The organism is Pacificoceanicola niger (assembly GCF_048553275.1).
Classification (GTDB): Bacteria; Pseudomonadota; Alphaproteobacteria; order Rhodobacterales; family Rhodobacteraceae; genus Pacificoceanicola.
In genome coordinates this window covers 221,320-334,647 of sequence record NZ_JBLZMW010000001.1, presented here as the reverse complement: position 1 = coordinate 334,647, position 113,328 = coordinate 221,320, and the positions used below count along the sequence as shown (strand labels likewise).

General features: G+C 63.6%; 102 protein-coding genes (2 of these 102 cut by a window edge). 35 read left to right on the top strand and 67 right to left on the bottom strand.

Features of this window, described 5'->3' with window-relative positions; genetic code table 11:
- On the top strand, nucleotides 1–396 hold the 3' portion of the coding sequence (locus tag ACN2XU_RS01610; protein ID WP_419408632.1) for a DMT family transporter. 525 nt of this gene lie to the left of the window's left edge; the window shows 396 of its 921 coding nt (coding positions 526–921); its start codon lies beyond the left edge, outside the window; its stop codon occupies nucleotides 394–396.
- Nucleotides 397–441: 45 nt separating this feature from the next.
- On the opposite strand, the gene ACN2XU_RS01605 is transcribed toward ACN2XU_RS01610, so the two are convergent.
- Complete coding sequence (locus tag ACN2XU_RS01605; protein WP_419408631.1) at nucleotides 442–1,128, bottom strand: DUF2161 domain-containing phosphodiesterase; 687 nt, start codon at nucleotides 1,126–1,128, stop codon at nucleotides 442–444.
- A 64-nt stretch (nucleotides 1,129–1,192) separates the two neighbouring features.
- Here ACN2XU_RS01605 and ACN2XU_RS01600 point away from each other — a divergent pair, with 64 nt between their 5' ends.
- On the top strand, nucleotides 1,193–2,182 hold the full coding sequence (locus tag ACN2XU_RS01600) for a TraB/GumN family protein (protein ID WP_419408630.1): 990 nt from the start codon (nucleotides 1,193–1,195) through the stop codon (nucleotides 2,180–2,182).
- 63 nt (nucleotides 2,183–2,245) lie between these two features.
- On the opposite strand, the gene ACN2XU_RS01595 is transcribed toward ACN2XU_RS01600, so the two are convergent.
- The 6 genes from ACN2XU_RS01595 to ACN2XU_RS01570 form a co-directional block, all read right to left on the bottom strand.
- The gene (locus tag ACN2XU_RS01595) at nucleotides 2,246–4,267 is read right to left on the bottom strand and encodes a M3 family metallopeptidase (RefSeq protein ID WP_419408629.1); all 2,022 of its coding nucleotides are present in this window, start codon (nucleotides 4,265–4,267) and stop codon (nucleotides 2,246–2,248) included.
- A 412-nt stretch (nucleotides 4,268–4,679) separates the two neighbouring features.
- A complete protein-coding gene (locus tag ACN2XU_RS01590) occupies nucleotides 4,680–5,747 on the bottom strand; it encodes a HesA/MoeB/ThiF family protein (protein ID WP_419408628.1) in 1,068 nt (355 codons plus the stop codon).
- On the bottom strand, nucleotides 5,747–6,208 hold the full coding sequence (gene dut / locus ACN2XU_RS01585) for a dUTP diphosphatase (RefSeq protein ID WP_419408627.1): 462 nt from the start codon (nucleotides 6,206–6,208) through the stop codon (nucleotides 5,747–5,749). The genes ACN2XU_RS01590 and dut overlap by 1 nt, the downstream gene beginning before the upstream one ends.
- Before the next feature lie 78 nt (nucleotides 6,209–6,286).
- On the bottom strand, nucleotides 6,287–7,486 hold the full coding sequence (gene coaBC / locus ACN2XU_RS01580) for a bifunctional phosphopantothenoylcysteine decarboxylase/phosphopantothenate--cysteine ligase CoaBC (protein ID WP_419408626.1): 1,200 nt from the start codon (nucleotides 7,484–7,486) through the stop codon (nucleotides 6,287–6,289).
- Nucleotides 7,487–7,541: 55 nt separating this feature from the next.
- Entirely contained in the window at nucleotides 7,542–8,333 is a 792-nt protein-coding gene (locus ACN2XU_RS01575; RefSeq protein WP_419408625.1) for a ChaN family lipoprotein, read from the bottom strand.
- 7 nt (nucleotides 8,334–8,340) lie between these two features.
- Nucleotides 8,341–9,219: an RNA polymerase factor sigma-32 gene (locus ACN2XU_RS01570; RefSeq protein WP_419408624.1), complete on the bottom strand. Its 879-nt coding sequence runs from the start codon at nucleotides 9,217–9,219 to the stop codon at nucleotides 8,341–8,343.
- Nucleotides 9,220–9,586: 367 nt separating this feature from the next.
- Between ACN2XU_RS01570 and ACN2XU_RS01565 the strand changes: the two genes are divergently transcribed.
- Nucleotides 9,587–11,101 carry a YifB family Mg chelatase-like AAA ATPase gene (locus ACN2XU_RS01565; protein WP_419408623.1) on the top strand — a complete coding sequence of 505 codons (1,515 nt, stop codon included), beginning with the start codon at nucleotides 9,587–9,589 and terminating at the stop codon, nucleotides 11,099–11,101.
- Here the strand turns inward: ACN2XU_RS01565 and ACN2XU_RS01560 are convergent.
- The 4 genes from ACN2XU_RS01560 to rsmI form a co-directional block, all read right to left on the bottom strand.
- Nucleotides 11,071–11,967: an alpha/beta hydrolase gene (locus ACN2XU_RS01560; RefSeq protein ID WP_419408622.1), complete on the bottom strand. Its 897-nt coding sequence runs from the start codon at nucleotides 11,965–11,967 to the stop codon at nucleotides 11,071–11,073. The two genes, ACN2XU_RS01565 and ACN2XU_RS01560, sit on opposite strands and share 31 nt — an antisense overlap.
- Nucleotides 11,964–12,899 carry a glutathione synthase gene (gene gshB, locus ACN2XU_RS01555; protein ID WP_419408621.1) on the bottom strand — a complete coding sequence of 312 codons (936 nt, stop codon included), beginning with the start codon at nucleotides 12,897–12,899 and terminating at the stop codon, nucleotides 11,964–11,966. Before gshB ends, ACN2XU_RS01560 begins: the two co-directional genes overlap by 4 nt.
- Before the next feature lie 58 nt (nucleotides 12,900–12,957).
- Entirely contained in the window at nucleotides 12,958–13,266 is a 309-nt protein-coding gene (locus tag ACN2XU_RS01550; protein WP_419408620.1) for a YraN family protein, read from the bottom strand.
- A gap of 129 nt (nucleotides 13,267–13,395) precedes the next feature.
- On the bottom strand, nucleotides 13,396–14,214 hold the full coding sequence (gene rsmI, locus ACN2XU_RS01545) for a 16S rRNA (cytidine(1402)-2'-O)-methyltransferase (protein ID WP_419408823.1): 819 nt from the start codon (nucleotides 14,212–14,214) through the stop codon (nucleotides 13,396–13,398).
- Nucleotides 14,215–14,347: 133 nt separating this feature from the next.
- Here rsmI and ACN2XU_RS01540 point away from each other — a divergent pair, with 133 nt between their 5' ends.
- Both ACN2XU_RS01540 and ACN2XU_RS01535 read left to right on the top strand, forming a co-directional pair.
- Nucleotides 14,348–15,538: a penicillin-binding protein activator gene (locus ACN2XU_RS01540; protein WP_419408619.1), complete on the top strand. Its 1,191-nt coding sequence runs from the start codon at nucleotides 14,348–14,350 to the stop codon at nucleotides 15,536–15,538.
- A 28-nt stretch (nucleotides 15,539–15,566) separates the two neighbouring features.
- Nucleotides 15,567–18,311, top strand: a complete 2,745-nt coding sequence (locus ACN2XU_RS01535; RefSeq protein WP_419408618.1) for a [protein-PII] uridylyltransferase — start codon at nucleotides 15,567–15,569, stop codon at nucleotides 18,309–18,311.
- 40 nt (nucleotides 18,312–18,351) lie between these two features.
- Here the strand turns inward: ACN2XU_RS01535 and ACN2XU_RS01530 are convergent, their stop codons facing one another.
- Nucleotides 18,352–18,774, bottom strand: coding sequence for a hypothetical protein (locus ACN2XU_RS01530; protein ID WP_419408617.1), 423 nt, complete (start codon nucleotides 18,772–18,774; stop codon nucleotides 18,352–18,354).
- The gene (locus tag ACN2XU_RS01525) at nucleotides 18,771–19,529 is read right to left on the bottom strand and encodes a hypothetical protein (protein ID WP_419408616.1); all 759 of its coding nucleotides are present in this window, start codon (nucleotides 19,527–19,529) and stop codon (nucleotides 18,771–18,773) included. Before ACN2XU_RS01525 ends, ACN2XU_RS01530 begins: the two co-directional genes overlap by 4 nt.
- Before the next feature lie 124 nt (nucleotides 19,530–19,653).
- Here ACN2XU_RS01525 and murJ point away from each other — a divergent pair, with 124 nt between their 5' ends.
- Both murJ and ACN2XU_RS01515 read left to right on the top strand, forming a co-directional pair.
- Nucleotides 19,654–21,210: a murein biosynthesis integral membrane protein MurJ gene (gene murJ, locus ACN2XU_RS01520; RefSeq protein ID WP_419408615.1), complete on the top strand. Its 1,557-nt coding sequence runs from the start codon at nucleotides 19,654–19,656 to the stop codon at nucleotides 21,208–21,210.
- A gap of 6 nt (nucleotides 21,211–21,216) precedes the next feature.
- Nucleotides 21,217–22,704: a phospholipase D family protein gene (locus ACN2XU_RS01515; RefSeq protein ID WP_419408614.1), complete on the top strand. Its 1,488-nt coding sequence runs from the start codon at nucleotides 21,217–21,219 to the stop codon at nucleotides 22,702–22,704.
- A gap of 3 nt (nucleotides 22,705–22,707) precedes the next feature.
- Here the strand turns inward: ACN2XU_RS01515 and ACN2XU_RS01510 are convergent, their stop codons facing one another.
- Nucleotides 22,708–23,424, bottom strand: a complete 717-nt coding sequence (locus ACN2XU_RS01510) for a rhomboid family intramembrane serine protease (protein WP_419408613.1) — start codon at nucleotides 23,422–23,424, stop codon at nucleotides 22,708–22,710.
- Between the two features lie 42 nt (nucleotides 23,425–23,466).
- Between ACN2XU_RS01510 and trpS the strand changes: the two genes are divergently transcribed.
- Nucleotides 23,467–24,495: a tryptophan--tRNA ligase gene (gene trpS / locus ACN2XU_RS01505; RefSeq protein WP_419408612.1), complete on the top strand. Its 1,029-nt coding sequence runs from the start codon at nucleotides 23,467–23,469 to the stop codon at nucleotides 24,493–24,495.
- 78 nt (nucleotides 24,496–24,573) lie between these two features.
- Here trpS and ACN2XU_RS01500 read toward each other — a convergent pair whose 3' ends face one another.
- The 4 genes from ACN2XU_RS01500 to ruvC form a co-directional block, all read right to left on the bottom strand.
- Nucleotides 24,574–25,212, bottom strand: a complete 639-nt coding sequence (locus tag ACN2XU_RS01500) for a hypothetical protein (protein WP_419408611.1) — start codon at nucleotides 25,210–25,212, stop codon at nucleotides 24,574–24,576.
- Nucleotides 25,213–25,333: 121 nt separating this feature from the next.
- Nucleotides 25,334–26,362: a Holliday junction branch migration DNA helicase RuvB gene (ruvB, locus tag ACN2XU_RS01495; RefSeq protein ID WP_419408610.1), complete on the bottom strand. Its 1,029-nt coding sequence runs from the start codon at nucleotides 26,360–26,362 to the stop codon at nucleotides 25,334–25,336.
- A gap of 3 nt (nucleotides 26,363–26,365) precedes the next feature.
- Nucleotides 26,366–27,040, bottom strand: a complete 675-nt coding sequence (ruvA, locus tag ACN2XU_RS01490; protein WP_419408609.1) for a Holliday junction branch migration protein RuvA — start codon at nucleotides 27,038–27,040, stop codon at nucleotides 26,366–26,368.
- Nucleotides 27,037–27,525, bottom strand: a complete 489-nt coding sequence (gene ruvC / locus ACN2XU_RS01485; protein ID WP_419408608.1) for a crossover junction endodeoxyribonuclease RuvC — start codon at nucleotides 27,523–27,525, stop codon at nucleotides 27,037–27,039. Before ruvC ends, ruvA begins: the two co-directional genes overlap by 4 nt.
- Before the next feature lie 321 nt (nucleotides 27,526–27,846).
- Between ruvC and ACN2XU_RS01480 the strand changes: the two genes are divergently transcribed.
- Complete coding sequence (locus ACN2XU_RS01480; RefSeq protein WP_419408607.1) at nucleotides 27,847–28,053, top strand: DUF1127 domain-containing protein; 207 nt, start codon at nucleotides 27,847–27,849, stop codon at nucleotides 28,051–28,053.
- Nucleotides 28,054–28,186: 133 nt separating this feature from the next.
- Here ACN2XU_RS01480 and ACN2XU_RS01475 read toward each other — a convergent pair whose 3' ends face one another.
- From ACN2XU_RS01475 to ACN2XU_RS01460, 4 genes are all read right to left on the bottom strand, one after another.
- Nucleotides 28,187–28,534: a hypothetical protein gene (locus ACN2XU_RS01475; RefSeq protein ID WP_419408606.1), complete on the bottom strand. Its 348-nt coding sequence runs from the start codon at nucleotides 28,532–28,534 to the stop codon at nucleotides 28,187–28,189.
- 107 nt (nucleotides 28,535–28,641) lie between these two features.
- A complete protein-coding gene (locus ACN2XU_RS01470) occupies nucleotides 28,642–29,517 on the bottom strand; it encodes a 50S ribosomal protein L11 methyltransferase (RefSeq protein WP_419408605.1) in 876 nt (291 codons plus the stop codon).
- A gap of 60 nt (nucleotides 29,518–29,577) precedes the next feature.
- Entirely contained in the window at nucleotides 29,578–30,807 is a 1,230-nt protein-coding gene (locus tag ACN2XU_RS01465) for an MFS transporter (RefSeq protein ID WP_419408604.1), read from the bottom strand.
- A gap of 65 nt (nucleotides 30,808–30,872) precedes the next feature.
- Complete coding sequence (locus tag ACN2XU_RS01460) at nucleotides 30,873–31,295, bottom strand: cupin domain-containing protein (RefSeq protein ID WP_419408603.1); 423 nt, start codon at nucleotides 31,293–31,295, stop codon at nucleotides 30,873–30,875.
- Between the two features lie 210 nt (nucleotides 31,296–31,505).
- On the opposite strand from ACN2XU_RS01460, the gene ACN2XU_RS01455 reads away from it, so the two are divergent.
- Nucleotides 31,506–32,567: a YeeE/YedE family protein gene (locus ACN2XU_RS01455; RefSeq protein WP_419408602.1), complete on the top strand. Its 1,062-nt coding sequence runs from the start codon at nucleotides 31,506–31,508 to the stop codon at nucleotides 32,565–32,567.
- 462 nt (nucleotides 32,568–33,029) lie between these two features.
- Here ACN2XU_RS01455 and ACN2XU_RS01450 read toward each other — a convergent pair whose 3' ends face one another.
- Nucleotides 33,030–33,791, bottom strand: a complete 762-nt coding sequence (locus ACN2XU_RS01450) for an ABC transporter permease (RefSeq protein ID WP_419408601.1) — start codon at nucleotides 33,789–33,791, stop codon at nucleotides 33,030–33,032.
- Nucleotides 33,788–34,729, bottom strand: a complete 942-nt coding sequence (locus ACN2XU_RS01445; protein ID WP_419408600.1) for an ABC transporter ATP-binding protein — start codon at nucleotides 34,727–34,729, stop codon at nucleotides 33,788–33,790. The genes ACN2XU_RS01450 and ACN2XU_RS01445 overlap by 4 nt, the downstream gene beginning before the upstream one ends.
- 316 nt (nucleotides 34,730–35,045) lie before the next feature.
- Between ACN2XU_RS01445 and ACN2XU_RS01440 the strand changes: the two genes are divergently transcribed.
- Nucleotides 35,046–35,900: a DUF2189 domain-containing protein gene (locus ACN2XU_RS01440; RefSeq protein ID WP_419408599.1), complete on the top strand. Its 855-nt coding sequence runs from the start codon at nucleotides 35,046–35,048 to the stop codon at nucleotides 35,898–35,900.
- A 53-nt stretch (nucleotides 35,901–35,953) separates the two neighbouring features.
- Here ACN2XU_RS01440 and ACN2XU_RS01435 read toward each other — a convergent pair whose 3' ends face one another.
- Complete coding sequence (locus ACN2XU_RS01435; protein WP_419408598.1) at nucleotides 35,954–36,937, bottom strand: NAD(P)H-quinone oxidoreductase; 984 nt, start codon at nucleotides 36,935–36,937, stop codon at nucleotides 35,954–35,956.
- A 76-nt stretch (nucleotides 36,938–37,013) separates the two neighbouring features.
- On the bottom strand, nucleotides 37,014–37,694 hold the full coding sequence (locus ACN2XU_RS01430) for a COQ9 family protein (RefSeq protein WP_419408597.1): 681 nt from the start codon (nucleotides 37,692–37,694) through the stop codon (nucleotides 37,014–37,016).
- Between the two features lie 162 nt (nucleotides 37,695–37,856).
- Between ACN2XU_RS01430 and rpsU the strand changes: the two genes are divergently transcribed.
- Complete coding sequence (gene rpsU / locus ACN2XU_RS01425) at nucleotides 37,857–38,063, top strand: 30S ribosomal protein S21 (RefSeq protein WP_005614280.1); 207 nt, start codon at nucleotides 37,857–37,859, stop codon at nucleotides 38,061–38,063.
- A 394-nt stretch (nucleotides 38,064–38,457) separates the two neighbouring features.
- Here rpsU and ACN2XU_RS01420 read toward each other — a convergent pair whose 3' ends face one another.
- Entirely contained in the window at nucleotides 38,458–39,894 is a 1,437-nt protein-coding gene (locus ACN2XU_RS01420) for a D-alanyl-D-alanine carboxypeptidase family protein (RefSeq protein WP_419408596.1), read from the bottom strand.
- A 347-nt stretch (nucleotides 39,895–40,241) separates the two neighbouring features.
- Nucleotides 40,242–40,940, bottom strand: coding sequence for an HAD family hydrolase (locus ACN2XU_RS01415; RefSeq protein ID WP_419408595.1), 699 nt, complete (start codon nucleotides 40,938–40,940; stop codon nucleotides 40,242–40,244).
- A gap of 126 nt (nucleotides 40,941–41,066) precedes the next feature.
- Here ACN2XU_RS01415 and clpS point away from each other — a divergent pair, with 126 nt between their 5' ends.
- The 4 genes from clpS to hemF are packed head-to-tail and all read left to right on the top strand — an operon-like array spanning nucleotide 41,067 to nucleotide 44,153.
- Nucleotides 41,067–41,396, top strand: a complete 330-nt coding sequence (gene clpS, locus ACN2XU_RS01410; protein ID WP_419408822.1) for an ATP-dependent Clp protease adapter ClpS — start codon at nucleotides 41,067–41,069, stop codon at nucleotides 41,394–41,396.
- A gap of 18 nt (nucleotides 41,397–41,414) precedes the next feature.
- On the top strand, nucleotides 41,415–42,404 hold the full coding sequence (locus tag ACN2XU_RS01405; RefSeq protein ID WP_419408594.1) for a class I SAM-dependent methyltransferase: 990 nt from the start codon (nucleotides 41,415–41,417) through the stop codon (nucleotides 42,402–42,404).
- A 24-nt stretch (nucleotides 42,405–42,428) separates the two neighbouring features.
- Nucleotides 42,429–43,232: an SDR family NAD(P)-dependent oxidoreductase gene (locus ACN2XU_RS01400; protein ID WP_419408593.1), complete on the top strand. Its 804-nt coding sequence runs from the start codon at nucleotides 42,429–42,431 to the stop codon at nucleotides 43,230–43,232.
- A gap of 30 nt (nucleotides 43,233–43,262) precedes the next feature.
- Nucleotides 43,263–44,153: an oxygen-dependent coproporphyrinogen oxidase gene (gene hemF, locus ACN2XU_RS01395; protein WP_419408592.1), complete on the top strand. Its 891-nt coding sequence runs from the start codon at nucleotides 43,263–43,265 to the stop codon at nucleotides 44,151–44,153.
- A gap of 89 nt (nucleotides 44,154–44,242) precedes the next feature.
- Here the strand turns inward: hemF and ACN2XU_RS01390 are convergent, their stop codons facing one another.
- Nucleotides 44,243–44,803 (bottom strand): hypothetical protein, encoded by a 561-nt coding sequence (locus tag ACN2XU_RS01390; protein WP_419408591.1) that lies wholly within the window; start codon nucleotides 44,801–44,803, stop codon nucleotides 44,243–44,245.
- A 100-nt stretch (nucleotides 44,804–44,903) separates the two neighbouring features.
- Here ACN2XU_RS01390 and ACN2XU_RS01385 point away from each other — a divergent pair, with 100 nt between their 5' ends.
- The 3 genes from ACN2XU_RS01385 (at nucleotide 44,904) to dtd (ending at nucleotide 47,390) form a co-directional block, all read left to right on the top strand.
- Nucleotides 44,904–45,989 (top strand): TFIIB-type zinc finger domain-containing protein, encoded by a 1,086-nt coding sequence (locus tag ACN2XU_RS01385; protein ID WP_419408590.1) that lies wholly within the window; start codon nucleotides 44,904–44,906, stop codon nucleotides 45,987–45,989.
- A 64-nt stretch (nucleotides 45,990–46,053) separates the two neighbouring features.
- Entirely contained in the window at nucleotides 46,054–46,950 is an 897-nt protein-coding gene (locus ACN2XU_RS01380) for a carbohydrate kinase family protein (protein ID WP_419408589.1), read from the top strand.
- Complete coding sequence (gene dtd, locus ACN2XU_RS01375) at nucleotides 46,947–47,390, top strand: D-aminoacyl-tRNA deacylase (RefSeq protein ID WP_419408588.1); 444 nt, start codon at nucleotides 46,947–46,949, stop codon at nucleotides 47,388–47,390. Before ACN2XU_RS01380 ends, dtd begins: the two co-directional genes overlap by 4 nt.
- Before the next feature lie 225 nt (nucleotides 47,391–47,615).
- Here the strand turns inward: dtd and ACN2XU_RS01370 are convergent, their stop codons facing one another.
- The 6 genes from ACN2XU_RS01370 to ACN2XU_RS01345 all read right to left on the bottom strand — a co-directional run bounded on the left by ACN2XU_RS01370 (nucleotide 47,616) and on the right by ACN2XU_RS01345 (nucleotide 58,556).
- The gene (locus ACN2XU_RS01370) at nucleotides 47,616–48,797 is read right to left on the bottom strand and encodes an HlyD family type I secretion periplasmic adaptor subunit (RefSeq protein ID WP_419408587.1); all 1,182 of its coding nucleotides are present in this window, start codon (nucleotides 48,795–48,797) and stop codon (nucleotides 47,616–47,618) included.
- Nucleotide 48,798: 1 nt separating this feature from the next.
- Nucleotides 48,799–50,973 carry an ATP-binding cassette domain-containing protein gene (locus ACN2XU_RS01365; protein ID WP_419408821.1) on the bottom strand — a complete coding sequence of 725 codons (2,175 nt, stop codon included), beginning with the start codon at nucleotides 50,971–50,973 and terminating at the stop codon, nucleotides 48,799–48,801.
- Nucleotides 50,974–51,014: 41 nt separating this feature from the next.
- The gene (locus ACN2XU_RS01360; protein WP_419408586.1) at nucleotides 51,015–52,325 is read right to left on the bottom strand and encodes a TolC family protein; all 1,311 of its coding nucleotides are present in this window, start codon (nucleotides 52,323–52,325) and stop codon (nucleotides 51,015–51,017) included.
- A 109-nt stretch (nucleotides 52,326–52,434) separates the two neighbouring features.
- A complete protein-coding gene (locus ACN2XU_RS01355) occupies nucleotides 52,435–56,526 on the bottom strand; it encodes a beta strand repeat-containing protein (protein ID WP_419408585.1) in 4,092 nt (1,363 codons plus the stop codon).
- Between the two features lie 200 nt (nucleotides 56,527–56,726).
- Complete coding sequence (locus ACN2XU_RS01350) at nucleotides 56,727–57,815, bottom strand: Gfo/Idh/MocA family protein (RefSeq protein ID WP_419408584.1); 1,089 nt, start codon at nucleotides 57,813–57,815, stop codon at nucleotides 56,727–56,729.
- Between the two features lie 39 nt (nucleotides 57,816–57,854).
- Nucleotides 57,855–58,556 (bottom strand): GntR family transcriptional regulator, encoded by a 702-nt coding sequence (locus ACN2XU_RS01345; RefSeq protein ID WP_419408583.1) that lies wholly within the window; start codon nucleotides 58,554–58,556, stop codon nucleotides 57,855–57,857.
- 83 nt (nucleotides 58,557–58,639) lie between these two features.
- On the opposite strand from ACN2XU_RS01345, the gene ACN2XU_RS01340 reads away from it, so the two are divergent.
- The 6 genes from ACN2XU_RS01340 to ACN2XU_RS01315 all read left to right on the top strand — a co-directional run bounded on the left by ACN2XU_RS01340 (nucleotide 58,640) and on the right by ACN2XU_RS01315 (nucleotide 64,381).
- Nucleotides 58,640–59,794: an LLM class flavin-dependent oxidoreductase gene (locus ACN2XU_RS01340; protein ID WP_419408582.1), complete on the top strand. Its 1,155-nt coding sequence runs from the start codon at nucleotides 58,640–58,642 to the stop codon at nucleotides 59,792–59,794.
- A 41-nt stretch (nucleotides 59,795–59,835) separates the two neighbouring features.
- Entirely contained in the window at nucleotides 59,836–60,723 is an 888-nt protein-coding gene (locus ACN2XU_RS01335; protein WP_419408581.1) for an aldo/keto reductase, read from the top strand.
- 69 nt (nucleotides 60,724–60,792) lie between these two features.
- Complete coding sequence (locus tag ACN2XU_RS01330) at nucleotides 60,793–61,299, top strand: flavin reductase family protein (protein ID WP_419408580.1); 507 nt, start codon at nucleotides 60,793–60,795, stop codon at nucleotides 61,297–61,299.
- Between the two features lie 58 nt (nucleotides 61,300–61,357).
- Nucleotides 61,358–61,942, top strand: a complete 585-nt coding sequence (locus tag ACN2XU_RS01325) for a TRAP transporter small permease (RefSeq protein ID WP_419408579.1) — start codon at nucleotides 61,358–61,360, stop codon at nucleotides 61,940–61,942.
- A gap of 1 nt (nucleotide 61,943) precedes the next feature.
- Complete coding sequence (locus tag ACN2XU_RS01320) at nucleotides 61,944–63,233, top strand: TRAP transporter large permease (RefSeq protein WP_419408578.1); 1,290 nt, start codon at nucleotides 61,944–61,946, stop codon at nucleotides 63,231–63,233.
- 89 nt (nucleotides 63,234–63,322) lie between these two features.
- Complete coding sequence (locus ACN2XU_RS01315) at nucleotides 63,323–64,381, top strand: TRAP transporter substrate-binding protein (RefSeq protein WP_419408577.1); 1,059 nt, start codon at nucleotides 63,323–63,325, stop codon at nucleotides 64,379–64,381.
- Nucleotides 64,382–64,450: 69 nt separating this feature from the next.
- Here ACN2XU_RS01315 and ACN2XU_RS01310 read toward each other — a convergent pair whose 3' ends face one another.
- Both ACN2XU_RS01310 and ACN2XU_RS01305 read right to left on the bottom strand, forming a co-directional pair.
- Entirely contained in the window at nucleotides 64,451–64,684 is a 234-nt protein-coding gene (locus ACN2XU_RS01310; RefSeq protein ID WP_419408576.1) for a hypothetical protein, read from the bottom strand.
- 56 nt (nucleotides 64,685–64,740) lie between these two features.
- A complete protein-coding gene (locus ACN2XU_RS01305; protein ID WP_419408575.1) occupies nucleotides 64,741–65,079 on the bottom strand; it encodes an alpha/beta hydrolase in 339 nt (112 codons plus the stop codon).
- A 238-nt stretch (nucleotides 65,080–65,317) separates the two neighbouring features.
- On the opposite strand from ACN2XU_RS01305, the gene ACN2XU_RS01300 reads away from it, so the two are divergent.
- Nucleotides 65,318–65,587 carry a hypothetical protein gene (locus tag ACN2XU_RS01300; RefSeq protein ID WP_419408574.1) on the top strand — a complete coding sequence of 90 codons (270 nt, stop codon included), beginning with the start codon at nucleotides 65,318–65,320 and terminating at the stop codon, nucleotides 65,585–65,587.
- Here ACN2XU_RS01300 and ACN2XU_RS01295 read toward each other — a convergent pair.
- Nucleotides 65,581–66,069: a tetratricopeptide repeat protein gene (locus ACN2XU_RS01295; RefSeq protein WP_419408573.1), complete on the bottom strand. Its 489-nt coding sequence runs from the start codon at nucleotides 66,067–66,069 to the stop codon at nucleotides 65,581–65,583. The two genes, ACN2XU_RS01300 and ACN2XU_RS01295, sit on opposite strands and share 7 nt — an antisense overlap.
- 3 nt (nucleotides 66,070–66,072) lie before the next feature.
- Between ACN2XU_RS01295 and ACN2XU_RS01290 the strand changes: the two genes are divergently transcribed.
- Nucleotides 66,073–67,365: a cytochrome-c peroxidase gene (locus ACN2XU_RS01290; RefSeq protein WP_419408572.1), complete on the top strand. Its 1,293-nt coding sequence runs from the start codon at nucleotides 66,073–66,075 to the stop codon at nucleotides 67,363–67,365.
- A 22-nt stretch (nucleotides 67,366–67,387) separates the two neighbouring features.
- On the opposite strand, the gene ACN2XU_RS01285 is transcribed toward ACN2XU_RS01290, so the two are convergent.
- The 9 genes from ACN2XU_RS01285 to ACN2XU_RS01245 all read right to left on the bottom strand — a co-directional run bounded on the left by ACN2XU_RS01285 (nucleotide 67,388) and on the right by ACN2XU_RS01245 (nucleotide 78,934).
- The gene (locus ACN2XU_RS01285; protein WP_419408571.1) at nucleotides 67,388–67,849 is read right to left on the bottom strand and encodes an NUDIX hydrolase; all 462 of its coding nucleotides are present in this window, start codon (nucleotides 67,847–67,849) and stop codon (nucleotides 67,388–67,390) included.
- 227 nt (nucleotides 67,850–68,076) lie between these two features.
- Complete coding sequence (locus ACN2XU_RS01280) at nucleotides 68,077–69,555, bottom strand: NAD-dependent succinate-semialdehyde dehydrogenase (protein WP_419408570.1); 1,479 nt, start codon at nucleotides 69,553–69,555, stop codon at nucleotides 68,077–68,079.
- Between the two features lie 2 nt (nucleotides 69,556–69,557).
- Nucleotides 69,558–70,604 carry a tartrate dehydrogenase gene (locus tag ACN2XU_RS01275; protein WP_419408569.1) on the bottom strand — a complete coding sequence of 349 codons (1,047 nt, stop codon included), beginning with the start codon at nucleotides 70,602–70,604 and terminating at the stop codon, nucleotides 69,558–69,560.
- A gap of 30 nt (nucleotides 70,605–70,634) precedes the next feature.
- Nucleotides 70,635–72,098: an aldehyde dehydrogenase family protein gene (locus tag ACN2XU_RS01270; protein ID WP_419408568.1), complete on the bottom strand. Its 1,464-nt coding sequence runs from the start codon at nucleotides 72,096–72,098 to the stop codon at nucleotides 70,635–70,637.
- 128 nt (nucleotides 72,099–72,226) lie between these two features.
- The gene (locus ACN2XU_RS01265) at nucleotides 72,227–73,588 is read right to left on the bottom strand and encodes an FAD/NAD(P)-dependent oxidoreductase (RefSeq protein WP_419408567.1); all 1,362 of its coding nucleotides are present in this window, start codon (nucleotides 73,586–73,588) and stop codon (nucleotides 72,227–72,229) included.
- Nucleotides 73,585–73,899 (bottom strand): (2Fe-2S)-binding protein, encoded by a 315-nt coding sequence (locus tag ACN2XU_RS01260; RefSeq protein WP_419408566.1) that lies wholly within the window; start codon nucleotides 73,897–73,899, stop codon nucleotides 73,585–73,587. The genes ACN2XU_RS01265 and ACN2XU_RS01260 overlap by 4 nt, the downstream gene beginning before the upstream one ends.
- Nucleotides 73,896–75,881, bottom strand: a complete 1,986-nt coding sequence (locus tag ACN2XU_RS01255) for a hydantoinase B/oxoprolinase family protein (RefSeq protein ID WP_419408565.1) — start codon at nucleotides 75,879–75,881, stop codon at nucleotides 73,896–73,898. Before ACN2XU_RS01255 ends, ACN2XU_RS01260 begins: the two co-directional genes overlap by 4 nt.
- Before the next feature lie 4 nt (nucleotides 75,882–75,885).
- Complete coding sequence (locus ACN2XU_RS01250; protein WP_419408564.1) at nucleotides 75,886–77,940, bottom strand: hydantoinase/oxoprolinase family protein; 2,055 nt, start codon at nucleotides 77,938–77,940, stop codon at nucleotides 75,886–75,888.
- A gap of 97 nt (nucleotides 77,941–78,037) precedes the next feature.
- Nucleotides 78,038–78,934 carry a LysR family transcriptional regulator gene (locus ACN2XU_RS01245; RefSeq protein WP_419408563.1) on the bottom strand — a complete coding sequence of 299 codons (897 nt, stop codon included), beginning with the start codon at nucleotides 78,932–78,934 and terminating at the stop codon, nucleotides 78,038–78,040.
- A 106-nt stretch (nucleotides 78,935–79,040) separates the two neighbouring features.
- Between ACN2XU_RS01245 and ACN2XU_RS01240 the strand changes: the two genes are divergently transcribed.
- The gene (locus ACN2XU_RS01240; protein WP_419408562.1) at nucleotides 79,041–80,147 is read left to right on the top strand and encodes an NAD(P)/FAD-dependent oxidoreductase; all 1,107 of its coding nucleotides are present in this window, start codon (nucleotides 79,041–79,043) and stop codon (nucleotides 80,145–80,147) included.
- Nucleotides 80,148–80,149: 2 nt separating this feature from the next.
- Here ACN2XU_RS01240 and ACN2XU_RS01235 read toward each other — a convergent pair whose 3' ends face one another.
- Nucleotides 80,150–81,475 (bottom strand): NAD(P)/FAD-dependent oxidoreductase, encoded by a 1,326-nt coding sequence (locus tag ACN2XU_RS01235; protein WP_419408561.1) that lies wholly within the window; start codon nucleotides 81,473–81,475, stop codon nucleotides 80,150–80,152.
- A gap of 160 nt (nucleotides 81,476–81,635) precedes the next feature.
- Between ACN2XU_RS01235 and ACN2XU_RS01230 the strand changes: the two genes are divergently transcribed.
- Entirely contained in the window at nucleotides 81,636–82,130 is a 495-nt protein-coding gene (locus ACN2XU_RS01230) for an Lrp/AsnC family transcriptional regulator (protein ID WP_419408560.1), read from the top strand.
- Nucleotides 82,131–82,150: 20 nt separating this feature from the next.
- Here the strand turns inward: ACN2XU_RS01230 and ACN2XU_RS01225 are convergent, their stop codons facing one another.
- The 10 genes from ACN2XU_RS01225 to ACN2XU_RS01180 all read right to left on the bottom strand — a co-directional run bounded on the left by ACN2XU_RS01225 (nucleotide 82,151) and on the right by ACN2XU_RS01180 (nucleotide 93,194).
- Nucleotides 82,151–83,827, bottom strand: a complete 1,677-nt coding sequence (locus ACN2XU_RS01225; RefSeq protein ID WP_419408559.1) for an ABC transporter ATP-binding protein — start codon at nucleotides 83,825–83,827, stop codon at nucleotides 82,151–82,153.
- Nucleotides 83,827–84,693: an ABC transporter permease gene (locus ACN2XU_RS01220; RefSeq protein WP_419408558.1), complete on the bottom strand. Its 867-nt coding sequence runs from the start codon at nucleotides 84,691–84,693 to the stop codon at nucleotides 83,827–83,829. Before ACN2XU_RS01220 ends, ACN2XU_RS01225 begins: the two co-directional genes overlap by 1 nt.
- 2 nt (nucleotides 84,694–84,695) lie before the next feature.
- The gene (locus ACN2XU_RS01215; protein ID WP_419408557.1) at nucleotides 84,696–85,652 is read right to left on the bottom strand and encodes an ABC transporter permease; all 957 of its coding nucleotides are present in this window, start codon (nucleotides 85,650–85,652) and stop codon (nucleotides 84,696–84,698) included.
- Between the two features lie 78 nt (nucleotides 85,653–85,730).
- On the bottom strand, nucleotides 85,731–87,341 hold the full coding sequence (locus ACN2XU_RS01210) for an ABC transporter substrate-binding protein (protein WP_419408556.1): 1,611 nt from the start codon (nucleotides 87,339–87,341) through the stop codon (nucleotides 85,731–85,733).
- Between the two features lie 67 nt (nucleotides 87,342–87,408).
- A complete protein-coding gene (locus ACN2XU_RS01205) occupies nucleotides 87,409–88,140 on the bottom strand; it encodes an HAD-IA family hydrolase (RefSeq protein WP_419408555.1) in 732 nt (243 codons plus the stop codon).
- Nucleotides 88,141–88,399: 259 nt separating this feature from the next.
- Nucleotides 88,400–89,311 (bottom strand): 2-hydroxyacid dehydrogenase, encoded by a 912-nt coding sequence (locus ACN2XU_RS01200; RefSeq protein ID WP_419408554.1) that lies wholly within the window; start codon nucleotides 89,309–89,311, stop codon nucleotides 88,400–88,402.
- Nucleotides 89,311–90,684, bottom strand: coding sequence for an aspartate aminotransferase family protein (locus ACN2XU_RS01195; protein ID WP_419408553.1), 1,374 nt, complete (start codon nucleotides 90,682–90,684; stop codon nucleotides 89,311–89,313). Before ACN2XU_RS01195 ends, ACN2XU_RS01200 begins: the two co-directional genes overlap by 1 nt.
- A 17-nt stretch (nucleotides 90,685–90,701) precedes the next feature.
- A complete protein-coding gene (locus tag ACN2XU_RS01190) occupies nucleotides 90,702–91,562 on the bottom strand; it encodes a GNAT family N-acetyltransferase (RefSeq protein ID WP_419408552.1) in 861 nt (286 codons plus the stop codon).
- A 132-nt stretch (nucleotides 91,563–91,694) separates the two neighbouring features.
- A complete protein-coding gene (gene argE / locus ACN2XU_RS01185; protein ID WP_419408551.1) occupies nucleotides 91,695–92,810 on the bottom strand; it encodes an acetylornithine deacetylase in 1,116 nt (371 codons plus the stop codon).
- Between the two features lie 15 nt (nucleotides 92,811–92,825).
- Nucleotides 92,826–93,194 (bottom strand): cupin domain-containing protein, encoded by a 369-nt coding sequence (locus ACN2XU_RS01180; RefSeq protein ID WP_419408550.1) that lies wholly within the window; start codon nucleotides 93,192–93,194, stop codon nucleotides 92,826–92,828.
- Between the two features lie 221 nt (nucleotides 93,195–93,415).
- Here ACN2XU_RS01180 and ACN2XU_RS01175 point away from each other — a divergent pair, with 221 nt between their 5' ends.
- Together ACN2XU_RS01175 and ACN2XU_RS01170 are read left to right on the top strand one after the other, a co-directional pair.
- Complete coding sequence (locus tag ACN2XU_RS01175) at nucleotides 93,416–94,081, top strand: haloacid dehalogenase type II (RefSeq protein WP_419408549.1); 666 nt, start codon at nucleotides 93,416–93,418, stop codon at nucleotides 94,079–94,081.
- A 16-nt stretch (nucleotides 94,082–94,097) separates the two neighbouring features.
- Complete coding sequence (locus tag ACN2XU_RS01170; protein WP_419408548.1) at nucleotides 94,098–95,387, top strand: NAD(P)/FAD-dependent oxidoreductase; 1,290 nt, start codon at nucleotides 94,098–94,100, stop codon at nucleotides 95,385–95,387.
- Between the two features lie 42 nt (nucleotides 95,388–95,429).
- Here ACN2XU_RS01170 and ACN2XU_RS01165 read toward each other — a convergent pair whose 3' ends face one another.
- Together ACN2XU_RS01165 and ACN2XU_RS01160 are read right to left on the bottom strand one after the other, a co-directional pair.
- Nucleotides 95,430–96,326, bottom strand: a complete 897-nt coding sequence (locus ACN2XU_RS01165; protein WP_419408547.1) for a GNAT family N-acetyltransferase — start codon at nucleotides 96,324–96,326, stop codon at nucleotides 95,430–95,432.
- Nucleotides 96,327–96,492: 166 nt separating this feature from the next.
- Nucleotides 96,493–97,491, bottom strand: a complete 999-nt coding sequence (locus ACN2XU_RS01160; protein WP_419408546.1) for a LysR family transcriptional regulator — start codon at nucleotides 97,489–97,491, stop codon at nucleotides 96,493–96,495.
- 92 nt (nucleotides 97,492–97,583) lie between these two features.
- Here ACN2XU_RS01160 and ACN2XU_RS01155 point away from each other — a divergent pair, with 92 nt between their 5' ends.
- Nucleotides 97,584–99,548, top strand: a complete 1,965-nt coding sequence (locus ACN2XU_RS01155) for an oxidoreductase (protein ID WP_419408545.1) — start codon at nucleotides 97,584–97,586, stop codon at nucleotides 99,546–99,548.
- Nucleotides 99,549–100,125: 577 nt separating this feature from the next.
- On the opposite strand, the gene ACN2XU_RS01150 is transcribed toward ACN2XU_RS01155, so the two are convergent.
- From ACN2XU_RS01150 to ACN2XU_RS01130, 5 genes are read right to left on the bottom strand one after another with little or no spacing between them, the layout of a single operon-like run.
- Nucleotides 100,126–101,049 carry an SMP-30/gluconolactonase/LRE family protein gene (locus tag ACN2XU_RS01150; RefSeq protein WP_419408544.1) on the bottom strand — a complete coding sequence of 308 codons (924 nt, stop codon included), beginning with the start codon at nucleotides 101,047–101,049 and terminating at the stop codon, nucleotides 100,126–100,128.
- The gene (locus tag ACN2XU_RS01145; RefSeq protein ID WP_419408543.1) at nucleotides 101,046–101,981 is read right to left on the bottom strand and encodes an ABC transporter permease; all 936 of its coding nucleotides are present in this window, start codon (nucleotides 101,979–101,981) and stop codon (nucleotides 101,046–101,048) included. Before ACN2XU_RS01145 ends, ACN2XU_RS01150 begins: the two co-directional genes overlap by 4 nt.
- Nucleotides 101,978–102,907 carry an ABC transporter permease gene (locus tag ACN2XU_RS01140; RefSeq protein ID WP_419408542.1) on the bottom strand — a complete coding sequence of 310 codons (930 nt, stop codon included), beginning with the start codon at nucleotides 102,905–102,907 and terminating at the stop codon, nucleotides 101,978–101,980. Before ACN2XU_RS01140 ends, ACN2XU_RS01145 begins: the two co-directional genes overlap by 4 nt.
- Complete coding sequence (locus ACN2XU_RS01135; protein WP_419408541.1) at nucleotides 102,904–104,328, bottom strand: sugar ABC transporter ATP-binding protein; 1,425 nt, start codon at nucleotides 104,326–104,328, stop codon at nucleotides 102,904–102,906. Before ACN2XU_RS01135 ends, ACN2XU_RS01140 begins: the two co-directional genes overlap by 4 nt.
- A 60-nt stretch (nucleotides 104,329–104,388) precedes the next feature.
- Entirely contained in the window at nucleotides 104,389–105,414 is a 1,026-nt protein-coding gene (locus ACN2XU_RS01130; RefSeq protein ID WP_419408540.1) for an ABC transporter substrate-binding protein, read from the bottom strand.
- Nucleotides 105,415–105,631: 217 nt separating this feature from the next.
- On the opposite strand from ACN2XU_RS01130, the gene ACN2XU_RS01125 reads away from it, so the two are divergent.
- The 3 genes from ACN2XU_RS01125 (at nucleotide 105,632) to ACN2XU_RS01115 (ending at nucleotide 109,035) form a co-directional block, all read left to right on the top strand.
- Nucleotides 105,632–106,810, top strand: coding sequence for a sensor histidine kinase (locus ACN2XU_RS01125; protein WP_419408539.1), 1,179 nt, complete (start codon nucleotides 105,632–105,634; stop codon nucleotides 106,808–106,810).
- Nucleotides 106,807–107,523 carry a response regulator gene (locus ACN2XU_RS01120; protein ID WP_419408538.1) on the top strand — a complete coding sequence of 239 codons (717 nt, stop codon included), beginning with the start codon at nucleotides 106,807–106,809 and terminating at the stop codon, nucleotides 107,521–107,523. The genes ACN2XU_RS01125 and ACN2XU_RS01120 overlap by 4 nt, the downstream gene beginning before the upstream one ends.
- 288 nt (nucleotides 107,524–107,811) lie before the next feature.
- Nucleotides 107,812–109,035 carry a hypothetical protein gene (locus tag ACN2XU_RS01115; protein ID WP_419408537.1) on the top strand — a complete coding sequence of 408 codons (1,224 nt, stop codon included), beginning with the start codon at nucleotides 107,812–107,814 and terminating at the stop codon, nucleotides 109,033–109,035.
- A gap of 404 nt (nucleotides 109,036–109,439) precedes the next feature.
- On the opposite strand, the gene ACN2XU_RS01110 is transcribed toward ACN2XU_RS01115, so the two are convergent.
- Together ACN2XU_RS01110 and ACN2XU_RS01105 are read right to left on the bottom strand one after the other, a co-directional pair.
- Nucleotides 109,440–112,490, bottom strand: coding sequence for an efflux RND transporter permease subunit (locus ACN2XU_RS01110; protein WP_419408536.1), 3,051 nt, complete (start codon nucleotides 112,488–112,490; stop codon nucleotides 109,440–109,442).
- Nucleotides 112,487–113,328 carry the 3' portion of an efflux RND transporter periplasmic adaptor subunit gene (locus ACN2XU_RS01105; protein ID WP_419408535.1) on the bottom strand. Its footprint extends 364 nt past the window's final position, so only the last 842 of its 1,206 coding nucleotides appear in the window; its start codon lies beyond the right edge, outside the window; the stop codon is at nucleotides 112,487–112,489. The genes ACN2XU_RS01110 and ACN2XU_RS01105 overlap by 4 nt, the downstream gene beginning before the upstream one ends.

Here is a 113,328-nt window from a genome sequence, read left to right as displayed (position 1 = left end):
ACGCGCCAGATTCTCTCGCGCTGGCTCAGCGGCGGCGACAGCCCGCTGACCACGGTCGCCTATACCTCGATCAGCGCCACGCTCCTGCTCTCCTGCCTCGTTCCCTTTGTCTGGCAAACCCCGCAGGGCTGGCAAGTCTGGGCGTTGATCTTCGGCCTCGCGTCCTGCGCTGCCGTGGGCGAGGTGCTCGTGATCCGCGCGCTCGACATCGCCCAGGCCGTGGTCCTCGCGCCACTACACTATTCGCTGATCCTCTGGGGCACCTTCTATGGCTTCATGGTTTTTGGCGATCTGCCGGACCGCTGGACCCTGATCGGCTGCGCGATCATCGTCGCCTCCGGCCTCTACACCCTCCACCGCGAACGCCAGAGCGCGCGAAAGGCCCGCACTACCTGACCCTGCGGGCCCTGGCGCACCCGAAGGCCGCCATCCAAAGGCCGCTCAGCCCGTCTCGCGCTCCGGCGTCTCCAGACTGTGCCCCCAATCCGCCAGCCCCTTGCGGCCCGTCTCCGTCAGGGCATAGACCCCGGTTTCGACCTTTTCGAACCAGCCGTAGGCGTTGCGCCGCATGATCTCCGTCGCCTTCGCCACCCCCGTCGCCTTTGCCACGATCGAGCCCTTCTCGGCCCCCACGCTCGCCAAATAGGTCGCACAGGCCAGCGCATCCTGCCGATAGCCCGTCACGATTCCGTACCGCGTCGCGCCGCCATCGTTCGGATCGCCGCGCAACCGCTCGAACTCCCGCAACAACCGGTCCCGCTTTTTGCCATTACGCCGGGGCGCGGCGCCTCCGGGATCGCAATGCACCTCGACAAGACCATCCTCGCGCACCGTAATGAACCCCAGCCCGATGCGGCGACACAGCGCCTTGTTGTCTTTCATCACCCGTCGGGCGGAGGCCCCGCCGGGCCGGGGCACCGCGATATAAACGAGGTCCGACAGCGTCATCCGGGCCGCCGCCTGATGATAGAGCGACAGCGTGATTCGCAACTTCAGCTCGACGATCACCGGCTCCTCGTCGCCCCGCCGCGCCACGATGTCCGCCGCGCCGACCTCGCCCTTGACCTCATAGCCCTGACCCTCAAGATACCTCTTAAGGGGTGCATAAAGTTCGCTTTCCCGCCGCATCCTCGCCTGTTTCTCCCAAGATACCCGGGGGCAACCTTTGCCCATTCCAACGCGAAAGTCCAAGATGCTCCGCCTGTTCCCCGCCCTGATCGCCCTCGCCCTCGCCACCCCGCTGCACGCCGCCTGCGAGGGACAGGACCTGCGCGCCACCATGACCGCAGAGCAAAGCGATCGGCTCGCCGCGCGCCTCGACGGACGCCCCTACCCGGTCGGCAACCACTGGCTGGCCGAAAAAGCTGGCGAGAGACTGCACCTCATCGGCACAGTCCACATCAACGATCCGCGCCTGTCTGGCCCCGTAGCCCGGCTGCGCCCGCTGGTCGAAGAGGCCGCGCTCCTCCTTCTCGAACTGCCCGAGCGCGACCGCGCGAAAATGCAAAACCTGCTCGTCACCGAACCGGGCCTGATGCTGCTCGAAGGCGCCACCCTGCCCGAACTGCTACCCGAAGACGACTGGCAGCGCCTCGCGGAAGCCACATCCGCACGCGGGATTCCCGGCTTCATGGCCGCCAAATTCGAGCCATGGTATCTCTCCACGATCCTCGGCCTGCCGCCCTGCCTGATGGTTGATATCCAGGAACAAAACGGCCTCGATTATCAGCTCGAAGACGCCGCCCAAGCCGCCGGCACCCCAACCGCCGCGCTCGAACCCTTTGACAGCGCCATCCGCATCTTCGCGGATACGCCGCGCGAAGAGCAGCTGCACTGGCTGCTCGCTTCGATCAACCAGCCCGATCAGGGCGAGGATATGTTGGAAACCCTCCTCACAGCCTACGCCGAGGAACAGCACGCCGCCTCATGGCTCGCGCCCATGGTTCTCATGCCCCCGCTCGACGGCATGACGCAGGCCGCAATGGACGCCGAGCAGGCCGACATCGAGCAATCGCTCCTGAAAAATCGAAACACCGCCTGGATTCCGGTGATCGAACAGGCGCTCGCCGACACCGACGGCCCGGTCGTCGCCGCCTTCGGCGCCGGGCACCTCTCCGGCGAATTCGGCGTGCTGAACCTGCTGGCCGAGCGCGGCTTCACCCTCACCCGTCAGCCGTTCTGAGGCCAATGGGACGGCGGGCGGGGCGATGTCCGCAAGGACGAGCGCCGACCCACCGTCCGCTCCTCAGGCCGCCAGCCCGCGCCCTTTGAGCAGCGCATCCACCTGCGGCATCTTCCCGCGGAACTGCATGTAGAGATCCGCCGCCTCCTCCGATCCGCCCTTCGACAGGATGAATCCTTCAAGCCGCTTTGCCATCTCCGGATCGAACGGGCCGCCCGCCTCCTCAAAGGCGGCAAAGGCATCCGCATCCATCACCTCGGACCACATGTAGCTGTAATAGCCCGAGGAATATCCATCCCCGGCAAAGACATGCGCGAAATGCGGCGTCGCGTGGCGCATGGTGATCGCATGCGGCATCCCAATCCCCTCAAGCACCTCGGCCTGCTTCTGCATCGGATCAGCCGGCGCCGGGCCGCTGTGGAATTCAAGATCCACCAAGGCGGAGGCCACGTATTCCACCGTCTGGAACCCCATGTCGAACGTCGCCGCCTTCAGCACCTTCTCCAGCAGCGCCTCCGGCATCACCTCGCCGGTCTCCGCATGGGTGGCAAACTCCGACAGCACCTCCGGCACTTCCAGCCAGTGCTCATAGAGCTGCGACGGCAATTCCACGAAATCCCGCGCCACGGAGGTCCCGGACACCGATCCGAACTCAACATCCGACAGCATCTGATGCAGCGCATGGCCGAACTCATGGAACAAGGTCCGCGCATCGTCATAAGACAGCAACGCCGGTTTCCCCGCCGAGGGTTTGGCAAAGTTGCACACGTTCACAACGATCGGCGCCTTCGCGACCGGCCGCTTCGCCTGACTTTGGAAGGCCGAGCACCACGCCCCCGACCGCTTCGACGCGCGGGCGAAATAATCGCCAATGAAAACCGCCACATGCTCGCCGTTCCGCGTCACCTGCCAGGCCCGGCAATCGGGATGGTAGAGCGGCACATCCAGCGGCGCGAATTCCAATCCAAAGAGCCGCTGCGCACAGGAAAACGCCGCCTCGATCATCCGGTCAAGCTGCAGATACGGCTTCAGTTCCGCCTCATCGAGATCGTGCAGGGCCTTGCGCCGCTTCTCCGCATAATAGCGCCAGTCCCACGGCTCCAGCGGCGCGGAAAGCCCGTCCGCCATGAGCATCGCTTCCATCTCTGCCGCGTCCGACAGCGCCGCCGCCTTCGCCGGACCCCAGACGTCCATCAGCAGGCCGCGCACCGCCTCCGGCGTTCCGGCCATCTCCGTTTCCAGCTTGTAATGCGCGAAATCCGGATAGCCGAGCAGCTTTGCCCGTTCCTCGCGCAGCTTGAGCGTCTCTGCCGCCGCCGCGCGATTGTCGGTTTCGCCGCCATTCTCGCCCCGCGCCGTCCACGCCCGCCAAGCCTTCTCGCGCAGCGCCCGATCCGGCGAGAACTGCAAGAACGGCACGATCAAAGAGCGCGACAGCGTCACAACCGGCCCCGGCCGCCCCGCCGCCTCTCCGGCCGATCGCGCCGCATCGACCACAAAAACCGGCAGACCATTCAGATCCGCCTCGCCCAGATCCATCATCCAGGCGGCCTCATCCTTCAGCAGGTTTTGCGTGAAGCTGGTTCCCAGAACCGCGAGCCGCGCCTTCACCTCTTTCATGCGCTCCGCCGCCTCGCCGGTCAGCGCGGCCCCCGCGCGCACGAAACCGCGATGCGTCAGCATCAGCACCCGCGCCTCTTCCTCGCTCAGGCCCAACGCGTCCTTCCGCTCCCAAAGATCCCGCACGCGCGCAAACAGCGCCTCGTTGGAATAAATCGCCGAACTGTGCGCCGACAACTTGGGCGAAAAATCCCGCTGCATCGCCTGCCGCGCGTCGTTGCTGTCCGCGCCGGACACATTGTAAAATGTGCCGAGTACCTTATCGAGCGCCTCGCCCGCGCCCTCCATCGCCTCGATGGTATTGGCAAAGGTCGGCGGCTCCGGATTGTCCGCAATCGCCTCGATTTCCGCCATGTGTTCCTTCAATGCGATTTCAAGCGCGGGGGCGTAATCGTCATCGGAAATCCGGTCGAACGGCGCGAGGCCAAACGGCGTGTCCCATTCGGCAAGCAAGGGGTTGGTCATTCTCTGGTCTCCAGTCGATGTTGCCGTTCCGGCTTCGGCGGGGAAAGGCCGCGGATGTTTCATCGTCAGACACCGCCGCCACAGTCCGGAACGCTTTGATCAAAAGCTATGTCCCGCGCACGCGCCCTTCAACGCGCAAAGCACGTGACCCGCCGATTGTCGGGCAAAAATATTTTTCCATCTCACGCGAACGTGAGTCGGTTTTTCGGCACACCATCAATGCCGGGGCCGATCCCGGAGACTTTCGTACAAAACTCGGCGAGAATCGTACCAAACGGCTCCGGCGGGCCATGGCGCCGCCCCACATCGGCCGGGCATTTTGTACCAAACTCGGCGCCTTTTGTACCGAACGCATGTTACGAATCCCTTGACCGCCGGGGTTTAACGCAGCGCACGCTGCATAGTTGCTCCGTCAGGGCCCCTCTGCGCCACTGGCTCCGCGACCACCGCAAACCGGACAATCCGTCCGCGCTTTCAGTCCGATCTTGCGCGTCTCGCCCCACAGCGCGTCATAGATCAGCATCTCACCGCGCAGCACCTGCCCGGCGCCGGTGACCTGCTTCACAGCCTCCACCGCCATCATGCTTCCCACAACGCCCGGCAACGGCCCGAGCACACCAGCCTCGGCACAGCTCGGCGCCAGACCGGGCGCCGGAGCTTCGGGAAAAATACACTGATAACAAGGGCCTGAAGCCCCCGGATCGAACACCGACACCTGCCCTTCCCATTGGCTCAGAGCGCCGGAAATCAGCGGCTTGCCCTGCGTCACGCACACCCGATTTGCCAGATATCGCGTCTCGAAATTGTCCGTCCCGTCGAGCACAATATCATAGTCGTCGATCAGATCCGCCGCGACGTCCTCGGTCAGCCGACGCTTGTACGGCCTGACATCAATGAACGGGTTAACCGCCAACATGCGCTCCTGGGCGGAAAAAACCTTCGGTTTTCCAATATCTTGATCCTCATGAATCACCTGCCTCTGCAGGTTTCCGCTATCCACCACGTCATCGTCGATCACCCCGACCCGGCCAACACCCGCCGCCGCGAGATAGAGCAACGCAGGCGAGCCAAGCCCCCCGGCTCCGATCACCAGGATCCTGGCTTGCTTGAGTTTTTTCTGCCCCGGCCCGCCCAGCTCACGCAGCACGATATGACGCGCATAGCGATCAAGCTCGCCATCCTCGAAGACCCCCGCCTTCGCGGGAGTATTACCCTGCTCGCGCCGCTCGGACGCAGCCTTCAACCTCTTGACCGCAAAAGCATAAACCAGACCAAGGCCAATCAAACCGCCAAGGATAAGCCATCCCGCCGCCGACCCGCCCGTCGCCTGACGCAGACCGTTGCCCTCTGGCAGGACCAGATGCCCAACCACGAGCCCCACATACAGGATTCCCATCATGACCAGCCGCGCCCGAACCGGTGCGCCCATCAAATGACCCACGAACCAAAGCGCTGCAATCAAAAGAAAAATCAAGGTCATCAACGCCGCCCCGTTGACCCGAACCCGCCTGAACCGCGCGGCGTGTCCGGCAGCACATCCGTGGCGGCGAACCGCGCCTGAACCACCGGTGCCACCACCATTTGCGCGATGCGGTCTCCGTGTGTGATCACAAAATCATCCTCCCCGGCATTCATCACGATCACACCCAGCGGACCGCGATAATCCGCATCTATCGTGCCCGGCGCATTCGGCAAGGTGATCCCATGTTTCAACGCTAGCCCCGACCGTGGCCGCAGCTGAACCTCGAAGCCATCCGGGATTGCCAGCCGAAGCCCCGTTGGCACCAGGGCACGCGCGCCCGGCGTCAGTGTCACGGTGCCGCGATCCGGCAGATTGGCCCGCACATCCGCGCCCGCCGCCCCGGGCGTAGCGTAGTTCGGAACTCCCAGTGAGCGATCCGCATCCGCCTCCCAGACAAAGGCAATCTCACAGTGTTCCATGGCGGTTCCCATTGATATTTATCAGGTTTTCGGACCACAGACCGCAGAGCGATCAGCCCGCAATCATTGAAAGGTGCCTCAACGCCCGGTCAAGGCCTGCGCGATGCGCTGCGCCAGGCGTTTCGCCACGTCGGCCTTGCTCATCCGCGGCCATTCCTCAGCGCCCGTATCCGAAATGACCACGACCGCGTTTTCCAACCCGCCCATGATCCCTGTGGACGGGCTGACATCGTTTGCGACAATCCAGTCGCACCCCTTTCGATCCCGTTTCGCCGTGGCATTTGTGATCACATCATCCGTCTCGGCGGCAAACCCCACGACCAACCGGGGCCGACCGGTTGCCATCTGCGAGACCTCGGCAAGGATGTCGGGGTTCTCGGCAAACTCCAGAACCGGCAAGGCGCCTGCTTTCTTCTTGATTTTCTTATCACTTTCCCGGGCCACGCGCCAATCTGCAACAGCGGCCGCAAAGACGCCGGCATCCGCAGGCAAAGCGCTCAGAACGGCGTCGCGCATTTCGCGCGCTGTTTCCACGTTGACCACCTCCACGCCCGTCGGACGCGCCACATCTGCCGGACCGCTGACAAAGACGACCTCAGCGCCCAAATCCCGCAGCGCCGCCGCGATCGCCGTGCCCTGAGCGCCCGACGACCGGTTCGCGATGTACCGCACCGGATCTATCGGCTCATGGGTCGGCCCGGATGTGATCACAATCCGCCTGCCCTTCAACGGCCCCTCGGACAGGGCACCCTCAATGGCTGCGAGAATGGTCATGGGGTCCGACATACGCCCGGGTCCGAACTCTCCGCAGGCCATATCGCCGCTGTCCGGTCCGACAACGGTGATGCCATCTCCGTGCAAAACCTTCAGGTTTCTCTGTGTGGCCGGGTGCTCCCACATGCGCACGTTCATTGCAGGGACGATCATCACCGGCGTATCCGTCGCCATGAGCAAGGTCGAAGCAAGATCGTTGGCCAGCCCCGCGGCCATCTTGGCCATCAAGTCCGCAGTCGCAGGAGCCACGACCACCAGATCCGCAACGCGGCTGAGCTGGATATGCCCCATTTCCGCTTCTTTGGTGAGGTCGAAGAGATCTCTGTGGACCGCCTCCCCGGCCAAAGCCGACAGGCTGAGCGGTGTGACAAACTCTTCGGCGGCCCGTGTCATGACCGGCGTGACAGAAGCCCCACGCTCGCGCAGGCGCCGGATCAATTCAAGGCATTTGTAGGCGGCAATACCGCCCCCAACGATCAGCAGAATGCGTTTGCCGTCCAGCATGAGGCGCTCCTTGGGCATCAGGTTTGCCAAGTGTTAGGCGCTCAGGGCGGGAAACTCAATTGCCGCGCTGCTGCCGGAAGGCCACGCACGGATCCTCGCGCTCAGCGGCGGGAGAAAAAGCGATCCGGTCGAACTGTCCGTTCGGAACAACGCCGTCCTCCCCCTGACCCAGCGCAGCAATGGTAAGCTCCGGCGCCGCCAGAGCGAGCGCGGCGGGCGCGCCCCAATCTTTGCGGGCATGGCCATTGCCGGTTATCACGACCACCGGGCCACCGGTCTCCCGCCAGGCCGCCAAGGCGGCGCGGGCGAGTGAGGCATCCCGAAGCCGTTGAATTTGAACCATAACAGGAAGCATTTCTTTCGGCAGCGCATCACAGTGAGCGGAGAGTTGCAGCGCCTCGCGAGCGTCCTGCTGATCGGGCGGAAGCGCCAGGGTCAACCCGAAGTCCTGCGCGTCCGCGCCGAACACGCTGGCCACATCCGCATCCATTAGCCCCCGCGCCTGCTCCCTTGGCACCGCTGCTCCGTAAATACGGGCCTCTGGCGCGGCGGCGAAGATCGGGAAGTACCAGTCAAACTCCGGCCAGCCGCTCTCTTCCCACTGCAACACCGTGCCGAGCTTGACGGCATCGCTGCGATCAGAGGATCGGGCGCGGGCCGCCTGAGCCTCGGTCAGCATTTCAAAAACCAGGGCGCGCGGTGCAATCTGCGCCACCCATTCCGCCTGTCTGGCATGATGGTCCGGATTGTCGTGCTGTTCGCCGAGAAAGACCACATCCCCGGACAAATCAGCCCCGGCGGAAACCGCCGAGGCCATAACGAGTATTGCAAGGAAGATCGCTTTCATCCGCGCATCATGCGAGGAAATGCTGCACTTCGCCAGACTGCGTTTCGAGCGACTTGCGCATCTTGATGAATGCCGCGGCTTCCAGCTGGCGCACACGCTCCTTAGACAGGCCCAACTCGTTGCCGAGGCTCTCCAAGGTGCGAGAGCTGTCGCGCAGCTTGCGCTCTCGCACGATAAAGCGCTCACGCTCATTCAAGCCGTTCATCGCGACGAGCAGCCATTCGCGCAATTGCTCGCGGTCGTGGGTGTTCTCAACCAACTCGTCCGCCTGCGCGCTGTCATCTTCGAGCGTGTCGATCCATTCGCGGCCTTCATCTTCGACAGATTGCGTTGCATTGAGCGAAAAATCAGAGCCGGACAAACGCCCTTCCATCATCTCAACGTCGTGCAGTGGCACACCGATCTCCTTGGAAATCATTTCGCGCATCTGATGGCGATCGAGCGTTTCGCCCGAGGCACTGGCCTCGCGTTCGATCTGGGCCTGTACGCGGCGCATGTTGAAGAACAGGGATTTCTGTGAGGAGGTAGACCCGGTCCGTACCATGGACCAGTTGCGCATCACGTAGTCCTGAATGCTCGCCTTGATCCACCAGACTGCGTAGGTCGAAAACCGCACGCCGCGATCCGGATCGAATTTATCCGCCGCTTTCATGAGGCCAAGGCCCGCCTCCTGGATCAGGTCATTCATCGGGGCACCGTAACGGCGGAACTTCGATGCCATGGAGATCGCAAGCCGCATGTAGGCGGTGATCAGCCTGTGAAGCGCCTGTTCGTCCCGTTCGTCGCGCCACGCATAGGCGAGTGCGCGCTCGGTCTCGGCGTCCAGCAGCTCAGCCTTCATCGCCTTGCGGGACAGCGTCTGGTCGTTCATTCCATCTAGTGCCATCGTCGTTCCCCGTCTTTCGTTTCGCCCATCTGCAGGTCAATTTTGCTCTTGAATACGGACGCCAGAGGCAACCGGATCACTTGTGATCGAAATTTTGCAGGTGCCGCTTCGGCGTCGCAATCCAGACGCCACAAAACGGCTTATCAACAAAGTGGATCCCCGTGATCAGCGTTCAGTCTTCTGAGGGGCAACGTGCGCAGCGTGCAAAAGGTTCCGGAAAAACTTGCCTTTGGCTCTGGCAGACCAACGCGGGCGAGCACAGCGCACCGCGAAGCACACCCCAGCGCTTCTCGCGGCGCGTTAAGAGATTCATAACCACCTTTCCGTCAAATTCGCTGAATTAAGTGCCGATCCGGAGAGGCGTTCGTTGGTTTCACATGCTTACACGGTTGCCTTCGAGGGGGTCGAGGCCCGCCCCGTCGAAGTTCAATGTGCCGTGACACCCGGCCTGCCCGCTTTTGCGATTGTCGGCCTGCCGGACAAAGCCGTATCCGAGGCCCGCGACCGGGTGCGTACTGCGCTGTCGTCCATGGCGATCGCGCTGCCGTCAAAGCGCATCACGGTCAACCTCTCACCCGCCGATATGCCCAAGGAAGGCTCACACTTTGATCTGCCGATTGCGCTTGGCCTGCTTGCCGCGCTGGACGTGATCCCCGCCGATGCGGTGGCCCAGACGGTGGCTTTGGGCGAGCTGTCGCTTGATGGCAGCCTCGTGCCGGTGATCGGCGCCCTGCCCGCAGCAATGTGCGCGGCGCAGGATGACCGGGCCTTGCTCTGCCCCAGCGCCTCGGGCGCCGAGGCGGCTTGGGTGGAGGCCTGCAACGTGCTCGCCGCCGGGACATTGCTGGAAGTGGTGCAGCACTTCACCGGCCAACGTGTCATTCCGCCCGCCACGCCGGGTGAGGTGACGGATGATCGCGGGGCGCGCGACCTGCGTGACGTGAAGGGGCAGGAGCGGGCCAAACGGGCCATGGAGATCGCCGCAGCCGGGCGTCATCACATGCTGATGGTCGGCACACCGGGCTCTGGAAAATCCATGTTGGCCAAACGCTTGCCCGGTATTCTGCCGCCCTTGACGCCTATCGAAGCTCTGGAAACCTCGATGATCCACTCGTTGGCGGGACTGCTGGACGAGGGCGGCATTTCCCGCGCGCGTCCTTTCCGCGAACCACACCACACCGCATCCATGCCCGCCATCGTGGGCGGTGGGCGCACCGTTCGCCCCGGGGAAATCAGCCTCGCGCACAACGGCGTGCTGTTTCTCGACGAATTTCCCGAATTCGCCCGCAGCACGCTTGAAACGCTGCGCCAGCCCGTCGAAACCGGAGAGGTCATGATTGCCCGCGCCAATGCGCACATCCGCTACCCCTGCCGCTTCATGCTCATGGCTGCGGCCAACCCTTGCCGATGCGGCTATCTCAGCGATCCGGCACGGGCCTGTTCGCGGGCACCGAATTGCGGAGAGGACTACCTCGGTCGCATTTCCGGCCCGCTGATGGACCGCTTCGACCTGCGGATCGAGGTGCCGCCGGTGTCCTATTCCGATCTCGACCTGCCTGCCTCAGGCGACAGCTCCGCCGACGTTGCGGCGCGGGTGGCCGCAGCGCGCCAAAGACAGACCGCCCGGTTCGGCGACGGCGGAAAAATCCGGACCAATGCCGATGCGGAGGGTCAGGTTCTGGAGGATATGACCGCGCTTGATACAGAGTGCACCGAGCTGATGCAGAAGGCCGCAAAGCGGTTCGGCCTCTCGGCCCGCGGCTATCACCGCACGTTGCGCGTGGCCCGGACCATCGCGGATCTGGACGGATCAGACGCCATTCGCCGCCCGCATCTCGCGGAGGCCCTGAGCTACCGCCTCACGATTTCGAAAGAGGCCTGAGCGAAGGACGCAACCCGGGACAGGCTTTGCCGCGCCTCGGGCAGCCATCCGTCGAACAGGTGCCAGACATGCGGCAACGCCGGTTCAATCTCCAGCGTGACAGCGCCGCCTTCGGTCTTCAGATGCGCCGCCATGCGCAGGCTGTCATCGCGCAGTATTTCGCTGTCTGAACACTGCAGCAAGACCGGGGGACAGTCCGGAAACGCAGCATGGAGCGGCGACCCACGGGGGTCACGCGGGTCCTGCCCTTGCAGATAATGATCCCGGAGTTCTTCGATCCGTTCGCCGGGCAATACGGCGTCTGCCTCGCTATTGTCCAAAAGGCTTGGCCCGGTCAGCGCAAGATCCGTCCACGGCGAAAACGCGAAGGCACCGGCGGGCGCCTGCCCGCTCTGGCACAGCTCGGCAAGCAGGGCGAGCGCCAGCCCGCCCCCGGCGGAGTCGCCCCCGATCACGATGTCTTGCCGCGCGTAGCCCAACGTCCGGAGATGATCCCAAGCCCGAAGGGCATCGTCGAACGCGCCGGGAAAGGGCGTCTCCGGCGCCAGGCGATAAGCGGGCGCGCAGACCTCCACCCGGCTCAGGAGCGCCAGCCGCGCCAACATCGCTTCATGCGTTTGGGGGCTGCCGACGATATAGCCACCGCCGTGAAAATAGAGGATGACTCGACCGGCCTGTGCCGGGCCGGAACCGATCCAGTGCAAACCGCCGGGACGCAACAGGTTGCGGGTGAACGGCGTGGGACGGAAGGCAAGTGCGGCGCGCCGGAATGCGCGACGCGCCTCGGGAATCGCGACAACGCGGCGCAGCCGAGGCTTGACGACCAGCCGCAACGACCGGTCGAGCAGCCGCCCCTGCCAGCTCACCCCAGCTTTGCCTCGATGGCCTGCCAGATCTTCTCGGCGACGTTGATCCCGTCGAAGCGTTCCAGCTCCTGAATGCCGGTCGGCGAGGTGACGTTGATTTCCGTCAGGTACTGGCCAATGACGTCGATCCCGACGAAGATCTGACCGTGGTCGCGCAGCGTTGGCCCGATGGCAGCGCAGATTTCGCGATCGCGGTCGGTGAGCGCGATCTTCTCCGGGCGCCCGCCGACGTGCATGTTCGAGCGCACCTCCCCCGCCGCCGGGACACGGTTGATCACGCCCACCGGCTCGCCATCGACAAGGATCACGCGTTTATCGCCCGCCGTCACATCCGGCAGATATTTCTGCACGATCAGCGGCTCGCGGCTGAACCCGGTGAAAAGCTCGTGCAGCGACGAGAGGTTCTTGTCATTGGCATCGAGGCGGAAAACGCCCGCGCCACCATTGCCGTAGAGCGGCTTGAGAATGACATCCCCATGCTTGGCCTTGAATTCGCGGATCGTCTTGAGATCGCGGGCGACGGTGGTCGGCGGCGTCAGATCGGGAAAATTCAGGACCAGCAGCTTTTCCGGGAAATTACGGACCCAGAACGGATCGTTCACCACCAGGGTCTGCCCCTTGAGCCTATCGAGCAGATGGGTCGAGGTGATGTAGTGCATGTCGAAGGGCGGGTCCTGCCGCAGCCAGACCACATCAACATCCGCAAGGTCGATCTTGACCTCCTCGCCAAGGATGGCAGGGGTGCCCGCCACGCGCTGGACGGTCATCCAGTGCCCGCGCGCGGTGATCCGTCCCTCCTCGTAGGCCAGATGATCCGGGCCATAGTAGAACAGCTCATGGCCCCGCGCCTGCGCCTCTTCGGCGATACGGAACGAGCTGTCGGCATTGATATCGACCCCGGTGATCGGGTCCATTTGAAAGGCGATCTTCATAGCTACTCCCCGGTTGCACTCAATAGATGGCGCAACGCGGTGGCAGGTTCAATGCCGCTTAAATGTCCCCTATGGCATTCTCGATGATCGAAATCTCGCCCCGGCGATTCACCAATGCCACATCAAAGCGCATCTCTGTGAGCGTGCCGCGTGGCTGTGTGCCGAGAAATTCCTCGGCAGAGCGGTGCAGCCGGGCGATCTGATGCGCCGAGAGGCTGCGGGCCGCCTTTTCCAAGGTCGCGCTGGATTTGACCTCGACAAACACCAGCCCCTCTCCGTTGCGGAAGATCAGGTCGATCTCGCCGCCCTTGCCACGCCACCGCCGGCACAGTTCCGGATATCCGCGCCGTTCATAATCGCGGGACACGCTATGCTCCGCCGCCTGTCCTGCGTGATGGTTGGTCTGACCGCGCGACCTCAGCGACGGAGGGTCCGCCGCAGTCCGCTGATCTGCACCCCGGGCAAAGGACAAAAGCACACCTTTCTGCGTTGCCGCCTACGCCTTGGCCATTTGCATGGCCAGTTGGTAAACAGGCCGCCGTTTGACACCAAGCCGGGCCGAGACGCTGTCGGCGGCGTCGCGGACGGACATTGTTTCCAAGGCCTCTTTTATCGCGTCTTCGATTACCGTTTCACTAACGACCGGGGCCTCCCCCTTGGAGATCAGTACGACGATCTCGCCCTTGGCCTGCGTCTCGCCATAGAAGGCCGCCAGTTCCGCGAGCGTGCCGCGCCGCACTTCCTCGAATTTCTTGGTCAATTCGCGACAGACCGCCGCATCCCGCGCGTCGCCCATGACCTGGGCCGCATCGGACAGCATGGCGCCGAGGCGCTTCGGCGATTCGTAGAAAACCAGCGTCGCGGGAAGCGGCCCAAGTTCGCCGAGCGCTTTCTTTCGTGCGCCGGATGCATTCGGCAGAAATCCGGCAAAGAGAAACCGATCCGTCGGCAGACCGGCCAGCGTCAGCGCTGTGACGACGGCAGAGGCACCAGGAGCGCTGGTGGTGGGATATCCGGCCTCCTGCGCGGCCCGCATCAGGTCAAAGCCGGGATCGGAAATCATCGGCGTGCCCGCCTCCGAGGCATAGGCCACCGATTGACCGGCCTCCAGCGCGGCCAGCAGGCGCGGTCTTGCCCGCGCGCCATTGTGGTCGTGGTAAGCGATCAGCGGACGTTCGCCCAGCGGCACACCGTGAATCTCAAGAAGTCGCCGAAGGCTGCGTGTATCCTCCGCAGCGAGAACATCCGCGTCGCGCAGAATGTCCAGCGTTCTCAGGGTGATGTCCCGCGCGTTTCCGATGGGCGTCGCCACCATGTAGAGCCCGGTCGACAATCGCCCGCTTTTCCCCGTAATCGTCACTGGACCCCTCACTTGGCTGGTTTATAGTCGCAGGCAACCTGCGCTTGCGCTCCACGCCCGCGCCAATAAACGAGGGAGTTCGCCATCCATGTTTGCTTTTTTGACCACCGTTCGCAAGGCGGTCCGCCCGGCCGCCTTCGCCTTTGCTGCCTTCGGGCTGGTCGCGTGTGACGCTTCCATGATGTCGTCGGTCGGCGGCGGCAATTCCGGCGGCCCGAAGATCGACCCAAATAAACCCATTCAGGTTGCGCTTCTGGTTCCCAAATCCGATCCCGGCGCCGGTCCCGTGGCTCAGGCGCTGGAAAATGCGACGCGGCTGGCCATTTCCGAGCTGAACGGCGTCACCATCGACCTCAAGGTCTATGACACCGCTGGCAACACCGGCACCGCAGCCGCTCAAGCCCAGCGCGCCGTGGACGAAGGCGCGCGCGTTATCCTGGGCCCGTTGTTCGGTGAAGCGGCCAACGCTGCGGGTCTCGCCGTGACCGACGAAGGCGTGAATGTGCTGAGCTTTTCGAACAATCCCTCGATCGCCGGCGGCAACGTCTTCGTCCTTGGGACGAGCTTCGCAAACACCGCGCAGCGGCTGATGCAATACGGCAAGCGGCAAGGCAAGAAAAGCGTCGTCATCGTCCATTCCAACGATGTGCCCGGCCAGTTCGGCAAGGCCGCTATCGAGCAGGCCGCCACATCCGCGGGGATCCGGGTGGTCAGCGCGGAAGGCTACACCCTCTCCGTCGAAGGCGTGTCGGCCACGGCGCAGGCTGCCGGCGGCGTGATCCAGCAGGCCGGTGTGGACTCCGTTTTCATCACCACCGAAGCCACCAACGCGGCCATGCCGATGCTGCTCAACATGCTCCCCGCGAACGGTGCCGACCCGGCCTCGACCCAGTACATCGGTTTGACGCGCTGGGACGTGCGGCCTGATCTCTACGATTTGCCGGGGGCGGAAGGCGCATGGTTCACCCTACCGAATCGCGCCCAGCAGGAAAGCTTCAACAACCGCTACGCCGCCGCCTATGGCGCCGCGCCGCATCCGCTGGCCGGTCTCGCCTATGACGGGATCGCTGCGATCGGCGCGTTGGCAAGCCAAGGGCGCGGCGACGCACTGACCGGAAATGCGCTGACGCGTTCAACTGGTTTTAACGGTGTAAGTGGTGTATTCCGCCTGATGCCGGACGGCACGAACCAGCGTGGGCTGGCCGTCGCGACGATACGCAATCAACAGGTGGTGATCCTTGACCCTGCCCCAAACAGCTTCGGCGGCCCAGGCTTCTAAGCCGTCCCCCGAGCTTCTGACTGACAGGATGCCGGACGATCTGATCGCTCCGGCATCCGACATATTCGACCTTCCGTCCCTGCGCGAACGCCTGTTTGCCGCGTTGCCGTCCGATGCGGACGAGCCTGCGGTGCGCAAGATCGTCGTGCAAACCCTGTCCGAGGCGCAAAAGGCCGGGCGTGCCGTTATTGCCGCCGCCTTCGAAGCCGAGCCCTTTGGTGCCCGGCGCACCACCCGCGCCTACACATGGCTGACCGATGGCATGGTCAAGCTGACCTTCGAAGTCGCGACACAGATTCTGCACCGCTTGCCCAACCCGACGGAGGGCGAGCGGCTGTCCGTCATGGCCGTCGGCGGGTATGGGCGGGGCGAAATGGCGCCGTTTTCGGACGTCGATCTGCTCTTCCTCACACCTTACAAGATCACGCCCTGGGCCGAGAGCGTCATCGAATCGATGCTCTACATCCTGTGGGACCTGCGGCTGAAAGTCGGGCATTCGTCGCGCACGGTGAAGGATTGCCTGCGCCTAGGGGCTGAGGATTACACGATCCGAACCGCGATGTTGGAACATCGCTACCTGACCGGCCATGCGCCGTTGGCGCAGGAGCTTGACCGCCGGCTTTGGAGTGATCTGTTCGAAGGCAGCGAACGCGATTTTGTCGAGGCCAAGCTGGAGGAGCGCGACGCGCGGCACCTCAAGCAAGGCCAGCGCTACATGGTCGAGCCCAACGTCAAGGAGGGCAAGGGCGGCCTGCGCGATCTGCAGTCGCTGTACTGGATCATCAAATACGTGCACCACACCGACGATCTGTCCGAATTGGTGCAAAAGGGCGTTTTCCTGCCGGATGAATACGAAAGTTTCTGCAAGGCGGAACGGTTCCTCTGGGCCGTTCGCTGTCATCTTCACCTCGCGGCCGGGCGGGCCAACGAACTGTTGACCTTCGACATGCAGGTCGATGTCGCGGCACGCATGGGCTACAATGACCGCGGCGGACGGCGGGCCGTCGAATGGTTCATGCAGGACTTCTTTCGTCAGGCCACGGAAGTCGGCGATCTGACCCGCATCCTGCTGACCTCGCTGGAGGCCACACACACAAAGGGTGCCCCGCTTTTCCAACGCATTTTCAAACGCGCACCAAAGGTCAAGGACGGCTATACGGTGGTGAACAATCGCCTTGCCATCACCAACGACACGGCCTTTCTCGAAAACAAGCTGAACATTCTGCGCGTCTTTGAAGAGGCGCTGCGCACCGGGCTGCTGATCCACCCGGATGCCATGCGATTGATCAAGGACAATCTCGACCTGATCGACAACGAAATGCAGGAGAGCCGGGAGGCGCAGAAGCTGTTTCTCGGGTTGTTGCTGAAACACGGCAACCCCGAACGCGCGCTGCGCCGGATGAACGAGCTTGGCGTTCTGGCCGCTTTCATTCCCGAATTCGCGCCGATCGTGGCGATGATGCAGTTCAACATGTACCACCACTACACGGTGGACGAACACACGATCCAATGCATCTGGCATCTGTCAGAGATCGAGCACCGCCATCTCGACGAAGAACTGCCTGTGGCGTCGAAGATCCTCGAAGCGGGCGTGAACCGCAGGGTTCTCTATGTGGCACTGTTGCTGCATGACATCGGCAAGGGCCGGGACGAGGATCATTCGATTCTCGGAGCCCAGATCGCCCGCAAGGTTGCCCCGCGCCTGGGCCTGTCCAAAAAGGAGGCCGAGACGGTCGAATGGCTGGTGCGGCATCACCTGCTCATGTCCGACATGGCGCAGAAACGCGACATCGCCGATCCGCGCACCGTGCGCGATTTTGCCAAGGCGGTGAAGACAAAAGAGCGGCTGGACCTGCTTTGCGTTCTGACCGTCTGCGACATTCGCGGCGTCGGACCGACGACATGGAACAACTGGAAAGCGGCGCTGCTGCGCGCGCTGTATCGGCAGACCCGGCGAGCGCTTGAAGGCGGGATGGAAGATCTCAACCGCGAAATGCGCGGCACAGAGGCCAAGAAGCTGCTGCGCGAGAAGCTGCCGGACTGGTCCGGTGCCGATCTGCGCAGTGAAACCTCCCGGCATTATCCGCCCTATTGGCAGGGCCTGCATTTCACCGCCCATGTGGTCTTTGCGAATCTGCTGCGCGGCATCGACGAGGATGACATCCGGATCGACATTCACCCCGACACCGACCGCGACGCCACCCGCGCTTGTTTCGCATTGCAGGATCATCCCGGGATATTCTCGCGGCTGGCCGGGGCGTTGGCACTGGTGGGGGCGAATGTCGTGGATGCGCGCACCTTCACCACCAAGGATGGCTATGCCACCGCTGCCTTCTGGATCCAGGATGCCGACGGCCACCCCTACGAAGACAACCGCATTCCGCGGCTGCGGGACATGATCCGCAAGACGTTGTTGGGCGAGGTCGTCGCGACCGAGGCGATGAAGCCCAAGGACAAGCTCAAGAAACGGGAAAAGGCCTTCCGTGTGCCGACCCATATCACCTTCGACAACGAAGGGTCGGAGATCTTCACGATCATCGAGGTCGACACGCGCGACCGCCCCGGCCTGCTATATGATCTGACGCGCACCTTGGCCTATCAGAACATCTACATCGCTTCAGCGGTCATCGCGACCTATGGCGAGCAGGTCGTCGACACCTTCTATGTCAAGGATATGTTCGGGTTGAAACTGCACTCCAAGGTCAAGCGCGACCAGATAGAGAAAAAGTTGCGCGAGGCTATAGATCAGGGATCGGAGCGGGCCCGGGGCTGAAGACGGTCAGACAGGAGCTTACAGGCCCTTAAAAGACGGCTCACCGCTGATAAGGGTGGCGCCCCATTTCTTCCAGAAGCGGGGTCCCGTCCTCTATGCTTTCCTGCGACGAGACCACGTAGCAGACACGCTCTCCATCAACAATATAGCAAACGACGCGGACATTGGTCGTGGCATTCGGCTGCACATCGCGCACTGAGGGGTGCATCCACATTCCCGGCGACAGTTTTGCACCGTTGAGATCAAGATCAGGGTAGGCCTTCATCAGCGGGGCATAGGGATCCTCGCGCAGTAGCCCGCCAAAGGGAAGCGTCACGGGCGGGCTGATCAGCTCGACCGCGTCCGGGTTCAAGTCCGGTAAGAGATAGGGCTGCAGCATGTCCTCCGGTGCCTGATGGCCGCCCGCCACGGTCACGGCCGGGCAGGCCAATATTGCACTGATCATTCCGATCATATGTTTCATTCCGCGTCTCCTTCTGGCGCTTTCGTCGCGCCCATGATGCTGCTGCGGACCGCATCCATATCGCCCTTCGTTCCCGCAGCCAGAACGCAATCGAAGGCGGCGCTGTTTTCTCCCTGCAAGCGGGTTGAAAAATAGACCGTACACAGCGCAGCCTGTGCCGTGGTCCCCACGGATATTCCTAGCCGGTGGGCAAGCGCCTGTTGCTCGGCCAGCAAGGCCTCATATTCGTAGTCGCCGCTCGCAAAGAAGAACGGCTGAACATCACGCCTGTCGAAATGCTCGTAAAGCGGCGCCGGTGCGCTCAGGGAAACCTGCCAGCCGTCAAGAACCTCGGATTTCTCCACCCGTTTCGAATAAAGCCCCTCGGTGTCGACCAAGGCGCTCTCTCCCGGGGCCAATTCGCGGTTGACCGGAACCACCGTCGCGACCCCGTAGGCATCGGAGCGCATCAGCACATGAGAGACAAAGACCACCATCGGCCCACTGTTGCGAAGCAGCGCGTCCCGTTCACTGCGAAGTGACAGAACGGTGACCGACGGCGCGCTGAAGCGTGCATGGTATTCAGCCAGGACCCGAGGCAGGACAAAGGTCGCTGCGGAAAACAACAGCCCCGCCACCGTGGCCAGTGTGAGTGTCTGTTTGGCTCGTTCATAGAACCGGCTTTGGTGCATCCCGCATTCGGTGCAGACCGCCGCCTTCGCTTTGATGTCCTTTCGGCACCAGATACATTTGGGGCGGCTTATCACGTCGCGCATGGAATTCTCTTGTTGCCAATGCGCCTGACGCTAGCACAGATCTCCTTTAAGGCGAATAATTCCTCATCTTCCCCGCCCCGGTACAATCCGCTAAACCAGCGCACAAACAACAATCCGGGCAGTCATGAAACCTATCCGCCTCATTTCCGGCGTTCTCACCGTCGGCTTCTGGACATTGATGAGCCGTGTCCTTGGGGTCGTGCGTGAAATCATGATCCTTGCCTTCATTGGCCCCGGCCCGGTCATGGACGCCTTTGTCGCGGCCTTCCGCCTGCCCAACATGTTCCGCCGGTTCTTTGCCGAAGGGGCGTTCAACGCGGCCTTCGTGCCGATGTTCTCCAAGAAATACGAAGGCGAGGAAGATCCCATGATCTTCGCCCGCGACGCGCTCAGCGGGTTGGCCTTTGTTCTGCTGATCCTGACCGCGCTGGCGCTGATCTTCATGCCGGCCCTCGTGTATGCCACGGCGGGCGGATTTGCCGGGGATGCGCGGTTTGACCTGACCGTCGGCTACGGGCGCATCGTCTTTCCCTATATCCTGTTGATTTCGCTGGCGGCCCTGTTCTCCGGCGCGCTCAATGCCACCGGTCATTTTGCCGCTGCTGCCGCCGCGCCGCTGCTCTTGAACGTGTTTGTCATCGGCTTCATGGTTTTCGGCGCCTACGCCGGCGGCGAGGCGGTTTTCTGGCTCATCTGGGCCATTCCCTTCGCGGGTGTGGCGCAACTGCTCGTGGTTTGGGTCGCGGCGGACCGGGCGGGCATTCGGGTCCGTCCCGGGCGACCACGCCTGACTCCGGACATGCGCCGGCTTGTCCGCACGGCCATTCCCGCAGCGCTGGCCGGGGGGGTGATGCAGATAAACCTGCTTGTCGGGCAATTCGTGGCCTCGGGTTTCGAGAAGGCCGTGGGCTGGCTCTATGCTGCAGACCGGTTGTATCAGCTGCCGCTGGGCGTTGTGGGCATCGCCGTCACTGTCGTGCTTCTGCCCGACCTGTCGCGCAAGCTTAAGGCAAAGGATGACGAAGGCGGGCGCGCGGCGTTGTCTCGGTCGGGGGAATTGTCCCTTGCCCTGACCATCCCTGCCTCCGTCGCGCTGATAGTGATCCCTGTGCCACTGGTTTCGGTTCTGTTTCAGCGCGGAGCCACCGGCAGCGCCGACAGCGCCGCCATTGCGCTGGCCGTCGCGATCTACGGCCTCGGGCTGCCCGCCTTTGTCCTGCAAAAAGTGTTCCAACCGCTGTTTTTCGCCCGCGAAGACACGCGGACGCCGTTTAACTACGCTGTCGTTTCAATGATCCTCAACGCCGGTATCGCCATCGGCCTTGCCCCCGTTATCGGCTGGATCGCCCCGGCCATCGCAACCACTGTCGCAGGCTGGAGCATGGCGGTGCAATTGTTCCTCGGCTCGCGCAAAATGGGGGATGTCGCGCGCTTCGATGCGCGCTTCTATCGCCGGGTCTGGCGAATCTGCCTGGCCTCGGCGGTGATGGGAGCCGTCCTTTGGGCCTCCCAGATGGCACTCTCCTCACTCCTTTTGGAACCTTGGGTGCGGGGACTTGCGTTGAGCTTGCTGATCGCCATTGGAATTCTGTCCTATGGCGTGGCGGGACACCTACTCGGTGCGTTCCGCATGTCTGAAATCCGTGGGCTTCTGCGCCGACGCAAGAATAATGGAAACTGACCTGATATGAGCCCCACAGCGCTGATCACCGCCGCCGAAGGTTTTCCGGCGCTCGAACGGCTCGTGGCGGGGGCAGAACGGGAGTTGATGCTGTCGTTCCGCATTCTCGACCCGGACACCCGCCTGCGCGCCCCGGAACTGCGCGAGCGCGGCCTTCGCACTTGGGGCGACCTGATTGCATGGACCTCACGCCGCGGGGTGAAGATCCGCATGCTGCTGGCGGATTTCGACCCGCTGTTCACGTCCGAGCTGCACCGCAAGGCCTGGGCTGCATCGTCAGGATTTGCCGATGTGGTCCACGGCGACGCTCAGATTCTCTGCGCCCCGCACGGACAGCGCGCCGGATCGTTTTGGCGGGTTCTCATGCGTGGACGCATCAACCGCGCGCTGCAACAGCTGCGCGATGAGGACAGCACCCGGCACACCCCGATCCAGCGCGCGATCCTCAAGGCCGGACCAATCCTGCGCCCGGCGACGATTCATCAGAAGTTCGCCATCGCCGATGACAGCCATTGCATCATTGGTGGGTTGGACGTGAACGAACGGCGCTATGACGACGCCGAGCACGATCAAGCGCCGGAAGAGACATGGCACGATATTTCCGTCGAACTCACCGACACGGACTTCGCCGGCGCCCTGCAAGGGCATTTCTCCGAATGCTGGAATGCCGCGATCGACTGCGGCGCGGCATCTCTGGCGGCCCCTGCAGAGCGGTATGACACCGCCACACGGCCGCAGAGCCGCTCCAACTTGAAGCTGATCCGCACATTCTCTGCCCCGTGTCCGGGCGCCGCGCGCCTTGCCCCGCGTCCGTTGGCCACCGACCATGAAATGGTGTTGACCAAATTCTTCGCCTCGGCACGGGATCATATCTACATCGAAACCCAGTTCCTGCGGCACGCGCCGCTGGTCGACGCAATGATCGCCGCCTCCAAGACCGCACAAGACCTGCAGCTGGTGGTTGTCATTCCGGCCGCCCCGGACCGGGTCCTGTTCGACGGCGATCACGGCTGGGACGCCCGTCACGCGCATGGGCTGCAAATCAAAGCCATCGACCGTCTGAAGGCCGCCTTTGGCGATCGCGCCGTGTTCCTCTCGCCGGCGCAGCCGAAAACCGCGCAGGACGACGGACCGAAATTGGCCGGCGCCGGGCCGATCTACGTTCATTCCAAGGTGACGATTATCGACGGCGAACGGACGATCATCGGCTCTGCCAATCTCAACGGACGTTCGTTGCGTTGGGACAGCGAGGCCTCGGTGATGATTCAAGACAAGGCCTTTGCCGCCGGGTTGCTCTCGCGGCTGGGGACCTATTGGATGGAACCGGGGGCCGAAGACAAGCCATTGGCGCGCGCCGAGACATGGCGGGCCTCGGCAGAAAAAGCGGCGCAAAGCCCCCCCGAAAAGCGCGAAGGCTACCTTCTGCCCTTCCCGCTGGAAGCCGGACGGGCGTTCGGCCGCACGGTTCCGCTCCTGCCCGACGACATGTTCTGAGGATTACGGGCGGCGAATACGCTCCAGCAGGCGCCGGAAGCCGCCGGGGATCAACAGGGCCGAAAGTGCAAAACCGGTAAAAAATCCGGCGAGATCGGCCACCCACAGATTGCTCGCGCCAAACAGCAGGCCAAACAACAGCTGCAACCCCATCAGCACGCCGATCATCGAAAAGGCCCGGACCTGATTGGCGCCGGCCTGACCGAGCTTGAGCCAGAGCAGATAGGTAAATCCGCCGATCAGCGCATAATCCCCCGGGAATGCCCCCACAAGCGGCATCGGATCGTTCAGGATCAGCGCATAGGAAAGCGCCCCGCCAATGCTGCCGACAAAGAACAAGGCCAGCATACGCCACGCGCCCATGGCTTCGGCCACGATCTTGCCCATCGCCAGCAGAATCACGGCGGCAAAGAGCGCCTGCGTGAAATTCCAGTGCAAAAACGGATAAGAAACAAACCGGATCAGATGCTCCGCCGGCCATGTTCCGGTTTCCCGCATCCATTCAAAGACCCGGTCGGAGAAAGCGAAGCGCTCCACCCAGTCCGCCCGCCATCCCACGGCCGCCGGTCCGCTCAGCAATCCGCGCGCGCCCATGGTAAAGGCCAGCTCGATCCCCACGATGACGAGCGCCAGAGCCGCCACCACGGGCGGCAAAGGGTTTACCGGGCTTTCATTGTGCGGGTGGTTCATGGCTGGTTCCTTGACGCGATCACGGCCCATGGGTAAGCCCTCCCAAGCAAAACTTCCAGACGGAGAAGCACCATGTCGGAGGGTCAGACCTCATCTGCCTTCACCAAACGCGTTTTCTCGGGCATCCAGCCGTCGGGCGGGCTGACCCTGGGGAACTATCTCGGTGCCATGAAGCGGTTCGCCGGGATGCAGGGACAAGGCTTTCAGACCATCTATTGCATGGTCGACCTGCACGCGATCACCGTCTGGCAAGATCCGGAAAACCTGCGCCGCGCCACGCGTGAGCTGTGCGCCGGCTACATCGCTTCGGGGATAGACCCCGAGGATTCGATCCTGTTCAACCAAAGCCAGGTGCCAGAGCATACGCAGCTTGCGTGGATCTTCAATTGCGTCGCCCGCATGGGCTGGATGCAGCGCATGACCCAGTGGAAAGACAAGGCGGGCAAGAACCAGCAGAATGCCTCGCTCGGCCTGTTTGCCTATCCCGCGCTCATGGCCGCCGACATCCTGATCTACCACGCAACGCATGTGCCCGTCGGGGAGGATCAGAAGCAGCACGTCGAGCTGACCCGCGACATTGCAATCAAGTTCAACCATGACTTTGGCGTCGATTTCTTCCCGGTGACCGAGCCGGTGATCGAAGGGGCGGCGACCCGTGTCATGTCCCTGCGTGATGGCTCAAAGAAAATGTCCAAATCCGACCCGTCGGATATGGCCCGGATCAACATGACCGATGACGCGGACGCCATTGCGAGCAAGATCCGCAAGGCCCGCACCGATCCGGACGCCCTGCCCTCCGAGGCCAAGGGGCTGGACGAGCGGCCCGAGGCGCGCAACCTCGTCAATATCTACGCGGCCCTCGCGGACATGAGCGTGGACGATGTGCTGCGCGACGTAGGCGGCAAGCAGTTCTCCGAGTTCAAGCCGATGCTCTCGGACCTAGCAGTCGAGAAGCTATCGCCCATCTCGACGGAAATGGCCCGGCTGATGGAAGCGCCCGACGAGATCGACGCGATCCTCGCCCGTGGCTCCGCACGTGCCCGCGCCATCGCGGAGCCGATCCTCAAACGAACCTACGAAATCGTCGGCATGGTTCACTGAACAAGACAAAGGGGCGCTGACGCGGCGCCCCTTTTTATTGCTGACACGACCGCCAATTGCAGCCGGGTCATCCGCCGCTCAGGATCGCGACACGACCCGTGCAAACAAGCGATAGGCAAAGGACGCCTCGCTGGCCGCAACCGGCAAGCTCGCGTCATAGGCCGCACGGATCACCTCGGCGATTTCCGGGCGCAGGATGACCTGACCGCCGTTCAGCCGACCGAGCGGCGCGTTGTCGCGGAATGCGCGGTCGGACCACAGCAGAATTGTCTGCACCACTTGCCCCAGCGCCAGCGTCTCCGCCTCCATCGCCAAAAGCGCATCATCCATGCGCAGGAACACGAAGGCCGCCTTGATGGAGCCATCGGGATCGAAGCGGAAGTGCCTGTATTGATTGGCGTCCTCCGCCTTTAGCCGATCCACCGTCTGCGCCAGCCCGTCAATCATCCGGCCCAGATCCGGCAGCTCCAGCAGCTCGCCCCAGTCGCGAAAGAAGAAGACCATGCAGTTGGCGCCCAGCTCCGGGTCCGTCTCCGCCATCTTGTGTCCGGACAGCACACAGACCGCTTCGAAGGCGCCTTTGACCACCTCCAGCGTCTTGTCCTCGACGCCAAAGACGATGGGCACGATGGGCCGCCCCCAGCGCGCAAAGACAAACCGACCGTCGCTGCGGGTGAACAGCGCTTCGATCTGCTCGGGTGTCAGGCTCTCGGACATGGCACGGCCCCCTGATTTTGCTCGTTCAAACATACGCCTTGCAGGGCCCGCGGATTGGACCCGTTCCGGCAATCGCGCCGCTTATGCCGCTGGCGGCCCGCCTTGGCCAGCCTCGCCCGCGCTATTTTTCGAACAGATCCGATTGTCCGGGCGCACGCGGGGCTGCCATCCCGAGATGAGTCCAGGCCTTTTGCGCAAGCATTCGTCCGCGCGGCGTGCGCTGGATCAGCCCCTGTTGCAGCAGGTAGGGTTCCACCACCTCTTCAAGCGCATCGCGGCTCTCGGAGAGTGCCGCAGAAAGTGTTTCTATCCCGACCGGCCCCCCGGCGTAATTCTCGGCAATCAGCTTGAGATACCGTCGGTCCGCCCCATCAAGGCCGAGACTGTCCACGCCCAATCGCGTCAGCGCGCCATCAGCGAGGTCCTGTGTCACCACGCCGCCGCCCTCGACAACCGCAAAATCCACCACCCGGCGCAGCAGCCGTCCGGCAATGCGCGGGGTGCCCCGCGAGCGGCGAGCGATCTCCAGCGCACCATCCCCCTGCACCGTCACGCCCAGCTTTCGCGCATTGCCCGAAACAATGATCTCCAGCTCGTCGATGGTATAGAAGTTCAGACGTGTCGGAATCCCGAACCGGTCGCGCAGCGGTGTCGTCAGCAGGCCAAGCCGGGTCGTGGCCCCGACCAGCGTGAAAGGCTGCAATTCGATCCGCACGGTCCGCGCCGCCGGTCCTTCGCCGATCACAAGGTCCAGTTCGAAGTCCTCCATCGCCGGATAGAGCACCTCCTCGACTGCCGGGTTCAGACGGTGGATCTCGTCAATGAACAGCACGTCATTGCGTTCCAGATTGGTCAGGATCGCCGCCAGATCCCCCGCCTTGGCCAGCACCGGACCGGAGGTCATGCGAAACCCGACCCCCAGCTCGCGCGACATGATCTGCGCCAACGTCGTCTTGCCGAGGCCCGGCGGGCCGTGGAACAGCGTGTGGTCCATCGCCTCGCCGCGCGTTTTCGCGGACTGGATGAAAATCCGCAGGTTCGACCGCGCCTCCGCCTGCCCGACGAAATCCTCCAGCATTTGCGGGCGCAGCGCGCGGTCAAAGTCCTCGGGCTGGGCCTCGGGGCGCAGGGTCGGGTCCGGCTCGCTCATCGGTTATCCCTTGGGTGCCAGAAGCTTGAGCGCCGCGCGGATCAGATCCGCCGTGTCGGCATCCGGTGCCTCGCCCGCTGCTTGCGCCACGGCGCCAGCCGCCTCTCCTGGTGCATAGCCAAGGTTGCTCAGCGCCGAGAGCGCTTCGGCCTGCGCGGAGGCGTTTGCCTTGGGCGGCGCCTTCGCCACGGGCTTCGGAGCGGCTAACGCAACCGTTTCAATGACTTCTTCGTCAAACGACGGCACGCTTTGCCCCGCTGCCCCCATGGCCATGACCGTGGGCGCCTTGTCCTTGAGTTCGTTTACCACGCGCTGCGCCGTTTTCGGACCGATGCCCTTGGCCGCCTTCACCGCGTTCCAATCGCCCAGAGCGATGGCCCGGCTCACGCCATCCGGACCTAATGTGCCGAGGATTGCGAGCGATGCTTTCGCGCCGACACCCTGCACACTCATCAGCAGGCGATGCCATTCCTTTTCCACGAGCGTCGGAAAGCCGAAGAGCTGCAACAGATCCTCGCGCACCAGAAGGTCGGTCCAGAGCGCCACCGCCTCGCCGACCCCCGGCAGGCTCGCCATGGTCCGGTCAGAGCAATGCACCACATAGCCGACCCCGCGCACGTCGATCAGCACGCTGTCCAGCCCCTTGTATTCGATCCGTCCCGCGATCCGTCCGATCATGCCCGTACCTTCAGTTTCTGCGCCCCGTGATAATGCCCGTGGCAAAGCGCAATCGCCAGAGCGTCCGCCGAGTCCGCGCTGTCGAGCGTCACGGAGGGCAGTTGCAATTTGACCATGTACTGGATCTGCGTCTTGTCCGCATGTCCCGCGCCCACCACGGTCTTCTTGACCTTGTTCGGAGCGTATTCGCCAATCTCCAGGCCGAACTGCGCCGGGACCAGAAGGGCGATCGCCCGCGCCTGCCCCAGCTTCAGCGTCGCGACCGCGTCCTTGTTGACAAAGGTCTGTTCAACGGCGGCGGTGTCGGGCTGAAAGCGGTGAAATACCTCGGTCAGCGCCTCATGCAGGGTCAGCAGGCGCGGCCCGAGTTCACCGGCGGAGGAGTGAATCGTGCCATTCGCCACGTGACGGAATCGCCCGCGCTCGCCCTCGATCACCCCCCATCCGAGGTTTCGAAGCCCCGGATCGATTCCAATTATCCGCATACTGCCCGCCATTGTTGCTTTGCCGCCACGGGTAGCACGAAAGGCGAACACGGGCCAAGGAAAAAGCCGGGTTCGCCGTTTGCGACACGACTGGTACAAAGGCGACACGATCGGCCCGGTTACGCCCCTTTGGTGTCTGGAACCGACATCCGGAGCCGTCCGTTTTTCCCTTTATTTACGGTGCGTTAACCACTTCACGCGCTATGCGATTTTGGCAATGCAGCATTGCGTTTTGGTCACTTGCCGAAAGTTTTCATTCTGCCTATTTGGCGAGCAGAAGCAAAGTCCAACGCGCACTCTCCAACCTCCCGGAGCCCCAAGATGTCCACCTATGACGTAAACCGCCATTATGCCACCGCCCACGCAGCCAACCGTCTGGGCCATTTTGTTGTCAACACCCTGTCGATGCTGGCGGCCTGGAACGATGCGCGCCTGACGCGCAAGAGCCTGTCCAGCCTGAGCGATCGCGAACTCGACGATATCGGCCTGACCCGCAGCGACATTGACGCCGTTGCACGCAAGTACTGATCGTTCGATCACACCCACGGAACAGAGCAAGGCCGCGATCCCGGATGGGACCGCGGCCTTTTTCATGTGTGAGCGCTGAGAGAAAACTGGTTACTGGATCAGGAGAGTGATCGGATCGGATGAGGCGATCGCCCTACATCAGGTAGGGCGACAAGATCGGAGCGAGTCGGTCGGTCACAGGATCGATGCGCATCAGCCACGCCCCGGCCTGCTCCACGACACTGCCGGTGCTCAAGCTCTGAATATGGGAGAGGTATTTCTGCTCGCCGAGACCCGCCAGCAGAAAGATCTTGAACGCCATGAAGGCAAGAACGATCAGGAACAGCAGTCTGATGGCAAACCCGCCGGACTTGCTATCCGGTTTCTGGACGATCAGACCACTCTCACGGTCGAGCTTGTTCACATAGCCTTGGGCCATGCGCTTGTGCTTGCGGCGCAGCGCCTTTTGGCGCTTTTCAAAGTTTTGGAGCGTGCTATCCATGGCAGCCTCGACGTGTCCGGCCCCCACCGGATATCTGCCTTAATTACCCCTGAAAAAAGGCAAAACTTGGGCAGACGCCGCGACTTTTCCCTAACTCCGACCTGAAATCACTTTGATTTCTGCAAGGTTAACGTCACCCAGTCACCAATCACGTCGCGCCTTAGTTGATTGATGCCATGGCGTGCATAAACCTCGACCACCTCATCGGCCTGCCGCGTCAAGATTCCCGACAGAATCGCGAAGCCGTCCGGCACCAGATTTGCCGCCATATCCGGCGCAAGGTCGATCAGCGGCTGTTTCAGGATGTTGGCGAAGATCAAGTCAAAGGGAGCGGCGTCTTTCAGCGCGTTATTGCCAAAGCCCGCCGCCTCGACACAGGTGACCTTTCCGCGGAGATTATTCGCCGTCACGTTGGCTTCGGCGACCTCGACCGCGACTTCGTCGATATCGGAGGCCATCACCGGGTTCGGCCAGATGCTCGCCGCGCCCATGGCCAGAACCGCCGTCCCGCAGCCGATATCGGCCACGGACTGCCCGACAAACCCCTGCCCGGCCAGACGGTCCAGCGCCTCAAGGCAGCCCTGCGTCGTGCCGTGATGGCCGGTGCCAAAGGCCATGGCCGCCTCGATCAACAGCGGCACGCTGCCGTCCGGCACCTTGTCAGCGTCGTGGCTGCCGTAAACAAAGAAGCGCCCCGCCTCGACCGGCGTCAGCTCACGGCGGACCTTGTCGACCCAATCGGTGTCGGGCACCTTGGAGACCACGAACGGTGCCGCACCGTAAGCCGCCGACAAAATCGCCAGCTCAACGTCGTTCGGCTCTTCAAGAAAATACCCGCCGACTTCCCAGGTTTCCGAGCCATCCTCGATCTCGAACACGCCGACGCCGGTGGGCTCCGGGTCCAGATCCTCCAACGCCTCGCCGAGCGCTTCGGCCTGATCTTTGTTCGGAAGTTTGGTAAAGGCGGTGTAGGTGGTCGGCATATCGGCATCCTTCGGTCTGTTGACCGATCCGATAGCGCGTTTCAGGCGGCTGGGAAATGCTTATTCCGCAGGAGCCGGGGCCAGTGCGGAAAACCGCGTCTCATTGCCCGGCTCCGGGTGGCGCGGGATCATCAGGGCCAGAACCAGGCTGACAGAGGCCATCGCGGCCGCAAGGCCAAAGACCGCACCGGGCGAGACCAGCCAAAGGTAGCCAAGCAGCGCTGGAAGGAACACCGCCGCGATGTGGTTGATCGTAAAGGCCACGGCGGCGGTGGGGGCGATGTCACCGGGATCGGCGATCTTCTGGAAGTAGGTCTTCAACGCCAGCGCGAGGGCAAAGAACATATGGTCGATCACGTAGAGCGTCGCGGCCAGCACCACGCCCCAGCCGAACCAGTAGACCCCGCCATACAGCAGGAACACGGTCACGAGGCCGACATACTCGAACACCAGCGCGTTACGCTCGCCAAAGCGGGCCACGACCTTCCCGAACACCGGCGCGATGGCCATGTTGGCAACGAGGTTGATCAGGTACAGGCCGGTGACGTGATGCACCTCGAACCCGAAACGCTCGACCATCATGAACCCTGCAAAGACAACAAAGATCTGGCGGCGGGCCCCGGCCATGAACTGCAGCGCATAGTAAAGCCAGTATCGCCGGCGCAGGATGAACTTCTTGACCTGCGGGTTCGGGCTCTCGAACTGCGGGAAGGCAAACGCGCAATACGCAACGATCACAAGCGTTGCGCCACCCGAGGCCAGATAGACAAAGTTATAAGACAGATCAAAGGCTTGCCATGTCATCACGATCAAAACGTAGGCCACGAGCGTCGCTGCCGACCCCGCCGCCAGAAGCCAGCCGAGCATCTGCGGCGCGCGATCCTTGGGCAGCCACTGCAGCTGAAGGCTCTGGTTGACCGTCTCGTAGTAGTGAAACCCGATCGAGGACAGCAGAGTGATGATCATCAAGCCGCCCACCGTCGGGAACCACGCGGTCACAACGGTGGCCACGCCCAGAAGCGCAAGCGACAACAGACCCAGAACCTGCTCCCGCATGATCATGATCACAAGGATCACGCCAATGGCGAGAAAGCCGGGGATCTCACGGACCGTATGAAGCCAGCCGATATCGGAACCATCGAACTGTGCAACCTCGATGACGAAATTGTTCAGCAGCGCCGACCACGTGGCAAAGCTGAGCGGCATGGCCACGGCCATAAGAAAGAGCAGCGTGATCGGACGGCGCCAGATCGGCAGGGAGCGGGCTTCGTGCAGCGGTACGGTTTTCATGGGTTTGCCATTACGCCCATTCACGGGGCTTGGCGAGCCTTTCTGTTCCGGCCCCGCTTCCGCAGTCAGTCGGGGCTGAAGCGATAGTCTACTTCGGAAAAGGCCCCGCGCGGGAAAACATAAAGGAATTTAAGCCCTTCGCCGTTGGCCACCGTGTGATGCTCCGCCTCTGACGGTATGTAGAGCGCGGTGTGCGGGGTCAAATCGTGGGCGATTCCGTCGATGGTCACGGTGCCCGACCCGGACAGGCCGAAGTATATTTCCGAAGGCGAGTGACGGTGGGCCTTGAGCGTGCCGTAGGGGCCGAATTCCGCGACGCCCAACACCATGTCATTGGTGCCGTTGCGCTCCGCGTCGAAAAGCGTGCGCCAGCGAACCGTGCCGAACGCCGGATCCTCGCCGCCTTCAAGCGGGGCGTGGTCGGCATTGGCAACGACAGGCAGCGCCCCAAGGGTATGGGCCAGGGTCTGCGCGAGCATCAAGTCCATGGCGTGGCTCCTCCGCACGAATTGCAATCCTATCGGCAAGGATGGGCTTAAAGGCCTTGTTTTTCTGGCTGAATTGCGACTCTGCCGGCTTCGTTTTCAGAGCGCTCAATTGCGACACATCGGTCGCGGATCGGCTTGATGATCTGGATCAAGGCACACGCATTCCGAACGACGCATGTATGTGCAACCCGTCGGGAGAAGGAGCGCGGCATGGACATTATCCCTCTGATCGAGCGCATTGGCGAAGCGCCGACGGCGGCGCTTTTTGGTCTGATCGCGGGTGTGACCTTTGGCGTCGCGGCACAGCGCTCGCGTTTCTGCCTGCGCGCCGCGACGGTGGAGTTCGCGCGTGGCATGATGCAGGACAAGGTCGCCGTCTGGCTGCTGACGTTCTCGACTGCAGTGGTCTGGGTTCAGGCGGCGCAACTCTTTGGAATTATTGACGTAACCGAGGCGCGCATGATGGCTGTTCCGGGCAGTTGGTCGGGCGCGATCATCGGCGGGCTGCTGTTCGGCGCGGGCATGGTGCTGGCGCGGGGTTGCTCTGGACGACTGTTGGTGCTGGCGGCCACTGGCAACCTGCGCAGCGTGGTGTCCGGGCTGATCTTTGCGGTGGTGGCGCAGATGTCGTTGACGGGGTGGCTGGCGCCGGTGCGGGACTGGATCGCGGGGCAATGGATCACGAGCGGGGGGCGGAATATGAATTTGCTGACCACAGTGCATCTTCCGGAGCAGGGCGGGCTCGTGATTGGACTCGTTATCGCATTGATTGCATTGGAACTTTCGCGCCGAAACAATATCGGTTGGTCGCGGTTGGTGTTTGCCTCCGGGGTCGGATTTGCCGTGGCGCTTGGCTGGGCTTTGACAACGGCGCTGGCGCATGTGGCCTTCGATCCGGTGCAGATCGAGAGCCTGACCTTTACCGGCCCGTCGGCCAATACATTGATGTTCGTCCTCGACCGCGGGTCCGTTCTGGAGTTCGATATCGGCCTGGTGCCAGGGGTGGTGATCGGCTCCTTCCTGGCCGCGCTGATCAACAAAGAGCTTAAATTTCAAGGATTTGAAGGACCGACCCCGATGCGCAACGCGATGATCGGCGCTGCGCTGATGGGCTTTGGCGGAATGCTTGCCGGGGGCTGCGCGATTGGCGCGGGGGTCACCGGGGGCAGCATTTTCGCGGGCACGGCCTGGCTGGCGCTGTTCTGCATGTGGGTCGGGGGCATGAGCATGGATTGGATGCTTGGCGGGCGCGGCCACCCGGCCACGGTGTAAGCGGTAACGCTGCGCGCGCCGCGTTAATCCACCCGGGAATCGCCGCGACGAGGGTCCAGCGTGTGAGTCCGGGCGGGCAAACAGTACAAAATTCTCCGAGTTTGGTACAAAATGCCAAACCGCATCAGGAGCGCAAAAACGCCTCAGCCCCCGGTTTGGTACGATTCGCGGCGAGTTTGGTACGAATTGCCGATCGCCCCCGGATTTTCCCGCGTCGCGGTCCGAAAACCGGCTCACAGTCGCGTGATGGCGCGAAAATCTTGTCGAACAAAATTTGGTTTGAGCCTTTGCCCCCCAGCTGCGGCGCGCCCAAAGGTCTTTGCGGACCAAAGACGCGCAGGGGGCATGTCAGCCCGCGGCGGGGATGTGAACCGCCAGGCGCAGACGGAGGGGTTATGGCGTCCCTGTCGGGACGCCATGGAGACGCGCTGGCAGCCTCGCGGCGGCGGGGCGGGAGCGCGCTTAGGTGCGGATGCGCCAGCCGGTCTTGAAGATCCACCAGACCACGGCGAGGCAGAGGCCGGTGAAGGCGGCGATGGCCAGTAGCGACAGGCCGATGGGCACGTCGGCAGTGCCGAAGAACGCCCAGCGGAAGCCGGAGATCAGGTAGACCACCGGATTGAACAGGGTGATCGTCTGCCACACCGGGGGCAGCATGGAGATCGAGTAGAATGAGCCACCGAGGAAGATCAACGGAGTGATGATCAGCAGCGGCACCAGTTGCAACTGTTCGAAATTGCCGGCCCAGATGCCGATGATGAAGCCCAGCAACGAGAAGCTGATGCAGGTGAGGATCAGGAAGGCGATCATGGCGAAGGGGTGCATGATCGTCAGATCGACGAAGAGCGCGGCGGTGCCGAGGATCACGATCCCGATAAACAGCGCCTTGGTCGCGGCGGCACCGACATAGCCGATGACGATTTCGAGAAAGTTTATCGGGGCGGAGAGCAGTTCGTAGATCGTGCCGATGAACTTCGGGAAGTAGATGCCGAAGGAGGCGTTGGAGATCGACTGCGTGATGACGCTGAGCATGATCAGGCCCGGCACGATGAACGAGCCGTAGGAGACGCCTTCGACCTGGTCGATGCGCGAGCCGATCGCGGCGCCGAAAACCACGAAGTAGAGCGAGGTGGAGATCACCGGCGAGATGAAGCTCTGCGCGAGGGTGCGGAAAAAGCGGGCCATTTCATTGCGGTAAATGGCCGAGATGGCTCCGAAATTCATGCGGCGCTCTCCTGTTTCTGTTGGTCGGTGACGAGGCCGACGAAGATGTCTTCGAGCGAGTTCTGCGCGGTCGAGACGTCGCGGACAACCAGGCCGCCTTCGGAGAGCGCGGCCATGAGACGGGCGATGCCGGTGCGCTCGGCGGCGGTGTCATAGGCGTAGATCAGGGATTTGCCGTCTTCGCCGAGGGTCAGGTTGAACTCCGGAAGGTTGGCGGGAATCTCTGTGATCGGCGCGTCCAGCTCGACGGTGAGGTGCTTTTTGCCCATGCGCGCCATCAGGCTCGCCTTCTCCTCGACCAGAAGGATCTGGCCGTTGTTGATGACGCCAACGCGGTCGGCGATGGCCTCGGCCTCTTCGATGTAATGGGTGGTGAGGATGATGGTCACACCGTCCCGGCGCAGCTCTTCGACGATTTCCCACATGTCGCGGCGCAGTTCGACGTCGACCCCGGCGGTGGGCTCATCGAGAAAGAGCACGCGCGGCTCGTGGCTGAGCGCCTTGGCGATCAGCACGCGGCGTTTCATACCGCCGGAGAGGGCCATCACCTTGGAGTCGCGCTTGTCCCAGAGCGAGAGCTTGCGCAGGATCTGCTCGATCAGGGCGTCGTTGCGCGGCAGGCCGAAGAGACCGCGCGAGAAGGCGACCGTCGTGGCGACCTTTTCAAACGGTTCGAGATTGATTTCCTGCGGGACAAGGCCGATCAGCTTGCGCGCGGCCCGGTAGTCGGTGACGACATCATGCCCGCCCACCGCAATCGTGCCGGATGTTGGCTGCGTGATGCCGCAAATCGCTGATATCAGGGTGGTTTTCCCGGCGCCATTGGGACCGAGCAGCGCGAGGATCTCGCCCTCGCGGATTTGCAGGTCAACCCCGCGCAGCGCTTCGAAGCCGCCGTCGTACACTTTCCGCGCGTCGCGGATGTCCACCATAGTCATGGGGTGCCCTCCTGTTTGTGCCGAAGAGATAGACGCATCTGTGGACTTAGGAAATGTGCATAAATGCACAAGGCGCAAGCAGGTGATCTTTGCAAGGTTTGTTCCCGCGCGGGGCAAGGCCCGTCGGCGCGGGACCGAATTCCGCATTCTATGCCCGGAAGACGTCCGGTTCCACCGGTATCGCACAACCGTGAGGCGACATGCGCCGCGGCGCATGTTAGAATTCACCGCAGTACGCCATCACAAGGCCCGGTTGGGCTGGCGTCTGATCCGGGCTGATTGGCGCTGAAACGCAACGCCGATACGGAGAAACCTCATGCCCGACACCATCGGAAATCCGCTGTCCTGGAGCGCCCGTGCGCTGGGGCTTGCCGGCCGTCACGTCACGCAAAGCGCAGAGCGGCTCGGCAGCGACGACACCCATGTTCCGCGTGTTCAAACCCTGAGCATGGACGATCTTGGCCGTGCGCTTGGCAAGGGCTGGGAGGATTTTCTCGCCTGCCGCAGCGATGTGGTGTTCCTTGTTCTGCTGTATCCGGTGATGGGTCTGGTCCTCATGGGGCTCGGGTTTCAAATGGCGATGATCCCGCTGCTTTTTCCGCTGATCATGGGGTTTGCCCTGGTCGGGCCGGTGGCAACGGTCGGCGTCTATGAGCTCAGCCGCCGCCGCGAAGCGGGGGAGGAAACCCATTGGTACACGGCGCTCAAGGTGGTCGAGCGGCCCTCCTTTGGCGCGATCTTCATCTTTGGCGTTTATCTTGCGGCACTGCTGGTGGTCTGGATGCTGACGGCGGCCGAGATTTATGGCGCGACGATGGGACCCGCGGCACCGGAGAGCCTCGGGGCGTTCTTCGGCGCGGTGCTGGGCAGCCAGGCAGGATGGATGCTGATCGTGGTCGGCTGCGGCCTTGGCGCGCTCTTTGCGCTGGTCACGCTGGCGGTTTCCGTGGTGACGGTGCCGATGTTGCTCGACCGCGCGCCTGGCCTGCCGGTGGCCGTGATGACCTCGGTCGCAGTGCTGCGCAAGAACCCGGTCGTGATCCTGAGCTGGGGCGCTTTGGTGGCAGCTCTGCTGATCCTGGCAGCGATCCCGATGCTGCTCGGGCTGGTGATCGCGCTGCCGGTGCTCGGTCACGCCACGTGGCACCTGTATCGCCGCGCGGTGCTCTGAGGGCCTGGCCGACCGGGGCGTAGGGCGGGGCTGTGCCCCGCCGCCCGGTTTGGTCAGGCGATCTTCAGAACGATTTTCCCGATATGGCCGGAGCTTTCCATGCGCGCATGGGCAGCGGCGGCCTCTCCCATCGCGAACTCCGAATCCATCACCGGGGCGACGGTTCCCGCATCCAGCAGCGGCCAGACCTTGCTGCGCAGCTCTTCCGCGATGCGCGCCTTGGCGAGATCGCTTTGCGGGCGCAGGGTGCTGCCGGTGATGGTCAGGCGGCGGGTCATGAGCTGCGCAAAGTTCAGTTCGATCTTCGGCCCGGTGAGGAAGGCGATCTGCACCAGCCGCCCGTCGTCGGCCAGCGCCCTGACGTTGCGGGGCAGGTAGGAACCGCCGACCATGTCGAGGATCAGGTCCGCACCGCGCTCGGCCTGCAGCACCTCGACGAAATCCTCTTCGCGGTAGTTGATGGCGCGCTCCGCGCCCAGTTCGGTGCAGGCCGCGCACTTGTCGTCCGACCCGGCGGTAATGAAGACCCGCGCGCCGAAAGCCCTGGCCAGCTGGATCGCCGTGGTGCCGATGCCCGACGAGCCGCCGTGCACCAAAAAGCGCTCACCAGCCTTCAGCCCACCACGCATGAAGACGTTTGACCAGACGGTGAAAAAGGTCTCCGGCAGGCAGGCCGCCTGTCTGAGATCCATCCCCTGCGGCACCGGCAGGCAGTGCGCGGCGGGTGTGGCGACAAATTCGGCATAGCCGCCCCCGGGCAGAAGCGCACAGACCTGATCGCCGACAGACAGGCTGTCGACCCCCGCGCCAAGGGCGACGACCTCCCCTGCCCCTTCCAGCCCCGGCAGGTCGGAGGCTGTCGGCGGCGGGGCGTAAAGGCCCGCGCGTTGCAGGGCGTCGGGGCGGTTGACCCCGGCATAGGCGAGCTTGATCACCACCTGCCCGGCGGCGGGCTGCGGGATGGGGCGCGTGCAGGGCTGCAGGACCTCCGGCCCTCCGGCCCTGGTGATTTCGATGGCGCGCATGGTGTCGGTCATGGGGATCTCCTCGCGGGATTTTTCCGCAAGGTGCCGGATGCGGGCGCGATGGGCAAGGTGCGTCGGCGTGGCCGGATCAGCGCCGCGTGGACGCGCCGCCGGGGATGTCTTGCCCCCGCTGCGGTGCCCGAATGCGCTCGGCCAGCTTGGCCGGTCCGGCAAAGAGCTTGGACAGCACCGGGTTGCCTTGCACCTGTGCCTTGGTCTTTTCAAAGCGCATCACATCTTCGATCCGGCGGTCAAGAAAACCCCATGTCGCCTGGTACTCCGGCGAATCGTCGCCGAGCCAGTAGAGCACAGTCGAGGAATAGACGCCGGAAAGCGTGGCGCGCTTGGTGTACCAGTTGATGTCGCGGGATGTGTCGCCAAGCGCCGTCCAGATCGCATCGGCGGTGCCCCAGATCAGCTTGGCCCCGTCGGTGGCATGCATCGGCAGCGCCGAAAGGGTGGCGCCCCGGCGGACGATCTCCTTGTCTTCCACCGCTTCGATGCGGGCGCGCACGGCGAAGGCAACCTTGTCCCGGAAACGCATGTCCGACAGGTCGGTCTCAGCGATGCGGCGGACCATGATCGCGTCCCCCCGTTTATGATAAGCGACCGCGAGGTCGGCCGCGCCGCGTGGAAACAGGCTGCGGGCGACAACCGGGTCGGCATCCGCATCGGCAACGGCCGCGCGAAAGGTGGTTTCGGACCAGCCGTCGAAAGGCACGTGCATCAGGGCCGCATCGAGCAGGGTGTCTTGCAGGGTCTCGGGCATGGTGCGCTCCTGTGAATCGATTCGGTCAGACTAGCCGCGCACCGTGCGCGGCAAAAGCGGACAAATCGCCCGCCTTGGCCTTTGACATATAGGGCGAAGACGTCTATACGGCCACTTCCTGCAACTTTTGCAACTCAAACCTAGAAAGGTGGTGACAACCACATGCAGGTCAGTGTTCGTGACAACAACGTCGATCAGGCGCTCCGCGCCCTGAAGAAGAAGCTCCAGCGCGAAGGCGTGTTCCGCGAGATGAAGCTCAAGCAACATTTCGAGAAGCCGTCCGAGAAGAAAGCGCGTGAGAAGGCCGAGGCTATTCGCCGCGCCCGCAAGCTCGCTCGCAAGAAAGCCCAGCGCGAAGGTCTCCTCTGAGGCTCGCAATGATCGGCTTCATGAACTGAAGTCAGGGACCGATCCGGTTCCTCAGACGACCCCCGGGGCTGCGGCCTTTCGGGGGTTTGTCATTTTTGGATCAATGATTTTCAGAGGTTTCGCCGCGCTGATGCGCGTCGAGATACGCGCCTGCCCTTCGGGCAGGCGCGAAGGGCTCCGCCCTCGCCCCTACGGGGCTCACCCGAGGTATTTCAGGGACCAAAGACGCCGTGCTGGACAGCCGTTCGGGCGTCTTTGGCCCACCAAATACCTCGGGGGATGAATGCCGAAGGCAGAAGGGGGCAGAGCCCCCTTTCAAGCGAGCGAAGCGAGCGCCGGTCGACGCGCGCAAGCGCGGCGAAACCTTTCTGACGCGGGTACCGCTTTGGGTATGTCAGCTCGGGCCGATCATGAAGCACGTGATCTGGCGGGCCTGAAGGCGGCGGCAGGCGAGGTCCGCCTGGTCACGGGTCAGGCCCATGAAGTTCGCGTCGAAGCCACGGTTGCCCTTGTTCACCTTGCGCAGCGCTCCGTCGAGCGAGGCAGTTTCAGTCAGGGCCGTTTTCAATAGCACCTTTTCGGCGGCAAACCGGCTTGGGTAGCGACCAATGTTCACGCCCCAGTGCCGTCCGCCCGATGTCGAAAGCCGGGTGACCACTTCCGCGGCGCGGGCCGGGGTGGCGGTTTCACGCAAGTCGGCAGCGGCGAGTTGTACGCCCTCCGGACGCCGCGCCGGTTTGACAGAGGCGCTGGGCGCGATGCCGACGGTGTCCGCCGTGACCGGCGGAGCGCCAGCGGGTTCGACAGAGGCGATGGTTTGCACTTCTTTTAGCATGTTCTCGATGTCGTCTTCGACGCCGGCCACCAGCGGCGCGATGTCTTCGGCTGTGACGGCGATCGGGCGGGCTTGCGGGCGCAGGCTGCTGGTCACGGCGGCGCGCGCCACACGGATCGTCTTGGCGCGGGTGCCGGGTGCCGGGTTGCTGCTTTGGGCCACGACCACATCGCTGCCCTTGCCCAGGTAGGGCGGTTTGCCCGGCTCCCGGAATGGCGCGTTGGGCGACGTGCGGCGGAATCCGAGGTCCAGCAGTTCGGCCACCTTCGCGTTGCGCGACGCGGTTGAGCGCCCGCCAAAAACCGTGGCGATCACGCGCTCCCTGCCCCGTTCCGCGGACGCCACCAGGTTGAACCCGGCGGCGCGGGTGTAGCCCGTCTTGATCCCATCCGCGCCTTTGTAGCTTTGCAGCAGGCGGCGGTTCGTGTGGCTGACCGTGCGCACGCCCGCGTCGGCGGTGATGCGCGAGAACAGGTTGTAGTACTGAGGGTAGTCATAGATCACGTGCCGCCCGAGGATCGACATGTCGCGGGCGGTGGAGAGGTGGCCCTCCTCGGTCAGGCCATGGGCGTTCCTGAATGTGGTTCGTGTCATGCCCAGCGCCTTGGCGGTGCGGTTCATCCGGCGGGCGAAGGCCGCTTCGGAGCCTGCGATCGACTCGCCGATGGCGGTGGCGGCGTCGTTGGCGGATTTCACCGCCGCCGCCCGGACGAGGTAGCGCAAGGCTATGGTCTGGCCTTCGCGCAGGCCCAGTTTGGAGGGCGGCTCGGACGCGGCGTTGCGCGAGATTCGCACCTTCGTATCCATGGTGATCTCACCGTTCTGCACCGCTTCGAAGGCGATGTAGAGTGTCATCATCTTGGTCAGCGAGGCCGGATGCAGCCGCGTGTCGGCATTGTCCGCGTGCAGGACCTTGCCCGACCGCGCATCCATCACCAGCGCCGCATAGGGCGCTGCCATGGCGCTCAGCGGCACCAGGAGAATGAGCCAAACCATAGTGATTACGTACAGGCCAATACGGCCTGACTGCCTGCGACGTCCCGTCTGCATGTTCCGCCTATATACTGCCTCGCGTCCCCGGATTTTTCCGGTGGACTGTTTTTGATTGCAGCAAGGCTAGCACGGGAGGCGCTTCAAGAGAAGCCTCCAATGCATTGATTAACCGTGATTTTAGTTAACGGCTGTTAAGCATATGTTGGGGGTCGCGGTGGGAGATCCCCAACAGAGGCGATTGTGGCAAGACTGTGGCGGAATGTGGCAAGACTGTGGCGGCGGTTTGTGTCCCGGTTCGGCGCGGTGAGTCTTGGGGGCTGCCGCGCGCGGGGGTGCGAGGGTGGGCGGGGTCAGCCCAGAGCCGCGACCAGATCCGGCAGCCCGGAGAGATCGGGCAATTCGCGGAAGCGCGCCGCCTCCGGCGGGTCGGCGTGCTCCAGATCCCAGGCCAGATCGTGCGGGACGTGCACGCCCCAGGCCCCGACGGTGATGGGCGGGATGACATCGGATTTCATCGAGTTGCCGATCATCATCGCCGCCTCCGGCCCGCCCGGCGTCCGGGCGAAGATGCGCGCATAGGTGGCCGGTTGTTTGTCCGAGACGATTTCCACCCCGTCGAAAAGATCGCCAAGGCCGGATTGCGCCAGTTTGCGTTCCTGGTGCAGCAGGTCGCCCTTGGTGATGAGCAGCACGTGGTGGCTTTGCGCGACGGCCTCCACCGCATCGCGGGCGTGTGGCAGAAGTTCCATGGGATGGTCCAGCATCTCGCGCCCGGCGTGGAGCAATTCGGAGATCACCGAGGCCGGGACGTGCCCGTCCGTGACCTCGATGGCGGTTTCGATCATCGACAGGGTAAAGCCTTTGACGCCGAATCCATAATGGCCGATGTTTCGCTTTTCGGCTTCCAGAAGGTGCGCATCGAGATGATCACGGGGCACATAGTCGGCAAGAAGATCGGCGAATCGCTGCTGTGTGAGGTGAAAGAAGCGTTCGTTGTGCCAGAGCGTATCATCCGCATCGAAGGCAATTGTTCGTAATATTTTCACCATTCTGCGCCCCATTTTATCCGGACCCTTTTCGCGGCGGACCAAGACGTTATATAGAGGCCTCTGATGATGGAATGCAAAAGCTTGGCGAACGTGATGAAGACGGCAGAGATCCTCAAGCCCCGTGCCATGGCGGGCAATCCAGACCGCCCCGGCGATGACGGGGCGGACATGGGTGTCGCGTTGGACACCCGGCCCAAGACCAAGAAGCCGCCCTTGTACAAGGTGCTGCTTCTCAACGACGATTTCACACCGATGGAATTCGTGGTGCATGTGCTGGAGCGGTTTTTCGGTATGACCCATGCGCAGGCCTTTGAAGTCATGCTGACCGTGCACAAGAAGGGCGTCGCCGTTGTCGGCGTTTTCAGCCATGAAATTGCCGAGACCAAGGTCGGCCAGGTGATGGATTTCGCGCGCCGCCATCAGCATCCGCTGCAATGCACCATGGAAAAGGAATAGGGCGCCCGCCCTGTCGTCATGAGCGCTGAACGCCTCCGATTTGCCATTGAGAAAGGCGGGCTTGTCCTGCCGGACGATGGCTTGATTGCGCTGCTTGGGGCGCAGGCCGAGGATGGCCTGCCGCTGCCTGCGGCGCGCTGTGAAATCATCCAGACCTTTGCGCCGGAGGTGGCCGCCTGGACGCACCAGGGCGTGGTGCTGCGCACGGCGCTTCAGGGCCCGTATTCGGCGATCATCGTCACCCTGCCCCGCGCCCGCGATCTGGCCGAAGCGTTGATCGCAAGGGCCGAGGCGGCGGCCGGGGGCGCGCCGATCGTGGTGAATGGCGCCAAGACAGACGGTATCGAATCCATCATCAAGGCGTTGAAAGCCAAGGTTTCGATCCAGGGCCAGGTCTCCAAGGCGCATGGCAAATGCGTCTGGTTTCAATCGCACGACAGCTTGCAGGACTGGGCTCGGCCAGCGATGGCCCGCACCGCTGCGGGCGACATGACGGCGCCGGGCGTGTTCTCTGCGGATGGCGCGGATCCGGCCTCCGAAGCGCTGGCGGCGGCTCTGCCGGACACGCTCAAGGGCGCGGTTGCCGATCTTGGCGCAGGCTGGGGCTGGCTCTCGCGGGAGGTCCTGAACCGCGCGGCGGTGACGCGGCTGCATCTGGTGGAAGCGGAGCTGACCGCGCTGGATTGCGCCAAGATCAATGTGACCGATCCACGGGCCGTCTTTCATTGGGAGGATGCCACCACGTGGAAGCCCGAGCGCAGCCTCGATGCGGTGGTGATGAACCCGCCCTTTCACGTCGGGCGCAAGGCGGACCCCAAGCTTGGCCAGGCCTTCATGGCGGCGGCGGCGCGTATGCTGGCGCCGAACGGGCATCTTTGGATGGTGGCCAACCGTCATTTGCCCTACGAGACCACTTTGGCCACGCTGTTCCGCGATCATGCGGAAGTGGCGGGCACGTCGAAGTTCAAGATCCTGCACGCTGCGCGCCCGGTGCGTCAGCGTCGGTAACCACCCCGGGAAGAGGGATTTGCGATGAGTTTCAGCATCGAAGGCAAGACCGCCATCGTGACGGGCGCCGCCAATGGCGTCGGTCTCGCCATTGCACGGCATTTCGTCAACAAGGGTGCCAATGTGATGTTCGCGGACATGGACGAGACACGGCTCGTCAAGGAATGCGGCGAGAACCTCTCGGACGAGAGCAACATGCAGTATTTCGTCGGTGACCTGCGGGAGCGGCTGACGCTGGCCAACCTGCTGTCGGCGACGCTCGATGCCTATGACCGGGTGGATGTCCTGGTTAATGGCTCGCGGCAGATGGTGGTTTCCGATCCGCTCGATCTCGACGACGGATCGGTCGAACAGATGATCAACCAGAACCTGATGATCTCGCTGCGGCTGAGCCAGGTGGTGGCCAAGCGGATGATCAAGCAGGCGGAAGGACAGGACAGCGGACCGGTGGGCGCCATCGTGAACCTGTCTTCGATCGCAGCGCGGCACTCGCATCCGGAGCTGCTCGGGTATTCGGTGGCCTGTGCGGCGCTGGACCAGATGACGCGCAGCCTTGCCGTGGCGCTGGCGCCGGAGCGTATCCGGGTGAACGGCGTCGGCTTTGGCTCTGTCATGTCCTCCAGTCTCAAGCAGACTCTCAAGGAGCATTCGGAGTACCGCCGGGACATCGAGGAGCACACGCCGCTGGGCCGCATTGCCGCGCCGAGCGAGTTGGCCGAGACCGTGCAGTTTCTCGCGTCCGATGCCGCCGGTTTCATGACCGGACAGGTGATGACCGTCGACGGCGGGCGCACCCTGTTGGACCCGGTTGCGGCGCCAGCGCATTGATTTGATACTGAGACCTTTCGGGAGGGTGACATGACAGACGCCATGGTGGACGAAAAACAGCAGGCGAGCGCGTGGTTCCGTCAGCTTCGCGATGACATTGTCACGGCGTTCGAAGGGTTGGAAGACAGCCACGCCGAGGGTCCTTTTGCCGATGCCGCGCCGGGCCGGTTCGAGGTTACCGAAACCAGGCGGACCTCCGACGATGGCAGCGATGCGGGCGGCGGGCTGATGAGCGTGATGCGCGGCGGCCGGGTCTTCGAGAAGGTCGGGGTGAATGTCTCGACCGTCTACGGCACGCTTGGCACGGCGGCGCAGACGGCCATGGCGGCGCGGGGCGTGCCGGGGATCGAGGCCGACCCGCGGTTCTGGGCCTCGGGTATTTCGCTGGTCGCGCATATGCAGAACCCGCATTGCCCGGCGGTGCATATGAACACGCGGATGTTCTGGACCCCGGGAGCGTGGTGGTTCGGTGGCGGCTCTGACCTCAACCCCTGTCTGGAGTATGACGAGGACACAGCGCATTTCCACGCAGTGCAGAAGGCGCATCTCGACCCGCATGGAGAAGAGAAGTATCCGCGCCTGAAGGCATGGGCGGACGAGTACTTCTTTATTCCGCACCGGGGCCGGGCGCGCGGTGTCGGCGGCATCTTCATGGACGATCAGAACAGTGGCGACTGGGCCACGGATTTTGCCCTGACACAGGACATCGGCCGGGCTTTCCTGCCTGCCTATGTGCCGCTGATCGAGAAGCGCCGGGGCACGGCCTTTGGAGAGGCAGAGAAGGATGCGCAACTGGTGCATCGTGGTCTCTATGCCGAATACAACCTCGTCTACGACCGGGGAACCAAGTTCGGGCTGGCCACGGGACATGACGCCAATGCGGTGCTGATGAGCCTGCCGCCGATGGCCAAATGGGTCTAGGGCAATCGTTTCATTTGTTGTGAGGGCGCCCGATGGCGCCCTTCATGCCTTCCGCCGCTGATGCGTCAGCGCCCGCGCGTGCGTCGCGGTTATCCCGCGTCGGGGCCGGTGATCGGCCCGGGCAAGGCACCGAGGACAGGCGGCCCCGGGCAGGCATCGGGCGGGAATTGATAACTGTCGTCGCGCACCGCCGGGAACGGCGTGTAGGGATCTATGCGCGAGGCAAAGAGCGGCTCGTCGTTGCGGCAGAAGTCCTGCCCGAGATTGCCGAGGTTGAAGCCAAAGCCCCCCTCGCCGCAATCATCCCCCGCACCGTTCATGTTCCAGGCCTGCGGCATCGGAATGCCGCGCCCCTCGACCACGAAGGCCGCTTCGCGCGGAATGAAATGCAGCCGCCAGGAGGTGCGTTCGTTCAGCATGGTCAGCGCCCATCGTCCAATGGGCTCGCCATCGAAAAACCCGTCGATGTGGAAGCAGGACACGTCGCCTTCGCGCACGACCCGCGCGTCCAGCAGCGCGCTGTCAAAGGACATGGCACCGGTCATCGAATAGCCCTCTGCCCCCTTCCATGAAAAGCGGTAGGTCACCGGATCCGCAGCGGCGGGCAGCGCGGCCAGGACAAGCAAGAGGCAGGCAAAAAGACGAGTCATAGCCGCAGCCTAAGGGATATCCAGCCGCAGGGAAACGCCCCTCTTTTGCATCGCGGCCACACAGGGTAGGTTTGCGCCGGACGTCACCGAAAGGCCCGGAATGACACAGGAACACCGCTTTCCCTGCGACCAGTGCGGGGCCGACTATCGCTTTGATCCCGACGCGGGAAAGCTGATCTGTGATCACTGCGGCAACACGCGGGAGATCACCGACAGCGGCCCGTGGAAAGGCTCCATCAAGGAGCTGGATTTCAAGGCCGCGATGGACAACCTTTTGCCGCTTCAGGAGATCGAGGAAACGCGGGTTTCCAAATGTCCCAACTGCGCCGCGCAGATCGAGTTTGACCCCGATGTGCACGCCACCGAATGCCCGTTCTGCGCCACGCCGCTTGTCACCGACACCGGCGCGCACCGGCATATCAAACCGCGCGGGGTGCTGCCGTTTGCGCTTGAGGAGACAAACGCGCGCGATGCCATGTCGGAGTGGCTCGGCTCGCTGTGGTTCGCACCGAACGGGTTACAGGAGTACGCCCGCAAGGGGCGCAAGATGACTGGCATTTACGTGCCCTACTGGACCTTCGACGCGCACACCGAGAGCGATTATCGCGGCGAGCGCGGCACGGTCTATTACGAGACCCGGCAAGTCATGCGCGACGGCAAGATGGAGACGCAGCGGGTGCAGAAAATCCGGTGGTCGCCGAAATCCGGCCATGTCAGCCGCTTTTTCGATGATGTGCTCGTGCTCGCCGCGCGCTCCCTGCCGAAACGGTTTACCGATGCGCTGGAGCCATGGGATCTGGCCGCGATGGAGCCGTATCGGCCCGAGTATCTTGCCGGGTTTCGTGCCGAGGGCTATCAGGTCGATCTCGACGAAGGCTTCCACGAGGCCCGCGCCCATATGGATCAGGTGATCCGCCGGGACGTGAAATTCGACATCGGCGGCGACCGCCAGCGCATTCACGCGGTCGACACGGCGGTCAGCGCGGTGACTTTCAAACATGTGCTGCTGCCGGTCTGGCTTGCCGCGTACAAATATCAGGGCAAGAGTTATCGGTTCGTGGTGAACGGGCGCACCGGGCGGGTGCAGGGCGAGCGCCCCTATTCGGCGTGGAAGATCGCTTTTGCGGTCATTGTCGGGCTGATCGTCGCCGGGGCGGTGGGCTACGTCGTGGCGATGAACCAGTAAGACCCTTGCCAGAAAGGCATCGGCAAGGATAGTTAGCGCAAACATTTCAAGAGGAGACGGTCCGATGATCCTGTGTTGCGGCGAAGCCCTGATCGACATGCTGCCCCGGGTAAGCCCGGATGGCGAGCCCTGCTTTGCGCCCTATGCGGGCGGCGCGGTGATGAACACGGCGATCGCGCTTGGCCGTCTTGGGGCGCCGTCGGGCTACTTTGGCGGGCTGTCCACGGACCTCTTCGGCAAAATCCTCGAAGAGACGCTGGAGGCCTCGAAGGTGGATCATTCGCTGTGCCCGCGCAGCGCGCGCCCCACGACGCTGGCCTTCGTGACCCTGACCGACGGCCACGCGCAATACGCCTTCTACGACGAGAATACCGCCGGGCGGATGCTGCGCGAAACCGACCTGCCCGATGTATCCGGCACCGCCGAAGCGCTGTTCTTTGGCGGCATCAGCCTCGTCTCCGAGCCGCAAGCGGACAGCTACGCCACGCTGTGCCTGAATGCCGGGGATCTGCCGGTGATGCTCGATCCGAACATCCGGCCCGGCTTCATCACCGACGAGGCGCGCTATCGGGCGCGGCTGGAAAGGATGCTGATGCGCGCGGATGTCGTGAAGATCTCAGATGAGGACATGGACTGGCTGGGAACCACGCCCGATGCGCTGCTTGAAAGCTGCAAGGTGGTGCTGCTGACACGGGGCGCGGAAGGCGTGGATATCGTGACGCCCGAGGGCGTCCGCCGCGTTCCCGCACAGAAAGTGACGGTGGTCGATACGGTCGGCGCCGGGGATACCTTCAACGCGGGCTTCCTCGCCGGGCTGCGCAAGGCGGGCCTGCTGAGCCGCGACTCCTTGAGCGGTGCCGGTCTCGACGCGCTGGCCCCGGCGGCGGAGCTGGGCGCGAAGGCGGCGGCTGTGACCGTCAGCCGCGCGGGCGCAAACCCGCCTTGGGAGTACGAATTGTGAGGGCGCTGATTCAGCGCGTCACGTCGGCCCGGGTCGAGATCGCGGGCGACACTGTCGGCGACATTGGGGCCGGTGTGCTGATCCTGATCTGCGCCATGCAGGGTGACACCGAGGCCCATGCGGACAAACTGGCCGCCAAGATCGCCAAGCTGCGCATCTTCAAGGACGACGAAGGCCGGATGAACCGCGGGTTGCGCGACACCGGCGGGGCCGCGCTGATCGTCAGCCAGTTCACCCTCGCCGCAGACACATCGCGCGGTAACCGTCCCGGCTTCAGCGCGGCCGCCCCGCCGGAGGTGGGCGAACGCCTCTACGAACATTTCACCGCACAGATCGCGGCACAGGGGATCGACGTTGCCACGGGACGCTTTGGTGCGGATATGGCGGTGAGCCTGACCAACGATGGGCCGGTGACGATCTGGATGGACACCGAGACCTGACAGCGGGGCGCCGGCGGTCAGTCCCTGCCCCCCAGGTGTTTTACCGAGAAGACACACGAGCACGCCCGCGTCTTTCGTTTCGGTCTCAATGCACCACTGCCCCGGTAGTCCCGGATTGCCGCCTTCGTCCTGAAAGCACATCACGCTGTTCCGGGCGCCCGCCCGAGGACGTCGCCGGAGGCGAAAGGACGAGACAGCCTGTGCCGCGCCAGCGGCTCCGCCTTGTTACGGCTCGCGGAAGGCTTCGCGGCTCTTGTAGAGCGGTTTGAGCATGTATTGCAGCACCGTCTTCTCGCCGGTGTGCAGCTCCGCCTGGGCCTGCATGCCGGGTCGGATTTCGATCGAGGCCTGGCGGTCGGTGAGCGAGTCCATGTCGACGCGGATCGTCACCTTGTAGTGCGGCTCCAGTTCCGGGCGGCGTTCGTCCTTGAAGCTGTCGGCGGAGATCACGTCCACGCGCCCCTTGAGCGTGCCGTAGATCGTGTAGTCGTAGGCGGTCAGCTTGATCGTCGCCTCCTGCCCACGCCGGATGTTGGCGATGTCTTCGGGTTTGATCTGCGCTTCGACAAAGAGTTCCTCGTCGGCGGGAATGATCTGCAGGATCTCCTCGCCGGGGCGCACGACGCCGCCGATGGTGGTGACAGAGAGCGTGTTGACGATGCCGTGCATGGGCGATGTCAGGACGGTGCGGTTGAGCTGATCCTGGCTGGCCTTGAGGTTTTGCCGGAGCGTCGCCAGTTCCTTGAGCGTTTCGGAATACTCCTCGGCGCGGCCGAGTTCGGTTTGCGTCACGATCTCGTCGTACATTTTCTTGGCGTCGGCGTGGGCCTTGCGCGCGCGGGTCACTTCGATCAGAGCGACAACCTTCTTGTCCAGAAGGTTCTCCATCAGATCGCGTTCGTTCTGCGCCTGGGCCAGCACGCTTTGCGCACCGGCTTTGCGCGAGAGGTAGTCGGATTGCCGCGCCTGCAGCAACGATTGTTCCGATTGCACGAGCTCCGGCGAGCGCACGGCCAGCGACGCGGGCGCGTCGAAGTGTGACGCCCCCGCCAGTTCCGCTTCGAGCCGTAGGCGGCGGATCTCCAGCGCGGTGATCTGATCGCGCAGGTCTTCGACCGAGGATTTGAATTGTGTGCCCTGCAGGCGGGCGAGCACGTCGCCGCGCAGGACTTCGTCGCCCTCCTTTACCAGAAGTTCGGCGAGGATGCCGCCTTCAAGGTTCTGGATGATCTGCGGGCGCGAGGAGGAGATGATTTCGCCCTCGCCGCGCACGATTTCATCGACCCACGCGTAACTGGCCCAGATGATGAACACCCAGACCGTCGCGGCGCAGAGCCAGATCGTCAAGGACGGCCCCTTGAGGTCGCGCGCGAGTTGCGCCGAGAGATTGGTGCTGTTGCTGCTCATATCAGGCGGCCCCCTGCCCTGCGGTGCGCAGATGGTCGAGCACCTGATCGCGCGGCCCGTCGATCGCCATGCGGCCGTTGGCCAGGATCAGCGTGCGCGAGGCGAGCGACAGGATCGGCACCCGATGCGTCGCGATCACCGCCGTGCGGCCTTCGAGCCAGCCATCGAGGCGGGAGATCAGCGTCTTTTCCAGCGTCTGGTCGAGCGCGGCCGTCGGCTCGTCGAGCAGGCAGACGTCCGGGTCCTGCAGCCAGAGCCGCGCCCAGCCGATGGATTGCCGTTGCCCGACCGAAAGCCCCTCGCCGCCGTCGCGGATGTCGAGGTCGAGCCCCTTCGGGTGGCCTTTGACGAATTGCCCAAGGCCCGCGAAATCGAGCGCTTCGAACAGGCGGTCGTCGCTGCGTTCCAGCATCGACAGGTTCAGGTTGTCGCGTAGCGTGCCCTGGAACAGGCGCACGTCCTGCCCAAGGTAGCCGATGGCGCGGCGCAGATCGCGCGGGTCGACCTGGCTCATCTCGGTGCCGTCGATCAGCACCTTGCCATGGGTCGGGGCATAGAGACCCGTGAGCAGCTTGAGCAGGGTCGATTTGCCCGAGCCGTTTGTACCCAGAACGGCAACCACCTGCCCCGGCTGAATGGCCAGTGTCTTGAGGTCGAGCTGTGCCGCGCCTTCGGGGTCGTAGTGGTAGGCCGCGTCGCGCAGTTCAAACCGGCCCTGCAGCTTTTCACGGCGCAGGTAGGTGCGGTTGCTGTCGCGGTCCTGCGCGGTATAGGCCAGCCCGTCGAGCCCATCGAGTGCCGATTTGACGTTGCCCCAGCGGGCGAGGATGCCCGAGAGCTGTGTCAGCGGCGCAAGGGTGCGCGAGGTCAGGATGCCGGTGGCGATAATCGAGCCAACGGTAAATTCACCCGCGAAGACAAGGTAGGTGCCGGTGATGACCGCGCAGATATAGGTGCCCTGCTGTATGCCCTGGCTCCAGAACGTGAGGACCGAGGCAAGGCGGCGTTGCTGCGAGGATTTGAGCGACTGAACAGCGGTGAGTTCGTCCCAGAGGCGGCGGAAGCGGTCTTCGCCGCGCTGGGTCTTGATGGTGTCGAGTTCGACCACGGTTTCCTGCAGCAGGCGGGATTGCCTGGAGGAGGCCCCCTGCATTTCGCGGGTCAGGCGCATCATGCGCTTTTGCAGGAAGAAGCCCGGGACGACCATGAGGATGCCGCCGGCGATCAACACCCAGACCACGCTGCCCGCGATGGACCAGACCAGCAGCAGGAAGACAAAGATGAACGGAATATCGGCCAGCGCGCCCACGGTGGAGGCGGTGAAGAACTCGCGCACGGAGCTGAATTCGCGCATCGAGGAGAAAAGCTGCGAGGGCGAGCGCCCCGGCGTGTCGGAGCGCATGCCAAGGAGCCGGTCCATCAGGGTCTTCTGTACGCCGATCTCGATCTGCCGCCCGGCACCATCGAGAAGCTGGGAGCGGGCGATCTTGAGGAAGGCTTCAAGCAGGAGCGCAAGCACGGCCCCGGCGGCAAGCACCCAGAGCGTGGCTTCGGATTGATGCGGGATGACGCGGTCGTAGACCTGCAACGAGAAGAGCGCCACGGAGACGGCGAGCAGGTTGGCGACAAAGGAGCCAAGCGCGACTTCGAGAAAATGCCGTTTGAAGCGGGCAAACTCGCCCCAGAACCAATGCGCCTTGTCATTCAGTGCGGCATGGGTTTCCGAGAGCGTCTGAACGGGCGCTTCGGCGTGGATCACCTCGCCGGTGAAGTAGGGCTGAAACTCGGACAGGGCGACGTCACTGCGGCGGTCCGGCGCTTCGGGATCATAGATCGACAGGCCCCGGTCGTCCTGCGAGAGCACGAGCACGGCCTGCCCGTTCTGCATGATCGCGAGGGCGGGCCAGAGATCGCGGGTCAGGGCGCTGACGGATCTGCTGTCGGCAATCAGCCCGGCGGCCCTGGCCCCGGCGCTCAGGGCAAAGGCATCGTAGCTGTCGTCGCAGCCGGCGTTCTGCGTCAGGGCGTCGAGAATGTCGGGTGTCTTGGCTTCCACCCCAAGGCGGGCGGCGAGGACGGCGATCAGATCGGCGCGGTTCCTGGCCCGTTTGGAATGACGCGGCGCGCGTCGGGCGGCATTGGCGGCCAGCGCGGGTGTCGGCACGGCGCGGAGCATGGCGCGGGCCTTGCCCGCGAGGGAGGCACCCGGATGTGTCGTCAAATGCTTGCGCCTTCTGCCAGAGCGCCCTTGAGGCGCGCCAGCTCAAGCTCGGCGCGGGCAGCCTTGTACTTCAGCTCGATCTCCGTCTCCAGCGCCTGGGCGTAGGTCTCGTAGGTGCCGACCACGTCCATGACCTGCCGTTGTCCGCCCTCGTACTGGGCGCGGAACAGATCGAGGTTGCTCTTGGCGCGGGCGGTCAGGGTCGCGGCCTCTTCGGCCTGCCGCCGGAAGGCCTGGGACTGGCGCGATTGCGCTTCTATCCGGCGTTCCGCCACTTCGCGAGCCTCGGCGACCTTGCGGTCGGCGGTTTCACGCACCGCTTCGATGGCTTTGAACTCTGCCATGGTGCCAAGGGAGAAGAGTTGGTCGGTGGTCACTTCGACACCGTAATTGCCGTTGGAGTCCGCATTGGCGGCCAGTCCCGGCAGATGCGAGGCGCGGGAGATGCGAGCCTCCGCGAGGGTGCGTTCGCGTTCAGCGCGGGCGCGGATCACACCCAGCGCTTCGGCAGGCGTGGCCGCCTTCAGACCGCCGACGCCGCGCAGGTCCGACAGGCTGCGCCCGGACATGGCGTTGAGCTCGGCCATGGCGGTGCCGGTGGCTTCCCGCGCCTCGCTGGAGCGGGCGCGCATGGCGGCGAGCTTCTGTTGCAGCACGTTGAGGTCCGACATGTCCGAGACCCCGCCGTTCACGCGCTCCTGCATGACCCATTCGAAATGGGCCATGTCCTTGAGCGCGCGGTCGAGATGCGCCGACAGCTCACGGTTTTCCTCGGCTCTTACGTAAAGCGCGAGCGCGTCGAAGACCCTTTTGTTGCCATCCTCGACAAGGGTGACCGCGGCCAGCTCGACGTTGGCCTTGGCCAGATCGCGTTCGGCGACCTTGCGGCCGTTGTCGAAGAGCACCTGGTTGATCACCAGATCGGCGACGAAATCACCCAGCGAGGTCAGCGAGACACGCGGCCCGATGCGCGGCATCCAGTTGTACTTTGCCGCCTGCGCCCGCATCTGCGCGACGCGCAGCTCGGCCTCCGCGACGCGCGCGTCGGAGGCGATGACCGCATCGGCCACGCGGCTGTAGGGGGTGCCGGAGAGCAGGACGGAGGGACGGGCCTGCAGCGCGCTGATGATGGCAGAGCCTTCGGCGCCCTTGACCTCGGCGGATCGGCTTTGTGGTTTGAGCGCAGCGGGGCTGGCCGCGGCCACGGGGGCCTCGGCTTTGGGCGCGCCGCCGACAAAGCGGCTCACCACCCCGTCGCCGCCCATATCTGATGTGCATCCGGGCAACATCGCTGCCGCGATGATCAAGCCCAGGCTCCGCCTGCTCGTTCTCATAGTCGTGCCCCCGTATCGGCGCGTTATGGTTATATCGGGATCCGGGGGCCGGTTCGGCCGGCCCTCCGGACGTTACTGGTACTTAAACAAGGCCGTTTACGTTGGTGATGTCATCGTCGATCAGGATCGTCGCATCGCCAAGCGTGTAGGTGTTGAACGTCTCGCCTTCCAGCATCGTTGTGCCGGTTTGCGTCGCGCCGGTAATCGTCACGCTGTCGTCGCTGCCGCCGTGCACCACGAGGGTGTCGGAGTTGCTCGAAAGGGCGACGATCTGCGCCTCTGTGATGGTCAGGTGGCTGTCCTCGGCAAAGGTCAAATCGATGCTCTCGACCTGGTACGCGGAGAGCGTGTTGGCCAGTGCGTCGGTCATGGTGACCTCGTTTGTCAGCGGATCGTCGGTGACAAGGTAGTTGCCCGAAACGTTGCCCGCCGCGTCCGTGGAGGTGAGCACGAGGTGCGATCCGTCCGGCACTTCGTCGGCGAATTCGTGGAAGGTCACGTCAAGGCCGTTCACATCATAGGAGCCATCGAGCGCGACAGACACCACTTCGGGCGCGCCGTTCGGTCCGGTGACCATGCCGATCTGCACGGTGTCGTCGGTGATCTCGGTGCGGATCTGGTCAACGCCATCGTGGTTGCGGCCATAGCCTTCCCAGCCCAGCGCTTCAGGGGCCTCCGTGTCGATGGCGATGACCTGCGTGGTGCTGTCGACGTTGCCCGCCGGGTCCGTGGCCTCGATCAGCGCGGTGGCGTTGAGCGTGCCGGTGGGGATGGAGTCCGGCGGCACCGCAAGGGTCCAGTTGCCCGCGTTGTCCACCAGAGCCTCGTGCACCATGCCGCCGAAGGTGACCATGACGCTCGACCCGATTTCGACCGTACCGGAGAGCGTGATGCCCTGCGCGGCCTCGGCGGCGTTGACCACGCCATCGGCGGTGATCGGCTCCGGCGAGGTGGTCAGCGTGTTGACCTCCGTATCGAAAACAAGGGTCAGCTCGGTTTCGGCAGTGTTTCCCGCCTGATCGGTGGTCAACACCTGTGCCGGGGCCGAGGTCTCGCCAGAGAGCATGGCGCTTGCCGGCAGGTCAACAGTCCAGTTGCCGCTCGCATCCACGGTTGAGACATAGGTCATGCCCTCGAAGACAAGCTGCACGGAGGCGCCGACTTCGGTGGTGCCGGACAGGGTGACGCCGTCGGAGGCCTCGACCTCGTTGATGATGCCGTCGCCTTCGATCGGATCGGTGGAGGTGGCGAAGTTGTCGACCTGTGTGTCGACGCGGACGCTGTCCGTACGGGTCAGCGTGTTGCCCGCGCTGTCGGTGATCGTCGCGGTGATCTGGGCGGTGTAGGTGCCCGGGGCAATTTCACCGGCGGCGAAAGGCGCGGTCCAGATGCCGTTGGCACCGGTCTGCACCGTGTGGCTGACGCCGTTCATGGTAACGGTAACCATTTCGCCGGGGTTGGAGGTGCCGGTGAGCACAACGCCGTCCGAAGCCTCGGCAAAGTTGACGATGTCGTCACCTTCAACCGGGGCCGGGCTGATTGTCAGGATGCCGGCCTCGGTGTCGATCTGCACCGATTGGGTCAGCGTCTCGCTGTTGCCCGCCGCGTCGGTGGAGGTGGCGCTGAGCGAGACGGTGCCCTCGCCGGAGGGCAGTTGCCCCGCCGTATAGGACACGGTCCAGTTGCCGTTCGCATCGACCGTGGCCGGAAGCGCGACGCCATCCAGCGTGACGAGCACCGTCGCACCCGGTTCGGTGGTGCCGGTCAGGGTCAGGCCCTGCGCCGCCTCTTCCGCGTTCAGCACCCCATCGGCGCCCCCGGGAGTGGAGGTCATGGCAAAGTTGCGCACCAGCGTGTCGACATCGAGATCGCCCGTCGCCGTTGCAGTGTTGCCAGCGGAATCGGTGGAGACGGCGGTAACCGGAAGCGTGCGCTCGCCGGTCGGGATCTCGGCAGCGCTGTAAGTCACCGTCCAGCTGCCATCGGCGGCCACGGTGGCGGGCCTGGTGACCGCGCCAAGAGTGACCATGACGCTGGCACCGGGTTCGGCGGTGCCGGTCAGGGTGACACCATCGCTGTGTTCGGTTGCGTTGACCACGCCGTCACCCTCGACACCGGCGGTCTGCACGGTCACGGCGGTTTCGGTATCAACGGCGATGCTGCCGGAGGTGGTGGTGCTGTTGCCTGCCGCGTCGGTTGCCGTTGCGGCGACTGCCAGGCTTGTCTCACCTTCGGGGATCAGGGTCGCCGGGATGGTGACCTGCCAGCTGCCATCGGCGCTGACCTGCGCGGTCAGCGCCGTGCCGGAGACCATGACTTCGACGGTGGAGCCCGCTTCGGCGCTACCGGTCAGCAGCACATCGGCGGCGCGTTCGCCCGCATTGACCGTCCCATCGCCGCCAACGGTGGCCGTGTTCATGGAGACGGAAACATCGGTGTCGACCGCGATGCTGCCGGAGGTGGTGGTGACGTTGCCCGCCCCATCGGTCGCGGTGGCGGAGACGGCCAGGCTGGTCTCGCCTTCGGGGATCAGCCCGGCGGGAATCGCGACCTGCCAGCTGCCATCCGCTGCGACGGTGGCGGTGAGCGTGGTGCCGGAGACCGAAACCTCGACCGTGGAACCGGCTTCGGTGGTGCCGGTGAGGGTCACGCCTGCGGCGCGTTCGGCGGCATTGACGGTGCCGTCGCCGCCGACAGACGCGGTGTCGAGCGTCAGGGCGACCTCCGTGTCGATTTCGAAGGCGTGGGTTGTGGAGGCGATGTTGCCCGCCGCGTCCGTGGCCACGATTTCCGCGCTGGTGCTGTAGGTGCCTGCGGGCAGCTCGCCGCTTGCAAAGGTCACGCTCCAAGCGCCGTCCGCATCGGCGACGGTGGTATGGGTGACCCCCTCGACGGTGACTGCGACAGAGGAGCCCGCCTGCGATGTCCCGGTCAGCGTCAGACCTGCGGAGTATTCGCCCTGAGAAATCAGATCGTCGCCGGTGAGCGGCGCGTTGTCGAGGCTGACAAGGCCGACAGTGTCGACCTGAACGTCGTCGGTCAGCACGGTGCTGTTGCCAAAGGCGTCAGTGGCCGTAAGGGTGATGCCGCTGGTGTACTCGCCTTCGGGGAAGACGGTTTCGTCAAGCGTGAACGACCAGGTGCCGCTGGCGTCGATGACCACGGTTTCTTCGTATGTGCCAACGGTGATCGTCAGGCTCGCGCCCGGCTCACCTGTGCCTGTGAGGATGACGCCGCTTTCATCGTATTCCTCGCCGTTGAACAGATCCCCCAGCGACACGGTGCCCGAGGAGATGTCGATCATCGGCGGGGTGGTGTCGATGGCATAGCTCGGACCGTCGAGGTCCGTGGTGGTGCCATCGGGATGCGTGACCGTCACGACCACGTCTTCATAAACGCCATCGGTGGGGAATTCGTCGCCGTCGAAGACCACTTCCCACGTGCCCTCGGGGTCAATGACCGTGGTCACGGTGGAGCCGTCGATCGTGACTTCGACGGTGTCGCCCGGCTCGCCGGTGCCGGTGATCGTCAGACTGGGATCGTCGCTGCCGCCGATGTTGAAATTGCCATTGGCGTCGTCAACCGTCGGAACGGCGGGCGCGGTGCCACCGTCTCCGCCGTCTCCGCCAGTCCCGCCGTCTCCCCCATCGCCTCCGTCCGCAAGGCCGATGAGACCGAGCCCGGCAAGACCGGCGCCCGCGGCGCCCAGAGTGCCAAGGCCCGCCGCCCCGCCGAGAAGCCCGGCGCCAAGCATGGAGACCTCATCATCGCCATACGCGGCCTCTGCCACAACGGTCGGATCCTCGACGAAGATCAGCTCGTCTGACGGGCTCCATTTGCCCCATGTTTCTGTCGGGCCGTACTGGGCATAAAGCGCGCCGCCGTCGGCTTCGACAAAGCTGACCTGGTTCAGCGTGCCATGGGAGCTGACGAACAACCGATTGTCCGCACCGTCGGCGAAATAGCCTTCGACGACCAGCACCCGGCCATCGGCCAGAGTGATCAGAAGATCGTCCGCAGCGCGATCATAACTGCGCAGGTCCGCTTGATTGATATTGATTGAAATGTCGTTTCCCGCGCCGGCCGCGATCAGGAAGCCCTGATTTTCGCCCGCCACAGAACCACGCTCAAGTGCACCCGTACGGGTACGGATCACGAAATCGATCGCGTTCATAGTTACACCGCTCTACCTATCGACGGCTGTTTTTTATCGCCGCCATTTATTTTTCTTTGTTCGAATTATCGCATTTCCGCCTTTTTCGCTAGACGGAAATTGACGTCGCGGGAAAATCAGGTGTGTTTTCCCATGTTTACCACTATATGGGCGGTCGATTGCGGCAACTTTGGGGCAAATTTGCCACAATTACACCACAATCAGAGCGTGATCACCTCTCCCGAGCGCGCCGATTGCTGCGCTGCCATCCCCATGCGGACCGCCCAGGCACCATCCGTCAGGGTGACCTCGGGAGAGCCCTGCCCGCGCACCACGTCGAGAAAGCGGCTATGCTGATAGAACGTCGAGCCGTTGTGATCGCCCGCTTCGAGCAGCGTCGGATCCACCGGGATGTCGACCGCTTGCGGCCCTTTCGGCTGGCGCGGCGAGACAATCACCTGCGCCGTTGGCGGCACGCCCAGATGCGTCGGCCAGAAGCGGCCCGGACCGGGAACAAAGGCTTCGATCTTGCCGCCTGGGCCGACAGCGGACAGCTCTTCTTGGTACCGCGCACCCTCGGCGTACATGCACAGCTCAAGCATCGCCCGCGCGCCGGAGGCAAATTCGGCGATCACATAACCGCTGTCCCAGATGTCCGGCGTCTCACCGTCATAGCTCTCGTCAAGGTGGTTCACCACCTGCCCGGCGCTGGCCATGATGCGCACCGGATCGGACCCCAGCGCCAGCCGCATCAGGTCGAAGAAGTGACAGCATTTTTCGACCAGCGTGCCGCCGGTGTTCCGGTTGAAGCGGTTCCAGTCACCAACCTTGGGCAGGAAGGGAAAGCGGTGCTCGCGGATCGAGAACATGGTGACGCCGCCGGTGGCGGACTGCAGCTGTTCAAGAAAGGTCGCGACAGGCGGCATATAGCGGTACTCCATCGCCACCCAGATCGGCGCCGGGTAGCGCGCCTTCAGGGCCTCCAACTGGGCTCCCTGCTCTTCGCTGGTGTAGAGCGGCTTTTCCATCAGCATGGGCAGTGGACGGATCGCGGCCACCTCGGCCAACTGTCCGACGTGCATGTGGTTGGGGCTGGCCACGAGAAGGCAGTGCAGGGTTTCATCCGAGAGCAGATCGGCAATGGAGGTACACAGGCGCGCATTGGGAGCGATGGCCTTGGCCGCGTTCGCCATGATCTCGTTCGGCTCGAAGATCGCGGCAACGCGGGCGCCGGGCAGAAGGGCGATATTGCGCAGGTGCTCCTGCCCCATCATGCCGCAGCCGATGATGCCGTAATTGATGATATCCATTGAAATTGGCCCTCCCAAGGCCATCGTCAGCCCCGGCCGTCAGGCAAGGCGTGAGACATAGCGGGCGACGCCCGTGTTGATCCAGCTGTAGGACACCTCGGCCCGCGCGCCCTCCTGCCCCCAGCTGATGCGCCGCGCCTGCAGCGCCATCGAGCCGGGCTTCAGCCTGAACCCCTCCGGCGCCCAGAGCGGCACCGGCGCAATCCCCAGCACATCCTCGGCCCGGGTGATCCAGAGGTTCAAGGCCTCGCGGTAGTACAGGTAGAGGGACTCCCGCAGATCCGCCGCGTCCAGCGCCGTCGCAAAGCTGCCATCGAGCCAGATCTCCTCCAGCACGGCGGGAATCCCGTTGAGACGGCGCAGGCGGCGGATGCGATGCGCATGATCCGAGGCCCCGAATGCTGGCAGCGAGGCGGGCTTGGGCAGCCGATCGACCGAGAGCAGCTCCGCGGTGGGAAGGCCGCCCCCCTCCAGCAACTCCACCCGGAAAAAGGCATAGACCGACTGTGCCCCCTGCCGCGCACGGATGTAATTCCCCGAGCCTTGAATGCGCTCAAGCATCCCCTTTTCCGTGAGATCCTTCAACGCCTTGCGCAGGGTGCCGACGCTGATCTCCAGCCGGTCGGCCATCTCGCGTTCGGGCGGAAGACGCTCGCCATCCATCAGGCGCCCGGCATGGATGTCCCGGATCAGCATTTCGCTGATCTGGACATAGAGCGGCAGGGCATGGCGGTCTTTCATGGTGTCCAACATTAAATTGATACACTATTGATCTACATCAAATCAGGTGCTACGCAAGAGAAAATGCATCGAAGGGGCATGTTATGACCGTGGTTCCCATCACCTCTCCCGATCTCGACGCCGCCGAGGTTTCGTGGTTCGCGGCCCTGTGCTCGGACGACTATGAATTCCTTGGGGTGCCGGAGGGGCGGCTGCGCTCGTCTTTCGCGCATTGCTCGAACATCGTGAAAGAGGCGGAGGCGCAGGGATTTCGCAATATTCTCTGTCCGTCTTCGTATCAGGTCGGGCAGGACACGCTGAGCTTTGTCGCGGGCTGCGCCCCGATCACCGAAAAGATCAACATGCTGGCCGCGGTGCGCTGTGGCGAGATGCAGCCGATCATGCTGGCCCGGACGATTGCGACGCTCGACCATATGCTGGAAGGGCGGCTGACGGTGAACATCATCTCGTCCGATTTCCCCGGAGAGAAGGCCGAGAGCGAATACCGCTACCAGCGCTCGCGCGAGGTGGTGGAAATCCTCAAGCAGGCCTGGACCCAAGGCGAGATCAACCATCACGGCCAGGTCTACAACTTTGACGGGCTGACCACCGATCCGGTGGTGCCCTATCAGACCGGCGGGCCGCTGCTGTATTTCGGCGGCTACTCTCCGGCCGCGCTGGAGCTTTGCGGGCAGCATTGCGACGTCTACCTGATGTGGCCGGAGACCACGGACATGCTGGCGCAGCGGATGACGGCGGTGAACGCCGTGGCCGAGCGTTACGGCCGGACGCTGGACTACGGGCTGCGGGTGCATGTGATCGTGCGCGACACCGAGGCCGAGGCGCGCGAATGGGCCGAGCACATCGTCAGCAAGCTGGACGATGAACAGGGCAAGAGCATCCGCGAACGGGCGCTGGACGCCGGATCGCTCGGCGTGTCGCATCAGGCGAAAAACCGCGAACTGGCCGATATGGAGGGCTTTATCGAGCCGAACCTGTGGACCGGCGTGGGGCGGGCGCGCTCGGGCTGTGGCGCGGCGCTGGTCGGCTCCACCGATCAGGTGCTGTCCAAGCTTGAGGCCTATCAGAAGATGGGCATTCGCGCCTTTATCCTCTCCGGCTATCCGCATATCGACGAATGCAAACACTTCGGCAGCCGCGTTTTGCCGCAGATGAAGACATGCTCGCTGCCCGAGGCCTATGGCAGGGTGCCGACACAAACCCCGATGACGCCACTCGGCGCCGGGGAAAGACGATAACGCGCTCCCGTAGCGACACGACAGCGCAAGAAGGAATGGACATGCAGCGTATCCGCCTGAACGACACCCTTGAGATGAGCCGCCTTGTTTATGGCATGTGGCGCATCGGCGATGATGAAAACACCTCCCCCGAGCATGTGCGCGCCAAGATCGACGCCTGTCTGGATCAGGGCATCACGACGATGGATCAGGCCGACATCTATGGCGGCTATGAGGCCGAGGAGATCCTTGGAAACGCGCTGACCCCTGCCCTGCGGGACAAGATCGAGATCGTGACCAAGTGCGATATCGTTGCCCCGGCGGGCCGGTACGCGGACCGCCGCGTGAAGTATTACGACACCTCCCGCGCGCACATCGACGCCTCTGTCGAACATTCCTTGCGCCTGATGAAGACGGACCGGATCGACCTGCTTCTGATCCACCGCCCCGATCCGATGATGGACCATCATGAGACCGGCGCGGCGCTGGACGCTCTGGTCCAGAGCGGCAAGGTGCGCGCCGTTGGCGTCTCCAACTTCCGGCCCCATGACTGGGAGTTGCTGCAATCGGCGATGAAGACCCGGCTGGCGACGAACCAGATCGAAGTCAGCCTGCTGCACCCTGCGCCCTTCACAAACGGGGATGTGGCCTTCCACCAGAAAAATGCGCAGCCGATCATGGCGTGGTCCCCGCTCGGAGGCGGCGCGCTCTTTGAGGATCGCCATGCTGGCCTGCGCACCAAGCTTTCGCAGATCGGCGCGGAATTCGGCGTCGACGAAGCCGCCGTCGCCGTGGCCTGGCTCTTGGCACACCCCGCTCGCATTCTACCTGTCCTCGGCACCAATACCCTCGACAGGATTGCACGCATTGGCGATGCTGAAAGGGTGAACATGGACCGGGAGACGTGGTTTGATCTTTATACAGAAGCCCTTGGCCATGAAGTGCCGTAAGCAGAGCGGCCCCGGACGCACCGGGTTTGCGCCCGGTTGCGCGCATGCGCCCCTGCCACTGGGGGGGCTATGAACGCTTTGACCAAATCCTTCGACCCCACCGATGTCGACAGCCGCACCTTTCGCGAGGCGCTGGGGCGCTTTGGCACGGGCGTGACCGTGGTGACCTGCGAAACCGGCAGCGGCCCGCTTGGCATCACCGCCAACAGCTTTTCGAGCCTCTCGCTGGACCCGCCTTTGGTGATGTGGGCGCCGGCGAAGAACTCGTCGCGCTATCCGTTCTTCGTGGCGATGGAGCGCTTTGCGATTCACGTGATCGCGCGGGACCATGCGGATCCCTGCTGGGCCTTCGCCCGCGACGGCGCGGCCTTTGACGATTTCGACTGGGAACGCAGCGAACACGGTGTGCCGCTGCTCAACACTTGTTTGTCACGCTTTGAATGCGTGACCCATGCGGTCCACGATGGAGGCGATCATTCGATCGTCGTGGGGCGGGTGGAGCGCGTGACGACGCGGCCGGGAGAGCCGCTCCTGTTCGTCGGCGGAGACTACGGAGGCTTTGATAAAACGTCATAATGCGCCCCTATAGACGCGGGGAAACGCGTTCCGGGGCTCCAATGGGAGGGGAAGGCCTATGGCCGTATTGCTGGCGCTGTTGCGTCCGCTGGAATGGGTGAACGACCTTGCGCTCAAGGTTGGACGCGCCATTGCCACCGCCGCCATCGCGCTGATGGTGGTCTGCATCCTGGTGCAGGTGTTTTTCCGGTATGTGCTGAACAATGCCCTGCCGTGGCCGGAGGAGGCCGCGCGGTTTCTCATGCTCTGGATGACCGGGTTGATCGCGCCCAGCGCCTACCGGCGCGGCGGATTTGTCGCCATCGACATGCTGCTGATGATGCTGCCCCGCACCATGGGTGCGGTGGTCAGCCTTGCCCTGCTGCTGCTCTCGACGCTCGTGCTGGTTATGGGGTTGCAGCTTGGGATGAAGCATATCAACTCCGGCTGGATGTTTGCCTCCTCGACGCTCTACCTGCCTTTGGAGCTGATCGGGCAGAAGGGCTACAAGATCAAGCTGGCGTGGATGTACATGAGCCTCTACGTCGGGCTCTGGTTGCTGCTGATGGTCAATGTCGAATTGGTGCTGCGGGCGCTGATCGGGATGTTTGGCGGCGATGACCGGCTGCGCCCGCTGATCGAAGAAACGCTGGTGGTGGAATAAGATGCTGGTCTGGTTCCTCCCCCTCTTCCTGCTGTTCCTGATGATCGGACTGCCGGTGTTCTTCGGAATGCTGGCGGCGCCCGGCCTGCTGCTCTGGCTCAACGGTCAGGAGCGCGACCTGTCACTGCTTTATCGAAATGTTTACAACGGCATGGACAGCTTTCCGTTGATGGCGATCCCGTTCTTCATGCTGGCCGGAGAGTTGATGAACCGCGGCGGCATCACCTCGCGCCTCGTTGAATTTTCACAGGCGCTCATGGGCCATCTGCGCGGCGGGCTGGCGCATGTGAACATCCTGTCCTCGATGCTGTTTGCCGGGCTGTCCGGCTCTGCGGTGGCGGACACCTCGGCGCTTGGCTCCATGCTGATCCCGGCGATGGAGAAGGAAGGCTATACCCGCCGCTTCGCCGCCGCGATCACGGCGGCATCGAGCGTCATTGGCCCGATCATCCCGCCCTCCGGCATCATGATCATCTACGCCTATGTCATGGGAGAAAGCGTCGCGGCGCTGTTCCTCGCGGGAATCGTGCCGGGCATCCTCGTCGGTCTCGGCCTCATGGGGGCGGTCAAGCTGATGGCGGATCGCTACAATTTCCCCGCCTCGCGAGCCAAGGCGACATGGGGGGAGCGCGGGCAGGCCTCGCTCAAGGCGTTCTTTCCCCTGCTGACGCCGGTCATCATCCTCGGCGGGATTCTCGGCGGCGTGTTTACCCCGACCGAAGCCGCCGCCATCGCCGTCGCCTATGCCATCGTGATCGGCATGTTCGTTCTGCGCACGCTGCGGCTCGGGGATTTGCCCGATGTCCTGATGCGGGCGGCGATGACCAGCGCCACTGTGCTGCTGCTGGTCGGGGCGGCGATGGCGTTCAAGACGGTGGTATCGCTCTCCCACGCGCCCGAAGCGCTTGCCGCGTTCATCCTGTCGCTGTCGGAAAACCCGCTGATCCTGCTGTTCCTGATCAACCTGCTGCTGTTCATCGTCGGAATGTTCCTCGACGCGGGGCCGGCGATCATCATCCTCGGGCCGATCCTGGCGCCGATCTTCACCGACCTCGGGATCGACCCGATCCATTTCGCCATCATCATGAGCGTCAACCTGACCGTCGGTCTCGCGACGCCGCCCATGGGGCTGGTGCTGTTTGTCGCCTCCTCGGTGTCGGGAGAGAAGGTCGAGACCATCGCCAAGGCGATCCTGCCGTTCCTTCTGGTCGAAGTGCTGGTGATTTTTCTCATTACCTTCGTGCCGGAGATATCCATGACCATCCCCCGCCTGACGGGGTTTGCCGACTAGACCGGGGTGCGGGGCACAGCCCCGCCCTACGATCCGTTTCACCGGGGCCCGGCCCCACCGACCAGAAAAGCAACAGGGAGAAGAGAACAATGCTCAGAGGTCTGACCAAAGCCGCCATGACGGCGGCACTGCTGGCAGGGAGCGCGATGAGCGTCGCCGCGCAGGACATCACCATCCGCGCCACAGCGAATTCCAACGAAAACGATGAGGATTACGACGGGCTGGTGGTCTTCAAGGACTATGTCGAGAAGGCCTCGAACGGCGCCATCGCCGTCGAGCTGTTCATCGGCACGCAGCTGTGCTCGGGCGGGGCGGAATGCCTGCAGGGCGTCGCGGATGGCTCCATCGACGTCTTCGTGACGACCTCCGGCGGCGCGGCGGGGATCTTCCCCTATGTGCAGGTGCTGGACCTGCCTTACCTGATGAGCGACGACCGGGTCGCTGAGGCCGTGCTGACCGGCGATTTCACCCGCACAATGCGCGACATGGCCCTCGCCGACAGCGGCGATACCATCCGCATCATGACCATCGGCAACACCGGCGGCTGGCGCAACTTTGCCAACACGCAGCGCCGGGTGCAGATGCCCTCCGACCTGGAAGGGCTGAAGATCCGCACCGTGGTCGCGGACCTGCCGCAGGAGCTGGTCAAGGCGCTTGGCGCCTCGCCGACGCCGATCAGCTGGCCGGAGCTGTTCACCTCGTTCCAGACCGGTGTGGTTGAAGGCTCGAAGAACGGCATCACCGACATCATGAACATGAAGTTCCCCGAAGCCGGGCTTAAGTATGTGACGCTGGACGGGCACGCCTACATGGGCGCGATCTGGGTGATGAACAACGAAAAGTTCCTCGGCATGCCGGAAGACATGCGCCGCGTCGTGGTGGACGGGTTTGCCGCGCTCCAGCAGGCGACCTTTGCCTCGCCCAAGCGCAAGTCGATCCAGGCCTATGAGGATTTCGCTGCGGCAGGCGGGGATCTTTATGTGCCGACCCCGGAAGAGAAAGAAGCCTTCCGCGAAGCCGCCTCCCCGGTTTACGATTGGTTCAAGGAAAACGTCACCGGCGGCGAGAAGATCTTCAACGCCCTGACCGAGGCCGTCGCAGAAGCCGAGGCGGATCTGGCCAAGGGATATGAGTCCGACCTGAACTAAGCTGTTTCAGTGTATTCAGGGGCCGCTGGAGCGATCCGGCGGCCCCTTTTTTGTCTTTCGCGTCCCCAGTCAGAGCTGATCGTTTTCCTTGAGGAACGCGATTATTCTCTGGGCAATCGTGCGGTGCGCCGCAATCCGTGCCTCCGCTGACGCCCCGCAAAGCGCCGGATCTCCGCCGTCTTCGCTCAGAATGGTCGGCCCGGCCTCGGTGCAGACCCCGAAAGCATCAAAGCCGGGGCCCGCTCCGCCCAGTTCGACCAGGAGCGTGGGACTGTCTGCGCTCTGCCGATCGAACGCGGCCAAATACTCCGGCGCCAGCGCCACGGCGGCGGCGAGGCGGGGATCGCGGAAAGCCTGTGTCAGGCGATCCAGATCGGTTGTTTCGTGATCAATGCCCTGCGCCGCGTACCAGCCGCAATCCGGCCGGGGTCGATGCGGCCTGCCCAGTCGGCGCTGCCCAGAAGGCTGTCGAGTGTGCGGCTGATGTCGGTCGGGCCTTGCCAGATTTCCGCGGTCGCCTGCGATGCGTCCCGGGGCCGGGGCGCGTTGACTTCGACCACGAGCCCTCCGGCTTCGGCCAGAGCGGCGTCGAGCCATGCCCCGGAATCCACTGCCGATCGCAGGCCGCCGTGAGACGGGACAATCAATGGCAGCGGCTGCGCTGGGGGCGGGGCATTGCGCACCGCAGGCGTAGCCATGAAGACAGCATGCCGCCAATCTCCCCGGTGGCCGCCTCATCTGACGGATACCACAGCGACAGGGCCAGCGGGCGGTCCGGCATGGATGTATCATCCAGTCAGATGTAGCCGGAGTCGGCATGGCAGGGCGCGGTCGTCAGTGCCAGGACACAGGCAAAAGCGAGGCCAGATTTCGTTGCAGTCTCCAAAGGTTGCACTCCGTACAGACACGACATCCCGCGAGCAATACAACCGCCCCATGACACTCCGGCGCAATCTGTGGAACCGCTCCGGAGAAATCGTTTTCCGCAGCGCCCTGCGGCTTGGGGCCAAGGGCAAGGCCGTCGGAAAATTCCTGCCCTGCATCGCCCCGAAGGCGCGCAAGGCCACGCCCCCGCGCGGCCTTTGCCCACAAGAAACCGCACCGAAACCCGCGCGGTTCAGATGGAAATACAGCAAGAACCGTAGATTACCCGGCCCGATTGCTGCACTCTTTGCCGGGCGGCCCGAACCGGCTCCCGCTCACTGAAACGGATACATCCAGACCTCATAGTCATCGACAAGCTCATGCGCCTTTTCAATCTCTGCCTTGCTCATCTTCTTGATCACCTCCGCGACCGACAGCGCCGCGTCAGGGTCGCCGCCGATGGTGCTCAGCCTGTACCACAGGTAGGCCCGCACCAGATCCGGCGCGGGCATGCCGAGACCAAGCTCATAGTACCAGCCCACTCCCGACTGCGCCCCGGCGTGACCCTTCATGGCGCTGCGCAGATACCAGTCGAAAGCGCGGATGTGGTCCTGTTCCACCCCGAGGCCGAGCGCGTACATCACGCCGATCAGTTCTTCGGCATCGGCGTTTCCGGACATGGCGTAGGGCATGAGCGCGGCGCGCGCTTCCTTGAAGTGCCCCGCCTCCATCAGATCGCGCGCGGCCTGCATCCCCGCGAACACGGGCACAGGGAGGCAAAGCGCGGCGACAAGGGCAAGGGCGGCAAGCGGATTGCGGGGCATGCTTTGGGCTTCCTTCTGCTGATGGCGAGCGCAGTGCCCCTGCGGGCCGACCCCATCAACGCCGAGGATTTCCTGCCTTTCGATGCGGCGCAAGCCCGTCTGGGCGAATTGCTGTTCCATGACAAGATTCTGTCAGGCAATCGCAACATAAGCTGCGCGACCTGCCACCACCCCAAACACGGCAGCACCGACGGCCTCAGCCTTGGGATCGGCGAAGGCGGCGTCGGACTGGGGCCGGAGCGGACCCCCGGCACGTCCGAGACCGCCGTAAAGAAGCGCATTCCGCGCAACGCCCCGGCGCTTTGGAATCTCGGGCATCGCGATGTGCGGGTGCTGTTCCACGACGGGCGCGTGCAGGCCACGGATTACGAAGACTGGGAGTTCGACACGCCCGCCCGGGAGTATCTGCCAAAGGGGCTGAATTCGATTCTCGCGGCACAGGCGCTGTTTCCCATGACCTCGGATGCGGAAATGGCCGGACAACCGGGTGAGAACGAGATCAGCGGCGCGGTGCGTCCGCTGGTGCACGAGGCCTGGCCGATCATCGCCAAACGGGTGCGGAGCATTCCCGAATATGGCGCGCTTTTCGTGGCGGCCTTCGAGCAGGTGAACGCCCCTGAAGATGTCACAATCGTCGAGATCGCCAATGCGCTGGCGGCCTTCATCGGGACGGCGTTCCAGAGCTATGACAGCCCGTATGACGCCTGGCTGCGCGATGGCGCGCCCCTGCCCCCGGCGGCAGAGGCCGGGCGGGTTTTGTTCTTTGGCAGGGCCAATTGCGTGTCCTGCCACAACGGTCCGCTGTTCAGCGATCAGGATTTCCACGCGGCGGGGCTGCCCCAGTTCGGCCCCGGACGGACCCGGGCGCATGATCTGCAGCCGCGCGACACCGGGCGGATGAACAAGACCGACCTGCTCGAAGACGCCTACCGCTTCCGCACGCCGTCGCTGCGCAATGTCGCCCTGACCGCGCCATATGGGCACAATGGCGCTTATCCGACGCTGCGGACGATGATCCGGCATATGGCGGATGCGCAGGCGATGCGCGCCGCCTGGCGACCGGAGATGGCCGCGCTGCCGGCGGTGCCATGGCTGGACGAATACGACTTCGTACTTGCGGATGACCGGCTGGAGCTGGCGCGGCAGGACGCGCGGATCGACGTGCCCGTGGTGCCGCTCAGCGAGGCGGAGATCGACGCGCTGGAGGCCTTTTTGCACGCACTGACCGGTGCGCGGGCCCAAACCCGGCCGCCCGGGGTGCCGGGCCGGGTGCCCAGTGGCCTGCCCGTGGACTGAGCCGTGCGAGGATCCGGGGCGCTCAGCGGGCGTTTTTCAACAACGCTTTGAGAATCGGGTCTTTCTTGGGCTTGCGCTCAAGACCGATCAACAATTCGGCGAGCGCCTCTTCATGGACACGGGCGGCGGCGCTTTCGGGCGTGAACCAGTGGCGCTTGCGCTGGTGGCGCTCCTTCCAGTCGCGCTTGAGCTTTTCCACGATCATCGGATAGACCCGCACGGTGCACCAGACAGACTCGTCCTTGGTCAGGCGCTTTTTGTAGCCATAGGTGCCGATGATATCTTTCGAGATATACCCCTTGGCTCCGGCCTCTTCCAGGGCCTCGATTTCAGCGGCCCGCCAGGGCTTCTTGCCGTCCATTTCCCAGCCTTTGGGCATGACCCAGCGGCCGGTATCGCGCGAGGTGACCATCAGCACTTTCAGCTCACCAGCCGTATTCCAGCGCAGAGGCAGGGCAGCAATCTGTTCCGCCGTTTCTGGCACGGTTCACTCCTGCTCAACCCGGTTTCCCGCCTCCACACGTCGGGTATATGCGCCAGTGTTGCAAGAGATAATGCCCGCAGTCAAAGAAAAGCACACCGGCTCCGACCGGAGGCCCTCGGCGGCATGCGCGCCGAGGCCGATCCTGCACAGGGGCGGGAGGCGGTCAAACCGCGCAGCGGATCATGGCCCGGCCCCGGCTTCAAAGCCGGATCACGGGCCAATCCTGCTCAGGCATCCAGACCGCCAAAGTGAAACGCCTTGGTTTCGAGATACTCGTCTATCCCTTCCTGTGCGCCTTCACGGCCCAGACCCGAGGTCTTCACGCCCCCGAACGGCGCCTCCGCATGGCTGACAGCGCCCGTGTTCAACCCCACAAGACCCGCTTCCAATCCTTCGCCAAAGCGGAACGCGCGAGCCATGTCGGTTGTGAAGAAATACGCCGCCAGACCAAACGGCGTGCCGTTTGCAAGCTCCAGCGCCTCCGCTTCTGTCTCGAATTTGAAGATCGGGGCGACGGGGCCAAAGGTTTCCTCCGTCGCCAGGCGCATGTCGGGCGTGGCGCCGATCAGTACCACGGGATCGGCGTACTGTGCGCCAAGGTCACGGGCCGTTGTCGCGCGGCTGGCGCCTTTGGACAGAGCGTCGTCAACATGGGCGTTGATCTTCGCAATCGCCGCGTCGTTGATCATCGGGCCGATCATTGTGTCCTCTGCCGTGCCCGGACCGACGTTCAGCGCGTCGACACGGGCCGCCAGCGCGCGGACAAAGGCATCGTGTATGCCCGATTGCACCAGAATGCGGTTGGCACAAACGCAGGTTTGCCCGCCATTTCGGAACTTTGACAGCATCGCGCCTTCGACCGCCACATGCAGATCTGCGTCGTCGAAGACGATGAGCGGCGCATTGCCGCCAAGCTCAAGCGACATCTTCTTCAGCGTCGGGGCGCATTGTTCCGCCAGCAGCGCGCCCACACGGGTCGAGCCGGTGAAAGACAGCTTGCGCACCACGCTGGACGCGGTCAGCGTCGCACCGATCACCTCGGGACGGCCCGTCAGGATGTTCAGCACACCGGCGGGAATGCCCGCACGTTCGGCCAACACAGCCAGCGCCAGCGCGGAGTACGGCGTGAAATCCGACGGTTTGACAACCATCGTGCAGCCCGCCGCCAGTCCCGGCGCAACCTTGCGGGTGATCATCGCAATGGGAAAATTCCACGGGGTAATGATGGCACAAACGCCCACCGGTTCCTTCATGGCGAAGATCTTCTTGCCCGCAACCGGTGACGGGATGATATGGCCGTTGATCCGCCGCGCCTCTTCCGCGAACCAGCGTACAAAGGATGCGCCATACATGACCTCGCCCTTGGCCTCTGCCAGTGGCTTGCCCTGCTCTGCGGTCAGGATTTGCGCCAGATCATCGGCGTGATCCAGCATCAGCTGATACCAGCGCATCAGCATATCGGCCCGGTCGGCGTGGGTGCGTGCACGCCAGCCCTTCATCGCCTCTTCGGCGGCGGCAATGGCCGCTGTGGTCTCATCCGCCGTACAGTCCGGCATATGGCCCATCACGCCCCCCGTTGCCGGGTTGGTCACGGGCATATCGGCGCGGACAATCCAGCCGCCGTTGATCAAGGCCGCCTCTCGGAACAGATCGGAATCAGCGAGGATGCTGCGCAGGTCGGGGATCATTGTGTCGTGAACAGTCATGGTCAGCTCTCCAACGCAGCGCAGATGGCCGCTGTGATTTCGTCGGTTGTGTTCTGGCCCTGTCGTGTGCCGATGCCCTTGCCGGTCGCGGCCTCGATCGCGTCCAGCACGGCGGCGGCGGCGTCTGCTTCGCCCAGATGCTCCAGCATCTGCGCAGCGGACCAGATGGCGGCAATCGGGTTGGCAATATTCTTGCCTGCAATGTCAGGGGCCGATCCATGGACCGGTTCGAACATTGATGGGCCGGACCGGTCGGGGCAGATATTGGCCGACGCGGCAAAACCAAGCCCCCCCTGAATGGCGGCGCCCAGATCGGTCAGGATGTCACCGAACAGGTTTGACGCCACCACCACGTCCAGTTCCTGGGGGTTCATCACCATCTTGGCGGCCATCGCGTCGATGTGCATGTGGCTGACGGTCACGTCGGGGTATTCGGCGGCCAAGGCGCGCGTGACCTCGTCCCAGAACACCATCGAGTATTTCTGCGCGTTCGATTTGGTCACCGAGGTCAGGTGTTTGCGCCGGGCCTGCGCCTGCTCGAACCCAAAGCGCAAGATGCGTTCGACGCCGACACGGGTAAAGACGGAGGTTTCAACGGCGACCTCGTTGGCTTTGCCCTGATGCACGCGGCCGCCCGCACCGGAATATTCGCCTTCGGTGTTTTCGCGGATGCAAAGAATGTCGAATGCTGACGCCTTCAACGGCCCTTCGACCCCGGCCAGCAGACGGTGGGGGCGAATGTTGGCGTATTGATCAAACGCCTTGCGGATCGGCAGCAACAGCCCGTGCAGCGACACCGAATCCGGCACGGTATCAGGCCAGCCGACCGCCCCAAGATAGATCGCGTCAAAGCCGCGCAGGGTTTCGATCCCGTCCGCAGGCATCATCGCGCCGGTCTTCAGGTAATAATCGCAGGACCACGGAAAAGTCTGCGTTGCCAGCGCAAAGCCAAAGCGGCGGGCCGCCACGCCCAGCACGGCCATCGCCGCATCGGTCACGTCAACGCCAATGCCGTCTCCGGGGATCAGCGCGAGTTTGTAGGATGTCATGTCAGTCTCCTTGGTGATGCGTGAACGCGCTTACAGGTCGATCAGCACCGATTTCTTGCGCCGGTTGGCGTGATAGGCTTCGCGCCCGAGATCGTGGCCCAACCCGCTGGATTTCCAGCCGGTCGTGGGCAGGATGTGATTGCGCGAGCGGCCATAGCGATTGACCCAGACGGTGCCCGCCGCAAGCCTGCGTGTCAGCCGCATGGCACGGCTGAGGTCCCGGGTGAAAAGGCCCGCGCACAGGCCATAGGTTTCGTGGCTGGCCAGTGCCATGGCCTCGCCTTCCGAATGGAAAGTCTGGAAGGTCGCCACCGGGCCAAAGATCTCCTCCCGCACCGCTGCGTTGGCGGCATCGACCCCCGTGATCAGGGTTGGCTGGTAATAGCTGCCTTCGTGGTCGAACCGCGCGCCACCACACAGCACGTCCGCGCCCTGCCCCGCGGAGGCCTGCACGATGCTGTCGATGCGGCCCAGCTGAGTTTGGGAAATGATCGGGGAAAATCCGGGCTCGGACGCAAAGGTGTTGGCGGGGCGATATCGCGCAAAACGCTCGGTCAGCCTGGAGGCCAGTTCGTCGGCCACCTCATGCGCCACGATCATCCGCGATCCGGACACGCAGGCCTGGCCCGCGTTGGACATGATCCCACGGTCGAGACACTCCGCCGCCAGATCCAGATCGGCATCGGCAAAAACCACCATCGGGCTCTTGCCGCCCAGTTCCAGCGTCATCGGCTTGATGCCGGTGCGTGCGATGTTCTCCATGATGGCACCGCCCGCGCGGGTCGATCCCGTAAAGGACACCTTGTCGATACCCGGATGGCCGGTGATGGCGGCCCCCGTGGTCGGCCCGTCGCCCAGCACCACGTTGACAATACCCGCCGGAATGCCCGCGCGAACCGCCAGTTCGGCCATGAACAGGGTCGAATAGGGAGTCATCTCGGAGGGTTTCAAGACCACGGCGTTGCCTGCGGCCAACGCTGGCCCCAGTTTCCAACCCGCCATCGAAATCGGGAAATTCCACGGGGTAATCGCGCCGATCACGCCATAGGGTTCATCCGCGATATAGCCGAAATGCCCATCCGAAACGGGCGCCAGCGCCCCGCCGTCCTTGTCCGCGAATTCCGCGAAGAACCGGATTTGCTCTGCCGTCACCACGATGTCACCGGTCACTGCCTGCGCAAATGGGCGCGACGAACAGACCGCTTCGAAGGCCGCCAGCGTTTCGGCTTCGGCCTCCATGAGATCGGCCCAGGCGCACAAGGCGCGGGTCCGGTCGCGGGGCTCCATCCCGCCCCAGTTTGACGTGGCCAGGGCCCGGCGCGCGGTGCTCACCGCGTGATCAACCACATCCGCATCCGCGCAGGGGATTGCGCCGATGGTCGCGCCTGTGGATGGCGACAAGACACGGATCGATGCAGGTCCGGCGATATACGCGCCTCCGATGAAATGTGCGGCAGGCAGGGTCAGACCGCTTGGGTCATAGGCAAAGGACATCGGGCACCTCGTATTGCAGGAATTGCGGACACAATCGCCTGTCGTCTGGACAAGGAGGTGCCGAATGTTCCGCCTGCCCGGCATCTTCCGCCATCAAACCGGGCATCGCAGCAGATTATTTTGCGGCGTCAGTCTGCGCCCCTGTCGAGATAGGCCGCGACGGGCGCGGGGCGCACGGGAGGTTGCCCACGCAGACGCCCGATCTGCGCCACCGGCACGCCCGAGCTCGCCGCCAGAACCTCCGCCCCGGCAAGCTGGCAATAGCGCCCCTGACAGCGTCCCATTCCAACGCGAGACAGCGATTTGGCGCGGTTCGCCTCCGGACCTGACAGCGGCACCGCCGCCTTCAGATCGCCCACGCTGACCCCTTCGCAGCGGCACAGGACGGTATCGGCGGGCAGCGCCCGCACCATCTGCGCAGGCCATGGAAAGGCGCGCTGCATGGCCTCGGCAAAGCGCTGCATCCTGCGCCGCTCTTTGAGAAGGCGGCGGGTGTCGGAGCTTGGCAGACCGAGGTCGTCCAGACAGGCGCTCGCGGCCAGTTTGCCGCCAAGTTCCGCACCATCCGCGCCCAATATCTGCAACCCGTCGCCCGCGAGATAGACGCCATCACCGGCACGGCCAAAGGCATCCGTTTGCGGTAGCCATTGTTGAAATCCGGAGTCCCAAGCCATTGATACACCGGCAAGATCGGACAAATGCGTCTCTGCCCGCAGATGCCAGCCCAGCCCCACCATATCGCACGGGCTGCTGCGCTCGCGTCCCCTGGCATCCTGCCAGAGGACCGCAGTCGGCCCGGTGCCATCCGACACGATCTTCGTCAGCTTGACCCCTGCGTGATAGAGCCGCCCCAGCCGCACGCGCAGGGCCGCACCGCGCAGTGTCACCAACGGGCGCGCCAACGCCATACCAACGCCCCCCGATACCTGCGTGGAGATCGGTGCGGTATCCAGCACTGCGGAAATCTGCGCTCCGGCCTTGAGCAACTGAAACGCGACCAGCGTCAGCAGCGGGCCGGACCCCGCCAGAACAATCCGCCGCCCCAGCGCCACGCCTTGCGATTTCAGCGCAATCTGCGTGGCCCCCAGGGAATAGACGCCCGCGCTTTGCCAGCCCGGGACCGGGGCCAGCCTGTCGGTTGCTCCCGTCGCAAGGATCAGCCTGTCATAGGCAACCGGCTGCACGCCGTCCGGCCCCAGCACCTGCGCCGCCTGTCCAGCAAGCGCGATGACGGAACTGCGGGCGTGATGGGTCAGATGGCCCGCATCCAGCATGGCGTCGAAGCGGCGGTGCAACGCAACGGCCTTTTCCGCCTCGGACCCGTAAAGCGTCCGTGGGGACCGTGTGAACCCCGCGGGCGGACGGCGGTAGATCTGACCACCCGCGCGGGCGCCCTCATCGACGACAACGGGGTGCAAACCGGCTGCCACCAACCGCTCCGCCGCGCGAATGCCTGCAGGACCCGCTCCGACGATCAACACCCGCGTCATGGCGCATCCCCTGTTGCAGGCCAACTTGCGTGAGGGGTCGAGCGCAGCCGCATCCCGGCCTTCAATTCGGTCGAACACGCCCGCAGGCGCGGGCCATCGTCCTGCCATATCCAACAGTCCTGACAGGCCCCCATCAGGCAGAAACCGGCCCGTTCTTCGGGGCCGAATTCCGCATGTCGCAGGGCGGGCCGCGACATCAGGATTGCGGTCAGCACCGTGTCCCCCTGCAGCCCTTCCAGCACAGCGTCGTCGAATGTAAACGACACCGTCGCGCGCGATGCCTCGGCCAACCGGACAAGCCGTCCTGTCATTCGGCGGCCTCCTGTCGCGGGGCGTCGTGCGGCAATGCGGGGAACCGCTCGCACACCTCTGCAAAGGCAGCAGCGACCCCGTCCGGCCCCGCGCGTCCCGTCATCCGGCGAAAAATCTCGGTCTTGGTGAAGAAGCGCCAGTGGATCGGCAGGTCGGCCAGAATCTGCGTGAGCAGATCGTATGCGGCATCGGTCCATTGCGCCTCGTAGCCTTCGCGTTCGGGGCCGAAGTGGAAGTGCCCGATGTGGGGCGTCATGGTGGCGCGCAAGGCCGTGGTGGCCGCTTCGTCGACCACACCATCGGTGATCACCACGCCATAGTCGCGGCGCGCCGCTTGGACCGAGACATAGCCGCCCACCACATCCCGCGCGACCCGCGCCGTGGGACGCAGCAACGGATCACCCCGTCCGCCGCCTCCGGCAGAGCGGATTTCAAGCACATCGCCCGGCTCCAGAATCGCGGTGTCGACGTTGCCCAGCGGCCGCGCCTGCGGTGTGCCGGGGTTGATCATCATGTCGGACAATCCCGCCGCATGGCCGCCCAACACCCCCCAGGGGCGAAAGAAGGAGCGGTCGCGATTGCGTGCGGTGATGCGTGTGTCGGGGGCAAAAACCCTGAACGCCATTTCCGTCGCCAACCCCCCGCGCCAATACCCTGCCCCGCCGCTGTCCTGGGCCAGACCGTATTTGACGAACTCGACCGGCACCTCGGTCTCGGTGATCTCGATGGGGGTGTTCTTGAGGTAGGCAGCATCCGCGCCCGACCCGTTCGATCCATCGCGGTGCGGCATCCCGCCGCCGCCGCCGACCACCGGATTGACCGCCGCAATCACCGTCTTTTGCGTGCGCTCGTCGCGTGTCATGACATTGACGATACAGTTGTTTCCGGCGGGCGCAGCGGGCATCCGGTCAGGAATGGCCTGACTGAACGCACCAAAGATCACCGAGCGCAGCCGCGCACAGGTGAGCGAGCGCATGCCCACCGCCGCGGGTTCCACAGGATTCAGCACCGTGCCTTCGGGCGCAATGCAGGTGAAAGGCCGCGTCATCCCTGAGTTCAACAATAGACGCGGGTTGAGCGTGTAGAGCACATAGTAAACCCCCACCAACAGGATGGTGTGGCGCGGATTCCCACCCGAAGGCACGTTCAGCGACGACGCCAGTTGCGGATCGGACCCGGTAAAATCCAGCACGGCGCTGTCGCCGGTGATGCGCAGCGTCAGCTTCAGGCGGCAAGGGTTTGCCTCGTCGCTGTCTTCGTCGGCATAATCGGCAAAGACGTATTCGCCATCCGGAATGGCCGACAATATGTCTCGCGCTTGCGCTTCGGATTGATCCATCAGGGCGCTGACACCCTGCAGGAATCCGCTCTTGCCAAAGCGCGCAATCATCGCCTGCACCTTGCGTTCGCCAGTGGCGAGCGCACCGGCCAGGGCCTTGATGTCACCGATGTTCAGCGCAGGCTTGCGCACGTTGGTTTCCATGATGCGCAGGATCTGCTGATCGAACACACCTTCGTTCACCAGTTTCATCGGGGGGAACCGGATGCCCTCCTGGTGAATTTCGGTCAGCGAGCGCGACAGCGATGCTGGCACAGCGCCGCCCATATCGGTGTTGTGGATGTGCCCGCCCGCGAAGGCCACGATATCGTCCCCGGCAAAGATTGGACGCCACAGGTGCGTATCGGGTGTGTGGGTCGCGACATTGCCGGAATAGGGATCATTCGTGAACGCCACATCGCCCGGGCGATAATCGTCGACCATGTCGATCGCCGACCGGTGGCTTAGACCGGGATACCACGTGGCACCCAAGTCCATCGGAACGGAAAACGTGTCACCGATCCTGTCCATCAGGAGAACGGTAAAATCCTGCGTCTCTTTCACGAAGGCGGAATGCGCGGTGCGGTGCAGGGTATGCGCCATGTTTTCGGCAGCGGCGCGGGCGTGGTTCGCCAGAACCTGAAGGGTCATTTGGTCAGACATGATGTCACTCCGCGAGGCTAAGATGAATGTTCAGATGGGCATCGACATGCGCCTGTGCGCCCCGTGGCACGGCAAAGGTCGTGTCCTCCTGGGCGACGATCGCGGGCCCTTCGAACACTGCGCCCCCGCCCAGCCGGGCGCGGTCATAGATCGGCACGTCGCGCCAGCCGTCGACCCAGACCGGCACGTGACGGTCGGCCTTGGCCTGCGCCTCTGCGGCCCGGGTTACGGGAAATTCCGGCTTTGGCCCGCCGCCCAGTGCAGAAAGGCGCAGATTGACCAGCTCGATCCTTCCTTCGGGGTCTTCGAAATCGTAAATGCGTTTGTGCGTCTCGTGAAACGCCGCCGCGATGGCCTGCGTCCCATCCAGCCAGTCGGGGGACAGGGCCACCTCGATTTCAAAGCTTTGACCCGCATACCGCATGTCTGCCGACAGCCGCAGATCGGGTGTGCCGTCAAACCCCTGGACCGAGAGCCACGCGCGGCCCTCCTCGGCCAATGCCTCGAACTCCGACCTCAACTGTGGCAGGGCGGCCTCGTCCAAGGGCGCATAGACCGTGCGGATGAAATCGCCGCGCAGGTCGGCAACAAGCCCGCCCAGCGCCGACACCACGCCGGGACGGCGCGGCGCGATCACGCGGGCCATGCCCAGCTCTTGCGCAAGAAACGCGCCCAGCATAGGCCCCCCGCCGCCAAACGGCATCAAGGCGAAGTCACGCAGATCGACGCCCGCGCGCGACGACAGTTTTTCAACCTCGACGAACATTTCCGAAACCGCGATGTCGATGATGGCCTGCGCCGTTTCCTCGATGCCGCGGCCCAGTTGGTCGGCGATCGTGGCGACCGCCTGCTGCGCCAATGCCACATCCATCGTCAACTGGCCGTAGGCCATGTCCGAATGCCCCAGCCATCCGCAAACGGCCAGCGCATCGGTCACTGTCGGACGGATCCCGCCCCGCGCATAGCACGCAGGCCCCGGGTTCGATCCGGCGGATTCAGGGCCGACACGCAGCACACCCTGCCCATCCAGCGTCGCGATCGACCCGCCACCGATGCCGATAGAGCTGACCGAGACCGACGGAATATGCAGCGGGAATTCACCGACCTGCTCATCGGTGCCATACTGCACCTCGCCGTCGACGATCAGCGCGAAGTCCGCCGAGGTGCCGCCGATATCAAGCGTCAGCACCCGCGCCTCGCCCGCCTGCCGCGCCAGCCAGGAGGCACCGATGACCCCCGATGCCGTGCCCGACAGCAGCATGGAAACGCAATCGCGCCGCCCTTGGCCCGCGCTCATCAACCCACCGTTGGACCGCGTCAGCAACGCCTTGGCCGGAACGCCCTGCGCATCAAGGCGGTCTTCCAGCGCGGTCAGGTAGCCCGCAACACGGGGGTGCACGTAACCGTTCAAAATCGCGGTCGATGTGCGTTCGTATTCGCGGATTACCGGCCACACTTCGGAGGAGGTGAACACAAACATGTCCGGCGTGGCGGCTTCGATCATCGCCTTCACCGCTGCTTCCTGAGCCGCGTCGCGCCAGCTGTGCAAGAGGGCGACGATCACGCCGTCGACGCCTGCGGCTTTGGCCTCACGCGCGGCCTCTGCGATCGCGGCTGCATCCGGGGCCAGCGATTGCGATCCGTCGGCGCGCATCCGCACCGGTACGCCAAACACCATGTCGCGGGAAACCAGCGGGTCCGGCCGGTGGCAGAACAGCGAGTACATATCCGGCATGCGCAGCCGCGCCAGTTCGATCACGTCTTCGAAGCCGGCGTTGGTGACCAAGGCCAGCTTGGCGCCCTTGCGCTGGATGATCGTGTTGATCCCGACCGTGGTGCCGTGAACAAACCGGGTGACCGCTGCCGGGTCGAGCCCTTCGCGCTCGGCCAAGAGGCGCATACCGTCCAGCAGCTCCGCGCCCGGATCATCCGGCGTTGTCAGCACCTTGAGCGATGCAACACGGCCCGAAACCGTATCGAGCGCGCAAAAATCCATGAACGTGCCGCCAATGTCGACGCCGATCTTCCAATCAGCTTTGGGGTGGGTTCCGCCATCCATCATAACGTCCTTTCGAGGTGCGATGCGTTCATGCGCAACCCATCAGAAACAGCGCCACGGGTCCAAGACCCATGCAGGGGCGGTCCATAAGCCGGACTTATGGGATCGAGGGCAACCGTTCGGCACACAGCGTCCGGATCTCGTCGCGCATGCCTTCTTCGGCGCGCGACAGCGTCTTGTCCGCCAGCGTCAACAAGGACAGCGGCAGATCAGGACCGCCTTCAAGCGGGCGCGTCGTGACCCCTTCGAACTGGCGCCACGGCAGCAGATCATCAACCACCGCCACACCCAATCCGGCCTGCACAAAGCCCACGGCGGAAATGGACACCTCTATTTCAAGCTGTGCGGAAAACACCCGGCCCTGCCGGCGGGCTGCGTTGTCCAGCTCCTCGCGGGGTCGGGTCGGCGCACGGTAGGAAATCACGGTCTCGTCCTGGAGATCGGCAAACGAGACGCTGTCTTGAGACACGAGCGCATGTGCTTTCGGCAGCAGGCAGCAAAAGGTTGTCAGGCCCAGGCGTTCGACTGCAATGTCGGGTGTCATCTGGTCATCCATCGCCATCGCCATCGCGGCATCCCCAGCCCGCAACAGCGCAACCAGCGACCCGATGGGGGCCACGTGCGAGCGCAGCAATACATCCGGATGGCGGGTGCGGTAGCGCGACAGGATATCGGGCAGCAATGACATCGCAGGCGGCACCGACGCCGCGACCCTCACCAGCCCGGCCTGCCCCAGCCGCAGGTCCTGCGTCTTGCGACGCAACCCTTCAAGGCCCGCGAACAGCCGCTCGGCTTCGGCGTGGATCTCCAGAGCCTCGGCCGTGGGGCGCAGCCTTCCCTTCTCCCGGTCAAACAGCTTGAAGCCCAGCTCGTCCTCGCAATGCATCAGGATCTGGCTGAGTGCAGGCTGCGATATGTTCAGCAACTGGGCCGCGCCCGTCACCGTGCCCACCCGCATCACGGCGGTAAAGACTTCAAGCTGTCGTGCGCGCATGACGAATCCATAAGTTTGACTTATGCTGCATACCATATCCGATCTTTGACGCGATGCGATCCGTACGCTTTGCTATTCGATACGTCGGATCAAGAAGGGGCGCGCTGTGGATGTGATCGTATTGGGCGGAGGGTTGATGGGCACAAGTGCCGCCTTTTTCCTTGCCCGCCGCGGCATCGCTGTCACGCTGCTCGACCCAAATGCCATTGGCGCGGGAGCGACCACGGCGTCGTTCGGCAACATCCGGCGTACCGGCCGGTTTCTGCCACAGCTGCCGCTCGCGCACCGGTCCCGTGCGCTGTGGGGTCAATCCGAAACACTGCTGCACCGTGACGTGGAATTTCGCGCCACCGGACACCTGCGGCTGATTTTCGACGCGGAAAGCCACGCCGACATGCGGCGCTTTGCCGAGGCTGCCGCCCCATGGGGCCTGCCGTTGGAGGTGCTGGACGCCGCCGAGCTGCGCCGCCGCTTTCCCGGGCTGGGGGCCGATGCTATTGGCGCGTCTTACTCTGCGCAGGACGGCTCGGCCAATCCGCGCCTTGTCGCGCCTGCCTTTGCCGATGCCGCCGCGCGGATGGGGGTAACTGTTCTGCCGCATACCAAAGTGCAGTCCATCGCCAGGACCGACACGGGGTTTGCCGTGCAAACCAGCCACGGCCTGCTCGAAAGCGCGATGCTTCTGAACTGCGCCGGTGCGTGGGGCAAAGCGATTGCCGCGCAATTCGGGGAAGACGTACCGCTGACAATGCATGGCCCGCAAATGGGCGTGACCGAACCGCTCCCCCACCGCATCTTGCCGGTTGTCGGCATGTGGTCGCAAGAAAGCGGCGCTTATCTGCGGCAAGTCGAACGCGGCAATGTCGTCTTTGGCGGCGGTGTGCCCCGCAGGCCCGTCGATCCGAAGACAGGCCATGCCAAGGCGAATCCGGCGCTGCTGCCGCAGCAGTTGAAAACCGTTGTCCGCCTGTTGCCCGCCCTGCGCGAAGTCGCGGTCATCCGGCAATGGTCCGGCTGCGAGGGCTATATCTCGGACGACCTGCCTGTCATGGGTGCCTCGGGCACCACGCCGGGTCTGTTTCACGCCTTCGGCTTTTGCGGCCACGGCTTTCAGCTTGGCCCCGGCGTCGGCGATGCGATGGCCGAGTTGATCGCGACAGGCACCTGCGAGACGCCGCTGGCGCCCTTTGACATCAAACGGTTTGCGGCGTGATCTCAGAATTTCGACACCTTGCCCCATTGGGACTGATCGAAGCGGTTCAGCTTGTATTGTGCGGTTTCGGTGATCGGCTGGCGAGTGAGGATCAGATCCGCCACCAAATGCCCCACCCCCGGCCCGATGCCAAAGCCGTGGCCGGACAGGCCAGCGGCCAGCGTCAGACCCGGAATACCGATGTCGGAATCAATCACAGGCACGCCATCCGGGGTGCTGTCGATGTAACCTGCCCAGCTTTGCTGCATCTCGACACCCTTCAGCGCGGGCAGCAGGGCGCGGGCGTGACGCAGGGCCTCGTCCACATGCGCCTTGGACGGGCGCGGATCAAGGATACGGGTGCGCTCCATCGGTGTCTGCTCGTCCAGCGCCCAGATGGCGCGCGTCTCGAACCGAGCTTTCCACGCCTGAAGCCCGCCGGGCGACAGGGATTTCCATCGTTTGGCAAGCATCGGCAGAAAGTGCTTTGCGCCGGTTATCATCCGCATGGTCGGATCGAAGTGGCTGCGCCCGGACACCGCCACGGTATACCCGCCATCATGCCGCCGTGTGACCGAGGCCGCCGCGGTGTGCAGCGCATCGGGCAAACTCCGGGGCACCGGGTTGAGCGACAGGATCGAGCTGCGCACCGAGGCCTGGGGGAAGAAGATGCCAGACTGGTGCAGGAAACTGCCCGCCCAGGCGCCCCCGGACAGCACAACCTGCTGTGTCCTGATCGTGCCGCGCTCGGTGACCACGGCAGACACCGCACCGGCGCTGGTTTCAATCCCGCGCGCGGCGCAGTTTTGTACAACGGTGGCCCCGTGTTTGATGGCGCCGCGCGCGATCAATGGCGCCGCGCGCGACGGATCGGCAATGCCATCGGTCGGCGACCACACGCCGCCAAGCCAGCTTTGTCCCGTGTCGCGCCCGCGTTCGGTGGCCTCTGCGCTGTTCAGCATGCGCGTGTCCACACCTTCGCCGCGCGCAAAGCGGCCCCAGTTGGCCCAGCCGTCAAGTTCAGCCAGATCATTGGACAGATAGAGCAATCCGCACCGGCGAAAGCCCAGGTCGACACCGATGTCTTCGGCCATGTTCTCCCACAACGCGAGGCTCCTGGTCGACAGCGGCAGCTCGCGGGCATCGCGGTTCTGCTGGCGGCACCAGCCCCAGTTGCGGCTGGACTGTTCCGCACCGACACGCCCCTTTTCCAGCAGCACCACGCGCATCCCCGCACGCGACAGCCAATAGGCGGCACTGACACCGACAATGCCGGCCCCGATGACCACGCAATCGGCGTGTTGCGGCAAGGTTTCATGTGTTTCGATGTGCATCAACGGTGCGGGCATGAGGTTCTCCGATTTGTCACCAAGACCTACGCCACCTCGCCCCATCACATGTGCCGGATTTTGCCCCGCAAACAGCATTTCATGTCGAATGCGGTTGACTATAAACAGGCGCTCACGTTCACAGTGGCGGACAAGGCGCTCAGACTCCGAAGGATAGCAGATGACAAGCCGTTATAAGCTGGACCGGATCGACCTGAAGATTCTGGCCGAGCTGCAGCGCAATGGCCGTATTACCAACGTCGAGCTGGCCGATCTGGTCAGCTTGTCTCCGTCGCCCTGTCTGATGCGCGTCAAAAAACTGCAGAAGGCCGGCTACATCGTCGGCTATGCCGCCCAGATTGACGTGGCCAAGCTGGGCGATACGCTGACCGTCTTTACGGAATTCACGCTCAAGAACCACCGCCAGGTGGACTTTGCACGGTTCCAGGAGGCGCTGGAAAAGGTGCCGTCCTGCGTGGAATGCCACCTTGTTTCAGGTGGCTACGACTACCTGGCGAAATTCGTCACCTCGTCGATCGCGGATTATCAAAACGTGATCGAAGCACTGATCGACCGCAGCGTCGGAATCGACAAGTATTTCAGTTTTGTCGTGATGAAGACGCCCTTTGTCAAAACCCAGCTGCCGCTGACCGATCTGTTCGAAGACCGGATCTGACCGCGCAACGGAAGACCACGTTACCGGTCGGAAAATTGCGCGATCAGTTCGGGGTCTTGTTCCAGCGACGCAAGCCAACCGGTGTCCAGCTTGGGGATCGAAGAGATAAGCAGCCGCGAATAGGGATGCGTGGCACGCTCTGACATCTGGCTTGCAGGCAACGCCTCGACGACGACCCCTTTGTGCATCACCAGAACGTCATCGCAAATCGCCTCGACCGTGGACAGGTCGTGGCTGATGAACATGTAGCTCAGGCCAAGCTCGCTTTGCAGCTCCTTCAGCAGCTCAAGGATGGCAGCAGCGACAACCGTGTCGAGCGCCGATGTGATCTCGTCACACAGGATCAGTTCAGGCTCGGCCGCCAGAGCGCGGGCAAGGTTGACACGCTGCTTTTGCCCGCCGGAGAGTTCGCTCGGCAAGCGGTGTCGCATCGTGGCAGGCAGATGGACCATGTCCAGCAATTCGATGACGCGGGCATCGCGCGCCTTGCCGCGCAGACCATGGTAGAAGGTCAACGGACGTCCGATGATATTCGCGATCGAGTGTCCCGGATTCAGCGCGGTATCCGCGAGTTGGAACACAATCTGAGTGTGCCGCAAATCTTCCTTGGACCGGTTTGCAAGATCGGGTTTCAGTTCATGACCATTGACCAGAACGCTGCCACCATAGGGCGGCAAGATGCCGGCAATCGCGCGAGCCAGGGTGGACTTGCCCGAACCGGATTCACCGATCACCCCCAGATTGCGGCCCTGTTCCAACCGGAAATTGACATCCTGCAGGATCTTGATCGAGGGTTCGCCGTTGCGGATGGTGCCATAGCCCGCGTTCAGGTTCAAAACTTCAAGGATCGGTTTCTTGTGCTCCGCCTTCGAGATCGGCTGTGGCGTGCGGCCCGCCGGTTCGAATGCCGCCAGAAGGTCTTTGGTGTAGGCGTTCCGGGGCGCATTCAGGATTTGCTCGGCGGTTCCGACTTCCTGCACTTCGCCGCCGCGCAACACAACGATCCGGTCGGCAATCTGCGCCACGACGGCCAGATCGTGACTGACATAGACCCCTGCGCAGCCCCCTGCGGCCATCGCCGATTTGAAGGCGCGCAGCACCTCGATCTGGGTCGTGACGTCCAGCGCCGTGGTCGGCTCGTCAAAAATGACAAGACGCGGATCACCGATCAGCGCCATCGCCGCAGACAGCCTTTGCAACTGGCCACCCGAAACCTGATGTGGATAGCGCTCGCCAATGGTGTCGGGGTCAGGCAGCGCCAGAGCACGGAACAGGTCGACGGCCTTCTCGCGGGCCTCGGCCTTTGGCATCAGATTGTGAATCGTCGAGATCTCGATCACCTGATCCATGATCCGCTGTGACGGGTTGAACGCCGCCGCTGCCGATTGCGGAACATAGGACACGTCTGTCCCGCGCATCGCCGCGCGCTGGCGATTGGTCATCGCCGTCACGTCGTTGTCACCGATGCGGATCTGACCGCCGTTGATCGAGCAGCCGGGCCGCGTATGACCCATCAGCGACAGCGCAATCGTGGTCTTGCCCGAACCGGATTCCCCGATCAGAGCGAGGATTTCACCCGGTGCGATGTCGAAATCGACGCCCTTGATGATCTCGACCTTGCGGTTGGCGTCGGTGATCGCGCCGATCTTCAGATCGCGGACGCTGACAAGCGGCGTATTGTCTGGTGTCTGGGGCATCATTCGCTCCTGTCACGGATACGGGTTGGCAGGTTGTCGATGAACATGTTCACCGAGATGGTCAGCGAGGCAATGGCAACCGACGGAAACAGAACCGCAGGCGCCCCAAGGCTGAGCCCCTCGATATTCTCGCGCACCAGCGCGCCCCAGTCGGCATTGGGCGGCTGCACACCAAGGCCAAGGAACGACAGCCCCGATAACACCAGCACGATAAACACAAAGCGCAGACCAAGATCGGCCAGAACCGGGCCAAGGATATTGGGGAAAATCTCGCGCAGGATCAGGTAGGGTGTCCCCTCGCCCCGTGCACGGGCGACGGTGACAAAGTCCATGGTGTTGATGTTCACCGCCAGCGCCCGCGCGAAACGGTAGGACCCCGGCATGTAAATTGCCGTCAACGTCAGAACCAGGACAGGGATCGATGAGCCGACAGCCGCAACAACCACCAGACCGAACAGCAACGACGGGATGCCGTTGTAGGCGTCCAGAAACCGCGACAGGATCATGTCGAACCAGCCACCGGCGACGGCGGCGACCATGCCCAGCAACACGCCGATGGTACAGGCCAGCGTCACCGCAGCCAGCGCGATGCCAACGGTATAGCGCGCGCCCATGATGATACGTGAAAAGATATCGCGGCCCAGATAATCGGTGCCCATCCAGAACTCGGATGTGACCGGACCAAAGTAGTCCCAGTCCACGATCTCTCCCGGCGGATAAGGTGCCATGTAAGGGCCCGCAACGGCCACAACGGCCCAGAACAGGATCACGGCCAGACCGATACGGCCCACCCAGTTGAAAGCGAACTTGGGCCCTTCTGGCGTTTCGGGCTTTTCGGCGGCGGTGGTTGTCGCGGAACCAGTCATGATCAACGGAGCCTCGGGTTCGACAGGATTGCAATCAGATCGGCCAGCGTGATCAGCGACAGATAGCTGACGCAAAAGATCATGGCGCAGGACTGGATCAGCGGCAGGTCGCGGGTCGAAACCGCATCGACCATCAGTTTGGCAACACCGGGATAGTTGAAGATCGTCTCGACAATGATCACCCCGCCCACAAGATAGCTCAGCGATAGCGCCACAGCGTTGGCAATCGGCCCCAGCGCATTGGGCAGCGCGTGGCGCAGCACCATGCGCGACCGCGACGCCCCCTTGAGCAGGGCCATCTCGACGTAGGGCGTGTTGATGGTTTCGATCACCGCCGCGCGGGTCATGCGGATCATCTGTGCCGAGACCACCAACGACAAGGAGATGACCGGCATCGCGTAGGCCCGCAGCACGGCGGACCAACTGTCAAGCTCAACGCCATAGCTGAGCGCGGGCAACCATCCCAGCCAGACGGCAAAGATCAGCACCGCCAACGTGGCCACCATGAATTCGGGCACCGACACGACGGAGATCGTCAGCAAGGACACTGCGCGGTCAAAGATAGACCCGCGCCACATCGCCGCGCAGATCCCAAGCGTCAGTGCGATCGGCACCGACACCAGCGTCACGACACCGGCAAGGCGCAGCGAATTGAGAAGCCGCCCACCGATCAGGTCGGCAACCTCCATATTGTTGACATAGGACGTGCCCATATCGCCCCGGGCCAATCCCAGCAGCCAGTGCACAAAGCGCGACAGCGCCGGTTCGTTCAGACCCATCGCATCGCGAAGACCGGCGACGGCTTCGGGCGTGGCCGCCTGACCCAGCAAAATCTCGGCCACATCGCCGGGCAGCATGGCAGTTGCGAAAAACACGGCGAACGACACGACGATCAACGTCAGAAACGCGATGCCAAGCCTTTGCGCGACAAGAATGTATGGCAGGAGAGATCGGGTCAAAGGCACCTCGTATCGATTGGAAAAATGTTTGAAGGGCCGCGCAGTATCTGCGCGACCCAGGTTTGGCGTGCCAGGCGATCAGTCGTTCAGCCAGACGTACTCGGCAAAGGCATAGCCCATCATACCACCCAGCGGGTTGGATTCGAGGCCCCCCAGTTTGGAGGTTACGGCGTCGACGTTGGAAATAAAGGTTGGAATGATCGTGCCTGCTTCGTTGGCAACCATTTCCTGCATGTCCCAATACATCGCTGTCCGCTTCTCTTCATCCAGCGAGCCGCGCGCTTCGATCATCATCTTGTCGAATTTCTCCGACTTGTAGTGACTTTCGTTCCACGGCGCTTGCGATGCGTAGAGCAGCGAGAACAGGATATCCGGTGTCGGTCGCGGGTTGATGTTGCCGAAGTGAACCGGTGACTTCAGCCAGTAGTTCGACCAGTAGCCATCGGACGGCACGCGATCGACCGTCAGGTTCATGCCGATTTGCGAGCCAGCCTGCTGGACCACCGTGGCCATATCCACCGACGATCCGGCCGCATCCGACGCCACCATCGGAATTTCGACCCCCAGAAGACCCGCTTTTTCAAAGTGGTACTTGGCCTTTTCGGGATCGTAGTCACGCGGTGCCAGATTGGGGTTGTGATAGCGGTTGGCAGAGGACACGGGCTGGTCGTTGCCGATTTCCGCCAAGCCGCGCAGAACCGATTTCTGGATCGCCTCACGATTGATCAGCGATTTCATCCCGTCGACAAAATCCATCTGCTCGCCCGGCGCAACGTCCAGACGGATGTTCAGGTTGGTGTAATTGCCGGAGGTCGAGATGTTGGTGCGCACCGCATCGTTGCCCTCGATCATCCGCAAGGAGCGCGGGTTGACCGCCGCCGCAATCTGGATATCGCCGGACAACAAGGCGTTAACCCGCGCATTGTTGTCGGGAATGGCGAAGAATTCAAAGCTGTCAAGATAGGCACCTTGCGCCTTGAAATAGTTGGGGTTTCTGACACCGATCGACCGCACGCCCGGCTCGAAGGTTTCACTAATGAACGCGCCGGTGCCGTTGGCCGTGCTGAAATCGGTGGTGCCATCCGCGACGATCATGAAGTGGTGCAGGGACAGGATTGTCGGAAGGTCGGCGTTGGGCTCGGCCAGAACGATCTTCACGGTCAGCTCGTCGACCTTGCTGATTTCGGTCATCTGCTTGGCCAGCGAATTTGCCTTGGAGCCGACGGCAGGATCGAGGTGACGGTTCATCGAATAAACAACGTCATCCGCTGTCAGCGTCTTGCCGTCGTGGAATTGCACACCGGACTTCAGTTTGATTTCCCAGGTCTGCGCGTCGCTCGAAGCGATGCTGTCAGCCAGTTCCATCTGCACGTCACCGTTGGAATCCAGGAACGTCAGACGGTTGTAGTAGGCGCAGCAGCGGACATAGTCGGTGGACAGTGTCGCCTTGGCCGGGTCGAGCGTATCTGCGGTGGACGACGACCAGCCGGCAGCCTTCAGGTTGCCACCGGTGGTTGGCGTTGCCGCGACGGCGGACGTGGCGTTCATCAGAACCGATCCACCGGCTGCCAGGGTCACACCCGATGCCATCAGCATTTTCAGCAGCTCGCGGCGCGATGCACCACGGCGGATCATCTCTTCGACCGCTGCGTCATCGCGGCCGGTCCAGTTTGTTGGGGTCTTGGTCATTTTGAGCTTCCCTGATGTTGTGAAAATGAGGTCCTAGCGGTCTTGGCGCCGCTTCGGACGGTTCAAGTCATGCACCGAATGCCGCGTCGGCCGCGTCGGCCAACTCGATCAGCGTATGAAAGTGGTAATCCGGTTCGGTGAACGAAACCGGTTCGATCGTGCCGCCATATCCGTCCTGTGCATGACGGCGCTGGATCCATGCATTGGTCATGCCAAGTTCACGCGAAATGCCGATGTCGTGGTGCTGGCTTTGCGCGGTGTGCAGGATGTCACTCTTGGTGCCGCCGTCCATCGCAACGCGATCGAACACGTGATGGAAGAAGGATGGGTCGGGCTTTTCCGTGCCGGTGTCGTCGCAGGTGAAACCGGCCCAGAACGGATTGCCCAGCTTGGCTGCGTATTTGTCAAAGGCCCAACGACGGGCATTCGTCATCGCGATGAGCTTGTATCGCGCCTTCAGCCGCGCCATCGCTTCCACGCTGTCCGCGAAAGGGTCGGCGTCGCCCACCGCATCGACCATGGACTGGCGGTACTCGGGCGTGTCTGGCAGGCCGAACGCGGCGGCGATGCGGCCATAGCACCGTCCCAGATCGTCCGGGAACAGACCCGCGTCCGGTTCGTAGCGGGCATCGCGGTAGACGGCCAGTGCCGCTTCACCGTTCAGATCAATGCCCTCTTTCGCAGCGATATCGGCAAGGCCGCCTTTGATCGCGCCTTCGAAATCAATCAGGGTTCCGACCACATCGAAGCTGATATAACTGAAGGCCGTCAGAGGTTTCAAATCTGTGGTCGTCGCCATCGCTGATGTCCTTTTCGCGAATAGAGAGGCCCCGGGAGCAATGTGCCGTCGTTCCGGCACTGCCTTGCGATCCAACCCGGCGGGTTCATGGGGCGCGGTCCGGAATACGGGCAGTCTATAAGGGACCGGCTTTGATTTTCCTTGGCGTCAGCTTGACCCGAAACAGGGGTCGAGAAACGCCGAATTCATGTCGGGGCACGGCATATTCTACTGTATTCAAGAGAACATCGGCATTTCCCTGTGTTACCCTGTTTTGCACTTAATATCCGCGATCCTGATCCACGCGGCCGGGCAGATCCGCATTTTCCCGGCTGGCGCGCACCACGGCCAGAGCATGACGTGCCCCTTCTGCGTGGTCAGTGTTTGCTGCGATGTGCGGGGTGATCACCACGCGTGGATCGCCCCATGCCCAATGCGTGTCCGGCAACGGTTCGGGGTTGGTCACGTCCAGCATGGCCGAGGTCAGTGCGCCGGTATCCAGCGCCTGTTTCATCGCGTCCATATCCAGCTGCGCGCCGCGCCCCGCGTGCACCAGATGCGCGCCATGCGGCAGTTTGGCGAACAAATCGGCATTCAATATACCACGCGTTTCGTCGGTCAGCGGGAGCAGGCAGATCAGAATGTCCGACAGCGCCAGAAAGTCGTCCAGACCGTCATTCCCGTAGACCACGAAGTCGTCCACGGCTCGGCCCGAGCGGGACCAGCCCACCACATCGAATTCCATCTGCGACAGGGTGCGTGCGGCCAATGTGCCGATGCGGCCCATGCCCATTATCCCAACGCGCGTGCCTCGCGCACGGGGCACGTCGTGGCCAGTCCACTGGCCCGCGTCGGCCTGTTTCAGATACTGCGGCATACCGCGGTGCAACATAAGCGTGGACATGACCACCCAGTCGCGCACCATCTCTTCAATGCCGGGCGCGACGGTTCGCACAAGCGCCACCCCATCAGGCATTCGCGGCATCTGGTCGACACCGGCACCAGAGCCGATCACGACCTTCAGGTTGGGATAACGCTGCAGATCCTTCGGCGGCACCCAGCACATCAAATGCGTGATCTCGGCCGGATCGCTCACCGCGTCCTCTCCCACGACAAGGTGTTCACCCGCCTCCTTGAACATCGGGGCCCAGACGGCCGCCCGCTCGGGTGTCGAGAGGAACAGCAACGCCATCAGCGCAGAACCGCGCGAATTTCGGGATCGTCCAACGTCAGATCCAGTACGGCCCGGGTGCGTTCGACAATCGCATCAATCTCGTCGTCGGTACAGCACAGCGGCGGCGCATAGCCAAAGATGCCCTGCGCGAACGAGCGCACGATCAAACCCTGATCCCATGCGCGGTCGAAGAGCCGCGTTGCCGGTTGTACCTCGGCTGGCAGTGGGGTCTTCTTGTCCTTGTCGGTCACCATCTCGACAGCCGCCAGCATGCCGCGTCCCCGCACGTCACCAACCAGCGGGTGGTCACGCAAGCTCTCCAGACCCGCCATCAGACGCGCACCGGCCTTGATGCCGTTTTCAAACAAGCCGCCTTCGTACAGCGCCAGAACCTCAAGCGCGACGGCCGCCGACACCGGGTGCGCCGAATAGGTAAAGCCGTGGCCAACGGCCTTGGCCCCTGCCCCGTCGGCGATGGTGTCATAGACGTGGTCGGACATGAGCACCGCGCCCATCGGCACATAGCCAGAGGTCAGCCCCTTGGCGCAGGTGATCAGGTCGGGCACGATGCCTTCATCGGCACTGGCAAAGATCGGACCGGTGCGGCCAAAGCCGGTGATCACCTCGTCGGCAATGAACAGAATGCCCAACGCCTTGCAGACATCGCGCATTGCCTTGATCCAGCCCTTGGGCGGAACCAGAACGCCGCCCGATCCCTGGATCGGCTCAACATAGAATGCCGCCACCTTGTCCTCGCCGATCGCGGCCACCTTGGCCCGCAGTTCGGCAACCGATGCGTCGATGACAGTTTGCGGATCGTCGCCCAGTGGGTTGCGATAGAGATAGTGCGACGAAATCTTATGCTGCCAAGCATAGGGTACGCCAAAGCCGTCATGAAAGCCCGGCAATGCCGTCAGGCCCGCACCCATGGTGGTCGACCCGTGATAGCCCTGCTCCACCGAGATGAACTGGTCCCGCTCGGGCTGGCCCTTGGCATGCCAGTAATAGCGGACAAAACGAATTGTGCTGTCGACCGCGTCCGACCCACCAAGGGTGAAGTAGACGTGGTTCAGATCACCGGGGCTGCGCTCGGCCAGCGCGGCTGCCAGACGGATGGGCGCTTCGGACCCCAGATCAAAATAGCCCGTGGCATAGGGCAGCCGGCGCATCTGCTCGGCGGCCGCTTCGACCACGCTTTCGTGGCCGTACCCTGCGTTTACACACCAAAGTCCGGCAAAGCCGTCAATCAGCTGGCGGCCTTCGACGTCGGTAACGGTTGCGCCTTTGGCAGATTTCAGAACGCGCACGCCGCGGGCTTCGTGGCCACGAAACGACGAGACGGGATGAACAAGGTGCTGGCGGTCCAGCTCAACAAGGGAATTGGTCAGCATGTCAGTCTCCGAATGGGTCAGCCCAGTGCCTGCGACACAAAAGCGTAAGTGTTGAAATCCGATGCCTCGGCGGGCCGCGCGCAACAGTGCATGGCGATACCCCCACCGGCAGAGGCAAGGCCAAGTTGCCGGGCATAGACAGCAAGCCCGCCGCCCTCATCCTCGGCCTGTCCGACAAGATCGACGCGCAGGAACCGGCCAGCGCAGCGCACCGACGCTTCAGCCATCAGCGCCCGCGCGGTGGCGGCATCCCTGGCGACAATGGGCCCAATCACCTTGCCGCGACCGAAACCACGCACCACGGCAAAGCCCCCGGCAGCGGTCAGAAGGTCGCCCTCGGCCACGATGGCAGACAGCAGCCCCTCGCGCGACAGTCCCGAGGCCGCCGTATCCATCCGCACCAGACCGGCGATGTCGTTCAGGGTGCCGGTGGTGACAGGCAACTCCGGCGGCGCGGCATTCGCGACGCCCTGATGCTGCAATATCCGGCCTACGGCCTTGAATCCCAGCTTTTCATACAGCGGCAATCCGTCTGCCGTCGCCACAAGCCGCAACTCGCGCGCTTCGCCCAAGGCAATCACCCGCTCCATCAACGCGCGCCCCAAACCCCGGCCCCGCATTGCCGCATCGACGATGATCATGTTCAGCGTCGCAACCGCGCCGAAGCTGGAACAAAGCGCCGTGCCCACGACCCGGCCGTTTGCAAGCGCCACGACGCCTTCGGACACCGAAAGGTTCAGCGCCCAGTCTTCGGCGCGGTGTGGCCAGCCAACCGCTCGCGACAATTCAAGCGCTTCGGCGATGTGGCTTTGCGTGAAGGGTTCAAAGCTGATTTTGTTCCGGGACAGCGCGGTGCTGTCGGGTTTGGTCTGGGTCATGAGGTGGTCCGTCTTGTTCTGCCTGCAGCGTAGTGGCAGAGGGCTGGCAGTTTCGCCCTGTTCTCCCGCGCGGGCAGCAGTTTTGGTGGGATACTCACAGCGTTGCCGCAGGATATGCTGTCGACCGGCATCTCATGCGTCAGCCAGCTTGCGGCCCAACGCCAGGATCATGTCGACCGCGCCCTGCAATTCGTCCTCCGTCAGGTATTCCTCGGGGCGATGGGCGCGGCCAATGTCGCCGGGGCCGCAGATGATCGACGGCACGCCCGCCTGCTGAAACAGTCCTGCCTCGGTCCCGAAACTGACGGCACCCACCGGCGTCTGCCCGGAGATGTCGACCACCAGCCCGGCAAGCGGATGATCCGCGTCCAGCGCCAGCGCCGGATAGCTCGACAACCAGGTTGACCGCACACCGTCCGGGAGCGTCGCCAGAACAGGGGCCAACAAGGACTGTGGATCGACACCCGCGATGGCCCGCGCTTCCATATCGGCCTGTGCGGCTTCGGGGATGATGTTGATCGCCTGCCCGCCATTGATCGTGCCGATCTGCAGACTGGAGTAAGGCGGTGCAAAACGCGGGTCCTGCGGGCCGGTCTCCAACGCCTTTGCCTGCGCCGTGGCTGCCAGCAGGGCGGGCAGCAACGCATGAATGGCGTTCACCCCCAGATCGGGGCGCGAGCTGTGGCCCGCGCGCCCTTGGGACATCAGCCGGAGCGCGGCCTTGCCCTTGTGCGCCAACACCGGCACAAGGCCCGTCGGTTCACCCACGATGCACCCCAAGGGGGCAGCACACAGGTCCGGCAACGCCGCCAGCATGTGCGGCACGCCACGGCACCCGGCCTCTTCGTCATAGGACAAGGCGATGTGGATCGGTGCGGTCAGGGTCATGGCCTTCAATGCGGGAACCGCGCCCAGCACTGCCGCGACGAACCCTTTCATATCACAACAGCCCCGGCCAATCAGGCGACCCGCCTCGCGCCTCATGACAAACGGATCGGCTTCCCACTCGGGTTCTTGCGCGGGGACGACATCCACATGCCCCGACAGGATATATCCCGGCACAGACGCGTCGCCGATGGTCGCGAAAAGATTGTAGCGGTCGCCCTCTGGCCCTTTCAGCAGGCGAAAGGGCACGTCATACGCCTCAAGGTAGTCTGCGATGAACGCCATCAACGCGCCATTGGGTGTACCAACGACACTCGGGAAACCGACAAGACGGTCAAGCAGATCAGCGGGAGAAAGGTTCATTGTCACCAACCTCGCTCAGGACGCGATGACAAAAATCTTGCGCACGGTCTCGATGGTCTTCCACTTGCCCACAAAGCCCGGCTTCATGACAAAGCTGTCACCGGCCGCAAAGGGAAATGTGTCACCACCGTCTTCGGTGATCTCGACCCGACCCGACAGGATATGGCAGAATTCGAAGGTGTCGCCCTTGATCGAAATGGTTGTGCCAGGCGGCGCTTCCCAGACGCCAGTGCGGATCTTGCCCCACTGCGCGGCCTCGGCAAGCGCCATGTCCAGCTCCCATGTCTGGAAGGAGGGCGCACCCTCGATCAGGCGTTCGGGCACGGCTTCATCCTTGCGCGGTGCAAAATCCGGAGTGCTTGGAATCGCGACGATATAGGGCATGGAAAGGCATTCCTTGAAGGGCGCATGGCGCGCGTTTGAGGGCGTTGCACGCAGACTGCCACCGCCCGCGCAGACATCGCGACCAAAGACGCGCGTCCCGCGGCAGGTCGTGCCGCAGGTCGCGCCACATTCGCTATTTCGTGCTTTTAAAACCTCAAACGCGGCAAGCGCTGTGGCGAAATGCGGGTGACTATGAAGCGAACAGAAGCTCGGAGAACGAAATGACCTTTCGCCCCAAATTCATCACCTTTGACTGCCACGGCACCATGATCTTTTTCGACATGGCCGGCGCCGCCCGTGCGCATTACGCCGACACACTCTCGCCGGAAAAGATGGACAAATTCATCGCCGATTTCTCGGCCTACCGGCTGGATGAGGTGCTGGGCGCGTGGAAGCCCTATGCCGATGTCGTCTACAACGCGCTGGAACGCACCTGCAAACGCAATGGCGTGGCCTTTGATCCCGCGGTTGCGGCGGACATCTATACCCGCGTTCCGACCTGGGGTCCGCATGCCGATGTCCCCGCCGGTCTGGCCAAGGTTGCCGACAAGATCCCGCTGGTGGCCCTGACCAACTCGATGAACGAGCAAATCCCTCACAACATCGAAAAACTGGGCGCGCCCATCGCACATGTGTACACCGCCGAAAGCGCCGGGGCCTATAAACCGCAGATGCAGGCGTTTGAATACATGTTCGACATGCTTGGATGCGGCCCCGAGGATGTGCTGCACGTCTCGTCCAGCTTCCGCTATGATCTCATGACCGCCCATGACCTTGGCATCAAGAACAAGGTCTGGGTAAACCGTGGTCACGAGCCTGCAAACCCCTATTACGGCTATACCGAGTTGAAAGATGTCTCCGGGCTTGCCGCCGTCGTCGGCCTGTAAGGGGCCGGAGCACACCATGAAGTACATGTCATACTGGCACGACACCGCGACGCCCTTTGGCAACGCGCAGATCGGCCCCGTGACCGGCCATGTCGATGTGGCCGTGATCGGGGGCGGCTTTACCGGGCTGAATGCCGCGCGCAAACTGGCCCGCGAAGGTGTCGGCGTCGCCCTGTTTGAGGCCGATCACATCGGCGCGGGGGGATCCGGGCGCAATGGTGGCCATCTGAACAATGGCATGGCGCATGGATACGCCGAGGCCAGGGACCACTTCGGCGCCGATCGCGCGCGCGCGCTCTACAAGGCCTACGACCGGTCGATCGACATGATCGAGGATGTTATAGAAGAGGAGAAGATCGTCTGTGACTTCCGCCGCTCGGGCAAGCTGAAACTGGCATCGAAACCGTCGCACGTTGCCGGTCTGCGCGCCGGCTTCGAGGTGCTCAACAGGGATGTCGATCCGGACACGCGCTGGATCGACAAGGCGGATCTTGCACAGGAAATTGGCTCGGACGCCTTTCACGGCGCGATGATCTACGAAAAATCCGCGATGATGCACATGGGGCGCTATGTGAACGGGCTGGCAGAGGCGGCGCACCGCCATGGCGCGTTGATCTGGGAACACGCCCCTGTCATCGCGCGTGCGCGATGCGGCACAGGATGGGAATTGACCACCCCAAAGGGCAAGATCACCGCCGATCGCGTGATCGCGGCCACCGGGGCCTATTCCGGCGCACACGCGAAAAAGCCGCTGGCATACTTCCGGCGGCGCATCATTTCGGTGGGCTCGTTCATCATCGCGACGCGCCCTCTGACCGAGGATGAGATCGCAGCGACCCTGCCCGGCAACCGCACCTGCGTGACCTCCCTGAACATCGGCAACTACTTCCGCCTTTCCCCCGACAATCGGCTGATCTTTGGCGGTCGCGCGCGGTTCTCGGCGGTGTCCGACCAACGGTCCGACGCCAAATCGGGTGAAATCCTGCGCAAGTCGATGGCGGCAATCTTTCCGCACCTGGCAGACATTCAGATCGACTATTGCTGGGGCGGTCTTGTCGGCATGACCAAGGACCGCTTTCCCCGCGCGGGCGAGGCGGACGGAATGATCTACGGCATGGGCTATTCCGGCCACGGCGCGCAAATGTCGACGCTGATCGGTCAGGCGCTGGCGGATATGGCACTGGGACGGCAAGACACTAACCCCCTTGCAGGGCTGGATTGGCCTGCCATTCCGATGCACAGCGGCAAGCCGTGGTTCCTGCCCATGGTGGGGCTTTGGTTCGGATTGAAAGATCGCCTGTCGTGACCGGGCGGGGGCTGCAACGCCCCCGTCGCCGATCGCTCTGACCTATCCCAGCGAATGCGAGGCCAGACCGTACAGCAAGGCACCATCCGTCGCACGGCGAGACAGGCCAATGCGCATTTCTGTCACCGTGTCGAACACACCCAATCCGGCCGCGTTCAGAAATGCCTTGAAATGGTCGCTGTGCTGGGGCGTGTCCAGACGGGCGAAACGGCCCTCGCATTGCTGTAGCAGCGGGGCGCACAATTGCATGGCCATCTGGTCGTGTTCGGCGACAACCGGCCCGATCACCGCCCCTTTGCCAAAGTCGCGCATCATCGCGAAACCGCAGACCGCACCGGCGCGCTCCACCACGACCGCCCCCGTGGACAGCCGCCCCATCGCATCCAGCACGTCGGTTCGCGCGGCCCCGTATGCGTGCCGGTCCAGCGCCTGAACCGCCGCGTGGTCCGATGGCTGCAACGCGCGCAGCGTCAGGCCATGGGCGGGCTCAGGCAGGTGGATCGGACGCACCATCCCCTGTTGTTGCGAGATTGTGGCGACCGTCTCGAAGCCTGCGGATTCATACAGCCAAAATCCTGACTTCGTTGCCGAGAGCCGCAGGTCACGGCCTTCGCAGTCTTTCAGGATGCGCCGCAGCAACCGACGGCCCGCGCCCAGTGCCTGCAGGCGCGGCGTTGTCACCATCATGCCGAGCATCGCAAAATCGGTTCCCATCGTGAAATACATCGCGGACCCGATCGGGCGCCCGATTTCGTCCAGCGCGATGTACCCCTGTCCGAGCGCCAGAAAGGTATCGAGATCACGTGCCTTGTGAGGCCAGAACACCGAGACCGTCAGTTCGTGCAGCAATGGGCGGTCGTCCGGCGTGATGCGCCGGATCGTCGCCTCAAAGGTGTCCAACAACAACCGTTCCTCATCCTCAGGCGTGGAACGGGACATGAACGCCTTGTATCGCGCGGCGCTGGCTGCACTGCTCGCACGCATTTTTGCTAACTGGTCGCTCGCGTCACTGGCATTGGACTGCATCAAACGGTTCCTGAGGCTCAACTCCGAGACACAAACGCCATTACCTGTGCCGGCTCCAGTATTGATCGGAATTGATGGATTATTCTACCGAATCCTCGCTTTGTCTGACACAATCTGCTGCACTGACACGCACGCCTTTCGGACCCGCGCCCAGACGCGCCACAGCCTCCAGATCCTCGGCCATCCGATCGCACAGCCATTGGGCAATTTCGCGCGCCACGGGCCGCATCGGGCCTGGCCGTGTGGACAGCAGCCGGACAACCCGTCCTGTGTCGATCCAGCGCCCCTGCCACGCGGGCACAAGTCGCCCGCTGCGCAGGCTGCCGGCCACCACATTCAACCACCCCAAGACAATGCCAGTGCCATCCGTCGCGGCCTGAATGATCGCGGCGTAGTCGGAAAACACGTGCCAAACGGCTTGGCCGCGCGCCTCTGGACTGGTGCCCAGGACCGGATCCCAAATCGTGCCCGGATGATCTGACAAGTGCAGGAACGTATGACCGGCCCAGCCCCCCTCGGGATCCGGCGCCAATGCCCCGCCATGCGCCGCAAGATATTCGGGGCTGCACACCGGCACGATGACCTCGGGTGCCAAAACTACCGCGTCCGGCGCGGCATCGGTGATCAAGGTGGCAAGATCAACCTCGCCCGCCACCGATGTGCGCGTGCCCGAAACCAGATCAAACCGCAGGACCGCGTGGGGGAACTGTTCGGTCAGGGCCGCCAACCGCGACACCAGCCAATTCGTGACAAAGGCGTTGGAGAGCGACAAAACCAACTCGCTGTCGGATGCCATGCTTTGCGCGCGCAGGGTGTCTATCGCCTCCGCGATACGCCCCAAACCATCGGTGGTGGCACCAAAGAGCAAACGTCCCGCATCCGTCAAATGCGCGCCGCCCGCGCCCCGCACGAACAGCGGCTGGCCAATGTCCTGTTCCAGCTGCGCGATGTTGCGGCTGATCGATGGCTGCGAAATGTTGAAATCCTTGGCTGCCCGCGTGAAGCTGCCGTGCCGCGCGGCGGCTTCGAACACCAGCAGCGATTTTGGAGAGGTGATCAGTCGCGCCAGCTCGGTCATACGCTCAGCGTATAGAGATTTCCTGTTTTTTCAAGCTATCTTGAATTGTCCATACGGTTGATGCTGCTCGCAAACACGCAAGGAGCGCCGCCATGACACCTCCCGCATCCAAAGACCCACTGCTGTCTGCTTTCAAACTGGGCAAGCTGACCCTGCGCAACCGGGTCGTCAGCACCAGCCACGCGTCGATGAATGACAGCATGGCCATGCCCGCAGACCGCTACCAAGCCTATCACGAGGAAAAGGCGCGCGGCGGTCTGGCCATGACGATGATCGGCGGCAGCGCAATGGTGTCGCGCGATTCCAGTTGGGGCGGCGGGCAACTCGACTTCAGCACCGACCGCATTATCCCCTACCTGCAAGAGCTGTCCGCGCGGGTACACACGCACGGTGCCGCCGTGATGAGCCAGATCTCGCATCTCGGACGCCGTGCCAATGCGTTTCACGGCGACTGGTCCGCGGTTATCGCCCCCTCGCCCATCCGCGAGGTACGCAGCCGTGGCTTCCCGCGCGAGATGGACCGTGACGACATCGACCGCGTCATCGACGACTATGCCCGCGCAGCCAGGCGTGCGCAGGAGGGTGGTCTGGATGGTGTGGAGACCCTTTGCGGCGGCCACCTGATCGGACAGTTCATGTCGCCGCTGGCCAATCAGCGCACCGACGCATTCGGCGGTTCGCTGGAAAACCGCGCCCGCTTTGGGCTGATGGTGCATGAAGCCATCCGCGAGGCCGTGGGCCCCGACTTTGCCGTCGGCATCCGCCTCGTGATCGACGAAGGCACGGAAGGCGGCCTGACACCTGATGACGGGATCGCGTTGGCCCGGATGTTCGAACGAGAAGGGCTGCTTGATTTCTTTGACGCGATCTATGGGCGGATGGACAGCGACCTGCTCCTGTCGGAAGACAACATGCCGGGCATGTTCCAAACCGACGCCCCCTACCTGTCGTCTGTCGCGCGGTTTCGCAAGGAAGTGAGCCTGCCGCTGATCCATGCGGGCGGCATTCGCGATACGGCCACCGCCCGCCATGCGATCCGTGAAGGCATTGTCGATCTGGTCGGCATGACCCGCGCGCACCTGACCGACCCGCATCTGGTGCAGCATCTGCTGGCAGGCACCGAAGAACGCATCCGCCCCTGCGTGGGCGCATCCTATTGCCTGTATAAAAAGGCAACCTGCATTCACAACGCCGCCACAGGCAATGAACTGACCATTCCGCATCACGTATCCCCAGCCGACACGCCGGGCCGTGTTGTTGTGGTCGGGGGCGGCGTCGCCGGCATGGAAGCGGCGCGCGTCTGCGCCCTGCGGGGGCACTCGGTCGTGTTGCTGGAAGCGGCGACAGACCTTGGTGGCCAGCTGCTTCTTGCAGCGCGGGCCCCGGAACGCGACAAGCTGATCGGGATCGTGGACTGGCGAATTGCGGAATTGAACCGGCTGGGTGTCGATATTCGAACCAACTGTTACGCCGAGTTGGAAGAGGTCATGGCCGAGGCTCCCGATACCGTATTTGTTGCGACTGGCGGGGTGCCGGACCTCGACGGGTTCGACGGTGCCGATCTGTGCAAATCCACCTGGGATTTCCTCTCGGGTGCGATCCCCCGGGCCGATCATGTGCTGATCCACGACGGAACCGGACGCGCGCCCGCCCCCTCCAGTGCACTGCAGGCCCGAAAAGCTGGCAGCAGGGTGACATTCGCCACCATCGACGGCGTTGTCGGGCAGGAAATGCCATATCAGGACAACACGGGATACCGAAAGCGCTTTGCCGAAGAAGGCGTTGATGTCAGGGCCGATCTGGACCTGATCAAGGTCGAAAGCGCAGGCGCGGGCATCGTCGCGACCTTCGCCAATACGTTCAGCGGTCAAACCGTCACCGTTGAAGCCGATCAGATTGTCGTGGAACGGGGAACAAGCCCGCTGAATGCGCTCTATGCCGACTTGAAATCCAGCCCGCAATTCCTTGGCAAAGCCCATCTGATCGGTGACGCCGTCGCATCGCGCGATGTCCATGCGTCGATCCGGGAGGCCTATGTCACAGCTTTGACGTCATAGGCAATTGCGTTGGAGGGTCGTTCTGCTTTCAGAACGCACTCTCCTGATTTTATAGGGGCGGCCCGACCCCTTGAAGGATTGGCCTCGTGTGTCCCGCATGGCAGTTGGGATGCGATTGGTCTGGTCGGCCTCGAAAGGGTTGTGGATTGCAAGGGGCGCCGGGTGATTGTCTTCCGGCCCCTCCGCCAACGGTTGCTGCCCGTTTGCACACACTCAGTTCGAGGAAAAGGCGGACCGAAAGACCACGCGGGCGTTTGTCAAACATTTGCACCAAGCGGTCCCTTTTCGCATCCGGGCGAACTGGGTTAAAAACGGCCTCAAACCATGTGACGACATCCGCAAAATCTGGTCTCAGGGCAGGATCGACTGTTCATCGCTCCGATCCAACGGATGTGTGACAAGACACCCGCCTGCCCACATGGTTTTGCAGGTCCGGCGCTGCCTCGGGATTCCGGGATGCTGAAATCAAAGGAAGAAATCCAGCCCGAGGTAGCAGCGCCCTGTGCCAGACCCAACAGAGGCCAGGACAGTGACGAAAGGCGCCCGGCGCCCGCAGTCCATGCGCCAGACCCCGACGCTATTGCCCCCGCGTCCAGGGTTCGGCGCCTTTGACATCGACAAAAAGGCTATAGACCGATGTGGTCGCGGTGATGAACATCCGGTGTCCGTCCTGCCCGCCAAAACACAGGTTGGAAACAACCTGCGGCACGCGGATCTTGCCCAGAAGCGTCCCATCCGACGCAAAGCAATGCACCCCGTCTGCCGCCGAGGACCACAGGTTGCCCTCTATATCACAGCGCATGCCATCGGGCAGGCCCGTGTCGATCGTGGCAAACGGACCGACCTCGCGCAGCGTCGCCCCTTCGACCGCGAATTTGCGAATGACCGAGGGAACGGTTTCGTCGTGGCTTGAGCCGCTTTCCGCAATGTAAAGGAATTGCTCATCCGGTGAAAAGCACAGCCCGTTGGGCTGCGCGAAGTCACTGACCACCACGGACAGCGCTCCCTGCGGTGACAGACGATAAACGCACCGCGCCGGTTGCTCCGGATCGCTGCGGTAGCCTTCGAAATTCGAGATGATCCCATAGGTCGGATCGGTGAACCAGACCGCGCCGTCGGCGCTGACCACCACGTCATTGGGCGAGTTCAGCCGCTTGCCCTCAAACCGATCGGCCAGCACCGTCAGGGATCCGTCATGCTCCGTCCGGACCACATCGCGCAGGCCGTGACGACAGCCGATCAGACGCCCCTGACGATCGCGCGTGTTGCCGTTGTTGAACGCGCTTCCGCCGCGATACAGCGACACCCCCTCGCGCTCCGACCAGCGCATGATCCGCTGGCTCGGAATGTCCGAGAAAAGCAGGCAACCGTGATCCCCGAACCAGACCGGCCCTTCGGTCCAGGTGAAGCCCTCCGCGATTGCGTCGAGTGTGGACATGGGGTGGACCAGCGCCGCAAAGCGGTCGTCGTGGATCTCCAGATGCGGCGGCACGGTAATCATGCGCGGGTCCTCCTTGTGCTGGCGGCGATGACGATGGCGATGATGATGGTTCCGGTCAGAACGTTGCGCACGCCCGCCCCCGCGCCATAGCTGTTGAGCATGGAAACCACGAGGAACATGAAGAGCGCCGCGCCCCAGACGCCGGGCACGTTTGAATTGCCCCCGGCGATGGAACTGCCGCCGATGACGACCACGGCAATGGACATGAGCAGGTATTCCTGCCCCATGTTCAGCGCCGCACCGCCGGAAAAACTTGCCAACAGGTAGCCGGCAACGGAGGCGAATACGGCGACACAGACATAGGTGCTGGCCCGGACCATTTCGGTCGGCACCCCGGCCAGCCGCGCAACGCGCAGGTTCTGCCCCGTGGCCAGCAGCCAGCGGCCCCAGACCGAGCGTTCCAGAATGACCCAGACCACGACGGCCAGAAACAGCGCGACCCATGCCACATTCGGCAGCCCGATGAATCGCCCGGTGGCAAAATCGGCCAGCCCCTCGGGCGGCTTGATGCGCAGTCCCCGGTTGGACCAGATGGCAAGCGATTGATAAATCAGCGAGGCGGCGAGCGTCGCAATGATCGGCGGCAACCGCAGCAGGAAGATCAACGCATAATTGGCCAGCCCCGCGCCAAGCCCCACGGCCAGCGCGATGCCCAGGCCAAGAACCGCCGTGCCCGGATCACTGCCCATCGACTTCAGCGCCAGCGTCGCAGAAAGCGTCATGGTGGCGGGAATGGACAAATCGACATTGCCCGGCCCCAGCGTGATCACCAACATCTGCCCAAGCCCGACAATGGCGGCAAAGGCCCCAAAGGATAGCGCCGCATAGGCCAGCTCCCCCCCTCCGCGACCCGAGGTCAGGCCAAGCGTCAAGGCAAAGGCCAGAGCCGCCGCCAGCCAGGACCAGAGCCAGGGTTTGCTCAACGGATTCATGCCTCGGCTCCCTTGCGGCTGAAGATCAGGCGGGCGGTCAGAACGAGGATCAGGATCGCCCCCTGCGCGCCGATCTGCCAATCCGGCGACAAGCGCATGAAGGACAGGAAGGACGCGGCAAGTGTCAGTGTCAGCGCGCCGATCACCGCCCCGGTCGGGCTGACCTTGCCGCCGATGAACTCACCGCCGCCAAGGATCACACCAGCAATCGACAACAACGTGTAGCGCAGCGCGATATTGGCATCCGCCGAGGTCGTCAGCCCGACGAGCGCCATGCCCGCCAGCACACCAAAGAGCCCGGCCAATCCATAGGCCAGCGCCTTGAGCCGGATCACCGGCCAGCCCGCCCGCGCAATCGAGCGTGCGTTCCCACCAACCCCGCGCAGCACCGTGCCAATGCCGGAGCGGATGATCAGCAGATGCGTCACCCCCGCGATGATGATCGCCGCGACAACCGCCATGGGCGCAAAGGGCGGCTTGACCGTCATCAGCGTCCGCAGCCAGCCGGGGCTTTCACCGCCCGGCGAGGGCAGGATGAACAACGCCAACCCGCCCCAGACAAAGGACATACCGAGCGTGACAACGATGGCCGGCAAATCCAGCGCATGGATGACCGCGCCCATCAGGGCATAGGACAAGATCAGCGCCAGCAGGATCAGCAGGCCCAGCATTGGCGTATCATTGAGAAACGTCGCCGTGACACAGGCCACAAGGCTGACAAAGGCGCCAAGCGACAGGTCGATATCGTTGACCATGATAATCATCATCTGGGCAATCGTGGCCAGCGCAATCGGCACCGCGAGGTTGAACAGCAGGTTCAACCCGAAGTAGCTCATGGCGCGCGGCTGCATGTAGAAGGTCGCGACCAGAAGTACGGCCAGCGACACCACCGGCAGGATGATCCTGTGACGGGAAAGGAAATTCATGATGCCTCCTGCATCTCAAAAGAGGCTTCGAGGATCTTTTCCTCGGTGATCGCCGCGCCGGTCAGTTCGGCACTGATCTCGTGATTGCGGAAAACAAAGACCCTGTCGCATTGGCAGACTTCTTCGGTTTCGGTCGAATACCACAGGAAGGTTCGTCCCCGGGCGGCCTCGGCGCGGATCATGGCATAGACATCCTGTTTGGTGCCCACATCCACACCGCGCATCGGATCGTCCATGATCACAACCGGCGCGGGCGAGGCCAGCGCGCGGGCAAACAACACCTTTTGCTGATTGCCGCCCGACAGGGACAGAATCGGATTGCTGACGTCCTCCGTCCGGATGCCGATGCGGGTCTTCCAGTCGGCGGCCACGTCGGCCTCGGCGGCGCGATCCACCAGCCCCCGGCGCGCGCCCTGCTGCAGGATCGAAACGGAGATATTGCGCAGGATCGACCACAGCGGCAGCACCCCGTCACGCGGGCGGTCCCCGGCGACAAAAACCACCTCGGGCGACTTGCGCGCATGCCAGGAAGACGAACGCGAGAGGTAGAGCCGCGCCAGCGCCGCCGCCTGCCCATGCCCGGCAAGGCCGGACAGCCCGACGATCTCGCCCTCGCGTGCGCGCAGCCCCTGATCGGTGTGAATGACCTCGGCGCCGAAACTGCGGGCGCCGGCTTCGGCGCCGGTGCCCTCTGCCGCGACATGGCCCATGGCATCGACAAGGCCGCCCCGCGTAAAGTCGGCGGTGGCGCGTTCGGCCACGACCTTGCCGTCCTTCAGCACAATGATCCGGCTGGCGACGTCAAACACCTCCCCGAGCATATGCGAGATGAAGACCACCGCGCCGCCAGTCGCGCAGAACCGTTTGACATGCGCCAGCAGCTGATCGGCAATGCCCGCATCAAGCGAGGATGTCGGCTCATCGAGGATCACCAGCCGCGCCTCCGTGCCGCGCGGCGCAAAACCGATGGCAATCTCGACCATCTGCCGCTCGGCGATGGACAGGGTGTCGACCTCCGAATCCGGGTCGATTCCGTGACCCGGGAACACCGTATCAAGACTGCTCAGAATTTCCGTCCGCGCCCGCCTGCGCCATCCCGGTCCTTTGAGTGCCGCATGCGAGATGCGCAGGTTTTCCGCCACGGTCAGATTGGGACAGAGCGACAATTCCTGAAACACGGAGCGCACCCCGGCCTCCAGCGCACTGCCGCCGCGTGCAAAGGCGATCGTGCCGGAGGACGGCGCAAGCCCGCCATTGATCAGGTTTACCAGGGTCGACTTGCCCGCGCCATTATGGCCGACCAAGCCGATGCAATCCCCCGGCGCGACAGACAGGCTGACCCCATCGAGCGCGCGGACCGGGCCGAAGTGTTTGGCCGCATCGGTCAACGTCACGATCGGGGCGCTTTCATGATGGGTCATGAAGGCTCCATTCGGAGTAAGAGAAAGGCGGGCCGCCCCGGAAGGCGGCCCATGGACGCATCACTTGGCGTCAGCGATGACCTGCTGGGCGTCGTCCAGCGTATAGGTCACATTGGCCACGGACCCTTCGGGTGTGTTTGCCAGCGCTTCGTCGAGCGTGTCCTGCGTGATCTTCAGGAACGGCACAGTGAGATCCTTCGGGACATCTTCCCCGGCGAGGATCTGCTGTGCAACCCAGAAGGCCAACGAGGCAACACCCGGCGCAATCGACAGCGAAAGCGTCTCATAGCCGTTGGCGTCGCGCTGCTCGGCCCACCATTTCAGCTCATCCTGACGGTTGCCCAGCACGATAAGCGGCGTGTCGCGGCCTGCGGCCTTGAACGCTTGCGCCGCGCCGTAACCATCGCCGCCCTGCGTGACGACACCAACCACATCAGGAAGCGACGGCAGAACACCGGCGACGGCTTTTTGCGCCACGTCCTGTGCCCAATCGCCATGCACCGACCCGACAATCTTGAACTGGTCATGCTCCGCGACGCCCGCGTGAATGCCCTTGGAAATCTCGTCATCGACGAAAACCCCGGCAAGCCCCCGGATTTCCAGCAGATTGCCGCCGTCCGGCAGGCGCGAGGCGATATAATCCACCTCTTCACGCCCCATGGCGGCGAAATCGACCGCGATGCGCCATGCGCAGGGTTCGGTCACGATGCCGTCAAAGCTGACGACGGTCACACCAGCATCGCAGGCTTCCTTGATCGCACCGTTCAGCGCGGTCGGTGACGCCGCATTCAGCACGATCGCATCATAGCCCTGAAGGATCATGTTCTGGATTTGCGCGGCCTGTTCCGTCGCCTGGTTTTCCGACGTGGTATAGGCATCACCGGCCGCCACCACACCATCGGCAACCGCCTTGTCGGCGATCTCTTCCCAGGTCTGCAGCATCGCCTGTCGCCAGGAGTTGCCCGCATAGTTGTTGGATAGTGCAATTCGCTTGTCCGATGTCTCGGACAGGTGAGAGCCGGCCTGCGCCACTCCGGCGGCCATGGCAAGAGTTGCCGCGCCCAGCAGCATCTTCGAAATCGTCATGTTATTCCTCCCTATCGCGCATCGGTCATGCGCTTGCGCCCCGGCCCCTCCCGGACACGGGTCGCAGCAATGATGTGTGCAGAGCGACACCCTGTAAAGGCATCCCCCCGCAGAGATGTTGCGGGTTCCCGCACCTTCTTTGCGGTCTCTGGTGTTCCCTTTCCCCAAAACCCTTGTCACAATTGCGGGAATGCGCAGCGCGCAACGGGAGGAACCCATGACACACGGCCTGACCGCCCCCGCCAAGGGGGACGTCTTCCTGCGCATTTCAGCGCATCTGGCGGAGCGCACGGATATTGCGACCGCGCTGGAGGCGGTCGCCGGAGAGATTGCCGAAGTCATCCCCTTCACCCATGCCGACCTGTGCCTCAACGACCGGCCCGGCTGGCTGTCGAGCTACGAGGTCGGTATTCGCACCCGATGGTCGCGGGCCCGGACGCGGGTTGACGCCTCTCCCATACGCGAGCTGATCACCGGACACTGCGATTTCATGCTTTGCACGGACGCCATGCACGACCCGCGACAGACCTTCGAGGGCGCCTGCTCCGAACCGATCTTCAATCACAAGCTGCGCTCGCGGGTGCATGTGCTGATGAAGGTCATGGGGCAGCCCATCGGCACGCTCAACATCTCGCATTCCACCCCGGGGCTCTATTCCGAAGACACGGTGACACGGGCCCAGCACGTGGCCGATGTGCTCTCTCCCTACTTCCACGCGCTGCACACCGCCGAACAGGCCCAGCGCGCCACCCAGGTCGGACAGGAGGCGCGCGCCCGCGAAGAGGGGCTGCGCCGGGGCGCGCTCGAACTGACCCAGACGCTCGAACAGGAACGCCAACGCATCGGAATGGATCTGCATGACCAGACGCTGGCCGATCTCACGCGGCTGCTGCGGACGGTGACCGGGGATGGCCGCCTTGATCGGGCGGGCTTGGGTCAGCACATTTCCGAGACGATCACCGATCTGCGCCGGATCATCGACACGGCCGTGCCGACCTTGCTGGAGCTGTTCGGCTTTGCCCACGCAGTGCGCGTGCATCTCGAACGGGCCGTCAGAGACCAGACGATCGCCCTAGACGTGCAGGACGACACCGATGGCGCGCCCGACCGGCTGGACCCGACGGTGCGCACGGCGATGTTCCGCATTGCGCAAGAGGCGATCAACAATGCCGCCCGCCATTCCGGGGCAACCCGCATCGGCGTGTATATCGCACCGCACGCGCCACGCGGGCTGACCATGACGATCCGCGACAATGGCAGCGGCATGCCCGACACGCCGGATCGGCACTCCGGGCTGGCCCATATCCGGACGCGGGCGCGGCTGATCTCGGCGGGGCTGGATATCACCAACGACTACGGCTGTGCGCTGAGGGTCACATTGGAGCGGCAGCCATGAGAGTGCTCATCGTCGAAGACGACCAGTTCCACGCCTCCTATCTGCAGGATGTGCTCGCCGAGGCGCTGCCCGAGGTGACCGAGATCCTGCATGCGTCCAACGGCTATGAAGGCGAGGAAGAAGCCCGCCTCGGCGGCATCGACGCGGTGGTCATGGACCTTCAGATGGAACACCGCAACGGGATCGAGGCGGCCCGCACCCTCTGGGCCGAACGCCCGCAAAGCCGCATCCTCTTCTGGTCGAACTATGCCGATGAGGCCTATCTGCGCGGCATCGCCCGGATCGTCCCGGAAGACAGCGCCTATGGCTATGTGCTCAAGACCGCCTCTCCCGCGCGGCTGAAACTCGCCCTGCGGGCGGTGTTGCTCGAAGGGCAGATCATGGTCGACCGCGAAATTCACCGGCTGCAAAAGCGCGGCGCGTCGCCCCGGACCGCGCTCGACGACAGCGAATTCGCGGTTCTGCTGGACCTGGCGCTTGGATTGCAGGACAAGACCATCGCCGAACGCCGCAGCATGTCCCTGCGCACGGTGCAAAACCGCTTGCTGTCGCTCTATGACAAGCTCGGGGTGGAGGGGGATGGCGCGGGTTCGCTGACGCTGAACAAGCGGGTGCGGGCGTTGAACCGGGCGCTCGTGACCCGGACGCTGAATATCGAAACGCTTGAGGCGGCCCAGCGTGATCTCGATGCCTGGCTCAACGGAAACCGCTGATCTGACCGCCGGCGTCGGGATTACAGCGCAGCGATTTTACCGCGGCCTTATCGGCCTCTCCCTGCCCGAGTGACCGACGACCGGGAGCAGCCGGGCAGAATGGCTCTCGGCCCGGCAGAGCACACAACCAAAGCGGTCTTTGCTTGACGACCAAGTGCCATTAATACTTTAGTCAAATCATCTGGCATAGGCGCGCATTATTGACGCTCCTAATTTTTTTTGCCGGATTGGTCGATGCCTTCATGCGCAGCGGCTGTCATTTAATCGACCAATAGATTGGGCCTTTCCATGAACTCTTCGACGACCTCCCGAAAACCTGTTTTCCACGCCGCCTTGCTGGCGCTTCCGCTTGTCACCCTGTCCGCGCCCGTCCTGCACGCGCAAGCCCATGTGGCGACCGGCGATGCCACTGTGCGCAGTCAGCTTTGTGTCGGGACATCCTGCCCGGATGATCCCACCAGCACCTTCCTCAGCGCATCGGCCAGCTCCGTCCGGATCAGCGGAACCAGCACCCGTCTTGACTTCGAGGACACGTCCTCGCCCGGGTTCCCGACCAACGACTGGGCCCTGCTGATCAATGACGCAAGTGCATCCGGGAATGAGTACTTCTCGGTCGCCGACGTAACCAGTGGCAGCAGCCCCTTTCGCATCGACGCAGGCGCACGTGACAATGCGCTCTATGTCGCTACGGACGGAAGGGTGGGTTTCGGCACGACGCTGCCCGAAGCCAGCCTGCACCTTGAAGATGGCAGTTTTGCCGCCCTGCGTTTGCATCGCAACACGTCCGGTGGCGGCAACGATTCCGAATGGACCCTCGGAGCCGGCAATGCTGGATTCAGCATCAAGGACGAAGTGTCCGGTCGCACCCCCTTCATCGTCGAAGCCACCGCCCCGACCTATTCTCTGACCGTCTCCGGAACGACTGGTTTTGTCGGTGTGGGCCGCGACCGTCCGGATTCACCGCTGCATGTCGGACGCAGGGATGGTCAGGCCCGGATCATCGTCGAGAACGACGCCGTCTCTCCTTCCGCCGTGCGCGAGATGTTCGCGATGAAGAACAACGGCGGCTCCTACTTCACGCTCGCCAACACCGCAGCCAGCACCGAATGGTACTTCGTACATGAGAACAATGCGCCGAATCGTTTCTTGATCAACCACTCCGACGGCGGGGTGCAGATGGCGCTGACCCGTACCGGGGATATGACCCTGTCGGGCGAACTTTTTACCGCAGGATCCTGTGCCGCTGGCTGTGACCGTGTGTTTGACGAGGATTATCCGCTGCCGACGATTCCCGAGCAGGCGGCCATGATGCGCGCGCAAAAGCACCTTCCAAACGTCGGCCCGACCGCAGAGGAAGGCCCGTTCAACATCACCGCCATGACCGGCGGCATGCTCAACGAGCTGGAGAAAGCGCATCTCTACATCGCGCAGCTGCACGAAGAGCAGACCGCCATGCAAACCCAGATCGCCGAGTTGAAGGCCATGGTCGCCGAGCTGGCCGAGGCGCGCTGAGGGCGCCATGATTTTGACGGGATAGACAGGCCGACCCGCACGTTACTGTCGGCCCGTCGTTGCGGCGGGTCTTCGCCTTTGCCCAAGCCACACTCCGCATGGTGCCACGATCGACGGTCGACCTTGCATCCGCAATCCCTGCTCAGGCAGGTCCGGGGCCGCACCATTCCCAAACGAGGAAACGGCGCGGCCCCGATAGAAAAAGTGTCGATCCGGTTTGAACACACCTGCGGCGGCTCCCATCCCGCAGTGGGATGAACGCTGCGCGCCAACGCCTACGGCTTGCTGGCCGAGGGCGCCCCCAGCCCCGGTTCTTTGTGGCGACCAGCACGGCCCGGACCACAGTGGCGCGGACGGGCTATCTCGCGCGCTGTGCTTTTACGCGATCGGGCGGGCGGCGCGTATTACGAAGCGTCCTGTTCTACCCGGCGGTTGATCCCGAGCCAGCGTACCAACAACTGGACGGCCCGGCGGCGACCGCCGTCGATCAGGCTGAACAGCGACGGCACAAAGACCAGCGACAACATTGTCGACAGCAGCAGCCCGCCGATCACGGCGATCGCCATGGGCGAGCGGAATTCGCCCCCGGTGCCAAAGGCAAGGGCCGAAGGCACCATACCCGCTGTCATGGCGATGGTCGTCATGATGATCGGGCGCGCCCGCTTGTGACAGGCGTCCAGCATGGCCTCCGACCTGCCCACGCCGCTCGCCATGGCATCAAGCGCGAACTCCACAAGCATGATGGCGTTCTTCGTAACGATCCCCATCAGCATCAGGAACCCGATTATCACAGACAGACCAATCGCATTGTCTGTCAAGTACAGGGCAAAAATCGCCCCCCCGATAGCAAGTGGCAGGGACAGCAGGATTGTCACCGGCGTCACAAAGCTCTCGAACAGCACCACCAGCACCACATAAACCAGCATGATACCGGCAAACATCGCCAGCGCGAACTGACCGAAGATATCCGCCATCACCTTGGCATCGCCGGAGGAGGCAATCTCGGTACCGTCGGGCATGTCGGTCGCCGCTGGCAACGCATAGACCGCCGCCGTTGCCGGGCCAAGCACAGCGCCATTGACAAGGTTCGCCGAGACCGTCGTGCTGAACCGACCATCGACACGGTTGATCGTGCTGGCGCCCGCGGACAGCGAAAACACCGCCACAGCCTCAAGCGGCACCTGCTCGCCGAGGCTGGAGGTCACGCGCAGCCCGCGCATCTTTGACAGATCGTCGCGCACCTCCTCCTTCATCCGGACGATGATCGGAATCTGTCGGTCACCGGAGTTGAACTTGGCCACGTTGGACCCGCTCTCGCCCAGTGTCGCGATCCGAATCGTCGAGGCCAGCGCCGATGCGGACACACCCAGCGCCGCCGCCTGCTCCGGACGTGGGGTGATGCGGATCTCGGGCCGCACCAGCGCCGCATCCGTCTGGGCATCCACCAGCTCCGGCAAGGCTTCGATCTGCTTGGCCAACGCCGACGCCGCGCTTGCCACCGCTTCCTGGCTGTCGCCAAGAATGTTCAACGTGACATCGCGCTGACCGGTCTCCGAAACGATCATCCGCGCATCCGGCACATCGGCAATCGCGGCGGTGATATCGCCTTCGATGGCTTCGAACCCGCGTTTGCGCTCGTCTTTCTGGCCAAAATTCACCGTGATCCGCGCATCCGTTTCGCTGGTCGCGTTGACATAGACGGAGCGCACCTCCGGCACCGTCTTCACCCGGGTCGTGATCGCCTGCGCCGTTTCGCGCATATCCGCGATTTCCACACCGGGCGGCAATTCAACCGTGATGATGCTGCGGCCTGTATCCGCAGCCGGAACGAATTCCGACGGCAGCAGCGTCGCCGAATAGATTGATCCCGCAAAGATCCCCAAACCCGCGACCAACGTGATCAACCGGTTGTGCAGCGTCCAGTTCAGCATCCGCATGTAGTGGCGCATGATAAAGCCGTCATGCTCCGGTTCCGCCGGTCCACCGTCCTTGAGGAAATAGGCCGCCAGCATCGGCGTGATAAGCCGTGCCACCAGAAGCGAAAACAGCACGGCAACGGCCACCGTCAGGCCAAATTGCTCAAAGAACTGCCCGCCGATCCCGGACATGAAGCTCACAGGTGCAAATACTGCCACGATCGTGAAACTGATCGCGATCACCGTCATGCCGATCTCGGATGCCGCCTCTTCGGAGGCCTCATAAGCCGGTTTTCCCATGTGAATGTGCCGCACGATGTTCTCGATCTCCACGATCGCATCGTCGACAAGAATGCCGGTCACCAGCGTGATCGCGAGCAGCGACACAGTGTTCAGCGAAAACCCAAGCATGTTCATCACGATAAACGTCGGGATGATCGACAAGGGCAGCGCCAGCGCCGTGATCAGCGTCGCGCGCCAGTTGCGCAGGAACAAGAACACCACGAAAACCGCAAGGAACGCCCCTTCGTAGAGTGTATCCATTGCCGCGTGGTAGCTGCCCTCGGTATAGATCGTCGCATCGTCGATCAGGGTGAAGGTCGCATCGGGATAGGACTTGGCCAACTCAGCGATCTTTTCCTTCGCCGCGTCCCCCGCGATCAGATCGCTCGCCCCGCTGGCGCGGAATACGCCGATCGACACCACGGGATTACCATCGAGCAGCGCAAAACTCTTGGTCTCCTCGGAGCCGTCTTTGACCCGCCCCAGATCCGCCAGCCGCACAGTCGAGCCAGCCGGGGTCAGGATCTGTGTCTGCGCCAGCGCCTCCAGCGTCGTCGCCGAGCCCAGCGCCCGTATGGCATACTCCTGTCCGGCGAGGCTACCCGAGCCGCCGCCGAGGTTGACGTTGGCCGCGCGTACCTGATTGTTCACATTGGTCGCCGTCAGGCCAAGCGCCAAGAGCCGGTTCGGATCGAGTTCGACCTCGATGGCCCGGTCCGCGCCGCCCTTGCGCTGCACTTCACCCACGCCGTTTGCCGTGCCCACATCGCGGGCCACCACGTCGTCGACGAAATAGCTCAGCTCCTCGATGGTCCGCGTCGGATCCGAGACGGCATAGGTCAGGATCGGCGCACCGATCACGTCGACCCGCGTCACCTGCGGCTCGTTGATGCCATCGGGCAAATCGGCGCGAACGCTGTCCACCGCATCCTTGATGTCGGCCACCGCCGTGGAAATCTCCACACCAAGATCGAAGTTAACCGTGATCGAGGCCAGAGAGTCCGACGCCGTCGCGTTGATTTCGTCAACGCCGGTCACATCCCGGATGGAATCCTCGATCGGTTTGATGATCTGGTTGACGATTTCTGCCGGGGCCGCGCCCGACTGTGAGACGGTCACCGACACGACGGGAATGTCGACGTTCGGCATGTCCGTCACCGGCAGCGACTTGAACCCGAACAACCCCGCGACGCACAGCACGAGGAACAGTGCCACTGGCATGACCGGCGAGCGGATCGCCCATGTCGACATGTTCATTGGTCAGCCCCTTGCGCCGCGGCGCTGGTCTGTTCTTGTGTCTGCGCATCCGGGAAGACAGGCGCCACCCGGTCGCCATCGCCAAAGAAGGTGCCCGCGCGCAACATCACCACATCGCCCGCGTCGAGACCGCTGAGCACCTCGCGCTTTTGCCCGGTCAAAAGCCCGGCCTGAACCGGCACGCGTTGCACCACGCCATCCTCGCCAATACGCAGAACATAGGTTTCCCCGCCATCGCTCAGCACCGCGGAGGCCGGCACCGTCAGTCCTTCGTGACGGTCGATGATCACATTGCCGCTGGCAAACGCGCCACTCGGGATAACACCGGCGTCCAGCACTTCGATTTGAACCGAGCCAAGCCGCGTCGACGGGTTCACCGACGGTGAAACCAGACGCACCCGGCCCTGCGCCGCCCCGACCCCGGCAATCTGCAAATTCACCGGGTCGCCGACGTTGATCTGGCCAAGAGCCGTCTCGATGACCTCGGCCTCCACTTCGATCACCCCGTCGCGCGCCATTCGAAAAAGCGGGTCGCCCCCGGTTCCGGCGATCATCCCAAGGCTGCCGGAACGCTCAAGGATCAACCCGTCCACCGACGCGGTGATCGTGGCATCGTCGAGGTTCGCCTGCGCGATATCCATCGCCGCCTGCGCCCGCTGTGCCGAGGCCTCCGCCACGCCAAGACCGTCCTGTGCAGAGGCCGCCGCCGCCCGGGCCGCCTCTGCGCTGGCCTGCGCCGCATCAAGATCGGCATTCGACAGGTTGCCGCGCTGCGAGAGTTGCTGCGCCCGCTTGAGCTTGGCCTCTTCGTTGACTAGCGTCGCCTTGGCCGAATCAA

Coding starts and splice junctions, on each gene's coding strand:
- ACN2XU_RS01605 (WP_419408631.1), bottom strand. CDS start 1,128: ATGCGGCGGGAAAGCGAACTTTATGCACCCCTTAAGAGGTATCTTGAG.
- ACN2XU_RS01600 (WP_419408630.1), top strand. CDS start 1,193: ATGCTCCGCCTGTTCCCCGCCCTGATCGCCCTCGCCCTCGCCACCCCG.
- ACN2XU_RS01595 (WP_419408629.1), bottom strand. CDS start 4,267: ATGACCAACCCCTTGCTTGCCGAATGGGACACGCCGTTTGGCCTCGCG.
- ACN2XU_RS01590 (WP_419408628.1), bottom strand. CDS start 5,747: ATGACCTTGATTTTTCTTTTGATTGCAGCGCTTTGGTTCGTGGGTCAT.
- dut (WP_419408627.1), bottom strand. CDS start 6,208: ATGGAACACTGTGAGATTGCCTTTGTCTGGGAGGCGGATGCGGATCGC.
- coaBC (WP_419408626.1), bottom strand. CDS start 7,486: ATGCTGGACGGCAAACGCATTCTGCTGATCGTTGGGGGCGGTATTGCC.
- ACN2XU_RS01575 (WP_419408625.1), bottom strand. CDS start 8,333: ATGAAAGCGATCTTCCTTGCAATACTCGTTATGGCCTCGGCGGTTTCC.
- ACN2XU_RS01570 (WP_419408624.1), bottom strand. CDS start 9,219: ATGGCACTAGATGGAATGAACGACCAGACGCTGTCCCGCAAGGCGATG.
- gshB (WP_419408621.1), bottom strand. CDS start 12,899: ATGAAGATCGCCTTTCAAATGGACCCGATCACCGGGGTCGATATCAAT.
- rsmI (WP_419408823.1), bottom strand. CDS start 14,214: ATGGTGGCGACGCCCATCGGAAACGCGCGGGACATCACCCTGAGAACG.
- ACN2XU_RS01540 (WP_419408619.1), top strand. CDS start 14,348: ATGTTTGCTTTTTTGACCACCGTTCGCAAGGCGGTCCGCCCGGCCGCC.
- ACN2XU_RS01535 (WP_419408618.1), top strand. CDS start 15,567: ATGCCGGACGATCTGATCGCTCCGGCATCCGACATATTCGACCTTCCG.
- ACN2XU_RS01530 (WP_419408617.1), bottom strand. CDS start 18,774: ATGAAACATATGATCGGAATGATCAGTGCAATATTGGCCTGCCCGGCC.
- ACN2XU_RS01525 (WP_419408616.1), bottom strand. CDS start 19,529: ATGCGCGACGTGATAAGCCGCCCCAAATGTATCTGGTGCCGAAAGGAC.
- murJ (WP_419408615.1), top strand. CDS start 19,654: ATGAAACCTATCCGCCTCATTTCCGGCGTTCTCACCGTCGGCTTCTGG.
- ACN2XU_RS01515 (WP_419408614.1), top strand. CDS start 21,217: ATGAGCCCCACAGCGCTGATCACCGCCGCCGAAGGTTTTCCGGCGCTC.
- ACN2XU_RS01510 (WP_419408613.1), bottom strand. CDS start 23,424: ATGGGCCGTGATCGCGTCAAGGAACCAGCCATGAACCACCCGCACAAT.
- trpS (WP_419408612.1), top strand. CDS start 23,467: ATGTCGGAGGGTCAGACCTCATCTGCCTTCACCAAACGCGTTTTCTCG.
- ACN2XU_RS01500 (WP_419408611.1), bottom strand. CDS start 25,212: ATGTCCGAGAGCCTGACACCCGAGCAGATCGAAGCGCTGTTCACCCGC.
- ruvB (WP_419408610.1), bottom strand. CDS start 26,362: ATGAGCGAGCCGGACCCGACCCTGCGCCCCGAGGCCCAGCCCGAGGAC.
- ruvA (WP_419408609.1), bottom strand. CDS start 27,040: ATGATCGGACGGATCGCGGGACGGATCGAATACAAGGGGCTGGACAGC.
- ruvC (WP_419408608.1), bottom strand. CDS start 27,525: ATGCGGATAATTGGAATCGATCCGGGGCTTCGAAACCTCGGATGGGGG.
- ACN2XU_RS01480 (WP_419408607.1), top strand. CDS start 27,847: ATGTCCACCTATGACGTAAACCGCCATTATGCCACCGCCCACGCAGCC.
- ACN2XU_RS01475 (WP_419408606.1), bottom strand. CDS start 28,534: ATGGATAGCACGCTCCAAAACTTTGAAAAGCGCCAAAAGGCGCTGCGC.
- ACN2XU_RS01470 (WP_419408605.1), bottom strand. CDS start 29,517: ATGCCGACCACCTACACCGCCTTTACCAAACTTCCGAACAAAGATCAG.
- ACN2XU_RS01465 (WP_419408604.1), bottom strand. CDS start 30,807: ATGAAAACCGTACCGCTGCACGAAGCCCGCTCCCTGCCGATCTGGCGC.
- ACN2XU_RS01460 (WP_419408603.1), bottom strand. CDS start 31,295: ATGGACTTGATGCTCGCGCAGACCCTGGCCCATACCCTTGGGGCGCTG.
- ACN2XU_RS01455 (WP_419408602.1), top strand. CDS start 31,506: ATGGACATTATCCCTCTGATCGAGCGCATTGGCGAAGCGCCGACGGCG.
- ACN2XU_RS01450 (WP_419408601.1), bottom strand. CDS start 33,791: ATGAATTTCGGAGCCATCTCGGCCATTTACCGCAATGAAATGGCCCGC.
- ACN2XU_RS01445 (WP_419408600.1), bottom strand. CDS start 34,729: ATGACTATGGTGGACATCCGCGACGCGCGGAAAGTGTACGACGGCGGC.
- ACN2XU_RS01440 (WP_419408599.1), top strand. CDS start 35,046: ATGCCCGACACCATCGGAAATCCGCTGTCCTGGAGCGCCCGTGCGCTG.
- ACN2XU_RS01435 (WP_419408598.1), bottom strand. CDS start 36,937: ATGACCGACACCATGCGCGCCATCGAAATCACCAGGGCCGGAGGGCCG.
- ACN2XU_RS01430 (WP_419408597.1), bottom strand. CDS start 37,694: ATGCCCGAGACCCTGCAAGACACCCTGCTCGATGCGGCCCTGATGCAC.
- rpsU (WP_005614280.1), top strand. CDS start 37,857: ATGCAGGTCAGTGTTCGTGACAACAACGTCGATCAGGCGCTCCGCGCC.
- ACN2XU_RS01420 (WP_419408596.1), bottom strand. CDS start 39,894: ATGGTTTGGCTCATTCTCCTGGTGCCGCTGAGCGCCATGGCAGCGCCC.
- ACN2XU_RS01415 (WP_419408595.1), bottom strand. CDS start 40,940: ATGGTGAAAATATTACGAACAATTGCCTTCGATGCGGATGATACGCTC.
- clpS (WP_419408822.1), top strand. CDS start 41,067: ATGGCGGGCAATCCAGACCGCCCCGGCGATGACGGGGCGGACATGGGT.
- ACN2XU_RS01405 (WP_419408594.1), top strand. CDS start 41,415: ATGAGCGCTGAACGCCTCCGATTTGCCATTGAGAAAGGCGGGCTTGTC.
- ACN2XU_RS01400 (WP_419408593.1), top strand. CDS start 42,429: ATGAGTTTCAGCATCGAAGGCAAGACCGCCATCGTGACGGGCGCCGCC.
- hemF (WP_419408592.1), top strand. CDS start 43,263: ATGACAGACGCCATGGTGGACGAAAAACAGCAGGCGAGCGCGTGGTTC.
- ACN2XU_RS01390 (WP_419408591.1), bottom strand. CDS start 44,803: ATGACTCGTCTTTTTGCCTGCCTCTTGCTTGTCCTGGCCGCGCTGCCC.
- ACN2XU_RS01385 (WP_419408590.1), top strand. CDS start 44,904: ATGACACAGGAACACCGCTTTCCCTGCGACCAGTGCGGGGCCGACTAT.
- ACN2XU_RS01380 (WP_419408589.1), top strand. CDS start 46,054: ATGATCCTGTGTTGCGGCGAAGCCCTGATCGACATGCTGCCCCGGGTA.
- ACN2XU_RS01370 (WP_419408587.1), bottom strand. CDS start 48,797: ATGAGCAGCAACAGCACCAATCTCTCGGCGCAACTCGCGCGCGACCTC.
- ACN2XU_RS01365 (WP_419408821.1), bottom strand. CDS start 50,973: ATGCTCCGCGCCGTGCCGACACCCGCGCTGGCCGCCAATGCCGCCCGA.
- ACN2XU_RS01355 (WP_419408585.1), bottom strand. CDS start 56,526: ATGAACGCGATCGATTTCGTGATCCGTACCCGTACGGGTGCACTTGAG.
- ACN2XU_RS01350 (WP_419408584.1), bottom strand. CDS start 57,815: ATGGATATCATCAATTACGGCATCATCGGCTGCGGCATGATGGGGCAG.
- ACN2XU_RS01345 (WP_419408583.1), bottom strand. CDS start 58,556: ATGAAAGACCGCCATGCCCTGCCGCTCTATGTCCAGATCAGCGAAATG.
- ACN2XU_RS01340 (WP_419408582.1), top strand. CDS start 58,640: ATGACCGTGGTTCCCATCACCTCTCCCGATCTCGACGCCGCCGAGGTT.
- ACN2XU_RS01335 (WP_419408581.1), top strand. CDS start 59,836: ATGCAGCGTATCCGCCTGAACGACACCCTTGAGATGAGCCGCCTTGTT.
- ACN2XU_RS01330 (WP_419408580.1), top strand. CDS start 60,793: ATGAACGCTTTGACCAAATCCTTCGACCCCACCGATGTCGACAGCCGC.
- ACN2XU_RS01325 (WP_419408579.1), top strand. CDS start 61,358: ATGGCCGTATTGCTGGCGCTGTTGCGTCCGCTGGAATGGGTGAACGAC.
- ACN2XU_RS01320 (WP_419408578.1), top strand. CDS start 61,944: ATGCTGGTCTGGTTCCTCCCCCTCTTCCTGCTGTTCCTGATGATCGGA.
- ACN2XU_RS01315 (WP_419408577.1), top strand. CDS start 63,323: ATGCTCAGAGGTCTGACCAAAGCCGCCATGACGGCGGCACTGCTGGCA.
- ACN2XU_RS01305 (WP_419408575.1), bottom strand. CDS start 65,079: ATGGCTACGCCTGCGGTGCGCAATGCCCCGCCCCCAGCGCAGCCGCTG.
- ACN2XU_RS01300 (WP_419408574.1), top strand. CDS start 65,318: ATGACACTCCGGCGCAATCTGTGGAACCGCTCCGGAGAAATCGTTTTC.
- ACN2XU_RS01295 (WP_419408573.1), bottom strand. CDS start 66,069: ATGCCCCGCAATCCGCTTGCCGCCCTTGCCCTTGTCGCCGCGCTTTGC.
- ACN2XU_RS01280 (WP_419408570.1), bottom strand. CDS start 69,555: ATGACTGTTCACGACACAATGATCCCCGACCTGCGCAGCATCCTCGCT.
- ACN2XU_RS01275 (WP_419408569.1), bottom strand. CDS start 70,604: ATGACATCCTACAAACTCGCGCTGATCCCCGGAGACGGCATTGGCGTT.
- ACN2XU_RS01270 (WP_419408568.1), bottom strand. CDS start 72,098: ATGTCCTTTGCCTATGACCCAAGCGGTCTGACCCTGCCTGCCGCACAT.
- ACN2XU_RS01265 (WP_419408567.1), bottom strand. CDS start 73,588: ATGACGCGGGTGTTGATCGTCGGAGCGGGTCCTGCAGGCATTCGCGCG.
- ACN2XU_RS01260 (WP_419408566.1), bottom strand. CDS start 73,899: ATGACAGGACGGCTTGTCCGGTTGGCCGAGGCATCGCGCGCGACGGTG.
- ACN2XU_RS01255 (WP_419408565.1), bottom strand. CDS start 75,881: ATGTCTGACCAAATGACCCTTCAGGTTCTGGCGAACCACGCCCGCGCC.
- ACN2XU_RS01250 (WP_419408564.1), bottom strand. CDS start 77,940: ATGGATGGCGGAACCCACCCCAAAGCTGATTGGAAGATCGGCGTCGAC.
- ACN2XU_RS01245 (WP_419408563.1), bottom strand. CDS start 78,934: ATGCGCGCACGACAGCTTGAAGTCTTTACCGCCGTGATGCGGGTGGGC.
- ACN2XU_RS01235 (WP_419408561.1), bottom strand. CDS start 81,475: ATGCCCGCACCGTTGATGCACATCGAAACACATGAAACCTTGCCGCAA.
- ACN2XU_RS01230 (WP_419408560.1), top strand. CDS start 81,636: ATGACAAGCCGTTATAAGCTGGACCGGATCGACCTGAAGATTCTGGCC.
- ACN2XU_RS01225 (WP_419408559.1), bottom strand. CDS start 83,827: ATGCCCCAGACACCAGACAATACGCCGCTTGTCAGCGTCCGCGATCTG.
- ACN2XU_RS01220 (WP_419408558.1), bottom strand. CDS start 84,693: ATGACTGGTTCCGCGACAACCACCGCCGCCGAAAAGCCCGAAACGCCA.
- ACN2XU_RS01210 (WP_419408556.1), bottom strand. CDS start 87,341: ATGACCAAGACCCCAACAAACTGGACCGGCCGCGATGACGCAGCGGTC.
- ACN2XU_RS01205 (WP_419408555.1), bottom strand. CDS start 88,140: ATGGCGACGACCACAGATTTGAAACCTCTGACGGCCTTCAGTTATATC.
- ACN2XU_RS01200 (WP_419408554.1), bottom strand. CDS start 89,311: ATGGCGTTGCTGTTCCTCTCGACACCCGAGCGGGCGGCCGTCTGGGCC.
- ACN2XU_RS01195 (WP_419408553.1), bottom strand. CDS start 90,684: ATGCTGACCAATTCCCTTGTTGAGCTGGACCGCCAGCACCTTGTTCAT.
- ACN2XU_RS01190 (WP_419408552.1), bottom strand. CDS start 91,562: ATGACCCAGACCAAACCCGACAGCACCGCGCTGTCCCGGAACAAAATC.
- argE (WP_419408551.1), bottom strand. CDS start 92,810: ATGAACCTTTCTCCCGCTGATCTGCTTGACCGTCTTGTCGGTTTCCCG.
- ACN2XU_RS01180 (WP_419408550.1), bottom strand. CDS start 93,194: ATGCCCTATATCGTCGCGATTCCAAGCACTCCGGATTTTGCACCGCGC.
- ACN2XU_RS01175 (WP_419408549.1), top strand. CDS start 93,416: ATGACCTTTCGCCCCAAATTCATCACCTTTGACTGCCACGGCACCATG.
- ACN2XU_RS01170 (WP_419408548.1), top strand. CDS start 94,098: ATGAAGTACATGTCATACTGGCACGACACCGCGACGCCCTTTGGCAAC.
- ACN2XU_RS01165 (WP_419408547.1), bottom strand. CDS start 96,326: ATGTCCCGTTCCACGCCTGAGGATGAGGAACGGTTGTTGTTGGACACC.
- ACN2XU_RS01160 (WP_419408546.1), bottom strand. CDS start 97,491: ATGACCGAGCTGGCGCGACTGATCACCTCTCCAAAATCGCTGCTGGTG.
- ACN2XU_RS01155 (WP_419408545.1), top strand. CDS start 97,584: ATGACACCTCCCGCATCCAAAGACCCACTGCTGTCTGCTTTCAAACTG.
- ACN2XU_RS01150 (WP_419408544.1), bottom strand. CDS start 101,049: ATGATTACCGTGCCGCCGCATCTGGAGATCCACGACGACCGCTTTGCG.
- ACN2XU_RS01145 (WP_419408543.1), bottom strand. CDS start 101,981: ATGAATCCGTTGAGCAAACCCTGGCTCTGGTCCTGGCTGGCGGCGGCT.
- ACN2XU_RS01140 (WP_419408542.1), bottom strand. CDS start 102,907: ATGAATTTCCTTTCCCGTCACAGGATCATCCTGCCGGTGGTGTCGCTG.
- ACN2XU_RS01135 (WP_419408541.1), bottom strand. CDS start 104,328: ATGACCCATCATGAAAGCGCCCCGATCGTGACGTTGACCGATGCGGCC.
- ACN2XU_RS01130 (WP_419408540.1), bottom strand. CDS start 105,414: ATGACGATTTCGAAGATGCTGCTGGGCGCGGCAACTCTTGCCATGGCC.
- ACN2XU_RS01125 (WP_419408539.1), top strand. CDS start 105,632: ATGACACACGGCCTGACCGCCCCCGCCAAGGGGGACGTCTTCCTGCGC.
- ACN2XU_RS01120 (WP_419408538.1), top strand. CDS start 106,807: ATGAGAGTGCTCATCGTCGAAGACGACCAGTTCCACGCCTCCTATCTG.
- ACN2XU_RS01115 (WP_419408537.1), top strand. CDS start 107,812: ATGAACTCTTCGACGACCTCCCGAAAACCTGTTTTCCACGCCGCCTTG.
- ACN2XU_RS01110 (WP_419408536.1), bottom strand. CDS start 112,490: ATGAACATGTCGACATGGGCGATCCGCTCGCCGGTCATGCCAGTGGCA.